Below are 115,343 nucleotides of genomic sequence, written 5' to 3'. Positions count from 1 at the left end.
ACCGGTCGTGAATACCATGAATACACCCGCCAAAAACCGCCTGGCCAACCCCGGCTGGTTCCTCGTCAGCCCCTCGGTGGCCTTGCTGCTGCTGTGGATGATCGTGCCCCTGGGCATGACCCTGTACTTCTCGCTGATTCGCTACAACCTGCTCTACCCCGGTGAAAACCAATTCGTGGGGCTGGAGAACTTCACCTACTTCGTCACCGACTCGGGCTTCCTGCCCGGCGCCACCAACACCCTGTTGCTGGTGGGCAGCGTGCTGCTGATCAGTGTGGTGTTCGGCGTGTTGATCAGCGCCCTGCTGGAGGCCAGTGAGTTCTTCGGCCGCGGCCTGGTGCGGGTGTTGTTGATCTCGCCGTTCTTCATCATGCCCACCGTCGGCGCGCTGATCTGGAAGAACCTGATTTTCCACCCGGTGTCGGGGATTCTCGCCGCCGTGTGGAAGTTCTTCGGCGCAGAGCCCGTGGACTGGCTGGCACACTACCCGCTGCTGTCGATCATCATCATTGTGTCGTGGCAATGGCTGCCCTTTGCGATCCTGCTGTTGATGACCGCCATGCAGTCCCTCGACCAGGAACAAAAGGAAGCCGCGCGCCTGGACGGTGCCGGCGCCATCGCGATCTTCTGGCACCTGACCCTGCCCCACCTGGCCCGCCCGATTGCCGTGGTGGTGATGATCGAGACGATCTTCCTGCTCTCGGTGTTCGCCGAAATCTTCACCACCACCAACGGTGGCCCCGGTTACGCCTCGACCAACCTCGCCTACCTGATCTACAACCAGGCGCTGGTGCAGTTCGACGTGGGCATGGCCTCGGCCGGCGGCTTGATTGCCGTGGTCATCGCCAATATCGCGGCGATCATCCTGGTGCGGATGATCGGCAAAAACCTGACTGACAAGCCTTGAGGGCCGCGCCATGACGCTTCAACAATCCCGCCGCCTGCAAAGCCTGTTGCTCGGCACGTTGGCCTGGGCCATCGCGATCCTGATCTTCTTCCCGATCTTCTGGATGGTGCTGACCAGCTTCAAGACCGAAATCGACGCATTCGCTACGCCGCCGCAGTTCATCTTCACGCCGACGCTGGAGAACTACCTGCACATCAACGAACGCAGCAACTACTTCAGCTATGCGTGGAACTCGGTGCTGATTTCCTTCAGCGCCACCGCCCTGTGCCTGCTGATCTCGGTGCCGGCCGCCTACTCCATGGCGTTCTATGAGACCCAGCGCACCAAGGGCACGCTGCTGTGGATGCTCTCCACCAAGATGCTGCCGCCGGTGGGCGTGCTGATGCCGATCTACCTGCTAGCCAAGAGCTTCGGCCTGCTGGACACGCGCATTGCGCTGATCATCATCTACACCCTGATCAACCTGCCGATTGTGGTTTGGATGGTTTACACCTACTTCAAGGACATCCCCAAGGACATCCTTGAAGCCGCCCGCCTGGATGGCGCCACGCTGTGGCAGGAAATGGTCCGCGTGCTGCTGCCGATCGCCAAGGGCGGCCTGGCGTCCACCGTGTTGCTGTCGCTGATCCTGTGCTGGAACGAGGCGTTCTGGTCGCTGAACTTGACCTCATCCACCGCTGCGCCGTTGACCGCGTTGATCGCCTCCTACTCCAGCCCCGAAGGGTTGTTCTGGGCCAAATTGTCCGCCGTTTCGACCCTGGCCTGCGCGCCGATCCTGATCTTTGGCTGGATCAGCCAGAAACAGCTGGTGCGCGGTTTGTCCTTCGGCGCCGTGAAGTAACGGTTTCTTATAAAAATTCTGTACGTGGAGGCCCATCATGGCCAACCTGAAAATCAAGAATCTGCAAAAAGGCTTCGAAGGCTTCTCGATCATCAAAGGCATCGACCTGGAAGTGAACGACAAGGAATTCGTGGTGTTCGTCGGCCCGTCGGGCTGCGGTAAATCCACGCTGCTGCGCCTGATCGCGGGCCTGGAGGAAGTCAGCGAAGGCACCATCGAACTGGATGGCCGCGACATCACCGAAGTGACCCCGGCCAAGCGTGACTTGGCGATGGTGTTCCAGACCTACGCGCTCTACCCGCACATGAGCGTGCGCAAGAACATGTCGTTTGCCCTGGACCTGGCCGGCGTCGACAAGAAGCTGGTGGAAAGCAAGGTCAGCGAAGCGGCGCGCATCCTCGAGCTGGGCCCGCTGCTGGAGCGTAAGCCCAAGCAACTGTCCGGCGGCCAGCGCCAGCGTGTGGCGATCGGCCGCGCGATTGTGCGCAACCCGAAAATCTTCCTGTTTGACGAACCGCTGTCCAACCTCGACGCCGCCCTGCGGGTGCAGATGCGCCTGGAGCTGTCGCGCCTGCATAAAGAGTTGCAGGCGACCATGATCTACGTGACCCACGACCAGGTCGAAGCCATGACCCTGGCCGACAAAGTGGTGGTGTTGAACAGTGGCCGTATCGAGCAGGTCGGCTCGCCGCTGGAGCTGTATCACCAACCGGCCAACCTGTTTGTGGCGGGCTTTCTCGGCACGCCGAAGATGGGCTTCCTCAAGGGCAAAGTCACCCGTGTCGAGGGCCAGGGTTGCGAAGTGCAACTGGACGCCGGCACCACCATCAGCCTGCCTTTGAGCGGCGCAACCCTGAGCGTGGGCAGTGCCGTCACGCTCGGCATTCGCCCGGAGCACCTGGAAATCGCCGACGCCTCTGGCTCAGTAGCTCAGAACACCCTGACCGTCACCGCCGATGTCGGTGAACGCCTGGGCAGCGACACCTTCTGCCACGTCATCACCGCCACCGGCGAACCGTTGACCATGCGGATTCGCGGCGACATGGCCAGCCAGTATGGCGAGACGTTGCACCTGCACCTGGACCCGGCGCACTGCCATCTGTTCGACACCGACGGCGTGGCCGTGGCCCGCCCACTGCGCGCCGCCGCCTGATATCGCGAGTATGACGTTATGAAGCTGAATAAACACACCCTCACGCAGTTGGCGCCGGAAGTAAAACTGCCGGCCTACGCCATTGCCAGCACCACCCAAGGCATCGCTCATATTGGTGTCGGCGGTTTCCATCGCGCGCACCAGGCGTATTACACCGATGCACTGATGAATACCGGCGAAGGCCTGGACTGGAGCATTTGCGGCGTCGGCCTGCGCGCTGAAGACCGCAAGGCCCGCGACGACCTGGCCGGCCAGGACTACCTGTTCACCCTGTATGAACTGGGCGATACCGACGACACCGAAGTGCGCGTGATCGGCTCGATCAGCGACATGCTGCTGGCCGAAGACGGCGCCCAGGCGCTGATCGATAAACTCGCCAGCCCGGCCATCCGTATTGTGTCATTGACCATCACCGAAGGCGGCTACTGCATCGACGACAGCAACGGCGAGTTCATGGCCCACCTGCCGCAGATCCAGCACGACCTGGCCCACCCGAGCGCGCCGAAAACCGTGTTCGGTTTCATCTGCGCCGCCCTGACCCAACGCCGCGCCAACGGCATCCCGGCCTTCACCGTGATGTCCTGCGATAACCTGCCGCACAACGGCGCCGTGACGCGCAAGGCACTGCTGGCCTTCGCCGCCCTGCACAACGCCGAACTGCATGACTGGATCAAGGCCAACGTGAGCTTCCCGAACGCCATGGTCGACCGCATCACACCGATGACCAGCACCGCCCATCGCCAGCAACTGCACGACGAGCACGCGATCGACGATGCCTGGCCGGTGGTGTGCGAACCCTTTGTGCAATGGGTGCTGGAAGACACATTCGTCAACGGTCGCCCGGCCTGGGAAAAAGTCGGCGTGCAGTTCACCCATGACGTCACGCCCTATGAAGAGATGAAGATCGGCCTGCTCAATGGCAGCCATCTGGCCCTGACCTACCTGGGCTTTCTCAAGGGCTATCGGTTCGTGCACGAGACCATGAACGATGCGGTGTTCGTGGCGTATATGCGGGCGTATATGGACCTGGACGTCACGCCGAACCTGGCGCCGGTGCCGGGTATCGACTTGACCGAGTACAAGCAAACGCTGGTGGACCGCTTCTCCAACCAGGCGATTGCCGACCAGTTGGAGCGGGTGTGCTCGGACGGTTCGTCGAAGTTTCCCAAGTTCACCGTGCCGACGATCAATCGCCTGATTGCGGATGGGCGCGAGACCGAGCGCGCGGCGCTGGTGGTAGCGGCGTGGGCGTTGTATTTGAAGGGTGTGGATGAGAACGGCGTGCGCTACACGATCCCGGATCCGCGTGCCGCGTTTTGCCAGGGGCTGGTGAGTGATGAGGCGTTGATCAGCAAGCGGCTGTTGGGGGTGGAGGAAATTTTCGGTACGGCTATTCCCAATTCGCCTGAGTTTGTGGCAGCGTTCGAGCGGTGCTATGCAAGCCTGCGCGATAACGGCGTCACCAAAACACTGCAGCAACTCCTGAAGAAACCGGCTTAGCAATGTGGGAGGGGGCAAGCCCCCTCCCACATTGGAATGCATTGCCAACTCGAACAATAAACTGCTGAGCACACCCTCATGACCCAGCAAAACCTGTACCTCGGCATCGACTGCGGCACCCAAGGCACCAAGGCCATCGTCCTCGACGCCTCCAGCGGCAAAGTCCTGGGCCTGGGCGCCGCCAGCCACACCCTGATCAGCGGCGCCAATGGCCGTCGCGAACAGCACACCCAGGAATGGCTGGACGCCTTCACCGAAGCCACCCACCGCGCCCTGCAACAAGCCGGTGTGGACGGTCAGGACATCCTTGGCATCGGCGTATCCGGCCAACAGCACGGCCTGGTGCTACTGGACGAGCACGGCGCGGTATTGCGCCCGGCCAAACTGTGGTGCGACACCGAAACCGCCGCCGAGAACGACCGCCTGCTGGCCTACCTCGGCGGCGAAAGCGGCTCATTGGAACGCCTCGGCGTAGCGATTGCGCCGGGCTACACCGTGTCCAAGCTGCTTTGGACCCGCGAGCAGCACCCGGACATTTTCGCGCGCATCGCGCATATCCTGCTGCCCCACGATTACCTCAACTATTGGCTCACCGGTCGCGCCGTGGCGGAATACGGCGATGCCTCGGGCACCGGCTATTTCAATGTGCGCAGCCGTGAGTGGGACGTGGCACTGCTCAAGCACATCGATCCGAGCGGTCGCCTGGAACAGGCCTTGCCGCCGTTGATTGAGGCCGATCAGGCGGTCGGCAGCATCCTGCCCGCCATCGCCGAACGCTTGGGCATCAACCCGAACGCTATCGTCGCCAGCGGCGGCGGCGACAACATGATGGGCGCCATCGGCACCGGCAACATTGCCCCCGGCGTGATCACCATGAGCCTGGGCTCATCGGGCACTGTGTGTGCGTTTGCCGACCAGCCCAACGTCAGCCCGCAGGCGTCGGTCGCGACGTTCTGCTCGTCCAGCGGCGGCTGGCTGCCACTGATCTGCACCATGAACCTGACCAACGCCACCGGGGTGATCCGCGAGCTGTTCGACCTCGACCTGGCCGCGTTCAACACCCTGGTCGAACAGGCGCCCATCGGCGCCGACGGCGTGAGCATGCTGCCGTTCCTCAACGGCGAACGCGTGCCTGCCCTGCCCCACGCGACCGGCAGCCTGCACGGCCTGACCATGACCAACCTGACCCGCGCCAACCTGTGCCGTGCGGTGGTCGAAGGCACCACCTTCGGCCTGCGCTACGGCCTCGACCTGCTGCGCCAGACCGGCCTGCAAAGCCAGAGCATCCGTTTGATCGGCGGTGGCTCGAAAAGCCCGGTATGGCGGCAGATGGTTGCCGATATCATGAACACCGAAGTGATCTGCACCGAACAAAGCGAAGCCGCTGCCCTGGGCGCGGCGATCCAGGCGGCGTGGAGCCAGTCCGGCGAATCCCTGGCCAGCCTGTGCGACAAATGCGTGAGCGTCGACCCGGCCAGCCGGACCCTGCCGGTGGCAGCCAGCGTCAGCGCCTATCAACAGGCTTACGAGCGCTATCAACAGCACGTGGCAACCCTTTAAGAGCGAACGACTATGTATCTGGTGTGTGGTGAAGCGCTGTTTGATTTCTTCAGCGAGGAAGACGCCAGCGGGCAGGCTTCCAAGGTCAATTACAAGGCGATTGCCGGCGGTTCGCCGTTCAACGTCGCGGTGGGCTTGCGTCGCCTGGGCATCGACGCCGGATTGTTCGGCGGTGTGTCCACCGACTTCCTTGGCCGTCGCTTGTTGCAGGTGCTCAAGGACGAAGGTGTCAGCGAGCAGTTCCTGGTGGAATTCGCCGCGCCGACCACCTTGTCGATGGTCGCCGTGGGTGCCAATGGTTCACCGCAGTACAACTTCCGTGGCGAAGGCTGCGCCGACCGCCTGCTGGAAATCGACCACCTGCCCGCGCTGGGGGCTGACATTCGCGGCCTGCATATCGGCTCGTTTTCGCTGGTGGTGCAACCGATCGGCGACACCCTGCTGAGTTTGGTCAAGCGCGAAAGCGGCAAGCGCATGATCAGCCTCGACCCCAACGTGCGGCTCAACCCGCAGCCCGATATCCAGCTGTGGCGCAACCGCGTAGCGGAACTGGTCAAGCATGCCGACCTGATCAAGGTCAGCGACGAAGACCTGCACCTGCTCTACCCCGACCAGTCGCCGGAAAGCGTGCTGCAGGGCTGGCTGCAACACCGTTGCCAACTGGTTTTCCTGACCCGTGGTGGCGAGGGCGCCAGCGTCTACAGCCGCCAGCATGGCCACTGGTCTGCACCGGCGGTCAAGGTGGTGATGGCCGACACGGTGGGCGCCGGTGATACCTTCCAGGCCGCGTTGATTGCCTGGTTGACCGAGCAGCAACTGGATTCAGTGGAAGGCCTGCAACAGCTCACGCGTGCGCAGATCGACGCCATGCTGGGCTTTGCCATCCGCGCCGCGGCGTTGACCTGCACCAAGACCGGGCCGGACCTGCCGTATCGCCAACAGCTTGGATGAAGGTTTTGTCAGCCAGCTAAACATTAATCGATGGTTAATCCCGCACGTCGAGAGTGAAGTTGTACCCACTTGCGGAGAACCACCATGAAACTGCGCACCTTAATGCTCAGCGCCAGCCTGGCGCTGGCAGCGGTGTCAGGCCTGGCCCAGGCCGACGATCAACCTGCCGCTGCCAAACCCGTGCCTTACCGGTACGGCATGCCGATGAATATCGACAAGGTCCTGGCCATGAACGAAACCCCAACTGACGAATGCAAAGTCATCAAGGCGGATATCAAGTTCTTGGATAAGGCGGGCAAGGTGGAAGACGTGAGCTATCGGAAAATGTCCGACGCCTGCGATTTCCAGAACTGAGTCGATGAGGCAAACACGCCAAGCCCGCGCAAATAGGAGTAGTCTTGCGGGCTTGTCCTAAGGCTGAAAGGATTCGCCATGCTGTTGAGTTTCCGCACCCTCGCCACCTTCACCGCGCTGCTGTGCTTCGCCCTCGCGCTTATCTGGGGCCTGCGTCCCGACCTGCTGCTGTGGGTGTGGAGTGTCGAGTATTCCAGTGGCACCGGGCTGGTGTCGCGCCGCAACGCCGCGCTGTTCCTAGGCATCGGCATCATGTTCTACCGCGCACGTCACGCGCCGCCTTCAGACACGCGTCGCGCCCTCACCACCGGGTTTATCGCCGGGTGCCTGGTGCTGGCGGTGCTGGGGTTCAGTGAGTGGATCAATGGCAATGCCGGGCCGGGCATCTTGCTGGCGGTGGCAACGGAAACCGTATTGGGCCTGGCGTTCATCCAAGCCCACAGGTCTTCGGTGCCTCACACTCAAGCGTCCAGCTAGTAGAGGCTGCGCCCTCCCGCTCGTTGCAGGGCGGGTGCATGGGTGTGCTTGAGGTCTTCACGCAACCCGGCAATCAGGTTGCAAATGGCGCGGCTGCTGTCGAGTTTTTCCGCGTTGATGCCTTTGACTTCCAAATCCACCCGGTCACGGTCGCGCTCGTCGTAGACCTTGATCGTCAGCGACGCATCTTCGGCTTTGGTGCATTCGCACCGTTTGGGCAGGAAACTTCCTTCAATAATGCTGCGAAGTTCTAATTCCGAAAGCATGGTCAACCTCTCCTTTCCTGAGACTGCCAACAGATTGTTATTAATCCCGCGGGCCCTTGCCCGCCACGTCTTACCGACCTTGGAAGACGCTTACAACACCCAAGCCTACTCGGCAAAATCGGCCCCTGTTGTAACCATTCCTCATAAGCACTGTGCTTGTTTATATAAGTTAAACCGTATCGACTAAATCGTCGCCGAACCGCTGCGATTAAACGTTTAACCCTGCATGTTTGTTTAAACGGCACCTTGCGCGGCGACCCTTTCAGCAACATGTCGCAAACTATCAAAGTTGATGTTCGCCCCGGAATTGATCGCCACCAGGGTCTGCCCGCGCAAATTGTGACTGGTCACGTATTCACGCAGGCCAGCTACCGCCAGCGCTCCGGACGGCTCGGTGATGGAGCGCGTATCGTCGTAGATCAGCTTGATCGCGCTGCACAACTGATCATTGCTGACCGTGATGACTTCATCCACCCAGTCGCGGCAGATCTCAAACCCATAAGCACCGACCTGCGCCACCGCCGTGCCGTCGGCAAACCCGTCGACACTGGGCAGCACCACCCGCTCACCGGCCCGTAGCGCCGCCAACAGGCAGCTGGACCCTTCGGGTTCGACGCCGATGATGCGCACCTCGGGCCGCAGGTATTTGACGTAGGCGGCGACCCCGGCGATCAGGCCACCGCCGCCCACCGGTACGAAGATCGCATCCAGGGGCCCCTGTTGTTGGCGCAGGATCTCCATGGCCACGGTGCCTTGGCCGGCAATCACCTCGGGGTCATCGAACGGCGAAACGAAGGTGCCCCCGGATTGCTCGGCCAGTTGCAACGCATGGGCCAGGGCAAAGGGGAAGCTCGCGCCGTGCAGCACCGCTTCCGCACCGCGCGAACGCACGCCCAGCACCTTGAGTTCCGGCGTGCTGCTGGGCATCACAATGCGCGCCTTGATCCCCAGCTCCCGCGCCGCCAGGGCCACACCTTGGGCATGGTTGCCCGCCGACGCGGTGACCACCCCGCGGGCCTTTTGCTCCGGCGTGAGCTGCACCAGCTTGTTGTAGGCGCCGCGGATCTTGAAGGAAAACGTCGGTTGCAGGTCTTCACGCTTGAGCAACACCTGGTTGCCCAGCAACGCCGACAAGGCCGGGGCCGCCTGCAAGGGCGTGCGCACCGCCAGGTCATAGACCGGGGCGGCGAGGATCTTTTTCACATAATGTTCAAGCAGTCCCGGGTCGGCGGTGTGGGGCGCGGTGCAGGTGCTCATGGGTGTCTCCTGGCTTTTTGTCAAAGACCCTGGAGACGGAAAAACAAAACCCGCCTCTAGGGCGGGTTTGGGTACAGCCGTGCGCTATCCCGCCAAATGAGGAATGGCGGTAATAATGCTTGGCTGGCTGCGGAAGGCTTGAAAAGTCATAGGGCGAAACTAACCGGCGACTGGCGGGCAAGTCAATGGCCAAGCGCCATTTCGTGGTGCGGGGGGTTACGTTTAATATACGAAACGTATACGCTTTGTATATCCCTACCGCACAGTGAAGACCATGGGCATCGTCAAGATCACCGACCAGCTGCATGAACAACTGCGCCTGGCCAGCGCCGCGATGGACCGCTCCATCAACGCCCAGGCCGAATTCTGGATCAAGATCGGCCTGCTCGCCGAACTCAATCCCAGCCTGCCCTACAACGAGCTGATCAACAAACTGTTGCTGGACAAGCCCGACCTGATCCGGGGGCGCCATTGATGATCAAGACCGCCGCACAACTGGCCGTGATGCGTGAATCCGGACGCCTGCTGGCCCAGGTTTTCACCATGCTCGATGGCTTCGTGGCCGCCGGCCGTTCCACCCTGGAGCTGGACAGCGCCGTCGAAGCCTTCATCCGCCATGACCTCAAAGCCCGTCCCGCCAGCCTCGGCCAATACGACTACCCCTACTCCATCAACACCTCGATCAACGAGGTGGTGTGCCATGGCATGCCCAGCGCCAAGGAGATTCTCAAGGACGGCGACATCATCAACATCGATATCACCCTGGAAAAAGGTGGCTATATCGCCGACGCCAGCAAGATGTACATGATCGGCACCGTCGCCCCCAAAGCCCGGCGCCTGGTGGAGATGACCTTCGAAGCCATGTGGGCCGGCATCCGCCAGGTCAAGCCCGGCGCCCGCCTGGGCGATATCGGCCATGCCATCCAGAGCCACGCGCAGGCCAACGGCTACAGCGTGGTGCGCGAGTATTGCGGCCACGGCATCGGCCGGCAGATGCATGAAGAGCCGCAGGTGTTGCACTTCGGTCGTCCCGGCACCGGGCTGGAACTGCGTGAAGGCATGGTGTTCACCGTCGAGCCGATGCTCAACCAGGGCAGCGCCAAAGTGCGCAGCCTGAAGGACGGCTGGACGGTGGTGACCAAGGACAACAGCTTGTCGGCGCAGTGGGAGCATACCGTGGCGGTGACGGCGGATGGCTTTGAAGTCCTGACCCTGCAGGTGCAGACTGGCGAATGACCTGTGGCGAGGGAGCTTGCTCCCGCTGGGCTGCGCAGCGGCCCTAAAGAAAGGCGCGCTACGCACGCCAACGGGAGCAAGCTCCCTCGCCACATCGACATCGTCGTACCCGCTATCCGTTTCATCCCTACCATCAAAATGTCAGTGCCGAGTCACCACACCTGGCCCTGACGCTTCAACTCCAGGCGCCGCACGAATTCCTCCAGCACCAGGCCATACAGATCGTCCTGCAAGTAAGCATCCTCGATGCCGGCGTCCAGGTTGGGGTTGTCGTTGACCTCGATCACCACCACCTTGTCGCCGGACTGCTTGAGGTCGACGCCGTAGAGGCCATCGCCGATCAGGTTGGCGGTCTTCACGGCCAGCTCCACCACCGCCTTGGGCGCCTCGTGGACCGCCAGGGTGCGGCATTCGCCGTTGATGGCCTGGCCGATGGCCTTGTGGTTGTAGATCTGCCAATGGCCCTTGGACATAAAGTATTGGCAGGCAAAGATCGGCTTGCGGTTGAGTACGCCGATGCGCCAGTCGTACTCGGTGTAGAAGAATTCCTGGGCCAGCAACAGCACCGAATGTTCGAACAACTCGGCGGTGGCCTTGAGCAAGGCTGCCTGGCTTTCCACCTTGATGACCCCACGGGAAAAGCAACCATCGGGGATCTTCAAGACCAACGGGAACCCGAGGCGCTCGCCGACCCGTTCGAAGTCTTGCGGTCGCTCTTTGTAAAGAATCTCGGTGGCGGGCATGCCCAGTTGATGACTGTTGAGCAGGTCAGTGAGGTAGACCTTGTTGGTACAGCGCAGGATCGACGCCGGGTCATCCATCACCACCAGGCCTTCGCTTTCGGCTTTCTTGGCGAAACGATAGGTGTGGTTGTCGACGCTGGTGGTCTCGCGGATCAGCAAGGCGTCGTATTCGGCCAGGCGCGCATAGTCCTTGCGCTCGATCAGGTCGACATCGATACCCAGGCCCTTGCCTACGCGAATGAAATTATCCAACGCCTGGGCATTTGACGGTGGTAGTTGTTCCTGGGGATCGTGCAGGATGGCCAGGTCGTAACGCGCCAGGCGGCGTGAGCGAGGCTGGCGCCAGATCTTGCGGCTGAAGTTGTCCAGCGCATGAGCGAATTGATCTTCCTGGTCATCGCGCAACTTGTGTAATACGCCGGACTTGATCCCTTCGATATGCCAGCCGTTATGCTGTTTGAAACCCACTAACAAAATAGGACAGGGGAAGGCTTCAAACAATTGCCGGGCCAGATCCTGCAACGGCTCTATAGTCGTCCGTCCAAAATAAAGTGTCAGGGTAAAGCCTTCGGTATTGCTGTAAAGATGATGACTCAAGGCTTTATCGAGGGTTTTGTCCAAGTCGTCCAAGGCCAGGCCGTACAACGCCTTTTTCGTCAGTTCGCTGATGGTGCGTACCGACGGAATCACCTTGTGCCCGCGTGCCTCGGCCAGCAACGAGCAGTAATAACCGTGCCCCAGGTATTTGTAGCTGCGGCACAGGTTGATCACCTGCACACGCTTGCCTGACTGGTTTTCCCGAGTCTGTTCCAGGTACTCCTGGGCGGTGACGATGTCTTCGCTGGGGAAGTAGGAGGCCCAGTCTTCCTTGCGCTCGACAATGATCACTACTTGACGGACGCCTGTGAGGGGGGCGGAAAAATAACCCTGGCTCGTTATTGTCGCCGCGACAGTTTGCTCCGATACTTCACGCCAATGACTTTGTACCGCCGACATAATAATTGATCCGCTTTAGAGAACTCGACCTTTTCTATTAAGCACGATCTTTTAGAGAAGTCCCGTTTCGTTACGTAACTTTTATGGCGGTCATATGGCACTTTCTTTTCGCGTTGCATCCCCCTTCGATGTGCCTGAATTAATGGCACTGGAACAGCAGTGTTTCACCACTGACCGGCTCTCATCGCGTCGTTTTCAATGGATGATCAGCCGCGCCCATGGCCAATTGCTGGTGGCGGAAGAAGACGGGCAACTGCTCGGCTATGCACTGGTGCTGTTTCGGCGTGGCAGCGCGTGCGCGCGCTTGTATTCCATCGCTATCGCCGCGCACTTACGCGGCGTTGGGCTGGGCCAGCAGTTGCTCAAGCGTGCCGAGGCCTGTGCGGCAGCGCACGCTTGTGCGCACCTGCGCCTTGAAGTGCGCACCGACAACCCAGGCGCCCTGGCGCTGTATGAACGCAATGGCTACCGGCGCTTTGCCGTGGTCAACGACTATTACGAAGACCACAGCCCTGCCCTGCGCCTGGAAAAAACCTTGCTCACGCCACCTGCTTGATCCCGGCCTTGGCTTCCAGCTCGCGCACCAGCGGCAATACGCGCTTGCCGAAGTACTCGACTTCCTCCTGGAAGTGCAGGAAACCCGCCAGCACCAGGTCCACACCCACCGCTTTGAGCGCGACGATACGCTCGGCGATCTGCTGTGGCGTGCCGATCAGGTTGGTCTTGAAGCCATCGTTGTACTGCACCAGGTCTTCAAAGCTGGACTTGGCCCAGTTGCCCTCGCCTTCCGGTGAGGCCTTGCCCGCTTGCTTCGCGGCGTCGCCAAATGCGTTGACGGCTTCCGGGTCGGCTTTGTCGATGATTTCCGCCAGCACCGCACGGGCCTCCTCTTCAGTGTCGCGGGCGATCACGAAGGCGTTGACGCCGACTTTGACCGAATGGTTATTCGCCGCCGCCTTGGCGCGAATGTCATCGACCTGGGCCTTGATGCCTTCCGGGGTGTTGCCGTTGGTGAAGTACCAGTCCGACACCCGTGCGGCCATGTCCCGCGCCGCCCGCGAGCTGCCGCCCTGGAACACTTCCGGCTGGCCCAGCGGCTTGGGCTTGAGGGTGTAGTTGTTGAAGCGGTAGAAATCGCCCTTGAAGGTGAAGTCGTCCTGGGTCCAGATGCCTTTGAGGGCGCGGATGAACTCTTCGGAACGGCGATAGCGCTCGTCGTGTTCCAGCCAGTGTTCGCCAATGGCCTGGAACTCACCCTTGAACCAACCGCTGACGATATTCACCGCGATACGGCCATTGGTGAGCTGGTCGATGGTTGCCAATTGCTTGGCCGCCAGCGCCGGTTGCCACGGGCCAGGCAGGATCGCGGCGATGACCTTGAGCGTGGTGGTCGCAGCCAGCAGCGCATGGCTGAACGCAACGGATTCATGCTGGTTTTCGGCACCGTAGCCGGCGGTGAAGCGGATCTGGGTGAGACCGTATTCGAAGCCGGCCGCCTCGGCCAATTGCGCCAGTTTGCGGTTGTAATCAATGCCCCAATGGGTGCGTTGTTCGATCTTGCTGACCACCAGCCCACCGCTGACGTTGGGCACCCAATAGGCAAATTTCACGGCTTGCTGACTCATCGAGCGGTACCTCGTACATAGGGATGTACCCAGGGCTTGAGCAGCAAGCGTGCCAGGCCACGAGAAACGCCCGCGCCATGAGGGTTGCGGCGAAAAAACCCGGCAGGCACGGCTTGCCGGCGAATGTCAGGGATTGCGACGGTTTGCTGGATCGCTGTTGCTGGGGCAACAGCACAGGCCGTGAAGGGCGCGTAAACATTGGCCCTGGCACCCGGCACGGACTGTGCAATCACTCTTCGCATTGATCACTGCCCCGGAGCCTTGCCCATGACCGAACAACACGTCATCAACCCGCTGTCCACCGGTGTCGACTACCCGACCCTGGCCGCTCGCTTTCGGCCGATTTTCCAGCGCATCGCCGACGGTGCCTTGGCGCGCGAACAACAGCGCACCCTGCCCCACGAGCCGATCCAGTGGCTCAAAGAGGCCGGCTTTGGCGCGGTGCGGGTGCCGGTGGAGTACGGCGGCGGCGGCGCGTCCCTGCCGCAGTTATTTGAGTTGCTGATCGAGCTGGCCGAAGCCGACTCCAATGTCCCTCAGGCCCTGCGCGGGCATTTTGCCTTTGCCGAAGACCGTCTGAACGCGCCACCCAGTGCCGGCCGCGACCTGTGGTTCAAGCGTTTCGTGGACGGCGATATCGTCGGCTGCGCCTGGACCGAGATCGGCAATGTGGCCATCGGCGATGTGGTCACCCAGGTCAGCCCTGACGGCGACAGCTGGAAGCTCAACGGTGAAAAGTTCTACAGCACCGGCAGCATTTTCGCCGACTGGATCGATGTGTACGCCCAACGCAGCGACACCGGCGCCGATGTGATCGCCGCCACCCGCGCCCGCCAGCCGGGCGTGGTGCACAGCGATGACTGGGACGGCTTTGGCCAGCGCACCACCGGCAGCGGCACGTCGCGCTTTACCGATGCGGTGGTGGACGCGGACAACGTCATCGACTTTGCCACCCGATTCAAATACCAGACCGCGTTTTACCAACTCGTGTTACTGGCCAGTCTGGCTGGCATTGGCCGTGCGGCATTGCGCGATGTGGCGCATCAGGTGCGCAGCCGCAAACGCATCTACAGCCATGGCAATGCGCCCCATGTCAGCCAGGACGCACAGGTTCAACAGGTGGTGGGCGAAGTGGCTGCGCTGGTCTACGCCGCCGAGGCCAGCGCGTTGAAAGCGACGCTGCCGGCGCAACGCGCGTACGTGGCGCGCTTTGGTGGGGATGATGCAGTGGAGCGTGAGGCCAACGTGGCGGCGGAGATTGAGTCGGCTACCGCGCAGGTGGTGGTGTCTGAGTTGATCCAGCGTGCGACCAGTGAATTGTTCAATGCATTGGGGGCTTCGGATGTGCGCCAGGGGAAAGCGCTGGATCGGCATTGGCGGAATGCGCGGACTGTGTCGTCGCATAATCCGGTGATCTACAAGGCAAGGATTGTGGGGGATTGGGTGATCAATGGGGTTGAGCCGCCGTTTGTTTGGCAGATTGGAAATGGGCCAGGGACGGGGGCTTGAGTTGGCTGTTGCAAGATCAAAAGCAGGCCGATGTCTACCTGATGTATGGAGATCAAACTGTGGGAGGGGGCTTGCCCCCGATGGCGGTGTGTCAGCTCATGCATCTGTGACTGCCCCACTGCTATCGGGGGCAAGCCCCCTCCCACATTTGGACCGCGATCGACAGGTGCCACACCCGTCGGCTCTAAGGCCGCCGCGCTTTTGCTTTTGATCTTAGGCGCCCCGTCAACCCTGTGTCCGGTCCGTACAGGCTTTATAACGGGTATGCCCCCCAATCAGAAGGCCAATTTGTAGCCGATAGCCATGAGCATGACCGCCAAACACGGCCGCAACACCCCATCCGGCAACTTGCCAGTCATATGGCTACCGATATAGATCCCCGGCAACGACCCCATCAACAAAAACCCCAACAAATGCCAATCCATATTCCCCATGCTGGCATGCCCCAACCCCGCCACCAGGGTCAGCGGCACAGCATGCGCGATCTCAGTCCCGACCAGCCGTCGCGTAGCCAGAAACGGATACAGAATAAACAACGCCACAGTCCCCAGCGCACCCGCACCGATGGAGGTCAGGGCAACCATGGTCCCCAGGATCGCACCCGTCACCACCGTCAACACATTCAGGTTGCGCGGACTCATGTGATAGTCATCGCCCGCATGCCGCTGGGCAAACGCCAACAGGCTTTTCTTGAACAGAATCGCCAGCGCCGTCAGCAGCAACACCACACCAAGCGCCTGCTTGATCACCGCGTTCATCGCACTGGGATCAGTGTGCAGGCTGGCCAGGAACCAAAGCGTCAGCAACACCGCAGGCACGCTGCCCAAGGTCAGCCAACCGGTGATTGTCCAGTCAATGTTCTTGTTCTTGCCATGCACCAGCACCCCACCGGACTTGGTGATCGCCGCGTACAACAAGTCGGTACCCACCGCCGTGGCCGGGTTGATGCCGAACCACAGCAGGATCGGGGTCATCAACGAGCCCCCGCCCACACCGGTCATCCCTACGATAAAACCAACGATCAGGCCAGCCACCACGAAACCAACATTACCTACATCCATTAACGCTACCTGCGGCCTTATAAATTTCTGGCCGCAGGATAGCGATTTTTCTTATAACGACTTATATCAATATGATCTGACTTTATGCCTTTTAGCTCAGGCGATGGCAGACGTAGGCTTGGGTTTGATACGGAAAGGCAACCGTGTCACGCCCCTTCAACGCCGGGTGGGTGTCGATCAGCGCTTGCAATTGCGCGGTGACACTCGCCTTGGGCCCATCAGCCAGCGCGGCGATAAAGCTCACGGAGAGGAAGCGATCCATGATCACCTCCTGAGGGCTGCCGACATGGTTGTAGGGAAAACAGGTCACGTCGGGGGCGGAAAAGTACATGCCGTTGAAGGCCTCGCGCCAGAGCCCGGTATGAAAACGCGGGGTGTCGCCCTCGTAGGGCGTGATGATGTCAGTGATGGCTGCGACCCAATCCACCGACTCATCGCGCACGTTCCACACCAGGCCCAGGCGGCCGCCGGGCTTGAGCACGCGATGGATTTCCGCCAGGGCAGCCTCGGTGGAGAACCAGTGGAATGCCTGGGCGCATACCACCGCGTCAGCGCTGGCGGAAGGCAATGGGATGGATTCGGCGGTGCCATTGACCAGGCGCACATCCGGCAGCAGTTTGCGCAACTGCGCGCCCATCGCCGCCACGGGCTCGACGGCGGTCAACGTCGGCGCCAGGGTGCTGAGCAAACGGGTGAACTTGCCGGTGCCGGCACCCAGGTCAACCACGCTCGACTGTGCGTCGATGCGCAAGGTCTCGGCCAGCCAGCCCGTGAGTTGCCTTGGATAATCCGGCCGACCTTGGGCGTAGGTCACGGCCTGGGTAGAGAAACCTTGTTGAGCAGACGTGTGAACACCAGTCATTGCCAATCTCTCCTCGGGTAAAGCGGGGGCACAGTGTGCGCCCTCCCGCGTTTATTTTCTAATCGCTGCATCCAATCGTGCGTGCCATGGGTAGTCCTTTCAGTCACCCCGCTGTTTTACTGAAATGGAGAAGTACCCATGAACGCTAAAGCACTGTTCTGCCTCACCGCCCTGCTCGCCGCCGCACCCGCAGCCTTTGCCCAGACCGGCTTGCCCGACAGCATCAAAGTGCCGGACGGCCACAAGGTGGCGCTGGAGACCACCGGCGTCGGCGAAATCACCTACGAGTGCCGCGACAAAGCCAACGCCGCCGGCCAGACCGAATGGACCTTCGTCGGCCCCAAGGCCGTGCTGAATGACCGCAGCGGCAAGCAAGTCGGCACCTATTTCGGCCCGCCCGCCACCTGGCAGGCCAAGGACGGTTCGACAGTCACCGGCACCCAGCTGGCCGTGGCGCCGTCCGGTGCGGGCAACCTTCCCTACCAACTGGTCAAGGCCAACCCGGCCGAAGGCAAGGGCGCGATGAGCGGTGTGAGTTACATCCAGCGGGTTGCTTTAGAGGGGGGCGTAGCACCGAACAGCGCGTGCACGGCGGCCAACAAGGGCAAGCAGGAAGTGGTCAAGTACAAGGCTGATTACATCTTCTGGGCAGCCAACTGAACAAATACGGCTACGCTGCCCCCAATGACGTTGGTTGGGGGGAGCACCGCGTGTTTGATTACGAAGCCTGTCTGCTGGCCTGCGCCCGTGGCGATCAACGCGCCTTGCGCGCGCTCTATCAGCAGGAAAGCAGCCATCTGCTTGGCGTGGCGCTGCGTATCGTCAGGGACAAGTCCCTGGCCGAAGATATCGTGCATGACGCGTTCATCAAGATCTGGCGCGGCGCCGGCAGCTTTGACCCCAGTCGCGGGTCGGCCCGTGGCTGGGTGTTCAGCGTGACCCGGCACCTGGCGCTCAACGTCGTGCGTAACCATTATCGCGAAGTCCCGTTGGGCGACGAACATGAGCCAGTCGCTGCGACCGACACCTTTGAGTTCAGCGCACGCACGGGGCAAGTCCACACCTGCCTGGAGCAGCTCGACCCGACCCGTCGCACGTGCATCCTGCATGCCTATGTCGACGGTTATTCCCACAGCGAAATCGCCCAGAAACTCGACACCCCGCTGGGGACCGTCAAGGCCTGGATCAAACGTAGCCTCGCCGCGCTGCGGGAGTGCATGACATGAGCAACCCACTGGACGAACTGGCCAGCGAATACGTGCTGGGCACCCTGCCTGGCGAACAACGCGCGGAAGTGGAACAGCGCCTGAGCCACGACGCCGAGTTACGCGCCGCAGTGGACGCCTGGGAGCAACGCCTGTTGCCGTTGACCGCCTTGGCGGAGCCCGTGCCCCCCTCCTCTGAGTTGTGGCCACGCATCGAACGCAGCACCGCCGGCGCCCGCACACCTTGGTGGGACCTGCTCGCCGTATGGCGTGGCCTGGCCGGTGCCGGGCTGGTGGCTACGCTGGTGCTGGCCGCGCTGCTGCTGACCCGTCCGCCCAACCTGGAACCCAGCTTTGTGGTGGTGCTGGTGGCTCCGCAAAGCCAGGCCCCGGGCTGGGTGATTCAGGCCAGCAATAACCAGCAGATTCAGTTGATCCCATTGGGCGTGATGGACGTACCGGCGGACAAGGCCCTGCAGTTCTGGACCAAGGGCGATGGTTGGCAAGGGCCGGTGTCGCTGGGGTTGGTCAAACCCGGCCAGACGCTGTCGGTGCCGTTGGACAAGTTGCCGCCGCTGACGCAGAACCAGCTGTTCGAACTGACCCTGGAAGACCCGCGCGGCTCGCCGACCGGCAAGCCCACCGGGCCGATCCAAGCGATCGGCCGCGCCGTCAAAGTGCTGTGATCAGGCGACGCTGGGCAACCACACCCGGAACCGTGCGCCGCCCAATGGCGACGCCAATGCGGTCAAGGTGCCGCCCTGGGCCTCCAAGGCGCGCCGGCTGATGGCCAGGCCCAGGCCGAAACCGCCGGTGGCGCGGTCACGGCTGCGGTCCAGGCGGTAGAACGGCTCGAAGATGCGTTCACGCTGATCGAGCGGGATGCCGATACCGTCATCGTCGACCCAGATTTCACAGCCCTTGGGGCACACCTTGACGCCCACCTGGATGCGTTTGTCGCAGTAACGCGTGGCATTGCGCAGCAGGTTCTGCAAGGCACGAGCGGTGAGGCGCGGATCAAGACTGAACCGCTCCACGGCGCAATCGAGCGCCACGTCGATGACGATCTCGGGGTTTTCCAGTTCGTCATCGACGCTGCCAAGCACACTGTCGATAAACTCATCGAGCACCACCTCGACCCGCTCCGGCAGTTGCGCCGGGTTTTGCAGGCGGCTGTAGGAAAGCAGCTCCAGCACCAGTTCATCCAGCTCGCGGATATGCGCCACCAGGCTTTGCAGGCGTTCGCGGCTGGCCTCGGGCAAGTCTTCGGAAAGCGCCAGGGCCAGGCCGAAATCCAGGCGTGTGAGCGGTGTGCGCAGTTCATGGGAGACGGCGTTGAGCAGGTCGCGCTGCTGGTTGAGCAGGTGCTCGATGTCGTCGGCCATGGTGTCGAATACCGAGGCCAGACTGCCGATGCTGGAGCTGGCCGGGATACGCGTGCGCTCGGCCAGGTTGCCCTGGCCCAATTGCCCGGCGGTGCTTTTCAAGCGCTCGAGGTCGCGCCAGTGCGGACGCAGCCACACCAGCAGGCACGCCAGCAGCGCGGCGACGATCAGCACGTTGATGGCCCAGTACAGCACGTTCATGTCCATCGGATCCGGCGGGATCGTCAGTTTGACCACGAATTGCTCATTGATCGGCGAGCTGATTTCCTCCATCCAGCCCCATTCCCCAAGGCGCACCACCGATTTGCCTTGCTCCAGCAGTTTTTCCTGCGCGGGGCTATAGCTGGCGTCCTGGCGCAGCAGCAACTGCACTTTGAGCGGCGCGAAGTCGTGGCCCAATTGCTCGGTCACCTGTGACCAGCGTTCCACCGGCGCCCGCAGGTATTGCTTGACGATCAGCTTCTGCTGGCCGCGGGTCTGCTCGATGTTGTAGTTCATGTAGCGGTGTTCAAACAGCTGGATCACCAGCGAGGGGATCAAGTAGATCGCCAGGCTGTAGGTGACGATGGTGATCAGGTAGAGGCGCAGCAGTACACGAAACATGGCTCAGCATTCCCACTCGGAACGGCTGAACAGGTAGCCCTTGCCCCACACCGTCTTGATCTTGCGCGCCTCACCGGCGTTGTCATCGAACTTGCGGCGCAGCTTGGAGATGGCTACATCCACCGAACGGTCGGTGCCGTTGAACTCGATACCGCGCAAGCGCTGCAGGATCTGGTCGCGGCTGAGCACTTCGCCGGCGTGCCGCGCCAGCACCACCAACAGGTTGTATTCGCCGCTGGACAGCTCCACCGACTGCTCGCGCCAGGTCACGGTGCGTTCCGACAGGTCGATGCACAGGTTGCCCATGATGATCTGGTCGTTGGCCGCCTGGGACTCGGACAAACTGCTGCGCCGCAGCAATGTACGGACACGGGCGAGCAGCACACGCGGCTCGCAGGGTTTGGTCACGTAATCGTCGGCGCCCATTTCCAGGCCCAGCACCTGGTCGTGGCTGTCGTCGCGGGCGGTGAGCATCAGGATCGGCAAGCCCGCCGAATCGGCGCGCAACAGGCGGCACACCTGCAGGCCGTCGAGGCCGGGCAGCATCAGGTCGAGGATCACCAGGTCCGGCGGGTTCAAGCGGGCGCGTTCGCGGACGTGGTCGCCGCGGCTGAGCACGCTGACTTGGTAGCCATTGCGTTCCAGGTAGCTGGCAATCAGCTCGGAGAGTGCGGCGTCGTCTTCCACCAGGAGGATGTTGGGCATGGTGTTTCCAAATAATGCGGTTTGTTGGTGTGGTGCAGGATTGTGCAAGGATATACGCCCCCGGCGCCCCGCGCGCCGCACCTTACATTTCTTCACACACGGCCTACACAGCTTCACAGCACCACGGCGCAGGTGACTTTAGGATGCGCCAGTCAATATTGGGATAAGAGCATGTCGAAGAATCTGTTTGCGCCGTTTTGCCTGCTGGCCCTCACCCTGGCGCTGAGCGCGTGTGACAACTCCGCCGCCGAGGCACCGGAAATGCCCCTGGCCAAAGTGCGCATCGAAACCCTCGCCGCCAAGCCCCTGTCCATCACCAGCGAACTGAGTGGGCGCATTGCCGCGCCGCGCATTGCCGAAGTGCGCGCACGGGTCGCCGGCGTGGTGATGCAGCGGGTGTTCAAGGAAGGCCACGACGTGAAACAGGGCGACGTGCTGTTTCGCATTGACCCCGCGCCGTTCAAGGCCGATCTCGACAGCGCCCAGGCCAACCTGAGCAAGGCCGAGGCCAATGCCTTCCAAGCGCGCCTGCAAGAGCAGCGCTACAGCCAGTTGGTGGAAGGCAACGCCATCAGCGGCCAGGACTACGACAACGCCCGCGCCGCCGTGCGCCAGACCAACGCCGAGGTCGCCGCCAACAAGGCGGCGGTCGAGCGCGCCAAGCTGAACCTGGGCTACGCCACCGTGACCGCGCCGATTTCCGGGCGCATCGGCCGGGCGCTGGTGACGGAAGGCGCACTGGTCGGCCAGAACGAGGCCACGCCGCTGGCGATCATCCAGCAACTGGACCCGATCCACGCCGACCTGACCCAGTCCACCCGCGAGCTGAATGATCTGCGCCGGGCCTTCCGCGCCGGCAGCTTGAAGCAGGTCGGCCAGGACCAGGCCAAAGCCACGCTGATCCAGGACGACGGCAGTCTCTACCCATTGCCGGGCAAATTGCTGTTCGCCGAGATCAGCGTCGACCCCGGCACCGGGCAAATCATCCTGCGCAGCGAATTCCCCAACCCGGACCTCGACCTGCTGCCCGGCAGCTTTGTACGGGTGCGCCTGGAACAGGCCGTCGACAAGCAAGGCATCAGCGTGCCGCAACGCGCCATCACCCGTGACAGCGCCGGCATTCCGATGGTGCTGCTACTGGACGCCGAGCAAACGGTGACCCAGCAACCGGTGGAGTTGGGCGCGGTGATCGAGGACCGCTGGATCGTCAGCAGCGGCCTCAAGCCCGGTGACCGTATCGTCGTCGAAGGCCTGCAACATGCGCGCCCCGGTGAAAAAGTTGAAGTGGACGCTAGCCCGCTCGTAAAGGAATAACCTGTCATGCCGCAGTTCTTTATTGACCGCCCGATCTTCGCCTGGGTGGTGGCCCTGTTTATCCTGCTGGCCGGCGCGCTCGCCATCCCGCAACTGCCGGTGGCGCAGTACCCCAACGTCGCGCCGCCGAAAGTCGAGATCTATGCGGTGTACCCGGGCGCCTCGGCCCAGACCCTGGACGAAAGCGTGGTCAGCCTGATCGAGCAGGAGCTCAACGGCGCCGATCACCTGCTGTATTTCGAGTCGCAGAGCAGCCTGGGCTCGGCCACCATCACCGCGACGTTCCAGCCGGGCACCAACCCGGAAATGGCTCAGGTTGACGTGCAAAACCGCCTCAAGGCCGTGGAACCGCGCCTGCCGCAAGCGGTGACCCAGCAAGGTTTGCAGGTGGAGAAAGTCTCCGCCGGCTTCCTGCTGCTGGTGACCCTCACGTCCAACGACGGCAAGCTCGATGACGTGGCGCTCAGTGACTACCTGGCGCGCAACGTGATGAACGAACTCAAGCGCCTGGACGGTGTGGGCAAGGCCCAGCTGTACGGTGCCGAGCGCGCCATGCGCATCTGGATCGACCCGCAGAAACTGATCGGTTTCAACCTCACCCCGGCCGATGTGAACGCCGCCATCAGCGCGCAGAACGCCCAGGTGTCTGCCGGCAGCATCGGTGATTTGCCAGGGACGAACAGCCAGGAAATCACCGCGGCGGTGCTGGTCAAGGGCCAGTTGTCGACGCCGGCCGAATTCGCCGACATCGTGCTCAAGGCCAACCCGGACGGTTCCACCGTGCGCATCGGCGACGTAGCGCGAGTGGAAGTCGGTAGCCAGGAATACCAGTTCTCCACGCGCCTGAACGGCAAACCGTCCACCGCGGTCAGCGTGCAACTATCACCGGGTGCCAACGCGCTGAACACTGCGACGCGGGTGCGGGCGAAGATGGACGAGTTGTCGCGCTTCTTCCCGGCCAATGTGGAATACAAGATCCCGTACGACACTTCTCCGTTCGTCAAAGTCTCGATCACCAAGGTGGTCTACACGTTGCTCGAGGCGATGGCGCTGGTGTTTGCGGTGATGTTCCTGTTCCTGCAGAACGTGCGTTACACGCTGATCCCCACGCTGGTGGTGCCGATTGCGTTGATGGGCACCTTCGCGACCATGTTGTTGCTGGGCTTCTCGATCAACGTACTGACCATGTTCGGCATGGTGTTGGCGATCGGCATCCTGGTGGACGATGCGATCGTGGTGGTGGAAAACGTCGAGCGGATCATGGCCACCGAGGGCCTGTCGCCCAAGGACGCGACCAAGAAGGCCATGGGCCAGATCACCGGTGCCATCGTCGGCATCACGCTGGTACTGGTGGCGGTGTTCCTGCCGATGGGGTTCATGGCGGGTTCGGTCGGGGTGATCTATCAGCAGTTCTCGCTGTCGATGGCCACCTCGATCCTGTTCTCGGCGTTCCTGGCCCTGACCTTGACCCCGGCCCTCTGCGCCACCTTGCTCAAGCCGATTGCCAAGGGCGAGCACCACGCCAAGGGCGGTTTCTTCGGCGGGTTCAACAAGCGCTTCGAACAGCTCACCGACCGCTATGAAGGCTGGGTGGCCTACGCCCTCAAGCGCAGCGGTCGCTACCTGTTGATTTACCTGATGCTGCTGGTTGGCCTGGGATGGATGTTCAGCCGCCTGCCCTCCTCGTTCCTGCCGGTGGAAGACCAGGGCTACACCATCACTGACATCCAGTTGCCTCCGGGTGCGAGCAAGAACCGCACGGTGCAGGTGGCCGAGCAGATCGAAGCGCACAACGCCGGGGAGCCTGGGGTGGGTGATACCACCATGATCATGGGGTTCAGCTTCTCCGGCTCGGGGCAGAACGCGGCGCTGGCGTTTACCACGCTCAAGGATTGGTCGGAACGCAGCAGCGATGACTCTGCGTCCTCGATTGCCGACCGTGCCAACATGGCCTTCAGCGAGCTCAAGGACGCGATCGCCTATGCGATCCTGCCGCCGCCGGTGGATGGCCTGGGCACGTCCAGCGGCTTCGAATTCCGCTTGCAGGACCGTGGTGGTGTCGGCCATGCCGCCTTGATGGCGGCGCGCACCGAGTTGCTGGCCGCCGCCGCAAAAAGCCCGATCCTGGCCAACGTGCGCGAAAGCGCCCTGGCCGAGGCCCCGCAAGTGCAGTTGGAGGTGGACCGCAAGCAGGCCAACGCGCTGGGCGTGTCGTTTGCCGACGTCGGCAACGTGCTGTCCTCAGCCATCGGTTCGGCCTACATCAATGACTTCCCCAACCAGGGCCGCATGCAGCGGGTGGTGGTGCAGGCCGAGGGTGACCAGCGCAGCCAGGTGGCGGACTTGATGAAGATCAACGTGCGCAACAACGCCGGGAAGATGGTGCCGTTGTCGGCGTTTGTCGAAGCCAAGTGGACCCAGGGCCCGACGCAGTTGACCCGTTACAACGGCTACCCGGCCATCGCGATTTCCGGCGAAGCGGCACCGGGGCACAGCACCGGTGAGGCGATGGATGAGATCCAGCGCCTGGTCAGCCAGTTGCCGGCCGGCCTGGGCCAGGAATGGACCGGATTGTCGCTGCAGGAGCGCCTGTCCGGCGCCCAGGCACCGTTGCTGCTCGGCCTGTCGCTGCTGATCGTGTTCCTGTGCCTGGCGGCATTGTATGAAAGCTGGTCGATTCCGACCTCGGTGTTGCTGGTGGTGCCGTTGGGCGTGCTCGGTGCAGTGGTGGCCGTCTCCTTGCGCGGCATGCCCAACGATGTGTTCTTCAAGGTCGGCTTGATCACCATCATTGGCTTGTCGGCGAAAAACGCGATCCTGATCATCGAGTTTGCCAAGGACCTGTACGACCAGGGTGAAGACCTGATCACCGCCACCTTGAAGGCTGCGCGGTTGCGCTTACGGCCGATCATCATGACGTCCCTGGCGTTCATCCTCGGCGTGGTGCCGCTGGCAATTGCCACGGGGGCCAGCTCGGCCAGCCAGCAGGCAATCGGTACCGGGGTGATCGGCGGGATGATCACCGCGACGCTGGCGGTGGTGTTTGTGCCGGTGTTTTTTGTGGTGGTGATGAAGCTGGTCAAAAAAGGCCCCAAGTAGACACAGGTAAAAATGTGGGAGGGGGCTTGCCCCCGATGACCATAGGCATCTACACAACGCAGTAGCAACCACACTAACCACGATGCGAAGCGAGTCGCTGTTGATCTCGATCTTGACCCTGCTTTTGATCTCAGGCGCCCCGTCAAACACGCTGGCCGGAATTCGACAGGGATTTGGGGGGTAAACCGGCAGGGATGCCGGTTTAGCCGCCCCGCGCCATGGATGGCGCGTGGCGGCGGCCCCCCAAATCCCTGTCGGATTACGGGCACACCGAGCGTGAGCGAGGTGCCGAGTGTTGGGGCGAAGCGTTTTTGGTTACTTTTGGCGCTCTTCCAAAAGTGACCCGCTGTAAGAGCGGAACCATAAGCCGCCGTTACCTAAATAACGGATATGTACCCGGTCTGATCCAACATCCTGGTCGTCTGCCAGGCCGCCACGGGAGCAAGCTCCCTCGCCACAGGTCCGACGCCCTACCCAGAATTGTGTAACAGTCACCTGATGAATCGACTGACACACCGCTATCGGGAGCAAGCCCCCTCCCACAAGGGTTATGGGTTGTATTCGGGATCAGGTACAGTCTACTGACACCTCGTCAGCTGTGAGTTTCTATGCCCTTCCTGGCCCGCACCCACCCTCGCCTGTCCGCCGCCGCCGTGCTCGGCCTTGCCGTGGGCCTCCTGGCGCCGGCCGACACCCTCGTCAGCAAAATCCTCATCGGCTGGAACGCCGGGGTCTGGACTTATCTGGTGCTGATGCTGTGGCTGACCCGCCGCGCCAAGGCCGAGGACGTGAAGCGCATCGCCGAGGTCGAAGATGAAAACGCCGGGCTGGTGCTGTTCACGGTGTGCATCGCGGCCATTGCCAGCCTGGCGACCATCACCTTCGAACTGGTCGGCAGCAAAGACCTGGCCACCTCCGAACGCCTGCTGCACTACGGCTTTACCGGGCTGACGGTGATCGGTTCATGGCTGCTGATCGGGGTGATTTTCAGCGTGCATTACGCCCGCCTGTATTACACCTGGGACGGCAAGGAGCCGGCGCTGCGCTTTGCCGAAGGGTTGCTGACCCCCAATTATTGGGACTTCCTGTACTTCTCTTTCACCATTGGCGTGGCGGTGCAGACCTCTGATGTGGGCGTCGCCACCCGAGGCATGCGCAAGGTGGTGCTGGGGCAATCGCTGATCGGGTTTCTGTTCAACACAGCGATCCTGGGTTTCTCGATCAATATCGCCGCCGGGCTGTTCGGCTGATGCTGCACAAACCTTCTAGACGCCCACCCAGCGCTGGGCGCTAATAGCCTCACGTATTTCACCTCGGTGAGTCATGGCCGCGCACAATTGGATCGATCTGTCACAGGACGCCGACACCGGCATCGAGACCCTGCGCGCGCATTTTGAGGGGCATGCCTACGACCCCCATTGGCATGACAGCTACCTGATCGGCGTCACCGAACAAGGCGTGCAGCAATTCAACTGCCGCCGCACCCGCCACAACAGTGTGCCGGGCCAGGTGTTCCTGGTGGAGCCCGGCGAACTGCATGACGGCAACGCGCCCAGCGCGGACGGCTTCACCTACCACATGCTCTATCTCGACCCACTGTGGTTGGCGCGGGAAGTGAGCACGGTGTTTGAAGAGGCACCACTCGATAGCCAACTGAGTTTCGCCAGCACCTTGACCAGCGACCCACGCCTGGCCCTGGCCACCAGCCAGGCCTTCCAAACCCTGCACAGCGGCGAGCTGCGCATCGTTCGCCAGCGCGCCATGGACCAATTGCTGGAACGCCTCACCGGCCAACTCTACTGGCGCACCCGCTACCGCGAAGACCCGCGTCTGCCGCGAGTGGCGCACAAGGCCCGGGAATACCTGCATGCCCACCTGCACGTTGACGTGGGCATGGACGAACTGGCCCTGGCCTGCGGCGTCGACCGCTTCCGCCTGACCCGCGCATTCAAAAGCGCGTTCGGCCTGCCGCCGCACGCCTACCTGGTACAGCTGCGCCTGGCGCGTGCCCGGCACTTGCTGGCCAGGGGTGAGCAACCGGCGGAGGTGGCGATTGCCCTGGGGTTTGCTGATCAAAGCCATTTGGGACGCTGGTTTGTGCGTGCCTACGGCCTCACGCCCGCCGCGTACCGCAAGCGCTGCTCAAATCTTCCAGACAGATGACACGCCGGACAGTGAAGATCGACTCCATCGATTGGTTTTTCGGAGTCACCTGCCATGTTGTCATTTATGTTGTTCGCCTTTGTCGCCTCCATCACTCCCGGCCCTACCAATATCCTGGTGCTGAGTAACAGCGCGCGGTATGGATTGAAAGCCACGCTGCCCATCATTCTCGGCGCCTGCTTCGGGGCGGCGGGCCTTGTATTGCTGGTGGGGACCGGCTTGGGCCAGTCACTGGCGCACTGGCCCAACGTGCAAATGGCGCTGCAATGGATGGGGGTCGCCTGGCTGAGCTACCTGGCCTGCCAGATCTTCAGAGCGCCCGCGCAGGCCATCGAAGTGGCTGCAAGCGAAAAGCCTCTTGGCCTGATCGGCGGCGCCAGCCTGCAGTTGATCAACCCGAAAACCTGGATGATGGCGCTCGCGGTGGTGAGTGTATTTGCCGGCCACGGTGCCGAGCGCCACAGCCAGGTGGTGTACTTATCCCTGGTGTTTTGCCTGATATCGATGCCCTGCCTGGGGACGTGGGCGCTGTTGGGTGCAGGCGCCTCGCGGGTGTTCCGGTCGGCCACCGCCATGCAACGTCTCAACCAAGGCATGGCCTTGCTGCTGTTAGTCGCGACTTGGTTGAGTGTGCTGGTCTGAACATACCGGTCATCTGGCATTGCCCTTCGTCTTCTTGACGACTTTCCTCATTTAATGGTCTCCTGAAACCGGTTTCAGTCATTCCAATAAAAATAGAAGGTCGATGACCGTGAACAACTTTTCCGCCGCCCAGCGCAGCCGCGTGACCATGCTCGACGTCGCCGAGCGCGCGGGCGTGTCCAAAGCCAGCGTGTCGCGCTTTATCGGCGATGACCGCGCCCTGCTCTCCGACGCCATCGCCCTGCGTATCGAACACGCCATCGAAGAACTTGGCTACCGCCCCAACCAGATGGCCCGTGGCTTGAAGCGCGGCCGCACCCGCCTGATCGGCATGCTGGTGGCCGATATCCGCAACCCCTATTCCATTGCCGTGATGCACGGCGTCGAAACCGCCTGCCGCCAGCACGGCTACAGCCTGGTGGTGTGCAACACCGACCGTGATGACGAGCAAGAGCGCCAGCACCTCGCCGCGTTGCGTTCGTACAACATCGAAGGGCTGATCGTGAACACCCTCGGCCATCACCTCGACCAACTGTTGGAACTGCAACGGGAAATGCCCCTGGTGCTGGTGGACCGCAAGGTCGAGCCGCTGCACAGCGACCTTGTCGGCCTGGACAACCCGGCAGCAGTGCGTATGGCGGTGGATCACCTGGAGCAACAGGGTTATCGCCATGTGCTGCTGGTGAGCGAAGCCCCCGATGGCACCAGCTCGCGGTTGGAGCGCCTGGACAGTTTCAAGGCCGAGATTGCCCGCCGCCCGGCACTGACTGGTGCGGTGCTGGAACTGGATGGCGAATTGGAAAATCGTCTGGAAACCTTTCTCGCCAACGCCGGCCCCAAGGCCCTGTTTTGCGCCAACGGCGTGGCGGCGCTGACCTGCACCCGAGCCCTGAAAAACCTGGGCTGCAACCTGTTCGAGGATGTCGGCCTGATCGCCCTGGATGACCTTGATTGGTACCCGTTGGTAGGCAATGGCATCACCGCCCTCGCCCAGCCGACCGAGGCCATCGGCGCCACCGCGTTCGACTGTTTGCTCAAGCGCTTGCGCGGCGACACTGAGCCGACCCGCACCTTGGATTTCTTGCCACGACTCATCATCCGAGGCTCAACCCAACTCCCCGTGGAAGTCGGGCTTGCTCGCGATGACGGTGCTTCAGGCAAGCACCTGGCCACCTGACACACCGCCATCGCGGGTAGGCCCAGCGCCCACTTGTTAATTTTGCGCACAAAAATGAAACCGGTTTCAGAGGTAAACAACAATGCATAAGTACCCCGTCTCCATCAGCCTTTCCAGCTACGGCGCCGACCTTGTCCGCCAGCAGGGCCAATTGAGTTTTGTCGCGCTGCTGACGGCCGCCGGCGCCCAACGTATCGAATGGCGTGAAGAATTGCTGACCGTTGAACACCCCCACGAACTGGCCCAGGCCGCTGCTGAGCAGGGTCTGGAGTCGGTGTTCTCATCGCCCCTGGAACTGTGGGTCGCCGGCCGCGCCCAACCGAATGCCGAGCTGGGCGCGACCCTGGACCGCGCGCAGGCCTTTGGTGCGCGCTGGCTCAAGGTGTCCCTCGGTTATTTCACCGACACCAATGACCTGGAAAGCCTGCACGCCCTGCTCAACCGCCACCCGGTCCGACTGCTGGTGGAAAACGACCAGACCTTGCACGGCGGTCGGATCGAGCCGATGCAGCGTTTCTTCACCGCAGTCGAGCGCCTCGGTTTACCGGTGAAGATGACCTTCGATATCGGCAACTGGCAGTGGCAGGACCAGTCCGCCCTCACCGCCGCGCGCCTGCTGGGCCGGCATGTGGATTACCTGCACTGCAAGGCCGTGGCGCGCCGCGCGGACGGCAAGCTGGTGGCCCTGCCGCCTGGCGCCACCGACCTGCATCTGTGGGAACAACTGCTCAAACACATGACTCAAGGTATTACCCGGGCGGTGGAATTTCCGTTGCAGGGCGATGACCTGGTCGCGGTCACCGCGCAGCAAGTTGCCGCCCTCGCCCTGCTGGGCCAACCCCGTGCGGAGAATGCGCATGTCTGAGATCGATATCCTCTCGTTTGGTGAAACCATGGCGATGTTCGTCGCCGAGCACACCGGCGACCTCGCCCAGGTCGGGCAGTTTCACAAACGCATTGCCGGGGCCGACAGCAACGTCGCCATCGGCCTGTCACGCCTGGGCTTCAACGTGGCCTGGCTGAGCCGGGTGGGCAATGACTCCCTCGGGCGTTTTGTGGTCGACACCCTGAGCAAGGAAGGCCTGGATTGCCGGCATGTGGCGGTCGACCCGTTGCACCCCACCGGCTTTCAGCTCAAATCCCGCGAAGACGCCGGAGACGATCCCCAGGTGGAGTATTTCCGCAAGGGTTCGGCGGCCAGCCACTTGTCCGTTGCCGCGATCAGCCCAGCCTTGCTGAAAGCCCGCCACCTGCACGCCACGGGCATTCCGCCGGCGTTGTCCGAAGCGACACGCGAATTGTCCGTCGAGCTCATGACACAGATGCGCAAGGCCGGGCACAGCGTGTCGTTCGACCCCAACCTGCGGCCATCGCTGTGGGCCAACCAACAGACGATGATCCGCGAAATCAACGCCCTCGCCGGCCTGGCCGACTGGGTCCTGCCGGGGCTGGGCGAAGGCCGTTTGCTCACCGGTCTCGATGACCCGGCCGACATCGCCGCGTTCTACCTCGACCAGGGCGCCGAAGCCGTGGCGATCAAGCTCGGCCCGGACGGCGCCTACTACCGCACCCAGATGGACCAAGGTTTTGTCGCCGCCGTGCGCGTGGAAAACGTGGTGGACACGGTCGGCGCCGGCGACGGTTTTGCCGTGGGCATGATCAGCGCCCTGCTGGAAAACCTCAGCTTCCGCGAGGCGGTACAGCGCGGTAACTGGATCGGCAGCCGCGCCGTGCAGAGCCGCGGCGACATGGAAGGCCTGCCCAAGCGTTCAGAGTTACCCAGTCGATCCGTTGCATAACTCACACCCTGTTGCCACAACTACAACAAGCTCAGGAGCAACCCCATGGACACCGTGAAACTCGCCACCCGCCGTTGGTGGTACATCATGCCCATCGTTTTTATCACCTACAGCCTGGCGTACCTGGACCGCGCCAACTACGGCTTCGCCGCCGCCTCCGGGATGGCCGAAGACCTGATGATCACCCCCGGCATGTCGTCGTTGCTGGGGGCCCTGTTTTTCCTCGGTTACTTTTTCTTCCAGGTGCCGGGGGCGATCTACGCGCAAAAGCGCAGCGTGAAAAAGCTGATTTTCGTCAGCCTGATCCTCTGGGGCGGCCTGGCCACCCTGACCGGTGTGGTCTCCAACGCCTACATGCTGATCGTGATTCGCTTCATGCTCGGCGTGGTCGAAGCCGCGGTGATGCCGGCGATGCTGGTGTACCTGTGCCACTGGTTCACGCGTGCCGAACGTTCGCGCGCCAATACCTTCCTGATCCTCGGCAACCCGGTGACCATGCTGTGGATGTCGGTGGTCTCGGGCTACCTTGTGCAGCATTTCAGCTGGCGCTGGATGTTCATCATCGAAGGCCTGCCGGCGGTGCTGTGGGCGTTTATCTGGTGGAAGCTGGCCGATGAGCGTCCAAAGGATGCCAAGTGGCTCAGTGACAGCGAAAAGCACAACCTGGAAACCGCCCTGGCCGCCGAACAGGTGGGCATCAAGGCGGTCAAGAACTACGCCGAAGCCTTCCGCTCGCCCAAGGTCATCATCCTGGCGCTGCAGTTCTTTTGCTGGAGCATCGGCGTGTATGGCTTTGTGCTGTGGCTGCCGTCGATCCTCAAGGCCGGCTTGCAGATGGACATGGTCGAAGCCGGCTGGCTGTCGGCGCTGCCTTACCTGGCGGCGGTGATCGGCATGCTGCTGGTGTCGTGGGGCTCGGACAAGCTGCAAAAACGCAAACGCTTTGTGTGGCCGCCGCTGCTGATCGCCTCCATCGCGTTCTATGCCTCCTACGCGCTCGGCGCCGAACACTTCTGGTGGTCCTACACCTTGCTGGTGATTGCCGGCGCGTGCATGTACGCGCCTTACGGGCCGTTTTTCGCGATTGTCCCGGAAATCCTGCCGGCCAACGTCGCCGGGGGCGCCATGGCGCTGATCAACAGCATGGGCGCCCTCGGGTCGTTCGGCGGTTCGTACCTGGTGGGTTACCTCAATAGCAGCACCGGCTCGCCCGGCGCTTCGTACCTGCTGATGAGCGGCGCGTTGATGCTGTCGGTGGTGCTGACGATTTTTCTCAAGCCCGGCGCCAGTGACCGCACGCCGGAGCCAAACCTGAAATTGAAGGTAAAGACCGCATGAAAAAGTCTGTCGTGTTGTACAAAAAACTCTCCGCGCCGCTGATGGCCCGCCTGCATGAGCAGGCCGAGGTCACGCTGATCGAAACGCTGGACGACACCGGCCTGGCCAAACTGCGCGATGCCCTGCCCTACGCCCACGGGTTGCTGGGTGCCAGCCTGCGCCTGGATGCGCAACTGCTGGACCTGGCACCGCAACTCGAAGCGATCGCCAGCGTGTCGGTGGGCGTCGACAACTACGCTATCGACTACCTGACGGCACGCGGCATCCTGCTCAGCAACACCCCGGACGTGCTCACCGAAACCACCGCCGACACCGGCTTTGCCTTGATCCTGGCCACTGCCCGCCGCGTGGTCGAACTGGCCGATATGGTGCGCGCCGGCCAGTGGAGCAAAAACATCGGCCCGGCGCATTTCGGCAGCGACGTGCATGGCAAGACCCTGGGCATCATCGGCATGGGCCGCATCGGCGAAGCCTTGGCCCAACGCGGGCATTTCGGATTTGGCATGCCGGTGATCTACTACAGCCATTCACCCAAACCGGCGGTGGAGGCCCGTTTTGGCGCGCAGTACCGCAGCTTGAACGACCTGCTGCAACAGGCCGATTTTGTCTGCCTGACGCTGCCGCTCACCGCGCAGACCGAGAAGCTGATTGGCGCCGATGAGTTCGCGCGGATGGGCCCGGAAACGATCTTTATCAATATCTCGCGGGGCAAAGTGGTGGATGAAGCTGCGCTGGTGGAGGCGTTGCAACAGCGCACGATCCGGGCGGCGGGGTTGGATGTGTTTGAGAAGGAACCACTGGATCACGATTCGCCGTTGTTGCGCTTGAACAATGTGGTGGCCACGCCGCATATCGGCTCAGCCACCCATGAGACGCGCGAAGCAATGGCCACGTGTGCGGTGGATAATCTGTTGCAGGCGTTAGCCGGGGAGCGACCAAAGAACCTTGTGAATGCAGCAGCTTGGAAACACTGATCCTACTGTAGTGAGCGAGCTTGCCTCGCGCGGGGCAAGCCCGCTCACTACAAAAAGCAGGTTCCTGACGCATTCAGATCACAAACCGCGCCACCATCCCATTCAAATCCACCGCCAGCCGCGACAGCTCATGGCTGGCCGCGCTGGTCTGGTTGGCCCCCGCCGCCGACTGAGTCGCCAGGTCGCGGATGTTCACCAGGTTGCGGTCAACTTCACGGGAAACCTGGGCCTGTTCTTCCGACGCGCTGGCAATCACCAGGTTGCGTTCGTTGATCAGGCTGATGGACTGCGTGATCTGCTCCAAGGCGACGCCGGCGGCGCGGGCCATTTCCAGGGTGCCCTGGGTGCGCTGGTTGCTCTGCTGCATGGACTGCACGGCTTCACCGGTGCCGTTCTGGATACCGGCGACCATTTTCTCGATCTCCTGGGTCGACTGCGCGGTGCGATGGGCCAGGGCCCGCACTTCGTCGGCGACCACCGCAAACCCACGCCCGGCTTCACCGGCACGTGCCGCTTCGATGGCGGCGTTGAGCGCCAGCAGGTTGGTTTGCTCAGCAATCGCGCGGATCACGTCCAGCACTTTGCCGATGTCACGGCCTTGGGTGGCCAGGCCTTCGATCATCGCCGCCGTGTTCTGCACGTCCAGGGTCATGGTCTGGATCGCGCCGACGGTTTCCATCACGCGGTCGCGGCCTTCGCGCGCAGCTTGGTTGGACTGCCCGGACGCTTCGGAAGTCGACACCGCATTGCGTGCCACCTCCTCCACGGCCGCCGTCATCTCGTTGACCGCCGTGGCCGCCTGGTCGATTTCATTGTTCTGTTGCTGCAAGCCTTTGGAGGCCTCTTCGGTGACCGCGCTCAGCTCTTCAGCTGCAGACGCCAACTGGGTGGCCGATCCGGCGATGTGCTGGATGGTCTGGCGCAAGTTGGCTTGCATGGTGGACAAGGCACTGAGCAACCGCGCCGGTTCGTCCTTGCCGTCGTCTTCGATGGTTTTGCTCAGGTTGCCACCGGCGATGGTTTCGGCCACTTCCACGGCTTTGCGCAGTGGGGTGACGATGCTGCGGGTGAGCAACCAGGCCAGCAACACGGTGAGCAATGCGGCGGCCACCGAGACCACGATGACGCCGGTGATGGCGCCCTGGTAACTCTGCCCGGCTTCAGCGTCGGCTTGCTTGGCATCCGCCGCATTGAGGGCGATCAGTTTGTTCAACTGCTCGCCCATCTGGTCGGTGCCGTCCTTGATCCGTGTATTGATCAAGGCGCGCATTTCATCCACCTTGCCTTGCTTGGACAGCACCAGCATATCGGCCTGGGCCTTGAGGTAGTTGTCCAGGGTGGTGACAAACGTCTTGTACAGCGCCGCCTCCTCCGTCCCCATAGGCAACGCCGCATAGCCGGCCTGGGCGGTTTTCACCTTGTCCGCCAGCACGCCGATGCGGGTTTCGGCTTCCTGCAGGCCGGCGGGTTCGCGGTTGACCAGTACACGGAACGACAGGATGCGCAGGCGTAATACGTTTTCCGTGATGTTGCCGAGGAAGGTCACGCTAGGCAGTTGCGTGGCGCTCATGTCCACCGAGGACTGACGGATCTGCGTCATGCGGTTGACCGCAAACACCCCCAGTAAAATCACTAACAACGCAATGAAGGCGAAACCGAGAAACGCTCGAGGGGCAATATTCAGCTGACGGAGGGACATAGGCGGGGTGCTCTCAGAAATTGTGTTTGCGAGCGTCCCTGCCGCGAAACGATCCGTCAGCGTCAACGCGCTGCCCAGACCTTGGTCACCACTGTTGTCATTGGAATGTGGGCCTATAAGCGTTATCGGCCGGGCCTTGGATTTTGCGCAGGGGGGTTATAAATATTTATTTACACTTCTGAGCATAGGCAGTTTCTGGCATCCTGCGCCTCCCTTTTCTGACCCGAGCCCGCATTTTGTCTGACGCTCAAGCCCCCCGCCCGCGCTATAAATCCGACTTGATCTACGGCCTGGAAGACCGCCCGCACTTCACCGCAGCGGTTTTTGCCGCGTTGCAGCATGTGCTGGCCAGTTTTGTCGGCATCATCACCCCCACGCTGATCGTCGGTGGCGTACTCGGCCTGGAAAGCGAAGTGCCGTACCTGGTGAGCATGGCGCTGTTTGTGTCGGGGCTCGGCACCTTCGTGCAGGCGCGCACGTTCGGCCCGATCGGCTCCGGGTTGCTGTGCCTGCAGGGCACCAGTTTTTCCTTTATCAGTGTGATTCTCAGCGCGGGCTTCATGGTCAAGGCTCGCGGCGGCGGCAGCGATGAGATCCTCTCGACGATTTTCGGCATCTGCTTTTTCGCCGCCTTTATCGAAGTGGCGCTCAGCCAGTTCATCGGCAAGCTGCGCAAGCTGATCACCCCGGTGGTCACCGGCACCATCATTACCTTGATGGGCTTGTCGTTGATCAAGGTGGCGGTCACCGACATGGCCGGCGGCTTTGGCGCCAGCGACCTGGGCGCCGCGAGCAATATGGGGCTGGCGGCGCTGGTGCTGCTGACGATCGTGGTGCTCAACCGCTTCAACAACCCGTTCCTGCGCCTGGGTTCAATCGTGATTGGCCTGACGTTGGGCTTTGTTGTGGCCTGGCTGCTGGGCCGTGTGGACATGGCGGCGTTGCCCCAGGTGCCATTGATCAGCGTGCCGGTGCCGTTCAAGTACGGTTTCTCGTTCGACTGGGTGGCGTTTATCCCGGTGGCGGTGATCTTCCTGATCTCGCCCCTGGAAGCGGCCGGTGACCTGACCGCCAACTCGATGATTTCGCAGCAGCCGGTCAAGGGCCCGCTGTACATCAAGCGCATCAAGTCCGGCCTGCTGGCCGACGGCCTCAACTCGGCGATGGCCGCCACCTTCAACAGTCTGCCGATGGTGACCTTCGCCCAGAACAACGGCGTGATCCAGTTGACCGGCGTGGCCAGCCGCTACGTGGCGTACTTTATCGCCGGCCTGCTGGTGCTGCTGGGCCTGTTCCCGATGATCGGCGCGGTATTGCAACTGATGCCCAAGCCGGTGCTGGGCGGCGCCACGTTGATCATGTTCGGCACCGTGGCCGTGGCCGGGATCAAGATCCTCGCCGAAGCCGGGCTGCACCGGCGCAATGTGCTGATCGTGGCGATCTCCCTTGGCATGGGCCTGGGTGTCGCCGCCGTGCCAGAAGTGCTGCGCGAGCTGCCCAAGGCGCTGCATAACATCTTTGAATCGCCGATCACCGTGGGCGCGTTCTGTGCAATCCTGCTGAACATTTTCCTGCCGGAAGAGTTCATAGAGCTGGAAGAAGATGAATTTGATCCGGAGTCCTCTACCCTCAAAGTCATGCAGGACCCGGACGTCACGAAATAGGAGCACTTTTAGATGCGCAAGCTCATGGTTCTATCGCTGTTGCTGCTGACCCTGAGCGCCTGCGCCCTGTTCCCCAACCGCGACCCGGTGAATATCAACGTGGTGGGCATCGAGCCCCTGCAAAGCCAGGACTTGGAAGTGCGCTTCGCCGTGAAGCTGCGGGTGCAGAACCCCAATGAAACGGCAATCGACTACAACGGCGTGGCCCTGGACCTGGAGGTCAATGGCCGGCCGCTGGCGTCAGGTGTGAGTGATCAGAGCGGCTCCATTCCACGCTTTTCCGAGACGGTTCTGACGGTGCCGGTCAGTGTTTCGGCATTCTCCGTGTTACGTCAGACCCTGGGCCTGAGCCAGACCCAAAGCTTGAACAACCTGCCCTACGTGCTGCGAGGCAAACTGGCGGGCGGGCTGTTCGGTACGATGCGCTTCGTCGACCGTGGGACGCTGGACCTGCCGAACACCGCGACGTGGTAAAGCCGCCTGAAATCGATCTTGTGTAACCTGTGGCGAGGGAGCTTGCTCCCGTTGGGCCGCGAAGCGGCCCCGGCTCTTTACTTGAAAGACTGGGACTGCTGCGCAGTCCAACGGGAGCAAGCTCCCTCGCCACAGGTACACTATTCGCCCTTAAGTGACTGGCATCAGGGCTCACCCCCCTCCCACATTTCGACCGTGTGTCAGTCAGTGATAGAGCGCACGCCCGGCTTGGCGCGCTCATCCACGATCAACTCGAACACATCCGGCCGAGCGTAGTGGCCCACCACGTCATAGTCGTAACGCGCACGCACCAGGTCGTCCGTGTTGATCTGCGCCGTCAGCAGCCCGGCTTCGCCCTGCAACGGTCCGGCGAGGATGTCGCCCATGGGGCCGATGATCACGCTGCCACCGGCGATCAACGGGCGCTCAGCCGGCCAGTTGGCAACCTCGACGCCCAACGCCTGCGGCGATGCCTGCACCTGGCACGCACTCACCACAAAACAGCGGCCTTCATGAGCGACATGGCGCATGCTCACTTGCCACATCTCGCGCTCGTCCACGGTCGGCGCGCACCAGACCTCTACGCCCTTGGCGTACATTGCCGTGCGCAGCAGCGGCATCATGTTTTCCCAGCACACCGCACCGCCGATACGCCCCACCGCCGCGTCGATCACCGGTAACGTCGAGCCATCGCCCTTGCCCCAGATCAACCGCTCGGTGCCGGTGGGCATCAGCTTGCGGTGCTTGGCCACCAAGCCACCGATGGGTTCGAAGTACAACACCGTGCAGTAGAGGGTGCTGCCGCTGCGCTCGATCACGCCGAGTACCAGGCTGGCGCCGGTACGGGCGGACAAACCGGCCAGCGCCTCGGTCTCCACGCCGGGTACGTCGATCGCGTTGGCAAAGTAGCGCGCATAGGCTTCGCGGCCTTCGGGCAGGCGATAACCCAGTTGCGTGCCGAAGCTTTCGCCTTTGGGATAGCCACCGAGCAGCGCCTCGGGCATCACCACCAATTGCGCGCCACTGCGCAGGATCTCCGCCTCGTAGCCAAGGATTTGCGCCAAGGTCTCGGCCTTGCCACCCGGCAACGCGCCTATCTGTAAAGCGGCCACAGTAGAAACAGGCATCACACACACTCCGAATAATAGGGTTGCCCATTCTCCGGCCAGCCTCGATCATGAATAAAGCCCACTTCAATGCTGAATGATATGAGCCACATGAATATCGCAAACGTTGACCTGAACTTACTGAAAACCTTCGAGGCCCTGCACGATGAGTCCAGCGCCAGTCGTGCGGCGCTGCGCCTGGGTGTGACGCAATCGGCGATCAGTGCCGGCCTGCGGCGTTTGCGCGATGTGTATGGCGACCCGCTGTTTGTGCGCACCGGCCGGGGCCTGGCGCCGACCTTGCGCGCCAATCAGTTGAAACCGGTGATCAGCGAAGCGCTGGACCGTTGTCGGCAAAGCCTGGCGATGATCGATCCACAGACCCCGCACTATCAGGGCCGCTCCGTGGTGGTGGGGTTGTCGGATGATTTCGAGATCGCTTACGGCCGCCGACTGATGGAGGCCATCGCGCAGCGCCTGCCGAAACTGCGGGTGATTTTCCGTCAGACCCACAGCCAGATCGTCGGCAACGCCCTGCTTGATCGCAGCCTGGATATGGCGATCACGGCGGGAGGTTTTGCCGAACGCCGGCTGAGTCGGCGGGTGCTGGGAGAAGGCGATTACGCTTGCCTGGTCGACCCCAACAGCCTGGCGCCGGGCCAGCAAGGCATCAGCCTGGACGAGTTCGTGACACGCGAGCATGTGCTGGTGTCGTCAGGCGGGTTTGTCGGGATTACCGATGAGGGGCTCGCGGCGCTGGGGCTGAGCCGCCAGGTGTGTGCGTCGACCAGCCACTTTGCCGCGCTGGCATTTCTGCTCAAGGGCAGCCAGGCAGTGGCGACCATTCCGGGGCATGCCGCCGAGGCCATCGCCAGCCTGACAGGCTTGCGCACACTGCCCTGCCCGCTGGCACTGCCGCGTTACCCGGTGGAACTGGGGTGGCTGACCCAGGCCCAACTGGATCCGATGCTGCTCAAAGTGCGCGAGGCGATTGTCGCCAGCTTTACTTCGCCGCCGCCATCAACTTGTTGACCTCACTGCGCACCATGTTGGAGAACTCCGGCGGCGACATGCCGTCCAGCTCCGCACGGACCCATTCGGCCCACTTGCCCTTGCGTTTGGCACGCTCGCCGAACAACCGCGCCGCCTCACCCTTGGCCTTGCCCAAGTTGGTTTGCCACAGGTCGTAGAGACGGGACTTTTCATCTTCCAGCTCGGCGCGTTCGGCGAGGGTCTTGTTGGCCAGATTGAAGCTCATGTTGAATTACCTGCTGCACAAATAGGCGACATCTTACACTGTAGGTCGAAATTTCTTGATTCGGATTGCAGCTGAAAAGGCTGCCGGGCAAAAAAACTGCAACTTTTGCCTCAGCCCGAGACTCCATTGTTCACTGCCACCTTTACCTGCAAGGAGTCACACAATGGCCCGTAAATCTGCCGCGCAAGCCGTCGAAGAGCAAATCAAGGATCAAGCGTTCAGTGAGCTGACTGCACTGATCGAGGAATCGGACAAACTGCTCAAGAGCAGCGCCTCCCTGGTGGGCGAAGAAGGCGAAACCCTGCGCGAGCAGGTCGCCATCAAGCTCAAGCAAGCCCTGGACTCGGTGTCCAATGTGCGCGAGCGCAGCAAGCCTGTGGTCGATGCGACCGAAACCTACATCGGTGGCCATCCATGGCAGACCGTGGCCATTTCTGCAGGCTTTGGCCTAGTGGTCGGCCTGTTGTTGGGCCGCCGTAACTGATCCACGTTTGCCCGCGAGGGTGCCGCCCGGCGCCCTCGCGATCATGTGCATCATTCCCCCGCCAATCGGTACAAGTTCGCCACGTCTTCGGCGCCAATGGCGATCCCGTTTTCCATGGATTTTTCTCGCTGGCGATGACGTCGGTCACCCGGCAGACGCTTGAGCCCCACGCCGTGCATCTGGCGCACCAATTCCTGGCTGCGTTCGGCAAAGCCCTGCCCGGCCGATTTGCTGGGGTCGATCAGAATCACCAGCTGTCCGGTCCAAGGCGTCCTGGCGCCTGGGTGGCCTGACCAATCAAACTCGAACGAAAAATTACCCCCGGTCAGCGCTGCAGCCAGCAGTTCGACCATCATCGACAACGCCGAGCCTTTGTGCCCGCCGAAGGGCAGCAAGGCGCCCCCCTCAAGGATGGCTTTCGGGTCTTGGGTGGGCTGGCCGAGGCTGTCCACGCCCATGCCCAGTGGCAAACGTTCACCCTTGCGCGCGGCGATCTGCACGTCGCCGTGGGCGATTGCGCTGGTGGCCAGGTCGAACACCAACGGTGGCCCGTCGGCACGGGGCGCAGCGAATGCAATCGGGTTGGTGCCAAACAGCGGCCGGTCGGCGCCATGCGGCACCACGCAGGTCATGCTGTTGACCACGCTGAGCGCGACAAGGCCTTCTTCGGCAAACGGCTCGACATCCGGCCAAAGGGCAGCGAAGTGATGGGAGTTGCGGATCGCCAGCACCGCAATCCCGGCGCTGCGTGCCTTGTCCACCAGCAGCGCGCGCGCGGCGTGCAGCGCCGGCTGGGCAAAACCATTGGCCGCATCGACCCGCACAAACCCACTGGCGACGTCTTCAACGATGGGCACCGCCTTGCCGTTGACCCAGCCACTGTCCAGCGTCGACACATAACCGGGGATGCGGAACACCCCATGGCTATGGGCACCGTCGCGCTCGGCGTTGGCGCAGTTTTCGGCCAATACCTGGGCCACTGTTTCAGAGGTGCCGTGGCGGATAAAGATCCGCCGCAACAGCTGGGTCAACTGCGCACTGCTGAGCCGCGTGAGCGAAGGTTCTTGGTCCAAAGGCGATGCTGACATCTGTAGCTCCCGTTTAATTATTGGAATCGGCAACTGCGTACGAACAATCGGCACCCTCGATTAAACAGGGTTTCCCTCGCGGCTGTCGACCACCGCGCGCCGCGCGCACCAGACATATCTACTGCCGGGCCGCTGTACCGCGCTTTAGCCTCAAGACTCACCGGACGGGGCCGTCGCACCGTCTGAACGTCTTTAAGGAACGCCTCATGAGCCAGGTACAACCGCCTTACTTTTTTACCGAAGCCTTGCGCACAGGCTGGAAGGAACGCGAACGCGAACGGCACTTCAGCATCACCGCCAAGGACATCGGGTTTCTGCGCAACCTGTCATTCGCCACCGACGCCACGCGACGCGCGCAAGAACCGCCGATGATCGCCCAAGCCCTCTGGCTGAACAAAAACACCCCGTCGGCGCTGGAGCTGGCGGGCAGCTTCATGATGAGTTCGACAGGCGACTACACCCCGGCGTTTCTCTATACGCCCTACGGAGGTTTGGAGAAGTTCGATAACCGTGCACGCTTGCTCGTCGAGCTGACCGAACGACTCAGGGACGCCACACAAGCGGATGACCTGTTGCAGTTCATCGCGTTGGGCACACGCGCCGGCTTGATCCTGGACAACCGCCTGGTGCTGACGGCCGAGGATATTGCACAGGATGTTTTCCAGGCGCAAAAAAAAGCCCTGGACCACCAGCAAACGCTCAACCTGCAGGCGGTGCTCGCCGAGCTGGTTAAACTGCCCAGCCTGGAGACGATGCTTCAGGACCTGCTCAAAAGCGTGTTTCGCCCACTCCTGCCCACGCTCGACCCCAGCCGCGCGCGGGTCAACTTTTTCAAGGTGAGGCCCACCGACGGTGAACCTCGACAATGGGTCAATTCGCTGCCGATCACCGATGCACTGCTGTTGCGCTATCGTCAGCAGGCTTGGCCCGTGGGGCAGACACGTGAGTTTTTCCATCCCCAATACACCCCCGTATCCAAAGCACTGACCCCGTGGGAAAACGGCCTGGAACAGGCGTCACGGCAGTTGTCGTCGTTCTTGCAAAACACCTTGGAGACTTTCTGGAACACCGACACGCCACACGGCACCTCGCGTCGCACATTCCTGGCACAAACGATGGCGCACAAGGCCCGGATCGATCTACTGCTCAAACGCCAGGACGCGATCATCACCCCTGAAGAAGCGGATGAACTGGCCGCCCTGTTCCTCCCTGACGGTGTTCCGCGCGCCCAGGCCAGTGGCGGGCTGCGCTGGGAGACCGTGCGGTTCTGGGAACACGCGGCGCATGGTGTCGAGTTGACCAGCTGCGTGATGATTGGCAACGCCCACACCTGGTTTTACTCGCCGCCCAAAGGGCTGCAAGTGCTGGCCGACCACGCCGACCTGATCCAGACCTTGAAGGCGATGGTGAAGGCGCCCGCCTATGAAGACGATGTCTACAACTTTATGTCCCTGGAGGAGCGCCTGCTGTTTATCGGCTTTACCGAGCCTCAGGTCACCGGCAATCTCATCGTCGGCAACGTGTTCGAACACTTGATGGAACGCATCATTGATAAGCAGGTAAACAACCTGATCTATGTGCTCGGCCAGTTCCGTCGCGAACGCGGCGATATCAACCTCTCGGCGCTGCTGGACCATGCCCTGGACGTGCGCTTCATGGTCGACGACCGGCTTCTGGCGCTGGACAGCGCACAGCGCTGGACCACTCACTCCGTATTGGCCGACCCCACGCGGCCGGTGTCGGCCGCCGCCAAGCGCGCAGAACGGCTGTACAAACAACTGATTGATATCCCAAAGGCACTGGAAGACCTGATGAAGCCATTGCCCTCGGTCATGGACCCGCTGATCGATAACTTGAGACAGCGTGAGCGCCAACAGCTCGATCCGGCACGGGTATTCATCAATCGCTACGCTGACAGCGCCGACCAGCGTGCCGTGGCGTTGCCTCTGGAAAGCCAAAGCCTGGAGGATCACTTCATCGGCCGCCTGGCCGAAGGTCTCGGACCGGTTCCCGAGACCCGTCATTACGGCGTTTATCAGCCACGCAACGGCAATCATGCCGAGAAACTGTCCAACCTGGACGTCAAGGCCCTCAATCGGATGGTCGAGGGCGTGCTGACTCATTTTAAACACCAGGACATCGGCGACATTCCCCGTGCACGCCTTGAAAGCCTGTTGCCGCTGATGGGCGACATGATGTCCAAGGCAATATTGAGCCAGGCGCACCTGCGGCGCCTGAACAAGAGCTTGGACGCCAGGGACGAGTCGATCATCCAGGCCGTTTTTGACAGCGACACCCCCGACCGCCGTCGACGGGAGGACCTCCAAGGGTTCATCCCGGATGTCTACTGCGTCACCGTCGAACGTGAAGGGCAAAGCCTGCGCCACCGCTTGGCCAATTGCCTGATGCTCACCGAACGCGGCGGCCTGGACCACCATCACTCGGGCCGCGCGATTCTCTGGACCCCGGCGTGGGGCCTGGAAAGCTTCGCGTCCCCGTCGCTGGCGAAAGAACAACTCAAGGCGCGGCTGGAAGATCCCGACGCACGCCTGGCGCTCCTGGAAAACCTTGACCCGCGCCAACGCCTGCCCCATGCCAGATATACCTTGGGGGCGTTCTGGCTGATCACCGAGCCCATCAGTGAAAACCGCCAGCAGTCGTGGATCGACCACTACATCGCACACAGGGCGCAGTGGCTGGCACAGAAGCCGACCGGCAAGGCATTCTTGAATCGTTTAGCCGTGCTTCCCGCGTCGCCCCTGGAGGGCGCCGCGCAGCTCGCGCATTATTTTGTCACGCAACGCTCGCTGCCGGCTTGGTTGGGCATGGCGCCACCTGATGAGCAGCGCCACCATGCCGAGTTGCTGGAACAATACCGACGCAACACCCTGGATGAGAAAGACTACCTGTATGAGCTGTTCTCGTTGCGCCAGCATGTCCACGACACGCTCAGCGACATGCTGGTGGACGACGCCCTTTACCCCGAAGACGTGTTTATAACGCCAACACTTGCGTTGGGTGGGCAGCGGCAGAACCTCGTCGATTACGCCCTGGCGCACATCAACGAGCAGGCGAGTTCCTTCACCGTGGAATCGGGCGCCAAGACCCTGACCGAATCGACTGTCCGCCAACTCCTCGCGAACTTGAAGATTGCCAAGGACGGTCAGGACCGTCTCAAGGAAAAAATGGAAACCGACCAACCGGGCGCCCAGGCGCGTGAGCGGCGTTTCGTCCAGCAATTGCCGTGGCAGCTGTTGCAACACGCCCATGCGCTGAAACTGCAGGAGCAGTTATCGGACGCCGGCTACACCCTGATTCGCCAGGTATTCGACATGCCGGACGCCATCGCGCGAGCCGCCGTCGACGGTGCCACGGCGAGTATTCGCCCCCTTGAAATGATTGCGACACCTCGCGCCAGCATCGCCAAGGCGCTGGGCCTTTATCTGATCAGTGCCGGCACCACAGGCCCGTTGATTCTCTATGCACCGTACTACCCAAGCCACTGTTTCAAGGAGTTCGAGAGCACGGCGCAGTTTCTCAACCAACTGAATGTACCCGGCAGGCTGCAAGACTGGATCGTTGCCCACCTGCTGGGTGCGCACAAGGCCACGTATAAAAACCTGCTGGCGGGTACCAAAGGTGCGACATCGGAAATCACCTTGGCCAATCAGCCGATCAAGGGCCACGCCATCAAACAGCTGTACCAGGATAACCGGCAGGTGATGGGACGCATGCTTGAGCATCAGCTTGACCCTGATGGCCAAGACTTCTGGGACACCATCAAGCACCTGTTGAGCAGTGGCGTGCAGCGCGCGGCAAGGTTCTTACCGGGCAAACTGCAGCTACCCTTGCTGATCTGGCAGAGCTACACCCTGTTCAAGGACTCGGCCGAGGCCCTGCAACAGCACCATTGGCAGGATGCACTGCGCTCGTTCATCTTCGGTGTTGCGCAAATGGCGACGGTGGAGCAATTAGTGCGCACGCCGGTGCCCAAGGCGCAACCGCCGGTGTTCAACGAGGTGGATGAACGCGACCTGAAAACCCCTGCAGCCCCGATCGCGCCAACCCTCACGGACATCGACGTGACAGACCCCAGGCGTACGCGCCTGCAATCCTACGAAGTCAACGATGTAGCCTTGGCGGACTTGCACATACAGCCGAAAACCGGGCTTTACGCCACCTCCGATGGCAAAGCGCTCTACGGCGCAGTGGAAGGTAAGGTCTACCCGATCAAACACGCCAAGCGACTGCGAATAGCCGGCAAAGCCCCCGGCAGCGACGGCCCCCTGGTGTCCAGTACCCGTCTGCAGCGTCTGGTCCTGGAGCCGCACAATCACAGGCTGCAATACGGCAAGGCGCTTTCGCGACTGGGTAATCGCTACGTGACCCGCTTTAACGCAAAGATGTTCTTGAACATCGAAGCGACGGGTATGGAAGAGATTCGCCGCCTGTATCCCACCAAGGCCATGCAGATCATCGAAGCGCTGGATCTGGCGCGTTTCTATGCGTTCAACGCCATGCACAACCTGGTGCAACTCAAGCAGCTGACACCCGGTACCCGCCTGGAGGGGTTCCTGAGGCAATTGTTCGACGCCGACAACATCGACGAAAGCATGCTGAAAAAAATGAGAAAAGTCCTGATCCCGGTGTGCAAAGCCTTGGTGGACCCCAGCCTTGATCTGTTGAACAGCTCACGGTTCGTGGTGGGCACCGGCAGTGATCCCTCTGAAGGCGTGATAGCGTTCGTCATCGCCAAAGACCAGAGCAAGCAAGTGTTTTTCACCGAACGGTTTTTTGATCAACAACTGCACCAATACACCCATCTATTGACCGAACCGTTCGACATTGACGGCCATGCGCGAGCGGCCACGCTGATTCACGAGTTCGCCCACCTCTACACGCCCGCCCACGATATCAGCACGGCTGAATCACGCCGGCCGTTCTCGGACCTGATCGAAATCTTGACCGTGACCGGCAGGCTCGCCCGCGACAGTTTGCAGCAGATACAGCGCGAAGCCTTGTCATTGGCCACCCCGCGTCACCAGCTGTTCTCACGCTGGAACGACTTCTCCGGCATGTGGGAAAGCTTCGACTCTACGGACTCCGATGACCCCATCTTCAAAGCCGTCCAAAAGTCCACGGGCAGTACGACTGTGGAAGATGCGCGCGACGCGTTTCTGGACAGCACATCACCGGACGCCCGCATTGACACGATTCTGTGCAACGCCGACTCCATCGCTCGTCTTATCTGCGAGATGGGACGCCATCTCGACCCTATACCGACGACACCTTGAACCTAGGAGACTGGACACGCCAATTAATGAGAATGAGTGCTATATGGCAGGTTTCAACCGCTGTATCGCCTAAATTCGTTCAACATTGATGTGCAATCGCCATGACCGCTGTTCTCGTCACGGGCCCGTGAAGTTAGAATGTGGGAAATCAGGATGGGTCAATGCGCGAACAGTCTCTATCAGAAGCCGAATATGACGCGATCACCGATGCCGCTGCGCATTGGTGCATGCGCATGCACGCCGTTGACTGCACGGAGGGCGAACGTCAGGCGTTTACCCAATGGCACAATGCCCATCCGCTGCATGCCTTTGAATATGCGGCCATGCTCGAAATCTGGGACGTCGCCGACCACCTGCCACGCCAAGAACCTGCGCCAGTGGTGGTGCCCTTCAAGCCCCGCAGCCGGGCGCGTACCTACGCAGTGGCAGCGGCGATTTGCCTGGTCGCCCTGCCCCTCGCCGCTTTTACCGGCTGGGAAGCCGGTTGGTTGCCCAGTTCCTATGAGCGCTTCGACGCCACCACGGGTTTACGCCAGGTCACCCTGGGCGATGGCAGCCAGGTGGAACTCAACCTCGGCACCGAGCTGGTCTACAGCAACTACAAGGACCAGCGCCGGGTCACGCTGAACAAGGGCGAGGCGTTCTTCAAGGTCAGCCATGACAACGCCCACCCGTTTATCGTGCGCGCCGGCAATGGCCAGGTACGCGTCACGGGTACCCAGTTCAACGTGTGGAAATACGAAGACCAGGTACGGGTGATGCTGCTCGAAGGCTCGGTACAAATCGCCAGCGACGCGGTACACGGCAGCGTCCCCCTCACGCCCGGCATGCAGGCCAGCTATCAGCAGGGTGACGCCACGCCTCGCGTGCAGCCGATAAACCCGAACGACACCGCACTGGCCTGGCGCCAGGGCAAGCTGATCCTCGACAACCTGGCCCTGGCCGATGCGTTGCCGCTGATCAATCGTTACCTGAGCAAACCGGTGATGCTGGCCGACGCCAGCACCGGGGCGATCCGCATCGGCGGCATCTACAACATCAACGAGGTCAACAACCTCGTGCCCTCCCTGCCCAAGGTGCTGCCGGTCTACTTGACCCAGAACCAGGACGGCAACCCCGTACTCAACTCCATCCCGCGTAAAGCCCCTAAAGGCTGAGTCTTCGCCCTCCGGCGTAGGCTTGCGCGCGTCCGAAGTGTCCGTTTTTTTTACAGCTCCCTGCCCTGAACCGCCCACGGTGAGCGCGTTCATCGTTTTGTCATGCCCGGTGTTTCAACGCTGATACAGGGAGGTGAAGCGGTTGTGCAGTGGCTGGGTAGCCTGGGCTTTAAGGGTCGCTGTCTCACGGCTGATACAGTGCGGCCATCATTTTGCCTCGCATTCAGCGCAACCCATTGAATAACCAAGATAAATAAAAAGCGGCACGGCTTCTGCTCTCTCCCTTACAACGCTGTTTAGGGTCAGCGTGAAGAATAAGGAATGCCGCCGTGATCACACTCACTCAAGGTTCGATGAACGTACTGCTGGTCAGCTGTGTACTCAGCGCCAGCATCAGTCTTCCGACCCTGGCAGGTGACGGCGTGATCGTGACCGGCCGCGACGTACAAGGGCACATGTACGGTCGACCTTCATTCGGTAAAGACCCCTACCCCACCACCGCCAACGCCAATCCAAGCCACGAGATCCTTGGTTCCACGGGTGAGCTCAGTGACATGGACATCGGTGGCATCGCCAGTGGCGCGGGCATTACCCGCGCCATCCTGCCCAACGGAAACATTCCGGGCCTGAACAACACCCAAAACAGTGTCTCAACACTCGGTTCCGGCTCAGTCGCCGGTCACGGAGCCGGGGCTTCCGTGGGTGGGCAGATCAGCGATTCGATCCAGCGTGGCATGGCGCCCTTGAACAACATCGGCAGCATGATGGGGGGCAAATAATGAACCGTTCCCTGCTCCTTCTGGCCCTGCTGGGCAGTGCTTCGGCGATGGCCGACAACACCGCGGTGATCAACAACAGCGGCCAAGCCTACAACGGCAACGTGATGATCAACCAGGCGGCGGGCAACCAGCAGCAAACCGCCAACAACCGCGCCGTCGCACTCGGTGGTCAGGGCACCACCCGCAATATCCAGAACATGAACGGCAAGGTCGACCCCTCTCTGGCCGCCAAGGCAGCGATCGAGGGCACCTCTTTTACCAATGGCAACGGCATGTTGGGCATCAACCAGTCAGCCGGGGCCAATAACCAATCAGTCAATGCCGTGCGGATCAGCATCAACCCTGGCCCGCAAGCCATAGACGACAGCGTCCTGTTGCAACAGAACACGACGACGCTGGCAACCGACTCAGGGCTCACCCCCACCACTGGCAGCCGCCAGGTCGTGACAAGCGACCAGGCCTTCACAGGCAGCCGAGGAGTGATTCAGGTGAACCAGAGTGCTGGGGTGGGGAACCGAGTGGCTAACACCCTGGGCATCACTATCAAGTAACAGCTTGGTAGCACTGGCTAGACCGTACCAACACTTAACCAACTAATTAGAAGCAAGGAGAAACACCATGAAACCTCAAATGGCCCTGAAACCACTGGTTTTCGCTCTCGCCGCCCTGATGGCTGCTGCTGCTCAAGCAGGTGGTGGCTGGCATCCTGCGCCTCAACCAACCGGTGTGGTTGCCTCCGTGGTCACGGATGTACAAAACAGCGTCGGCAACAAGTTTGACGACACCAAAACCGAAAACAACGCCTCTGCCGATGGCTCGGTGACCGGCAATAGCGGTAACGTCGGTGTGAACGTTCAAGCCGGCAGCGGCAACCAAGCCGACAACTCTGGCGCGATTTCCAGCGCCAAAGGCGACTTCGCCACCGTGTTTGCCGTGGTCGATGTGAATCAAAACAGCGGGCTGAACAACTTCGTCAACAAAGGCACGCAAAACAACGCCTCCCTGGACAACTCGGCTAACGGTAACTCCGGCAACCTGGGCTACAACGGCCAGGCCGGTCAAGGCAACCAAGGCAAAAACAACCTGGCGATCACCACGGCTGATGGCAAAAACATCGCAGCGGCCGCCAACACCGAGCAAAACTCGCTCGCCAACAACTACCTCAATACCGCGGCTACCGGGTACGGCCATCACGGCGGCAAACCTCAGTACGTGTCCAACAACTCCAGCCTCGACAACTCGGTTAACCGCAACTCCGGCAACGTGGGTGTGAACCTGCAATCCGGTGCCGGCAACCAAGGCAGCAACAGCCTGTCGATCGGCCAGGGTTGCAGCGTCTGCGCCAGCGGCGTGCGCTTCTGATCCAAAGGGGCCTTGGCAACAAGGCCCTTTTTTACTCCCTGTTTTTTATATCAGTAGCCAGCAGGTCACACGATCATGCGCCTCGCGACCCTCACCCTCCTGATGTTGCTCACCGGCCCTACATGGGCAGGCACCATGGCGATCTCCGCCATGCCTGGCGGTGCAGTCATCTACAAGAAGGTCGAGAGTATCCGTGAGCGCCGGTTCGCCAACCTGGTGGAACAGAAAACCGATTTCAGCTGCGGTGCTGCGGCACTCGCCACCATTCTGCGCCAGGGCTATTGGCTGGACGTAGACGAAGACCACGTCATCAAAGGCATGCTGGTCAATGCGGACCAGGACCTGGTACGCACCCAGGGCTTTTCCATGCTGGACATGAAGCGCTACCTCGAAAGCATCGGCATGCGTGCCCGGGGCTACAAGATCGGGCCAGACACCCTGGTGACCGTGAAGATCCCTGTGGTGGTGCTGCTGGAAATTCGTGGCTACAAGCACTTCGTGGTATTGCAGCGCGCGGACAAGGACTGGGTCTATATCGGCGACCCCGTGCTGGGCCATAAGCGCTATTCACACGACGACTTCGTCAAGGGCTGGAATGGCATCGTTTTCGCCGTGCTGGGTGAAGGCTACGACAAGGCCAATGCCTTGCTCGACCCGCCCACGCCACTGACCGCCAAGAACCAGTTGAATGAGTTCAGGCCCGTAGGCGATGCCGAGCTGATGGATTTCGGTTTCATCCAGAGCGACTTCTTCTAAAGAAGCGCAATAAGGGGCAGGACGCTCCAGGAGCGAAAGATGAACACTTCCCGTTGGCTGACGGTCTTGTGTCTGGCAGCCTCAATGCCCGCTTATGCTTCATCAGGGTTCAAACCGATCGAACTCAAGGATTCGGAAATGGCCGAGCTGCGCGGCCGCTACGTGATGCCGGGGCGGATCATCAGCTTCGGCATTGTCATGAGCAGCACCTGGACCAATGCCGTGGGTGACACCATCACCGGCAAAGCCAGCATGCAAGTCGATTCATCGACCATTACCCCCCAGTTTTATGTGCAGACCACCGGCTCGGCAGGCACAGGTACGAACCAGAATACCGGCACCGGCAACGTCACCGGAGGCGCTGGCCTGGGCACTGGCACCGGCGTGACACAAAGCGTGCGCACCGCCGGCGACGGCAACACGGCGTACAACAATGTCGGTATCAACGTCACTGAAAACGGCTTTGCGCCTTCCAATATTGTGCAATCGGGGCAAGTCTTGGTGGCCGGCGGTACGGTTACCGGCGACAGCGCGGCGGGCCGCGTAAGCGTATCGGCCAACAATGGCGGCTTGCAGATGGCGATCCAGGCCAACCATAACCAAGGCAATAGCCTCCAGCAGATTGGCGGCGGCCAAGTGCTGCAAGGCACGGTGTTGACCGGGAATACCAACTTCGTCAACAACATGACCCAGCTCAACGTGGTAATGGGCAATAACGGACTGAACAACCCGGCGTTGAACTGCAATTTGGATCAACTTAAAGGCCTACGCACTCTCGGTTATTGAACTACGCTGACCCTCGACACTTTCGCATTAGAAAAGGACGGCTTATTTCATGCATCGATCGTTATCGTTACGTGCGGTGGTCTGTTTAAGTACGCTCTTGCCAGCATCCATGCTGTATGCCGCGCCAGACGCCGATATCGAGACCCTCAAACAAGAACTCCTGGAACTCAAGCAGCGGTACGAAGTGCAGCAAAAAGCCCTGGCGGTATTGGAGCAAAGGGTACGCCAGGTTGAGGATCAACCGGCGACACCGGCGCCCAAGCGCCTGGCGAAATCCCCGGCAGACTTCCAGAAGGCCAGCGGTGCAACCGTCGCCGGTACCGGCGCTGCGGCCGCCTCGGGTGGTGCGGGCGGCGGCGGCAGTTCCTATGGTCAGTCTCTCAAGGACGATTCGGCGCCTGCGCAAAGCGTCAGTAACCTCTATAACGAGGCCAGCGGCTTTTTCGGCAATGGCAAGTTCAGCTTTGAAACCGGTGTCACTTATGCGCGTTACGACGCCCGCCAGTTGACGCTTAACGGCTTCCTGGCGCTGGACTCGATCTTCCTCGGCAATATCAACCTGGACCGGATCAAGTCGGACAACTGGACCCTTGACCTGACCGGTCGCTACAACCTCGATAACCGCTGGCAGTTTGATGTGAACGTACCGGTGATCTACCGCGAATCGACCTACCAGTCGGGCGGTGCCGGTAACAATGGCAACGCCACATCGGAAGAGTCGGTGACCCGCGACCCGACCATCGGCGACGTCAACTTCGGCGTGGCGTACAAATTCCTGGATGAAACCCCCACCCTGCCGGATGCGGTGGTGTCGGTACGCGTCAAGGCGCCAACCGGTAAAGAACCCTTTGGCATCAAGCTGGTCAGGTCTACCGCCAACGACAACCTGTATGTCCCGGAAAACCTGCCTACGGGTAACGGTGTCTGGTCGATTACTCCCGGCATATCCCTGGTCAAGACGTTCGACCCGGCCGTGCTGTTTGGTTCGCTGTCCTACACCCACAACTTCGAAGAGTCATTCGATGACATCAGCAGTGACGTCAACCAGAAAGTCGGCGGCAAGGTCAGCCTTGGCGACAGCTTCCAGGTCGGCATGGGCGTTGCCTTCGCGCTGAACGAGAAGATGAGTATGTCGTTCTCAGTCTCCGACCTGATACAGCGCAAGAGCAAGCTCAAACCTAATGGCGGGGATTGGCAATCGGTGGTGTCCAGCGACGCCAACGCCGGCTACTTCAACGTCGGGATGACGATTGCCGCATCGGACAACCTGACGATAGTGCCGAACCTGGCGATCGGGATGACGGATGATGCGCCGGACTTTACGTTCAGCCTGAAGTTTCCGTATTACTTTTGATTGAGGGGGGGGGCTGCTTCGCCGCCCAACGCGGGCGGTGCGACGATTCGAAAAGCCCGTTTACCACAACAACAAAGGAAAAGCCCCGCAACGATAAGGGTCGTTGCGGGGCTTTTCGGTTTACCCGCCCTAGCGGATCTGGTGTTTGTGCAGCAACCGGTAGAACGTGGGCCGGGACACCCCCAGCACGCGGGCGGCGACACTCAGGTTGTCACTGTGCCGGTTGAGCACATCGCACAGTGCCTGGCGTTCGGCGCGGTGCTTGTAGTCTTCCAGTGTAGCCATGGGCGGCGAAATTGCCTGCCGGCCCTGCAATCCCAGATCAACGGCTTCGATTTGACGCCCTTCGGCCAGTACCAGGCCGCGGCGCACGCGGTTGGCCAGCTCGCGGACATTGCCCGGCCAGGCGTGCTCGCCCATGGCGATCAGGGCGTCGTCACTGAAGCTGCGGGGGCGGCGGCCGGTTTCCTGGCTGTAGAACCGTGAAAAGTGGTTGGCCAACATCGCGACGTCGCCATGGCGTTCGCGTAATGGCGCGGTGACCACTTGCAAGACGTTGAGGCGGTAATACAAGTCTTCGCGGAAGGTGCCCTTCTCCACCGCGGCCTCGAGATCGACGTGAGTCGCCGCCAGTACGCGCACATCCACGGGAATCGGTTGGCTGCCGCCCACGCGTTCGATCTGCTTTTCCTGCAGAAAACGCAACAGATTGGCTTGCAGTTCCATCGGCAGATCGCCGATTTCATCGAGAAACAGCGTGCCGCCGTTCGCGGCCTCAATACGTCCGACCTTGCGCTGATGGGCACCGGTGAACGCACCCTTTTCATGCCCAAAAAGTTCGGATTGGATCAAGTGTTCCGGGATCGCCCCGCAGTTGATCGCCACAAACGGTTTGGCGTGGCGCTGGGATTGACGATGCAGGGTCTTGGCCACCAGCTCTTTACCGGTGCCGCTGTCGCCACGGATCAACACCGGGGATTCGGTGGGCGCCAGCTTGGAGAGCAATTTGCGCAGTTCGCGGATCGGCCGACTGTCCCCCAGCAGTTCATGCTCGGGTTCGTCCACCGGCGTCTGGCCCTTGCCCCGTAAGCGTGCCATGCCGAACGCGCGACCCAGGGTCACTTGTACGCGGGCAACGTCGAAGGGCAAAGTATGGAAGTCGAAAAACCACTCGCAGACGAAGTCACCGACGTTCTGCAGGCGCAACACGTCCTGGCTGAGTACGGCGATCCATTCCGTGCCGCTGCGGCCGATCAGCTCCTTGACCGCTTCCGGACGCTCCAGGTGGTAGGGCTGCAGGCGCAACAGGCCGACATCACAGGATCGGTCACCCACCGCTTCCAACGTACAGCTGTCGACGGCCCACCCCGCCGTCCGCAAACCGGGCAACAGACCGTGGCAGTCGTCACAGGGGTCAACCACTAGCAATCGACGTTGAACGGGGGGTCCACCCATGACTGTTCCTTGGCGTCAAAATTGTTAAAGTTATTTAGAAACAACAGTTTGTGACGTCTGCTGCTAACCCTAGCAAGGTCTTGACGCGGGGCTTGTACCGTTTCGCTATAAGTCTGGGCAAAAAGCCACTTCCGCGCGTTTACGCCAAAAAAGTTAGGCACTACCAGAACTTTCATTCAGCTTTCAAAACAGCCGCTTACATGACGCCCATCACTAAAAGTTGAAAATAGTTGCTCTAACATGTGACCCGTACCCCGCCATCGTGCATCAGTACAAGTAACCCGCCGCACGGTCAGCCCAACCGCCGGCACTCACTTGAATGGGCAATGAGAGAGAACCCACATGAACGCCCCGCTCCGCATCAACGAAGCTCTTTTGATCGCAGACCGTGCTTTCCAACCCTTTCAGTGCGTGGCCTGGCACGATGGCAACGGCGCCCTGAGCCTGAGCGTCATCGACCGTACCAATAACCGTATCGGCAGCAAACAACTGTCGTCGAGTGCCTATACCGACCCGGCGCAACTGGAAAACTTGCTGTTGCAAGCGCGTGCCGAGCTCGACAAAGATGGCCACCAGTTGCAGTCTTGGGTAATGCCAAAGTAAGTCGACCGTGTAACTTGCGCGCCATGTGTTAATGGCGCGCAAGTTCAGAGTTAGAACACGCGTCGCTTAGGGTGCCGCGAGAATAAACCGTTCGATTGCTTCGGCGGCGCCATCTTCGATGTTGCTGCCCGTCACCACACTGGCCTGGCGCTTGACGGTTTCTTCCGCCTGCCCCATGGCAATCGACAACCCGGCCACCTGAAACATCGCCGGGTCATTGCCACCATCGCCAATCGCCGCCGTTTGCTCCATGGGCACACCCAGGTGTGCCGCCAAGGTCTTCAAGGCCTCGCCCTTGTTGGCCAGCATCGCGGTCACGTCCAAGTACACCGGTTGCGAACGCGACACCTGGGCCAGCCCCTGCACCTTGGGTTGCAATCGCGCCTCCAGCTCTACCAATAATTGCGTGTTGTGACTCGCGGCGACGATCTTGTCGACCCGGTCCAGGTAGGGCTCGAAACTCTCCACCACCACCGGCCCATAGCCCAGGCCATTCGCCTCGCGCGGCTCCATCGGCCCTGGCGGGTCACGGCGCAGCCAGTCGCCGTCGGTAAACACCCACACTTCCACCTCCGGCTCCGCTGAAAACAGCGCCAGGGTAACCAGCGCCGCTTCCGCCGGCAGATGATGGGCAACCAGGATGCTGCCATCCGGGTTGATCAAGGTGCCGCCATTGAAGCCCGCCACCGGCACATCGATCCCAAAGGTTTCGATCAGGTGCAGCATGGCCTTGGGCGGGCGCCCGCTGGCCAGGCTGAACAACACTCCGGCTTCGCGCAAGGCGCGCACCGCGTCGGCGGTGCGTTGGCTGAGGCTATGATCGGGATGCAGCAAGGTGCCGTCCACGTCACTGAGGATAAAACGGATGGGATGAATCGTTGCGTCACTCATCCGAGGCTGTGCCAGCTGCGGCCATCACGGGCCAGCAAGGCGTCGGCGGCGGCCGGGCCATCCTCACCCGCCTTGTAGGCCTGGATCCCGTCATCTTCCTTCCACGCATCGAGGAATGGCTGCACCGCACGCCAGCCGTTCTCGATGTTGTCGGCACGCTGGAACAAGGTCTGGTCGCCGGTCATGCAGTCGTAGATCAGGGTTTCGTACCCGGTAGACGGTTGCATCTCGAAGAAGTCCTTATAGGCAAAGCCCAACTGGATATTGGCCATGTCCAGAGTCGGCCCCGGCTTTTTCGCCAGCAGGTCGAACCACATGCCCTCATTCGGTTGGATCTGGATCTTCAAGTAGGTGGGCTTGAGCTCATCGACCTCGGTGTCGCGAAACTGCGCATACGGCGCGGGCTTGAAGCAGATGACGATTTCGGTGTCGCGCACGCTCATGCGCTTGCCGGTGCGCAGGTAGAACGGCACGCCGACCCAACGCCAGTTGTCGATCATCACCTTGAGGGCGACGAAGGTCTCGGTGCTGCTGTCAGGCGCCACGTTGGCTTCTTCGCGATAGCCCGGCAATTGTTTACCGCCGATTTCGCCGGCGGTGTACTGCCCGCGTACCGAGTTGGCCCGCGCATCCTCCAGGGACCAAGGGCGTACGGCGCCAATCACCTTGGCTTTCTCGCCGCGCACGGCGTCGGCGCCAAAGGCTGCAGGCGGCTCCATGGCCACCATCGCCAGCAGTTGGAACAGGTGATTGGGCACCATGTCGCGCAACGTGCCGGTTTTTTCGAAGAAATTGCCCCGTGTTTCTACGCCGACGGTTTCGGCGGCGGTGATTTGCACGTGGTCAATGTAATGGTTGTTCCAGAACGCTTCGAACAGCACGTTGGAGAAACGGCTGATCAGGATGTTCTGCACCGTTTCCTTGCCCAGGTAATGGTCGATGCGATAGATCTGCTTCTCGCTCATCACCTTGAGCAGGCTGGCGTTCAGCGCTTCGGCGGTGGCCAGGTCGGAGCCGAAGGGCTTCTCGATGACCACGCGACGGAAACTGTCGTCGGTCTCCGTCAGCAGGCCGGCACTGCCCAGGCGCTGCACCACGTCGCTGAAGAAGCGCGGTGCGGTTGCCAGGTAGAACACCGCGTTGCCGGTGCCGCTGTCGGCGATCTTCTTGCCGATGTCGGCGTAAGTGCTGTCGTCGAGAAAATCGCCCTCGACGTAGCTGATGCCCTTGGCCAATTGCGCCCACAGTTGCGGGTCGAGGGCGTTATCCGCGTTGCCCTTGACCTTGCTCGCGGCCTCGGTACGAATGAAGTCCTCGAGTTTCTTGGCGAAATCGGCATCGCTGATGGCGTTGTGATCAACGCCGACAATGCGCAAGCCATCGGCCAGCAGCCCATCCCGACTGAGGTTGTACAACGCCGGCATCAGCAGGCGCTTTACAAGGTCACCATGGGCACCAAACAGAAACAGGGTGGTGGGCGGAGCGGGTTCGGCCTTGAGTTTCTTGCCGTTGGCGGTCATTTTTTGGAAGTCTCCACGTGACCACCAAAGCCGAAGCGCATGGCAGAGAGCATTTTGTCACCGTAGGTGCTTTGCTGGCGCGAGCGGAAGCGTGCGAACAAGGAGGTGGACAACACCGGTACCGGCACGGCTTGTTCCATGGCGGCTTCGATGGTCCAGCGGCCTTCGCCACTGTCGGCAACCGAGCCGGAATAGCCCTCCAGTTTCGGGTCGGTGGCGAGGGCGTCGGCGGTCAGGTCCAGCAACCAGGACGACACCACACTGCCACGGCGCCAGACTTCGGCGATATCGGCGACGTTGAGGTCGAAGCGCTGGTCTTCCGGCAGGTTTTCCGAGTTCTTGGTCTTGAGGATGTCAAAACCTTCGGCAAACGCCTGCATCATCCCGTACTCGATGCCGTTGTGGATCATCTTGACGAAGTGACCGGAGCCCGCAGGGCCGGCGTGGATATAACCCTGCTCGGCACGCGGGTCGGCGCTGGCGGAGCGGTCCTTGGTGCGCGGAATGTTGCCCAGGCCCGGCGCCAGGCTCTTGAAGATAGGATCAAGGCGCTGCACGGTCTGGGCGTCGCCACCGATCATCATGCAATAGCCACGCTCCAGGCCCCACACGCCGCCGGAGGTACCGACGTCGACATAGTGCAGGCCTTTTTCAGCCAGGGCCTTGGCCCGGCGAACGTCGTCCTTATAGTTGCTGTTACCGCCGTCGATGATTGCATCACCGTCTTCGAGCAGCGTACTCAATTCATTGATGGTGTCTTCAGTGGGCGCGCCTGCCGGCAACATCACCCACACGGTGCGCGGTTTCTGCAGCCCGGCCACCAGCGCCTTGAGGTCGGCAACGCCGGTGGCGCCCTCTTCACTCAGGCCTTTTACAAATGCTTCGTTACGGTCGTAAACAACGGTGGTATGCCCATTGAGCATCAGGCGCCGTGCAATATTCCCGCCCATGCGGCCTAGTCCGATAATCCCCAGTTGCATGTGCTGATGCTCCTAACTACTAAAAAATGTGTGACATAGTTTATAGCGCAATGAGGCTAATGAGGGTTAGTCCAGAGCGGATCCGTGTAGTTTCATGACAAAAAAGTAGCCATCATTTCACCATCACGGTGATAAAAGTCACAGGACCGTCAAAAATAAAAAAGTTCCCTTGTTCCAAAAAAGAATTCAGAATTGCTTCCGACTGATGCCGAGAACCTCGAATCAAGCGTTCTGGCACCGCGATCTACCGGCTATTTGCGAGGTAAGCAATGAGCACAGCACAGATGACCCGCCCGCCACAGACCCTCTACGTCAACATCCGTCGTGATGAGTTGCGTCAGTTGAAGGACGAACGCGATCAACTGCAGCAGGAAGTCCTGCGCCTGCGTTCGCACATCATCCAAGCCCAGCTGGACCAGCCTTCCAGCGCCCAGCCTGCACTCTGCTAAGCCTCGTCACCACTTTGTAAGATAACGGCTACATAAATCTCACAAAGTTTTCACATGCCCCTCCCGATACTCCCGCCCGAAGGGCCACCCCATGCAAGGGTGGCCTCTGTTGCGTGCGCCCCTGCGCGTCAACTGAAAAATTATCGGGTTGGAGCGCTGGATGGCGATGTTCAAACGCAGCACCACGTCTGCGAAAGGCTTTGATTGGGCCGGTTTTGGCTGGTTGTTTCTGTTTTTCTGGTACTTCTCGGGTATTACCCAACTGCTGATCCAACTGACCGGCACCTCCGGTTTCAGTGGCTTTCGCCAAGCTTTTTTCATGAGTGCGCTGTGGCTGGCGCCGATGCTGCTGTTCCCTCGCCGTACGCGCCTGCTCGCCGCCTTGATCGGTGTGGTGCTATGGGCGTGCTCCATGGCCAGCCTGGGTTATTTCTTCATCTACCAGCAGGAATTCTCCCAAAGCGTCATCTTCATCATGTTCGAGTCGAACATCTCTGAAGCCGGCGAATACGCCACCCAGTATTTTGCCTGGTGGATCGTGCTGGCGTTCATCGCCCACACCGCCTTCGCCGTATTCCTGTGGACGCGCCTGCGCCCGGTCTACCTGCCTCGCGGCCAGTCGATGCTGGCAGCCGCAGCGATTGTTGTGGCGGTGGTGGGTTATCCGCTGGTCAAGCAGATCGCCACCAGTGACAACATGGAACAGGCCATTGATCGCTTTGAAACCCGTATCGAACCCGCCGTGCCGTGGCAGATGATCGTGGCGTACCGTCGCTACACCGAACAGCTGGACAACATGCAAGGCATGCTCACCAGCGCCAGCCAGATCCCGCCCTTGAAGAACCTCAAGGACAGCATGGCCGGCCAGCCGTCCACGTTGGTGCTGGTGATCGGCGAGTCCACCAACCGTCAGCGTATGAGCCTCTATGGCTACCCGCGCAACACCACGCCCGAGCTGGACAAGCTGCGCGACCAACTGGCCGTGTTCAATAATGTCATCACCCCGCGCCCCTACACCATCGAAGCGCTGCAGCAGGTGCTGACCTTCGCCGACGAAGAAAACCCGGACCTGTACCTCAAGACCCCGTCGATTGTCAGCGTGATGAAGCAGGCCGGCTACAAGACCTACTGGATCACCAACCAGCAGACCATGACCAAGCGCAACACCATGCTCACGACGTTCTCGGAACAGGCCGACGAGCAGGTGTACCTGAACAACAACCGCAACCAAAACGCCCGCCAATACGACGGTGACGTGCTCGCGCCCTTCTCCAAGGCCCTGGCCGACCCTGCCGAGCGCAAGTTCATCGTGGTGCACTTGCTGGGCACTCACATGAGCTACCAGTACCGCTACCCGCCGACCTTCGATAAGTTCACCGACCGCCAGGGCGTGCCGGATGGCGTCAGCGATGCACAGTTGCCGACCTACAACAGCTACGACAATGCCGTGCTGTACAACGACTTTGTGGTGTCGAGCCTGATCAAGGACTACGCCAAGACCGACCCCAACGGCTTCCTGCTGTACCTGTCGGACCATGGTGAAGACGTGTTCGACTCCGCCGGCCACAGCACCCTGGGCCGCAACGAAGGCAAGCCGACAGCGCCGATGTACACCATCCCGTTCATGGCCTACGCCTCACCGAAATGGCGCGAAACCCACGACTGGAGTTTCGCCGGCGACCTGCAACGCCCGTACAGCAGTTCGCAGTTGATTCATACCTGGGCCGACCTGGCCGGGCTGAGTTTCGATGAATGGGACCGCAGCAAGAGCCTGGTCAGCGACAGCTTCAAGCCACGCCCCTTGTTGATCGGCAACCCCTACGAGCGCCAGCAGAAAGGCTTGATCGACTTCAGCCTGATCAAACCGAAAAAGGCCACCACCGAGGTGGTACTCCAAGCTCCGCTGTAACAGAAAGATAACAATCATTCTCGTTTAAGCCTAAAGTTCCACGCCTCCTTTCGTCTTTGAGCCAAGGCCTTCTCTTACTGAGAAGGCTGCAAAGACGACAAGGAGTCTTCCGCGATGTTTGCGCCCTTTACCCGTTCCATGACCTTTACCCTCGGCCTCTTCAGCGTGGTGGTGAGCCCGGACCTGCTGGCTGAAACCGACCCCGAAAGCTACACCCTCAAAGACAACACCCTCGAACTCGGTGCCACACGCATCAGTGCCGACGGCCTCGGGGCAACCACCGAGCACACCGGGGCCTACACCACCGGTTCGATGAGCACCGCCACCCGCCTGAACCTGTCCGTCAAGGAAACCCCACAGTCCATCTCGGTGATCACTCGCCAGCAAATGGATGACTTCAACCTCAACACCTTGACCGAAGTGCTGCGCCAGACCACGGGCATCAACGTCCAGCACAACGACTCCGACCGTGTGTCCTATTCGTCCCGTGGCTATGGCATCAACAACTTCCAGATTGACGGGATGCTCAACACTTTCGGCTACATGAAGTCGGATTCCGATACCATCATCTACGACCGCATCGAGGTGGTTCGCGGTGCCACGGGCTTGACCACCGGCGCCGGCGACCCGTCGGCCACGGTGAACATGGTGCGCAAGCGCCCCACCGCCCAGTGGCAGGCCAAAACCGGCATCAGCGGTGGCAGCCATGACAACTACTACAGCTACGTGGATGTCGGCGGCCCGCTGGCGTACGACGGCAAGCTGCGCGGGCGCACGGTGCTGGCCTACCGCGACAGCCAGTCGTTCCGCGACAACTACGGGCTGCAGCGGGCCGTCGGCTACGGCATTCTCGAAGGCGACCTGTCAGACGATACCGTGCTGGCCGTGGGCTTTGATTACCAGAACAAACAGGTACAAGGCACTTCCTGGGGCACCGTGCCTTACTGGAACAGCCAGGGTGGCAAGGCCGGGCTCTCACGCTCCACCAATATGGCGGCGCACTGGAGTTCCTGGCCACTGACGGACAAGACCACCTTCGCCACCCTCGACCATCGCCTGGGCGGCGACTGGCATGTGAAGGCCGTCTACACCCATCGACAAAGCGACACGGATGGCAAGGTGTACTACGGCGGTGCGGGGTTCCCCAACGATGACCGCAGCGGCATGACGGCATGGGCAAGCCATATGCTCGGCACCTCGAGAATGGAGGCGGTTGACCTCAACCTCGCCGGCAGCTACGCGTTGCTGGGTCGAGAGCATGAACTGATGATGGGCTATGGCGAGGCCACGCAACGCGACGTCTCCCCCTTCATGCGCAGCAGCCTGCCTGCCAGCTACTACAGCATCGAAGACTGGAAACACATGGACGGGATCGGCAAGTTTGCCGACACCGTCACCGACCTCAAGGGCGAGCACAGCAGCAAGCAGCAGAAGGCCGGCTACCTGGCCACGCGCCTGAGCCTGACCGAACGCTTGCATGCGGTACTGGGCAGCCGTTACGGCAGTTGGGAACTGGTCAGCGCGGCGCCTGCCTATAACGCCGACAACCAACTGACCGCCGCCAACAAGACCCGCCAGACCCACAACGATATGTGGACGCCCTATGCCGGGCTGCTCTACGACATCACCCCGCAATACACCGTTTACGCGAGCTACACCGACATCTTCAAGCCGCAAAGCCTAAAGGACGCCAGCAAGAAATACCTGGAGCCCGTGGTGGGCAGCAACTATGAGGTGGGGCTCAAGGGCAGTCTGCTGGAGGAGCGACTGAACGTGGCGGCTGCGTATTTCTGGAGCACACAGGACAACGTCGCGGAGCGGGATGATTCGGTACCGCCGAACCCGACCACAGGCGAGGAGTACTACAAGTCCGGTGGTAAAGGTAACAAGGTGAATGGCTTCGAGCTGGAGGTGGCCGGCGAGGTGATGCCGGACTGGAACCTGACGGCAGGCTATACCTATACCCACTCGGTGAATGGCTCGGACAAGCGCAATAACACCGGCCAGCCGCTGAACCTGCTGAAGGTGTCCAGCGCCTACCGGTTACCGGGCTCATGGCGCAACCTGACGGTCGGCGGCGCCGTGAACTGGCAGAGCGAAATCTATGATTTCAGCAACAGGCCGACAGGCGCACGGGACAGCGACGGAAACCGGATCACCACGCGGGCGAAAATCACCCAGCAGGCCTACTCCGTGGTCAACCTGATGTCGCGCTACCAGTTTGACGAACATGTTTCGGCGTCGGTCAACGTCAACAATCTATTTGATAAAAAATATTACGAGCGCGTCGGTTTCTATAACGGCGTGTATTGGGGGGACCCACGTTCGATCACCTTGGCACTGGATTGGAAGCTGTAAGACTTTTTAACCAGGAGTTAACGAAATTGTTAACTTCTGGTCTTTTTTCGCGTTAATTCCTACTTAATAAACCGACTCCACACTCGCCCCATGAATCTGATCAAGGACAGAGCGGATACCGATCACTTTTAATGGGAACACTGCCATGAAACTCTCCACCTTGATGCTTGCCACCCTGATGACCCTGACCTCCGCCGCGGCCTTTGCCGAAGGCGGTTCGGAGCGCTCGAAGGCGTTCTACAACGACTTCGCGTTCATGCAGCAAAAGACCCACGGCACCGCTGAACAAACCGCGCAGGCCGATGGAAAAAACATGAAGAAAGAGGCGGCCGATAAATCCACCGCCGAGCAACAACCGAATACTTGATTCAACTGCGCATTTGATTTAACCGCACTGCCCTTTACCATTCCGCTCCTATGGCTAAGGTGAACTTGGCGCCATTTAATGGCGCCTTTTTTTTGCCACTTATTGATTAAAGTGGTTTGTTCCAGAACAACATGCGCCCATGGGCCGGATCAAATTTCGAGTCATCAAAGCCGAACTTTCGATACGCCGCTTGAGCCACATCATTGCCCTCCAGCACCTCCAAAGTGATCTTGCAGCAGCCCCGCTGCCGGGCGATTTCCTCGACCTTCTGCAGCATTTTCTGGCTCAACCCCAAACCACGAAAAGCACCCATCACCACCACGTCGTGGACGTTGACCAGCGGGCGGCACGCAAACGTGGAGAAACCTTCAAAGCAGTTCACCAGCCCCGCCGGCTCACCCCCCACAAACGCCAGCACGCTGAACGCATGGGGGCGCTTTGCCAGTTCACCCGGCAGTTGCTCCAGCAGGTCGGTGGGCAGGCTGTGGCCTCCGCCCATCGGGTCTTCGGCGTAGTGGTTGAGCACATGGCCAATCGCTTCGGCATGCACGGGGTTGGTGTAGCTGGCTTGCAGCACCAGGATATCTGGGGTGTCCATTTCCATCCTCGATCACGATTACAAGGGAATCGCTCCCTGTGAGGGGCACGATTGTAAGCGTGGAGCAGGAGGCAGATGAAGGAGATTAACTACAAATATGCGCATGAAAGCGCGAAGGTTGACCCTTCGAAAATTCGCAATCAGCCGATTCCGAGGTTTTTTCGCACAGACGTCAGCCAAAGCGCTGCAATTGCATTTCTTGCAGACGGCTCAGTGTCCTGCGAAACGGGAATTCCAGATAGCCCTCGGTATAGAGGCTCTCCAAAGGCACCTGCGCTTCGATAAATAACGGCACTTTGCGGTCGTAGCACTCGTCCACCAGGGCAATAAACCGACGTACGCTGTCATCGTGCACCGACAACGCCGGCAATTCGCGATCACCGGCCACCACACGCAGGGCACCGTCTTCGGTGCCGCGTGCAATCCGGCCCGGGCGTTTCTGCGCGCTGAGGTTGGGCACTTCGCCCAGCAGGATCGCCTTGAAGCGATCGCACAACAGCATGAAATCCATTGCGGCCAGGGGCTGTTCGCACAGGTCGGCGTAGCGGCACCAGAGCACGGTGGCGCCGGACCGCACGGCGACGATGGAACGATGCCCCACGACAACCGGCCCGCTGTGGGTGGGCTGGCCTTCGGCCAACTGCTCGAACACGCCCGCCAGCGCCTCGGGCTGATTGACCCAGTAGCGCTGAATACCAGCGCCCGGGTGCAACCGGTGATCCTCCCCGCCGTCCACCGTGACCACTTGCATGTGCTGCTTTATCGCCGCGATCCCCGGCAAAAAACGCTCCCGGTTGAAGCCATCGGCATACAACTGATCGGGCGGTTGGTTGGACGTGCAGACCATCACCACACCCTCCTCGAACATCACCTGGAACAGGCGCCCGAGGATGATCGCGTCACCAATGTCATTGACGAACAGTTCATCGAAACACAACACGCGCACTGCCTGGCTCAGTTCCCGCGCCAAGGCCTGCAAGGGGTCGTGAGTACCGGTCAGTTGGAACAAGCGCTGATGCACCCACCCCATGAAGTGATGAAAATGCTGGCGGCGCGCAGGCACCCGCAGGCTTTGGTAGAACTGATCCATCAACCAGGTCTTGCCACGTCCGACCGGCCCCCACAGGTACACACCGGCAATCGGCGCCTGGCCGTGGTGCAGGGCATCGTGGCAGGCTTGCAGGGCATCCACCGCCTGGCGCTGGGCGTCGTCGGCAACGAAACCCGGTTGAGCAATGGCGTGTTGGTAGGCAGCGAGGGGCGAGTCGAAAGTCATGCCCGCCAGTATGACCTACAGGGAAATATCCAGCCGTGAAATCTTGCCCTGCGCATTCAACCGAAAGGTGTAGCGCAGCTCCAATGGGCTGCCGGGGAAATTGCCGGACACCACATTGCTGACCAACACCTTGCCGGTACGATGTTGCACCTTGAGCACTTCGACCCGTGGTTGGTAACGACGCCCGGTGTCTTCCATCCAGCGCGCAATGGCGGCGGTGCCAACACGGTGCTGGCCCTCATCGAACACGTTGGCATCCTCGGCAAAACACTCGGCGACAGCCGAGGTGTCACGGGTATTGGCCGCCGCGAGATAGGCCGCGATGGCCGGCGCCAACTCAGGGATAGACATGGCACAGCTCCTTTCTAGATGATTTGTGCGGCCATGCTAAGCCAGGGTTGTGTCAGTTTTTGTCAGGAGTAAACGGCGCGGACTCACTCTGCTCCATCAACTTGCGCCAGGCCCGCAGCCAGTCACTGCGGCGCCCCGGATAACGCTCACCGCACGCTTCGGCACTCGCCACACGGTCGGTACGAAAGGTGCGATAGGCGCCGCGTAACTCGCACCAGGCCACGATCACCCGCACCTCATTCAAGAACCCCAGGGCCAGTGGCCAGATCAGGCGTTGGCTTTGGGTCTGGCTGGCGTCCGCGTAATCGATGTGCAACTTGGCCTGGTGGCGGATGGCATCGCGAAATACATTCAGGGGCACACGGTTTTCCGGGTAGCCGAACCCTGGCGGACCGGGCAGCAGCGTCGGGTTGCGCAAGGCTTCCTGGGCGGCCGGGTCAAGCACGTCGGCGATTTTTGCCAGGGCATTGGCGGCGGCGCGACTGAGCACGTCATCGCCGCGCTGGTCCACATAACGCAAGCCGAGCACGATGGCTTCGGTTTCCTCGGCGTTCAACATCAAGGGCGGCAGAAACAAGCCGCTGCGCAGCACATACCCTACCCCCGCCTCGCCAAAAATCGGTGCGCCCAAGGCCGTCAGCTCAGCAATATCACGGTACAACGTACGCTCGGACACCTCTAACTGCGCCGCCAGCACGGCAGCGGTCACCGGACGTTTCTTGCCCCGCAGGGCCTGGAGCAAAGTCAGAAGACGAGTGGTACGCGACACAGGAATGCCTGCCGAAATAGGAAACGTGCCGCAGCTTAGCAGAGCCCCCTGTCAGAAAACGTCAGCAGTAAAAAAGCCCCTTGACCGCCTGCATTGCAGGCTGGGGTCAGGGTCAGGGTCTGCGAAAATAAGACACCCTGCGAAAGCGCAGCCCTCGCAGGGTGTGGGGGAGACCACCTCATTAAACGGCCTGGTGAACAGGCCGTTTTTTTATTCAACAATGCCGCTTACGCAAGGCTCTTGCTGACCACCTCAAACACATCACTCGACAACTCGCCGGACGCCAGAATGCGCTCCAGTTCCGCCTTCATCAGTGCCTGGCGGGCGCTGTCGTATTTGCGCCAGCGGGTCAGCGGGGCCAACTGGCGCGAGGCGATTTGCGGATTGAAGCTGTTCAACTGGATCACCAGGTCCGCCAGGAAGCGGTAGCCCGAGCCATCCGCCGCATGGAAGTTGATCAGGTTCTGCCCGGCAAATGCGCCGATCAATGCGCGCACCTTGTTCGGGTTCTTCAGGGTGAACGCCGGGTGCTCCATCAACGCCTTGACGCGCTCCAGCCCGCCCGGCAACGTGCTGCCGGCCTGCACGCTGAACCACTGGTCCATGACCAATGGGTTGTCCTTGAAGTTTTCGGCAAACACCGCCAATGCCTGGGCCTTCTGCGCTTCGAACGGCGAATTCACCAACACCGCCAGCGCGGTCAGGCGCTCGGTCATGTTGTCGCTGGTGTCGAACTGTTCCAGTGTCGCCGCCAACACGTCCGGCTTGCCGCTGAGCATCAGGTAAGACAACGCAATGTTCTGCAATGCGCGCCGGGCAAAGTGCTCAGCCGCCGCCACGTACGGCGTTTGCTTGGACAGCGCGCGATTGGCCTGGTAACGCAACCACAGCGCTTCATGCAGGTTGTCCGCCAGTTGCTTGCGGGCAAACTCACGGGCCGCATGGATAGCGTCCACATCCGCCACTTCGCTGATTTCAGTCAGGTAGGCTTCACCCGGCAGCGACAGCATTTCCGCCACCATCGCCTGGTCCAGACGCTCGTCGCTCAGCACACTGCGCAACGCAGTGATCAAGCGCTGATCCATCTTCAAGGCCTGGCCTTGTTGATGCTGGGCAACCAGTTCCTGCAACACCTGCACCGACAACTGCTGGCCGGCATCCCAGCGGTTAAAGCCGTCGCTGTCATGCTGCATCAGGAACATCAGTTGGTCACGGCTGTACGGGAAGCTCACCTTCACCGGCGCCGAGAAACCGCGCAGCAGCGAAGGCAACGGCTGCTCCGGGATATCAACGAAGGTGAAGGTCTGCTCGGCCTCGGTCACCGAAATCACCCGTGAGGTGGCACCCGCAGCCGCCTCGCCGGCCAGGCGCAAGGCAATACCTGCGCCCTGCCCGTCCAGCAAGCCCAGCTCCACCGGGATCACGAACGGCAGTTTTTCCACCTTGTCCGGGGTTTCCGGGCAGCTCTGGCGGAAGGTCAGGCTGTAGGTCTTGGCCGCGGCGTCGTAGGACTCGCTCACCGCCAGGCGCGGCGTACCGGCCTGGCTGTACCAGCGCTTGAACTGGCTCAGGTCGGCGCCGTTCGCGTCTTCCATGGCCTTGATGAAGTCGTCGCAGGTCACGGCCTGGCCGTCATGGCGTTCAAAGTACAGGTCGCTGCCTTTGCGGAAGCCTTCGGCGCCGAGCAAGGTGTGGATCATGCCGACCACTTCCGAGCCCTTTTCGTACACCGTCAGGGTGTAGAAATTGGAGATCTCGATAAAGCTGTCCGGGCGCACCGCGTGGGCCATCGGGCCGGCGTCTTCGGCGAACTGGTGGGTACGCAGGTAGGCCACATCCTGGATACGCTTGACCGTGGCCGAGTTCATGTCAGCCGAGAAGCCCGAATCACGGAACACGGTGAAGCCTTCCTTGAGCGACAGCTGGAACCAGTCGCGACAGGTCACGCGGTTGCCCGACCAGTTGTGGAAGTATTCGTGGGCAACGATCGCCTCGACCCGCTGGTGCGCGGCGTCGGTGGCGGTTTCGGCACGGGCCAGCACGGCGCTGGAGTTGAAGATGTTGAGGCCCTTGTTCTCCATGGCGCCCATGTTGAAGTCGTTCACGGCGACGATCATGAAGATGTCGAGGTCGTACTCGCGGCCATAGGTTTCTTCGTCCCAGCGCATCGACTTCTTGAGGCTGGTCATCGCGTGCTGGCACTTGTCGATGTTTTCCGGCTCGACGTAGATGCGCAGTGCCACTTCACGGTCCGTCATGGTGGTGAAGGTGTCTTCGACACACCACAGGTCACCGGCTACCAGCGCGAACAGGTAGGCAGGCTTCTTGAACGGGTCTTCCCAAGTCGCCCAATGACGGCCGTCTTCGCCAGGACCGCTGGCGATCGGGTTGCCGTTGGACAGCAGGATCGGGTAGCGATGTTGCTCGGCGATCACCGTGGTGGTGAACGTGCTCATCACGTCCGGGCGGTCGAGGTAGTAGGTGATCTTGCGGAAGCCTTCGGCCTCGCACTGGGTGCAGAACATGCTGCCGGATTTGTACAGGCCTTCCAGGGCCGTGTTGGTTTCCGGGTGGATTTTTACCGTGGTATCAAGGGTAAAAGTCTCGCTCTTGGGATGCACCGTCAGGTGACTGTCGGTCAGTTGATAATCATCGGCCGTCAGTTCCTGATCGGCCAGGTTGACACTCAACAGCTCCAGTTGCTGGCCGTCCAGCACCAGCGGCGGCAAACCGGCGCCGCGCTCAGGGTTGCGGCGCATCACCAGTTGCGCGTGGACCAGGCTGTGGTCCTCGAACAACTCGAAGGTCAGGTGCGTCTCGTCGATCAGGTAGTCCGGCGCCTGATAGTCCTTCAGGTAAATCATCTTCGGTTGTTCGGTGCGCATGGGTGGCATCCTTCTACTGATGCACGGCGAGCTGGTAGGCCGTGTACTTACGAATATTGATAACGCCGGTGTCGAAGATCAGGTATTGGCCCTTGATCCCCAGCAGCGTGCCTTCGGCTATCGGGTTTTTGTCCAGGTTGAAGCTGACGATCTTGGTCGGATACTGCTCGACCGGATAACGGATTTCGATCGGTTCAATGTCGGCAATCGTTTGGATGGCCTGCAAGCCAAAGCGTTCCTGCAGACTCACCAGGCCTTCGGCGCAGGAGGCGAACAGATCGTCACGCACCTGCTTGAGGTCGACCGATTGCGCATCGCCCTTGAGCAGCGCACGCCAGTTGGTCTTGTCGGCCACCTGGCTGCGGAACAGGTCCTCGACGAAGCCCGATTGCTGGCGGGTGGCCACGCGCATGATCGGCAACGCCTGGCTCGCCCCCTGGTCCAGCCAGCGCGTCGGCAACTGAGTGGCGCGGGTAATGCCGACCTTGATCCCCGACGAATTCGCCAGGTACACCACATGGTCGGTCATGCAGAATTTTTCGCCCCAGCCTGGATCGCGGCAGGTGCCGGCGTCGTAATGGCAACGCTCGGGGCTCATGATGCACAGGTCACACTGGGCCAGCTTGGTCATGCACGGGTAGCAATAGCCCTGGCTGAAGCTGGTCTTGGTCTTGCGGCCGCAATGGCTGCAATGAATGGCGCCGAGGTATTCCAGGCGCACGTGAGTGCCGATCAACGGGTTGACCGGCACCTCCGTATCGCCGAGGCGAAACGCGTATTGAACGGTCGGCTCACCGAGTTGCACCGACATCTTGCTGACTGCACCGCGACCAATTTCAATCAATGGATCGCATCCGACTTGAACAGGATGTTCGGCACGGTGGTCGATTTCGACTGGCATTCCTGCGGCCCCATGTAACCGGTGCGCTGCTCTTCCGGCAGGTTCTGGAGTTCCCAGGCGATCATCGCCTGCAACGACAGCTCGCGCTGCTCGGCGGTGAGCTTGCGGCCATCGGACCACTTGCCGATTTCCACGGCGAGCTTGAGGCTCTCGTAGATGTCCGGGGTGATGTTTTCGATCATTTCAGCAAAAGATGACATGTGAACAGCCTCTGAGGTTCAGCGAGTACAGGGTTGACGGGCCCGGCCCGTCAGAATTCCTTGGAGAGCTTGACCTGTACAAGCTCTTTGTCCAGCAAGCGCCGGAAGATCTGCGGCGCCGCGAAGGTGTAGGCGGCAAACGCCAGCCACAGCCAGTTGACCATCTCCGCCACTTGCGGATAGCCCTGGTCCGTCAGCGTAATCACTACAACACGGTAGACCACGAACATGCACAGCAGCAGGATGATGGCGCGGGTGGCGCTGCGCTCGTTCATCCAGCTATTGAAACGCCACCAGGTGCCGAGGAACACATTGCTGCGTGCCTTGACTGCCGTGAGCAGGTGCAGCGCGGCGACGTTGGTAGCGTTCTCCTGCAAAGCCCAGATCGCGTGGTCGCGGGCGCCATTGATATCCCCTTCACGCAACAACAGGTGACCGAGCACCACCACCGCTGCCGCATTCGCCGGGTCAGCCTGCAAGGCCTGGCGGGCGAATTGATACGCCTGGTCCCATTGGCTGCTGGCACGGTGGAACTGCGCCAGGGCCACCAGGTTAGCGGGGTCGTCGGGGCCCAGTTGCAAGGCTTTTTCCAGCGGCTCGCGGCTCTGCGCCAGGCGTCCGGTAAGCTGGTACAACTCGGCCTGGCAACGGTAATACGCCGGGTTCAGCGGCTCCATGTCCAGCAGTTGGCTCACGTGTTCCTGGGCCAGCTTGAACTTGCGCAAGGCAATCGCTACTTGCGCGGCGGCATAGTGGGACAGCGGCAGTTGCGCGTCGGCGGCCAGGGCCAGTTGCACTTCGCGCTTGGCAGCATGCACGCGGCGCATGTTCATCAAGCAGATCGCCAGCAAGGCATGCGCCTCAGCGGAATGCGGATCGCTGGCCAGCAGTTGGCGCAGTGCGTCGATGGCGCCGTCATTGTGGTCAGCCTGCAGGCGCTGGTAGGCCAGTTGCAGCAGATAGTCGGTATTCATCAGCTCACCACCAGGTACCACAGGGTGTACGGCAGCCATTTGACGACCATGCCTTTGAGCACGAAGCCACCAATCAACGCCAAGGGAAAACCAAAGCGGCTCAGCTCGCCGCCGTAGTACTGGTAAATCTCGATGGTCGCGTTTTGCTGCATATACAGCAGGTAACCCAGGGTGAGTTTCCACACCACCAGCACCAGCAAGGCGTATTGGATTTGCGCCTGGGTTTGCAGATAACCGGCGCCCACCAGTTGCAGCAATACAAAACCGATCACGAGGCTGCCCAGCAGTGCCACGCCGGCCAGCACCCATTCGCGCACCCGCGTCGGGCTGCCGACGGCGATGGAGTTGAACACAAACCACGGCAAGCCCAGCCAGGCACCGCCCAGCATCAGGCCCAGCAGCGGCCAGAACGGCGAGACCGCCCACTTGGCCAAGGCGCCGGGGCGCGGTTCATCTTCGATGCGATACCCACCGTACTGCGCCATCAGCGACCCTTCCCGTGTTTGTCGAGGAAGGCCAGCACTTCGTCGTACTGGTTGCCTTCATTGGCATACCGCGCGTAGTTACGCGCCGTGGTCAGCCATTCCAGGGTGGTGGCGCGCACTTCTTTCAAGGCGTGCTTGAAATGCCGGTCACAGATCGACTGTTCGGCGCCACTCTCGATGGACGCTTCAATGGCCTCGTCGGCGGCGGTTTCCACCAGCTCGCTGAGGTCGGCGCCGGAGAAGCCCGAGGTGTTCTTGGCCAGGAAGGCAAAGTCGATGTCGTCGGCCATGGGGCGGCCTTTCATCATCGCCTTGAGCATCGCCTCCCGCGCCGGGCGATCCGGTGGCGGCACAAACAGTACGCGGTCAAACCGGCCGGGGCGGCGGAATGCCGAGTCGACCGACCACGGCACGTTGGTCGCGGCAAGGATCAGTACGCCGTGGTTGTCATTGGTAAAACCGTCCATCTCGGAGAGGAACTGGCTCACCAGCTTGGACGAGGTCGACTCGCGGGTATTGGCGCGTTTGCCACCGAGCGCTTCAACCTCGTCGAAAAACATCACCGCCGGTGCCTGGGCCCGCGCCTGCTCGAACAGCGCGTGCAACTTGCGTTCGGACTCGCCGATGTACATATCCAGCACATCGGAAATCGCCACGTTGAAAAACGTCGCCTTGCATTCCCCCGCCGTCGCGCGGGCCAGCATGGTCTTGCCGCAGCCCGGCGGGCCGTACAGCAGCACCCCGCCGCCGACTTTCTTGCGAAAGCGCTGGAACAGGCCCGGTTTCTGGTACGGCAGGATGATCTTTTTATGGATGGTCTTTTTCAGCTCATCCAGACCGCCGATATCATCGAAGGTCAGGGTTTCGTTTTCCGGCACCAGCAGGCGCACGACTTCGCTCTGGTCGGTGTCGTCATTGGAGATCACGCGCAGCCGCGGGCGGCCCTCGGCGCCTGGGAAGTCCACCACCGACACATTCAGGCGGCGCCACAACGCCATGTCTTCCAGGGCCGGGTTGGCGTCCACCGCTGCGCGGTATTCCACCTGGGCTTCCTTGAGGCGCTCCAGTGCCGCCAAGGCACGGGCCTTGAGCAGGCGCGCAGCGGGGTCTGCACCTTCGATCAAGGGCAACGCCTTCTGCGCTTGCCCATCGGCCAGCAACAGTTGCGCCGCCGCCAGCTTCAAGGCTGCGGCCTCTGGCCATTGCTCAAGGTCGGCCGGCAACAGCTTCAACCCGCGCGCGTGTTCGCCACGCTCAAGGCTGGCGCCCAGCAACAGGGTCAGCAGTGCGACGTTGCCGGGGGCAGCGGACAGCGCGGCCTCCAGCTGGTCGAACGTCGAATCATCCATGGAGGTTCCTCAAAAGTGCAGTTGCGGTGCGCAGGGGGCTCATGTGAGCACCTCCGGCCGCTCGACATCGACCCACACGAACTTGCGCGGGTCGAGACGGGTTTCTTGGTCCAGGCGGTACGCCACCAGCTTGCCGTACAGCACCGCGCTGTAGTCCAGGCAGGCCAGGTTGTCGCGGATCGGCGCCGGCTTGCCGCTGCGCCAGTAATGCCCGACGAACAGCAAGGGCTCGTCGACGCCATAGCGCAGCAGGGAATTCTTTTCGGTGGACGACAACGGCGTACGCGCCACTGGCTCCGGCAAGGCGTCGGGCTGGAACACGATGTCGCCATAGGTTTTCGGGTCGTCTTCCCAGAACTTGGTGCGGAAGAACGAACGCGTCAGGCCGTCGCCACCGGTCAGCGTGAGGCCATCCGGCAGGCGCATATCAGTGCCGCGCAGCAGGCGGTCGAAGGCGTTGCAGGCAAAACTGCCCGGCACGGCGGCAGCCTGCAGGAAGTGCTGGTCGATGCAGCCGTCGGGGAAGGTCGCGCGCAGCGGCTGGATAAAGCCCTCGTCCCAGCACGCATGCACCACGCGGAAACGCCCGGCGTCGACAAACAGCGGCATGTCATAGAACCAGCCGAGGAAGTCGCGCCAATCGTCCGGGTGGTGTTCGAACTGGGTCAGGGTTTCCTGGATCAACCGCGCATGCCGTGGGCTGTGCTCGCGCACAAACTGCTTGCCACTGCCTGGCGGCGCCGGTGTGCTCCAACCCAAGGCGTTGAATTCGTGGTTGCCCATGATGCACAGCGCCTGGCCGGCCTCAGCCATGTCGTGGACGATATGCAGCGCCTCGCGGATGCGTGGGCCACGGTCGATGATATCGCCGAGGAACACCGCCATGCGCGACGGATGGCGCCAGGTGCCGCCCTGCTTGTGGTAGCCCAGCCGGTCGAGCAAATGCTCAAGGGTATGGGCGCAACCGTGCACGTCACCAATCAGGTCGTAGCTACGCGCGGGATCGAGCATCAGTCGCCTCCACCCCCCAAGCGGCTGCCCCAGCCCAGCTTGGTGCGGCACACTTCGTAATAGTTGTGGTCCAGCGGATGGATCAACCGCAACTTCTGTGCCTTCTTGCTCACGGTGATGGTGTCACCGGGGGCGCAGGTAAAATGGTTCTGCCCGTCGCAGGAGACTTGCGGGTAGATCTGCATGTCTTTGGACACCACGATTTTCAGCTCACTGTTCCCGTCGACCACAATCGGCCGGCTCGACAACATATGGGGATACATCGGCACGATCACAATGGCATCCAGCTTGGGATGCATGATCGGGCCACCCGCCGAGAGCGCGTAGGCCGTAGAGCCGGTGGGCGTGGCGACGATCAGGCCGTCGGCCTTCTGGCTGCACACGAACTGCCCGTCGATGTACAGCTCGAACTCGATCATCCGCGTCGATTTGCCGGGGTGCAACACCACGTCATTCAAGGCGTCGCCCTGGCCGATGGCCTCGCCGTGACGGCGCACTTCAGCTTGCAGCAGGAAGCGGTTCTCCACCAGGTAATGGCCGTCGAGCACCTTGGCCACTTCGACCTCCAGCTCATCCGGGCGGATGTCGGTGAGGAACCCCAGGCTGCCCCGGTTGATCCCCAGCACCGGCACATTGTGCCGCGCCAGCGCGCGAGCGGCGCCCAACAGGCTGCCGTCGCCGCCGACCACGATGACCATGTCGCAGACTTCACCGAGCATCTTGCGCGACGAGGTCTGCAAGCCGTGGCCCGGCAGGATTTCAGCGATGGTGTCTTCAAGGATCACATGCAGGTGGCGTTCCAGCAGGAATTTTTTCAGCCGGCGGACGGTGTCCAGCACCTGGGTACTGCCCAGGCGACCGATAATGCCGATATTGCGAAATTGCTCCATGGGGCTCCTGCGGGATGTGGGGTGCGGCGAAAAAAGAACGATTATGGGCGAAAGGCCGCGTCAGGCAAAATCCTTTGTCGCCGTGAAGCCTTGATGACAATGGTTCTCGGCCCCCTGCACCGTCGTTAAAAGGCTATGCTCGGACCATGACTGTGTTCCCGGATCTGCACAACCTGCCCCGCCAGCTGCGCCACCCCGAAGTGCGCGACCTGGCGTGGGTGATGCTTGCCCCGCCGATGCTCGCGCAAACGCCGTGGCCGCAGCGCCACCCGCTGGCCGGCAGCGACTGGGTGCAAGCGCCACATCGGCTCGAACACTGGCTGCGACAATTGGACCAGGACAGCAGCGCCCTGCAGCAATGGCTGAATCTGTCACGCACCCGGCGCCTGGGCCTGTATTACGAACGCCTGTGGCAGTTCGCCGTGCACCATGCGCCGGGCGTGGAACTGTTGGCGGCCAACCTGCCGATCCGCCGCGCCGGGCATACCCTCGGCGAGCTGGACATGCTGCTGCGCGACCGTGATGGCGTGCATCACCTGGAACTGGCGATCAAACTCTATCTCGGGCCGCAAGACGGCAACGGCCAGGACACCGCGCAATGGCTGGGTCCGGGCTGCCATGACCGACTGGACCGCAAGCTCGCGCATCTGGCCCAGCATCAACTGCCGATTTCAGCGCGGGCGGAAAGCCGTGAGGCGCTGGAAGCGCTGGACATCCAACAATTCGACGCGCACTTGTGGCTGGGCGGTTATCTGCTGTATCCCTGGCCTGGCCAAGCCCAGCCGCCCGTTGGCGCCCATCCCCAGCATTTGCGTGGGCGTTGGCTGCATCAGCGTGATTGGCAGGCATTTGTCAGCGCCAGCGCACCGGGCTACTGGCAACCCCTGCCCCGGCATGCGTGGTTGGCGCCGGCGCATTACGCGGCGGATGAGGTGTGGAGTGAAGCGCGGATGCAGGGCTGGCTGGCCGACCTGGACCCGATGGCACCGGCGCAGTTGCTGGTGCGGCTGGTGCAGGTGGGTGAGGATTGGGAGGAAGCTGAGCGGTTATTCCTGGTGGCGGACCTTTGGCCGAATGTGCCGGGGGCTGGCTGAGTTTTTTGTAGTGAGTTTCAGGGCCTCATCGGGGGCAAGCCCCCTCCCACCGGTGAGCGCATTTCTCCTGTGGGAGGGGGCTTGCCCCGATAGCGGTTGCCCAGGCACTACAGCTGATCGATATGCCGATACTCCAACTGCAACCTGATCGCCAACTCCCGGGACCGACCTAGCCTGATCGGCCCACGCTCGATATCGACCAGCAACCCCGGGCACTCCAACAGCGGTAGGCCGTTAGTTTCCTTGAGTCGCCCGTCAGTAATCACCAGCAACCGCTGCCGCTCCGCCGGATATCGCGTGCGCCGTACCGCCAGCCATTCCCCGGCTTCGGTCAACGCCGCCAGCAATGGCGTGCCACCGCCCGCCCCCAACTGCTCCAGCCAGCCCGCCAAGCCCTTGGCTGCTTTCAATCCCTGTACCTGCCACTTCGGCACTGGCCCGCTCGCGGTCAACAACGCCATCCGTGCCCGTTGGCGGTAAGCGTCATCAAATAATTGCGCCAACAAGCCCTTGGCGTCGGTTAACGCCCGATGCCGCCGTGTAGACGCCGACGCATCGACAATCACCAGCCACAGCTCATGGGCCGCACGACTGCGCAGGTGAAACAGCAAGTCCTCTCGCGATTGCGGCCGACCACCGAGCAAAGTGCCCGGCCAATTGATCGTGCCTTGCTTGGCGCTGCGTGCCTTGCCGTGCCTGCCGCTGTCCAATCGCCCTGCCTTGGGCCGGGCATCCGCCCCCGCGTCAGGCCGGGGGCGAATGCCTAGGGCTTTTTTGGCCAGGCGGGCACATCCCGACGAGCGCCGGTGGGTAACGCCGGGGCGGGCATATCACCCCATTGGCCTTGGCCGGGCGAGGTGTCCGACGGTTTCGGTGCCTGGCCTTCAGGAGGCGGGCTGGACGGTGGCGCTTGCTCCTGACGGCGATGGCGCAGGGCAAACTCGGCAACGGCTTCGATATCTTCCTCGGCGATGGCGGTGGCCCCCCGCCATGCGGCATGCGCCCTGGCGCCTCGCAGCCAGACAAGGTCCGCACGCAGGCCGTCGACACCGGCGGCGAAGCACCGCTCGGTGATCTGCGCCAGCGCCCGGTCATCCAACTCGATACTGTCGAGCCGCGCCCGCGCCTGGGTACAACGTTCGCGCAAGGCTGCTTGAGGATCCGACCATTGCACGCAGAACACCGCGGGATCGCTGTCGAAATCCAACCGCCGACGGATGATCTGCCCGCGCTCGGTCGGCAAGGTCTGCCCGCTCAACGCCACGTTGAAACCAAAGCGGTCGAGCAGTTGCGGGCGCAGCTCCCCCTCCTCCGGGTTCATGGTGCCGATCAGCACAAACCGCGCTGAATGGCGATGGGAAATGCCGTCGCGCTCGATCAGGTTGGTGCCGCTCGCCGCCACGTCCAACAGCAGGTCCACCAGGTGATCGGGTAGCAAGTTGACCTCGTCGACATACAACACGCCGCCGTCAGCCTTGGCCAATACGCCGGGTGAAAATTGCGCACGGCCCTCGCCCAATGCGGCGTCCAGGTCCAGTGTGCCCACCAGGCGCTCTTCGGTGGCGCCCAACGGCAAGGTCACGAACTGTCCGCTGGCCAACAAGTCCGCGAGGCCGCGCGCCAGGGTCGACTTGGCCATGCCACGCGGGCCTTCGATCAGCACGCCGCCGATCTTTGGGTCGATGGCGGTCAGGCACAGCGCCAGTTTCAGGTCGTCGGCGCCGACCACGGCGGACAGCGGGAAATGGGGAATATCAGTCATGCGAATTCTCTTTAAATCCTGCCTGTGGTGAGCGGGCTTGCCCTGTGGTGAGCAGGCTTGCCCTGTGGTGAGCAGGCTTGCCCTGTGGTGAGCAGGCTTGCCCTGTGGTGAGCGGGCTTGCCCCGCGCTGGGCTGCGAAGCGGCCCTGACAAGGTCGTCTCATTTTTTCAGGTATAACGCGGTGTATCGCAGGGGGGCGGCTTCGCCGCCCAGCGCGGGGCAAGCCCGCTCACCACAAAAGTGCGTCTGGCGCGCTATCAATTGTCTTCTTCTATGTCCAGCAACAGGTTTTCCAACGCCTCACGGTACGCCCCAGGCTCTTGCCACATCCCACGCTGCTGGGCTTCCAGCATGCGTTCGGTCATATCGCGCAGTGCATCCGGGTTGTGCTGTTGCACAAAGGCCCGGGTGTCGGGGTCGAGCAAATAGGCGTCGGCCAACAAAGCGTATTGGTGATCGTCAATCAGCGCGGTAGTGGCGTCGAACGCAAACAGGTTGTCCACGGTCGCCGCCATCTCGAACGCACCTTTATAGCCATGGCGCTTCACGCCTTCGATCCACTTGGGGTTGGCGGCGCGGGAACGGATCACCCGGTTCAGCTCTTCCTTCAAGGTACGGATCTTCGGCAGGTCCGGCTGGCTATGGTCGCCATGGTAGCTGGCAGCCTTGTCACCGCTCAGGGTTTCCACGGCGGCGAGCATGCCGCCCTGGAATTGGTAGTAATCATTGGAATCAAGCAGGTCGTGCTCGCGGTTGTCCTGGTTCTGCAAAACGGCCTGCACCTGGCTCAACCGCTGTGCGAACTGTTCGCGGGCGGCGGTGCCCTCGTCGGCGCCGCCATACGCGTAGCCGCCCCAGTTCAGGTAGACCTCGGCCAGGTCTTCGCGGCTCTGCCACAGGCGCCCGTCGATCGCGCCCTGCACACCCGCGCCATAGGCGCCAGGCTTGGCGCCGAAGATGCGCCAGCCGGCCTGTTTCGCCGCAGCCTCTGCGTCCAGGCCGGACGCCAGCAACGCCTCGCGCTCACTGCGCACCTTGGCCGCCAACGGGTTCATAGCGTCCGGTTCGTCGAGCGCGGCCACCGCCTGCACCGCTGCATCGAACAGGCGGATCAGATTAGCGAAGGCATCCCGGAAGAAGCCGGACACCCGCAGCGTCACGTCAACGCGCGGCCGATCCAGCAAGCTGATCGGCAGAATCTCGAAGTCATCCACGCGCTGGCTGCCCGTCGCCCACACCGGGCGCACGCCCATCAGTGCCATGGCCTGGGCGATATCATCGCCACCGGTACGCATGGTCGCGGTGCCCCATACCGACAGGCCGAGCTGGCGCAGGTGGTCGCCATGGTCCTGGAGGTGTCGCTCCAGGATCAGGTTGGCCGACTGGAAACCGATGCGCCAGGCCGTGGTGGTGGGCAGGTTGCGCACGTCGACGCTGAAAAAGTTGCGTCCGGTGGGCAGCACATCCAAACGCCCGCGACTCGGCGCACCGCTGGGGCCAGCGGGCACGAAACGGCCGCCCAAGGCGTCCAGCAGCCCGCGCATTTCCGCCGGCCCACAGGCGTCCAGGCGTGGCGCCACGACGATACGCAGGCTTTCGATCACGGCTTTCACGTCTTCCCAGCCGGGCTCTTCCAACTGTTCCAGCGGCTCTTCCAACGCCTGCTCGATCAACCGCGCCGCGTACAGCTCCAGGCGCTCGCGGGTATCACCGGCAGTGCGCCACAACTGAGCGTCGATCTTCTGCAACACCTCGGGACGCCGTCCGGTCCAGGGTTCGGCCAGGGCGCAGTCCAGCGGGTCGAAACCCAAGTCGAACGCCTTGGCCAGCACCCGCAGCACACTCGACTGCGGGCCACGGCCATCGCCACGCGGGATGCGCAGCAAAGCCAGCAAGGTGTCGATACGCAAGCGGCCGGCGGGCGACTCGCCAAAAATGTGCAGGCCGTCGCGGATCTGCGACTCCTTCAGGTCGCACAGATAGGTGTCCAGGCGCGGCAGCCACACGGCCGCGTCGGCATCGCTCTCCAGCTCCAGCTCCTGGTCGATGCGGGTTTCACGCACCAGCGCGAGGATATCTTTCTGCAACGCCAGGGCGCGGCGCGGGTCGAGCAATTGCGCTTCGTAATACTCGTCGGCCAACAACTCCAGGTTGCGCAGCGGGCCGTAGGTTTCGGCACGGGTCAGCGGCGGCATCAGGTGATCGATGATCACCGCCTGCGTGCGCCGCTTGGCTTGGGCGCCCTCGCCCGGGTCGTTGACGATAAACGGGTAGATATTCGGCAGCGGCCCCAGCAGCGCGTCGGGCCAGCAGTTCTCCGACAGGCCCACACCCTTGCCCGGCAGCCATTCGAGGTTGCCGTGCTTGCCCACATGGATCACGCCATGGGCGCCGTAGGTGTGGCGCAGCCAAAAGTAAAACGCCAAGTACGCGTGAGGCGGCACCAAGTCCGGATCGTGATACACCGCGCTGGCGTCCACCTGATAACCCCGCGCCGGTTGGATCCCGACAAAGGTCAGGCCCAGGCGCAGGCCGGCGATCATCATGCGACCGTCGCGGCACATCGGGTCGTTCTGCGGCGGGCCCCAGCGTTCCAGCACCGCCTGGCGATTGGCCTCGGGCAAGCGCTGAAACAGTACGTCGTAGTCATCCAGCCCCAGGCTTTGATGGCACGGGCGCAGGTCGCGGCTGTCCAGGTCGTTGGTGACACCGCCCAACAGGTCGTGGATCAACGCCGTGCCGCTGTCGGGCAAGGTGTCCGGCAGCGGATAGCCTTCAGCCTGCAGGGCACGCAGGATATTCAGCGCGGCGGCCGGGGTATCCAGGCCCACGCCGTTGCCGATCCGGCCGTCGCGGGTCGGGTAGTTGGCAAGGATCAGCGCAATGCGTTTATCCGCATTCGGCACCCGCGCCAGCTCGACCCAACGCCGCGCCAGCTCAGCGACAAAATCCATGCGCTCAGGTGCGGCGCGGTAGCACACCACATCCGACTGGCTGCGCTCGCTGCGCCAGGCCAGGTCCTTGAAACTGATCGGCCGGCTGATGATGCGCCCGTCCAGCTCCGGCAAGGCAATGTGCATGGCCAGGTCACGCGGGCCGAGGCCTTGCTCGCTGGCTTCCCAGCCGGGCTGGTTGTCCTGGGCGCAGATCGCCTGGATCACCGGGATATTGCGGCGAAACGGACGCAGGTGCGGTGCTTCGGGGCTGGACTGGGCAAAGCCGGTGGTGTTCAGGATCACCGCCGCACCGACCTCATCCAGCCAGTCCTCGACCACCGTCAGGCAGCCCGGTTCTTTCAAACTGGCCACCGCCATCGGCAACGGGTTGAGGCCCGCCGCCTGCAAACGCTGGCAGAACACGTCGATAAAACCGGTATTGGCCGCCTGCAAATGCGAGCGATAAAACAGCACCGCCGCCACCGGCCAGTCAGCGTTCCAGTCGGCCTGCCAATCGGTCAGACGGGCATTGGCGTGACGGGGATGATAAATCGCCGTGCGCGGCAGGGTGTGCGGCGCTTCCCAGGCGTAGTCGCGGCCCAGGTAACCACTGGCCAGGCAGCGATAGAAATCCAAGGCATTGCCCAGGCCGCCCTGGCGCAGGAACTGCCAGAGGCGATCACGCTCTTCTGCGCCGACGGTACTCAAGGCGCTGAGCTCCGGGTCCGGGCGATCATCCCCCGGTACCAGGATCAACTGCACGCCACGCTCGGCCAACTCCACCAAGCGCTCGATGCCGTAGCGCCAATAACCGATGCCGCCATGCAGCGAAATCAGGATGACCTTGGCGTGGCGCAGCACCTCATCGACGTACAGGTCGACCGAGGCATGGTTCTGCACCTGCATCGGGTTGGCCAGGCGCAAGCTGGGGTAGTCGTCGGGCAACTGCTGGGCCGCTTCGGCCAGCAGCGCCAGGCTGGAATCACCGCTGCACAGGATCACCAGTTCAGCGGGGGTTTGGCCAAGGTCGGCAATATTGTCGTCCGAGACAAAACCACCGGGCTGAGTCCTGAGCAGGTGCATGGGTTAAACGCTGAGGGCTGCGCGCAGTTGCGCTTCGAGACCTGCCGCGTCCAGGTCCTGGCCGATCAGCACCAGGCGCGTGATGCGCGCTTCGTCGGCGCCCCACGCGCGGTCGAAATGCTTGTCGAAACGCGTGCCCACGCCCTGGATCAGCAGACGCATCGGCTTGTTCGGGATCGCGGCGAAACCTTTGACACGCAGGATGCTGTGCTCCACCACCAATTGCGTCAGGGCGTCGAGCAGCAGCGCTTCGTCGGCTTGCGGCAGGTCGATGGAGATGGAGTCAAACGCATCGTGATCGTGATCGTCTTCACCGTCGTGGTGATGATCGTGATGGCTGTGGCGACCGTCGATATGCTCTTCGGAACCGGCGCCCAGGCCGATCAGCACGTCCAGCGGCAGGCGACCGCTGCTGGCTTCGATGATCTTCACCGCCGGCGGCAGTTCTTCGGCGACTTCCAGGCGCACGCGGGCCAGGTCTTCGGCGCTGATCAGGTCGGCTTTATTGAGGATGACCAGGTCGGCACTGGCCAACTGGTCGGCGAACAGCTCGTGCAGTGGCGATTCGTGGTCGAGGTTCGGGTCGAGTTTGCGCTGGGCATCGACCTGGTCCGGGAACGCGGCGAACGTGCCGGCGGCCACGGCCGGGCTGTCGACCACGGTGATAACCGCGTCAACGGTGCAGGCACTGCGGATTTCCGGCCACTGGAAGGCTTGCACCAAGGGTTTTGGCAGGGCCAGGCCGGAGGTTTCGATGAGGATATGGTCCAGGTCGCCGCGACGGGCGACCAATTCGCGCATCACCGGGAAGAATTCTTCCTGCACGGTGCAGCACAGGCAGCCGTTGGCCAGCTCGTAGACGCGGCCGTTGGCTTCTTCTTCGGTGCAACCGATGGAGCACTGCTTGAGGATTTCACCGTCGATGCCCAACTCGCCGAATTCATTGACGATCACCGCGATGCGACGGCCCTGGGCGTTGTCGAGCATATGGCGCAGCAAGGTGGTTTTGCCCGAGCCGAGAAAGCCGGTAACGATGGTGACGGGAAGTTTGGCCAGTGTTTTCATCGGATGCCCTTGGGGCGGGCATACGGGACGATAGGCCCTGCGACGGCGCGCAGCAGCGGATTTCGTCACCGGATCACCCCGCCCGGTTGAAGTGGAAAATCGGTTACGAGGCAGGTCTCCTGGCTTGGGGCTTGCGGGTCTTGCGACCGGCGCTGGCTGCGCCTTCCCGCCTGGTGGCAGTGGCGTGGCAGTCAGATGAACCCTTTACAGTTGCGGGGGCAGCCGCGGCTTGGACCGCGTTCCCTTCTTAGCTTCGGCCTGGGCCGAAGAACCTCGAGGGTGCAAGGCTACGCAGTGCTTGGGGGATGGTCAATGATGGGGTTGGGTTGAGTACATATCCATTGCTGCGGTAACGGCTGAAATGGGTTCCGCCCTTACGGCGGGTCACTTTTGGAAGAGCGCCAAAAGTAACCAAAAACGCTTCGCCCCAACACTCGGCACCTCGCTCACGCTCGGTGTGCCCGTAATTCGCCAGTGATTTGGGGGGCCGCCGCCACGCGCCATCCATGGCGCGGGGCGGCTAAACCGGCATCCCTGCCGGTTTACCCCCCAAATCCCTGTCGAATTCCGGCCAGCGTGTTTAACGGGGCGCCTAAGATCAAGATCAAAAGCAAAAGCACAGCGGCCTGACAGCCGGCTTGAGTGGTATAGAGCAAAGGCAAACGCGGCGGCCTTAAAGCCGACCGGAGTTGCGTCTGTCGATCGCGGTCTAAATGTGGGAGGGGGCTTGCCCCCGATTGCAGGGTGACAGCCACAACTGCATCAGCTGACACACCGCCATGCACGTATCTGCTTTTGATCCAACCACTCAGGTCGGCTTTCAGGCCGCCGTGCTCTTGCTTTTGATCTTGATCTTGATCTCAGGCGCCCCGTCAAACACGCTGGCCGAACGCAGGCTTGAATCCGTGGGTAACCCGGCAGGACGCCGGGTTAGCCGCCCCGCGCCATGGATGGCGCGTGGCGGCGGCCCACGGATTCAAGCCTGCGTTCGGGCACACCGAGCCTAAGCGAGGTGCCGAGTGTTGGGGCAAGAGCGCTTTGGTTACTTTCGCGCTTTTCGAAAGTGACCCGCCGTAAGGGCGGAACCATAAGCCGCCGTTACCCAAATAACGGATATGTACCCACATCCCCAATTGACTCCCCTCCCACCCCCATGCTCTCCTACACATCTTGTTTCGGGTGCCCTGCAAAGGGTGAAACGGGAAACCGGTGACTCATGCACACACGCATGACAGTCCGGTGCTGCCCCCGCAACGGTAAGCGAGCGAAACGTCATATCCACTGTGCCAGCCGGCATGGGAAGGCGACGTTTTCAGGCATTGAGCCCCTCGCAAGCCCGGAGACCGGCCCGAAAAAATCAGATAACAAACCCGCGGTGGGCGGGCGCTGTTCAGAACCCTGCGTGCCTGGCTCACGGGGGTTTTCATGCGCTCGTTTCACCCTGACACCTGAAAGGGACGCGCCATGTCGATCATCAGCAGCACCTCGCACTCCGCCAGCAGCACCTCTACGTTGAGCCAACGCCTGACGGCCGCCATCGGCGCGTCGATCCTCGGCGCGTGCCTGGTGTACTTCGCCGGTTTCTCGCACATCGAGGCCGTGCACAACGCCGCCCACGATACCCGCCACAGCGCCGCGTTCCCGTGCCACTGAGACCTGCCGACATGATCAAGCGTATCGCGCAAACCGCAGGTTTCACCGGTCTCCTGGCCGCCCTGCTGCTCACCCTGCTGCAAAGCTTCTGGGTTGCCCCGCTGATTCTGCAGGCGGAAACCTTTGAAAAGGCCCCAGCCGTCACTGAAGTGACGCATGAACACGCTGCCGGTGCTGCCGCGCATACCCACGAAGCCGAAGCCTGGGAGCCGGAAGATGGCTGGCAGCGCGTGCTGTCCACCACGGGCGGCAACCTGGTGGTCGCCGTCGGTTTCGCCCTGATGCTGGCCGGCCTGTACACCCTGCGCGCACCGACCCGCACGGCTCAAGGCCTGCTCTGGGGCCTGGCCGGTTATGCAACCTTTGTACTGGCGCCGACAATGGGCCTGCCGCCCGAGCTGCCAGGCACCGCCGCCGCCGACCTGGCGCTGCGCCAGACGTGGTGGATCGGCACCGCCGCCTCTACCGCTGCAGGTATCGCTTTGATCGTGTTCGGTCGCAACGGGTTGCTGAAAGTGCTGGGCGTGGCGATCCTTGCAGTACCGCACGTAATCGGCGCGCCGCAGCCTGAGGTGCATTCGATGCTGGCACCGCAAGCCCTGGAAGCACAGTTCAAGATCGCTTCGCAGTTGACCAACGTCGCGTTCTGGCTGGCCTTGGGCCTGATCAGCGCCTGGCTGTTCCGCCGCAACCGCGACGATCAATACTCCGCATGACCCTGGTGGTCGGCCTGGGCTGCCAGCGCGGCTGTGATGTTCATACCCTGCTGGGCCTGTTTGATGCCGCCCTCGCCGAGGGCGGTATCGAGCGCCAGCGCATCACCGCACTGGCCAGTATCGCGCGCAAACAGGATGAACCGGGGCTACTGGCACTGGCCGCGGCCCTGAACCTGCCGCTGCGTTGTTTCAGCGCAGAACAACTGGCGCCTTTCGCAGACCGCCTGAGCCACAAATCCGCGATCGCCTTTGCCCATACCGGCTGTTACGGCATCGCCGAAAGCGCCGCCCTGGCACTCGCCGAACACCTTGCTGACGCCCCTGCCCGCCTGCTGATCACGCGCAAAAAAACCGCGCAGGCCACCTTTGCATTGGCTTGCGCCGGCTGAAATCCCGATAATCGCCCTTCCCGATCATGAACAATATTCATGCTCGCCCGTTTTTCGACAGGAATCACCATGACCGTCTACTTCATCGGCGCAGGCCCCGGCGACCCGGAATTGATCACCGTCAAAGGCCAGCGGCTGATCCGCAGTTGCCCGGTGATCATCTATGCCGGCTCGCTGGTACCCGCTGCCGTGCTGGAAGGCCATCAGGCAGAAACCGTGGTCAACAGCGCCGAACTGCATCTGGAACAGATCATCGACCTGATCAAGACCGCCCATGCCAAAGGCCAGGACGTCGCCCGCGTGCACTCCGGCGACCCGAGCCTGTATGGGGCGATTGGCGAACAGATCCGCCATTTGCGCGAGTGGGGTATCCCGTTCCAGATCATCCCCGGCGTGACCGCAGTCGCCGCGTGTGCGGCGTTGTTGGAAACGGAACTGACCCTGCCCGACATCGCCCAGAGCGTGATCCTGACCCGCTACGCCGATAAAACCAGGATGCCCGCCGGTGAAGACTTCGACAGCCTGGCGCGACATGGCACCACCATGGCGATTCACCTGGGGGTCAACCACCTGGAAAAGATCGTCGCCGAACTGTTGCCACACTATGGCGCCGATTGCCCGATTGCGGTGGTGCACCGGGCGACTTGGCCGGACCAGGATTGGGCGGTGGGCACGCTGAGTGACATTGCCGGGAAGGTGGCGGCGAAAGGGTTTCGGCGCACGGCGCTGATCGTGGTGGGCCAGGTGTTGGCAAGTGACAGTTTCAGCGAGTCGTCGCTGTACCGGGCCGGGCATGCGCATTTGTACCGACCATGACAATCAACATGCACTTTTAATCGCAACCAGCTGATTTAAATGAATAAATTAAAATAAAAATGCAAGAGCAGGCTTGCCCCAACAATTAATCTTTTTTGTTAGGTAGTTAACGCAATCCATTGAATTTTAAGCATAAAAAAACGGCGCTCACGGGGCGCCGTTTTTTCTGTCCGCAGTGAACACCTTACTCAGTAGTAGGCGTTTTCTTTCTGCGTGTGGTCGGTCACGTCACGGACCCCCTTGAGCTCCGGAATACGCTCGAGCAAGGTGCGCTCGATGCCTTCACGCAAGGTTACATCCGCCTGACCGCAGCCCTGGCAGCCGCCACCGAACTTGAGCACGGCGATACCGTCATCGACCACGTCGATCAGGCTGACCTGACCCCCATGGCTGGCCAGCCCAGGGTTGATCTCGGTTTGCAGGTAGTAGTTGATGCGCTCGTTGACCGGGCTGTCGGCGTTGACGTTCGGCACCTTGGCGTTTGGCGCCTTGATGGTCAACTGGCCACCCATACGGTCGGTGGCGTAGTCGACCACGGCGTCGTCGAGGAAGGCTTCGCTGAAGGCGTCGATGTACGCGGTGAAGCTTTTGAGCCCCAGGGCGGTGTCTTCAGGTTTCTCTTCCCCTGGCTTGCAGTAGGCAATGCACGTTTCAGCGTATTGGGTGCCGGGCTGGGTGATAAAGACGCGGATGCCGATACCTGGGGTGTTCTGCTTGGACAGCAGGTCAGCCAGGTAATCGTGGGCGGCGTCGGTAATGGTTATGGCAGTCATGGAAACTCCTCACAGGCTTGCCGGCAGTTTACGCCAAAATATTACGCAGGTACAAAGTCCTAGTGTTTTTGTCGGGATAGTGGGTTTTTTGATGGGTGTGCCTAGCTGTTATTTGTGTTTAACGGGCGCCTAAGATCAAAAGCAGGCTGATATCCACCTGATGCATGGCGATCAAACTGTGGGAGGGGGCTTGCTGCCGATGGCGGTGTGTCAGTTGATGCCTCTATAGCTGTCCCACTGCTATCGGGGGCAAGCCCCCTCCCACACTTTTAACCGAGTACGGCACACACAACATTGCTCGGCTTCAATGCCGCCGCGCTTTTGATCTTAGCCGCCCAAATCAATGTCGGATTACGGGCACACCGAGCGTTGGGGCAAGAGCCTTTGGTTACTTTTCAAATAACGGATATGCCCCTGCCCCCTCACAAATTCTCATACCGATTCATATCCAACACCCCCTCTTCCACTGGCGTGGTCTCACGGATGTACCGCGACAAATCATGGAAATATTGCCAAAAAAACGGATGACTACGCCGCACACCCCACCGATCCACAATCTTCTCAAACCGCTTGGCATCGTGAGCCTGCTCCATCTGCGCAACAAACTCCGGCACTTCCTGAGCCGGAATGTTGAACATGAAGTTCGGGTAGCTGCTGAGCACGCCCGGATAGAGGGTCAACGTGTCCAGGCCCGGTTGGTAGCGATACGCCTCCCCCAGCAGAAACGCCACGTTACTGTGGGCCCGGTTGCGCAGCATGCTGTAGACCACGCGCTTGCCGCCGGCCGTCTCGACACGCAGCATCGTGGCCTCGGGCAGTTGGTCGATAACCTTGAGCCCGGCGGCCGGGCGCGACGTCAAGCGGCTAAGCGCCTGCTCCGCATCCTGTAAGGCCGGATCAACACCGTCCCGGGAACAATACGCACCCCTGCAACGGTTGATCGGATCCGGACTGGCGTTCAAATCGCCATAACGGCTAAGCAACTGCTTGGCAAAATCGCGCTTCGGGTCTTTTTCATCCAGATGCAAGCCGGTGGGCTTATCGTCATCAATTGCCTCGTAATCCAGCCACAACTTGAGCTTCCCGCTGTTCTGGTACCAGTCATCCATAAAGCCATCACGGGAATCAGCCGGCATCAGGCGCAGGAAGTTCTGCTCAGCGCCATTGCGGATCAAGTCGAAGTACAACCGCGTCTGGGCCTGGTGCGACACATTGCCGAACACATCGAAATTTACCGCCAACTGGTAATACGTACGCTCCAGCAGCGGGTAGTCGAACAGCCACATCGTCTGCGGCACTTCGCCGATCAGGCCTTTGGTCACCGAGGCACTGTCGAAGTGGCGGAAGATGCTCAGCAAGGCATTGTCATTGCCCGCCCACAGGCTCGACCAACTCGGCGGCGGCAGGTCGGCGTAGCTGTCACGGCGCAGGGCCTCGTACTCATTGCGTTTGTCACGGTAGGCCAGCCATAGGCTGAGTACACTGCCGACGTCATCGTTCTGCCCAGGCATGGCCAGCAATGGCGTGGCCTGGCCGCGATAGCGCGCATCAGTGATGTACAAGTCGTGGTCCGGGTCCTGGAACAGCGTCCAGAAGTTGTCGCGGATCACGTCCGTGGCGATCTGCCCACGGCACACCGGCCCGCGAATAAAGGTGCGTACGAAGTATTCGGCGTTATCCAGCATGAACTGGTAGCGCGCCTTGGCCGGGATGGCTTCGAAGGTTTCGAACGGGTTGGCGCGCCGGCCCGGGCCGTAGCCCGGCAAGGCGTTGACCTGCCAGTTATCGGCGTAGAACAACGCCTTGATGCGCGCCATCTTCTCGGCACTGAACGGGTATGTGATGTGGGTTTTATGCACGATCACGCCCTGCACCGGCCACAGGCGGTAATACACACGGGTGCCGGGGTCATCATTAGGGCGTCGGGTGGCAATCAGGTCGATCGGTTGACCGCTCGGCGTGCGCGAACGCACCCACTGGAAGAAATGCCCCGGCTCGCCGTTCTCAAAGTAGATATGGGCGAGGAACAAATGCTCGAACAACCAGCGCGCCACGAGGCTTTCGCGGGCGCCGGGCTGGTTGAACAGGTTCTCCCACTGTTGCACCTGCAGGGCTTCCTTGGCGCTTGGCGCCAGGCCTTGCTCATCAATCGGCGCGCCGGAAGCCAGCCAGCGTTGCAGGGTCTGGTATTGCTGGTCGGTCAGGCCGGTGACCGCCAGCGGCATGCCTTCCTTGGGATGGGCACCTGCGTAGGCATTGAACTCGCCGGGCATGGCGCACAGGTTTTCGCGGTTCAGGCCCAGCACGATGTCATCCGGCAGCTTGGCATTGGGCGCCAGCGGGGCGTTATGGCCCAACGCCAGCATGCGCGCCATCAAGGCGGCCTGGCTGCCCTGGGCGTCCAGCACCGAGTAGAAGCCCTTCTGCTGCCAGGCTTGCTTGCCAAAGGCGTCATAGAACAACCGGGTGGTCGGGGCGGCCTGGCTGCGTTCGCCATCGTAGACCGGCATTTTGCTCGCTCCGCGCACCGCCCCCTCGGCACTGCCCAGGTTGAGTTGGCAGGCGGAGTCGTAGCAGGCATGGCAGGCCACGCATTTCTCGGTAAAAATCGGTTGAATGTCGCGGGTGTACGAAATCGCCGGGGCGGGTCCGTCGGCCTGTGCAATGCAGGCGACCAGTGCCAGGACGGCGCTGGTGATGAGGCGAAGTGACATGTATCCGGTCCCGATTCAATGCGTGCGCTGAAAAATTGCCGTGATTCTACCGATGTCGACAGGCCACCAACTTGAACGATATTCATGCAAAACCTGGACATGCCGCAAATCGGCACAGGTTTGCTATGATCCACGCCCTCCGTAATGCCTGACCAGAGTAGTCCCATGTCCGATCGTAGCGTTCGTCTGCAAGCCCTTCATCAAGCCCTCAAGGAACGTATCCTGATCCTCGACGGCGGTATGGGCACGATGATCCAGAGCTACAAGCTGGAGGAGCAGGATTACCGTGGCAAACGCTTCGCCGACTGGCCAAGCGACGTCAAGGGTAACAACGACCTGCTGGTGATCACACGTCCGGACGTGATCGGCGGTATCGAAAAAGCCTACCTGGATGCCGGTGCTGACATCCTCGAAACCAACACCTTCAACGCCACCCGCATTTCCATGGCCGACTACGGCATGGAAGAACTGGCCTACGAACTGAACGTAGAAGGCGCACGCCTGGCGCGCAAGATCGCCGACGCCAAGACCCTCGAGAACCCGGCCAAGCCGCGCTTCGTCGCCGGCGTGCTCGGCCCGACCAGCCGCACCTGCTCGTTGTCACCGGACGTGAACAACCCCGGCTACCGCAACGTGACCTTCGATGAACTGGTGGAAAACTACACCGAGGCCACCCAAGGCCTGATCGAAGGCGGCGCCGACCTGATTCTGATCGAGACCATCTTCGACACCCTCAACGCCAAGGCCGCGATCTTCGCCGTGCAAGGCGTGTTCGAAACATTGAATATCGAACTGCCGATCATGATCTCCGGCACCATCACCGACGCCTCCGGCCGTACCCTGTCGGGCCAGACCACCGAAGCGTTTTGGAACTCCGTGGCCCATGCCAAGCCGATTTCGGTGGGCCTGAACTGCGCCTTGGGCGCCAGCGAACTGCGTCCGTACCTGGAAGAGTTGTCGAACAAGGCCAGCACCCACGTTTCCGCACACCCGAACGCCGGCCTGCCGAACGAATTCGGCGAGTACGATGAATTGCCGTCGGAAACCGCCAAGGTCATCGAAGAATTCGCCCAGAGCGGCTTCCTCAACATCGTCGGCGGCTGCTGCGGCACCACGCCGGGCCACATCGAGGCCATCGCCAAGGCCGTGGCCGGGTATGCGCCGCGTGTGATCCCGGACATTCCCAAGGCCTGCCGCCTGTCGGGCCTGGAGCCGTTCACCATTGATCGCAGCTCACTGTTCGTCAACGTCGGCGAGCGCACCAATATCACCGGTTCGGCGCGTTTTGCCCGCCTGATCCGTGAAGACAACTACACCGAAGCCCTCGAAGTCGCCCTGCAGCAGGTGGAAGCCGGCGCCCAGGTGATCGACATCAACATGGACGAGGGCATGCTTGATTCGAAGAAGGCCATGGTGACCTTCCTCAATCTGATTGCCGGCGAGCCGGACATCTCCCGCGTCCCGATCATGATCGACTCCTCCAAGTGGGAAGTGATCGAAGCCGGCCTCAAGTGCATCCAGGGCAAGGGCATCGTCAACTCCATCAGCATGAAGGAAGGCGTCGAGCAGTTCATTCACCATGCCAAGCTGTGCAAGCGCTACGGCGCCGCCGTGGTGGTGATGGCGTTCGACGAAGCCGGCCAGGCCGACACCGAAGCGCGCAAGAAAGAGATCTGCAAACGCTCCTACGACATCCTGGTGAATGAAGTCGGCTTCCCGCCGGAAGACATCATCTTCGACCCGAACATCTTCGCGGTCGCCACCGGTATCGAAGAGCACAACAACTACGCGGTCGATTTCATCAATGCCTGCGCCTATATCCGTGACGAATTGCCGTATGCGCTGACCTCCGGCGGCGTGTCCAACGTGTCGTTCTCGTTCCGTGGCAACAACCCGGTGCGCGAGGCGATCCACTCGGTGTTCCTGCTCTACGCAATCCGCAACGGCCTGACCATGGGCATCGTCAACGCCGGCCAACTGGAGATCTACGACCAGATCCCGGCCGAACTGCGCGATGCGGTGGAAGACGTGGTGCTCAACCGTACCCCGGAAGGCACCGATGCCCTCCTCGCCATTGCCGACAAGTACAAAGGCGACGGCAGCGTCAAGGAAGCCGAGACTGAGGAATGGCGTGGCTGGCCAGTGAACAAGCGCCTGGAACATGCGCTGGTCAAGGGCATCACCACCCACATTGTTGAAGACACCGAAGAGTCCCGACAGTCGTTCGCGCGTCCGATTGAGGTGATCGAAGGCCCGCTGATGTCCGGCATGAACATCGTCGGCGACCTGTTCGGCGCCGGCAAAATGTTCTTGCCCCAGGTGGTGAAATCCGCCCGCGTGATGAAACAGGCCGTGGCCCACTTGATCCCGTTCATCGAGCTGGAAAAAGGCGACAAGCCGGAAGCCAAGGGCAAGATCCTCATGGCCACCGTGAAAGGCGACGTGCACGACATCGGCAAGAACATCGTCGGCGTGGTGCTCGGTTGCAACGGTTATGACATCGTCGACCTGGGCGTGATGGTGCCCGCAGAGAAGATCCTGCAGGTGGCCAAGGAGCAGAAGTGCGACATCATCGGCCTGTCCGGCCTGATTACGCCGTCCCTGGACGAAATGGTGCATGTGGCCCGCGAGATGCAGCGCCAGGACTTCCACCTGCCGCTGATGATCGGTGGCGCCACCACCTCCAAGGCGCACACGGCGGTGAAGATCGAGCCCAAGTACAGCAACGATGCAGTGATCTACGTCACCGACGCCTCGCGCGCCGTGGGTGTGGCGACGCAGCTGCTGTCCAAGGAACTCAAGGCCGGCTTCGTCGAGAAGACCCGCCTGGAATACATCGACGTGCGTGAACGGACGTCCAACCGCAGCGCGCGTACTGAGCGCCTGAGTTACCCGGCGGCCATCGCCAAGAAGCCGCAGTTCGACTGGAGCACCTACACCCCGGTGGTGCCGACCTTTACCGGCGCCAAGGTGCTGGACAATATCGATCTCAAGGTACTGGCCGAGTACATCGACTGGACGCCGTTCTTCATCTCCTGGGACCTGGCCGGTAAATTCCCGCGCATCCTCGAAGACGAAGTGGTCGGCGAAGCCGCTACCGCGCTGTATGCCGACGCCCAGGAAATGCTCAACAAGCTGATTGACGAAAAACTCATCAGCGCCCGCGCCGTGTTCGGCTTCTGGCCGACCAACCAGGTGCAGGACGATGACCTGGAAGTCTACGGTGACGATGGCCAGCCGATTGCCAAGCTGCACCACCTGCGCCAGCAGATCATCAAGACCGACGGCAAGCCGAACTTCTCCCTGGCTGACTTCGTAGCACCAAAAGACAGCGGTGTGACCGACTACATCGGTGGCTTCATCACCACCGCCGGCATCGGCGCCGAAGAGGTGGCCAAGGCTTATCAGGACGCTGGCGACGACTACAACTCGATCATGGTCAAGGCCCTTGCCGACCGTCTGGCCGAAGCCTGCGCCGAGTGGCTGCACCAGCAAGTGCGTAAAGAGCACTGGGGCTACGCCAAGGACGAGCAACTGGATAACGAGGCGCTGATCAAGGAGCAGTACAGCGGTATCCGCCCTGCGCCCGGCTACCCGGCGTGCCCGGACCACACCGAGAAAGCCCAGCTGTTTCAACTGCTGGACCCTGAAGCCCGCGAAATGCAGGCGGGCCGCAGCGGCGTGTTCCTCACCGAGCACTACGCAATGTTCCCGGCAGCGGCGGTCAGTGGCTGGTACTTCGCCCACCCACAGGCGCAGTACTTTGCCGTGGGCAAGGTCGACAAGGACCAGGTGGCGAGCTACACCGCCCGCAAAGGCCAGGACCTGAGCGTGAGCGAGCGGTGGCTGGCACCGAACCTGGGGTATGACAACTGATCAGCCAGGCGCTTGCCAGGCTAGTTGCCCAGTTCGGCGATTTCGCGGGTGGAGAGTTCTCTTCTCAACCCGCGTAGCTCAACCTCATTGGCTTTTTGCAACGCATCGACTTGCTCGAGATACGCTGGATTGATGTCAGGATACTGCTCTTCCAGAGTCTCCGATTGGTCGGCCAGCGTCTGTTGCACCTTAGCGAACTCGGTTGGGTATTTTTCCTGCAGATAACTCTTCCAGTAGTCACGCGTGATCAGTTGCTCGATAAACGCCGGGGTCTGTTCCTCGGCTATCACGCTGGCGTAGGCCACGTCCAAGTCAGCAGCCTGTACCCCTGACACGCCGCGGTAGAGCATGGTAGAGGGCTGCGTGGGGAGATCCAGGCGTTGCGCCAACCCGGTTCGATACGCCAGGCGGATCTCCGCCGGGTCCGTGCCAGGGAAGCGCTGAATGCGCTTTCTCGCCAGCGCCTCAACCTCCCCCAGGCGAAACAGACGCCTGGAAAGCCTCAGTAACGTGCGGCCCTTATCGGAGGGATCCATGCGACGAAGGGCATTGAACTCATAGACCCCGACTTCCACATCGTTGAACAACAGTATTCGACCATCACCACAGGTCGCCTTATTCCTTGAGGTCCGTGCAATGAGCATCAGGCGTTCGCTCAACGCCTGGTCGCTGTGCGCAGCCTCCAGAACGTCCCAAACCCGCTCTGTCAGCCTGACGCGGTCCTGCTGAAAATCACTGGTGTGCTGAAGTTGCGCCAACATGTTCGAGAAATCCTGCGTGGTGTCCTGGGCCAACACTTCGCGCCATATCTGGTGCTTTTCCGAGTCGGCGGCCACGCCGTCGAACCATCGGGCTTTTTGCGCCTCCGGCGTCTCGAGATCAGGGTGAGCGTCAAAGTGCTCGTCGTCGGCTTCTGGCCCGAAACCCGCTAACATTTCGTCCATTTCCCGTGCGGTAAACCCAAGCCCGCGCCCGGTTTCGCGTTCATATTCACGCAAGCGTATGAACTCTTCCTCCAGCAACAGGTTATCGGACAAGTCCGTGCCCGCCATCAAACCGGCATGCTCGGGCAGAAAGGCGTCGAGCGGAATCCGCTGTATTTCCAAATTACTCCGCAAGTCCAGGCGAGTCAGTTGGGGTGACTGCAGCACGCCCACCGGCCAATCGCTGAGTCGGTTGCCACTCAGATTAAGGCTTTGCAACCGGTCAAGGCCGGTGACATCAAAGTCAGGCAGACGATTGCCTTCCAGGTCCAGCACCTGCAACAGGGGCAAAGCACGCAACTGGCGCTGCAACCGTGCTGCGTCAAGAAAACCGTTCTGGCTGGCGCTCAACCGAACAAGGCGTTCACACTGCGTTACCGCCTCCGGCAATGCGCCCAGCCCGTTGCCATTCAACGTCAGGCTGTTCAATCGTGGAAATGCGCGCAGAAACTCGTCCGAAGCGCTCGTTAGCCTGACGTTGCTCAGGTCCAGCGCACCGACATGGTTGAGCGTGACCGGCAGTGCCGGCAAGTCGCCAAGGATCAAGCCGCTCAAATCCAGCGCATAGTCGTTAGGGATGTCCTGCGGGGCATGCACCTCGCGCAGTGTTTCGCGCCAGCACGTCAGAAGCTGGTCAGCGGCGCGGCGGCGGTCAACCGCGTTCACCCACCCGATGCGGGTGCGAACAGCAGGCGTATCGATCCAGGCATTAAAGCGCTCGATCATGTGCGCCTGCTGTTGCTGCCACTGGCGCAGCGTGGTTTCAATTTGCGTGGCACTCACGCCCTGTTCCAGCCAGGCGTCTATTCGCTCAATGGCTTGCGCCGCGCTCAACTGCGGATCCAGGCGTTGCAGCTGTTCGGCCGATGTCAGGGCTCCCCCACCCGCGGCGTCCAGCGGCAGCGGCAACAACAAGTCCGGTTGCTCCGACGCCTCTATCGGGAAATACATCGGATCACCTCCGGTTCTCCCTGCGGCCAACACAGTGCGCTCAATACCGAATGGCCTGGCATACATTGTTGCCAAGGGCGACCCAGGCGCGGTGCGGTTAGCGAATGTCTGCGCCTTGCTCATCGCTTGCGGGCTCAACCGGCAACCCCGCAACGAGGTACCCGCCAGCAGGACATCGTGGCCAACCAGCGCAGCATCGGGAATCTCCGTAATAGCGCTGTGACTCAAATCCAGAAAACCCAGCTTTGGCAGGGTTAGCACACCTTCCGGCCAGGCCCGAACCTGGGTCTGCCCCAGGTTCAGCGACACCAGGTCCCTGAGCGAGCTGACGGTCAGGTTGCCGACTCGGTTCCTCGATAGGTCGAGCCTCTGCAAGGAGGTCAGCCGGTTCAACCGCGCCTGCATTGACGCGGTGATCGTCAGTTCATTCCCCGCCAGATTCAGTTCGCTCAGTTGCCCCAACGTCTCAAGGGCCCGTGGCAGCTCCGTCAGTTTATTGCCACTCAGGTTGAGCACCCGCAGCTCAGGAAAGCTGCGCAGGAAGTCATCGACCTGCGTTGCGGATAGCTTTGCATCCGACAGGATCAAGTGACGGATCTGGGGAAATACCTCATCCCCCAGCGCCGGCAGATCACCTGGCGCGCCATAGTTCGTCAGGTCCAATACCTCGTTCAACGGCTCGCGCCCCAGACCCGAGTACTCACGGTCCAACACTGTGCGCAGTGTCTGCGCACCGATACGAGACGGGCCAGCCACCGGCTCGCGCGACCCATACCGGGCAGCCAGCGCATCACGCCGGCATTTGCGAATCCTATCGGCCAGCACCCGACGTTGTCTGACGAACATTTCCCCGCCATCGACGCGCACGGGCGACTCCTGCCACGTCACCAACGCCTCGTCCGTGACGCGATAGCGCTCAAGCAATGCCTCGACATGATCCAGCAGCGCGCGCCCCGCCAGTCCGTCCTGCTTGAACGCTTGCAAGGCGTTGCCTGCCATCCCTCGGTCCTGACTATTCAACGTGCGAAGGCGCTGGAGACAGTACTGCGTGACCATCTGCGACTCATCCACCAGATGAGCCGGGTTTTCGTGCACGTAGTCAAACGCCCGCCTGAAGGCACGTGGCTCCAGCGCCCCCCAGTTCAAGCGCAGGCTGCGCCATAACGCCTCGTGCCCACTGAACAGCGCATCGGGCAGCGAGGGGATATCCAGGCCTGACAGGTCCAACGACGCCAAGTCTGCATGCGCGAGAAGCCCCGTCGGCCATTGATTCGACGGCCCCGCCAGGGTCAAGTCCCGCAAGTTCGTCAACACACTGTAATCCAAGGCTGGAAGTTGACCGGTCAGGTGTAACTTCTTCAGTTGAGTCATCCCCTGCAGCGCTTGCACCAGGTCTGGCGAGTACTCTGCGGCCTCCAGCTTTAGCTCGGTGAGGGTGTCCAGCGTGGACAACTCACCCGCCAGGGCGGGCATGTCCGCAGCAACGAGTTGAAGATCGAGGCTTTCCAGCGCGGGAAACGCTTGCCTCAACGTGCCGTCGAGGAGTTGGGTGCTGTTTATCCGCAGCTTGCGCACATGCGAGAAGTCGGCCGCCCACTGCGGCAACGCCTCTGCGCCCAGTAGATCAAGCTCGAAAACCGCTGCCTGCCCGCGCCGCAAGCCGTTTCGCCAGCACCGGAGGATCTGCGCGGCATAAAAATTTCTGCGCAGCCCCAGGGCCCCTTGTGCGTCAGCATGGGCCCAGGTCAGCAGCACCCTGCAGAGCTCAACAAACTCCCTGCGGCGGTTTTCCAACAGGTGGAAAACCTGCTGTTCGGAGTCCCCCGCACTCATGCGCTCCCTGATGAACTGTAAGGCCTGTTCATCAGACACATTAGGATAAACACTGCGCACCCTGGCGATCAGCGGCTCATCAGCAAAGCCCGCGACATCACCGCTGGCAGCGTAGCCAATCCGGCCAGAGGCTGTACGTACCAATCGCCCGGCCACGTCCTTGAGCGGTTCGCGCTTGAGGATGCGGGACATGTCATCGCGGTGGCTGCGTGCATAGTCGGTCACCTGTTTGTGTAACGCCTCGCCCGGATGCCCCTGCAATGCATCGCGCAAGGTATCGGGCAGCACTTCCACCAGCGATTCGAACAGATTCCGGCCGGCCTTGGGCACACTGTTCAACGCACGCCCTTCGCTATCGAAGGCACGGAAGGCGTCCTCGTTCCAGAGCAAATAAAAGCGCGTCGGCGCCTGCTCGCGGCCAATGCTGTCTACCAGCGGCCCTTTAAGGCCGCGGGCACGCACTTCGACGCGGATGTCCGCCGACCAGCCGGGCAAGCGTTCCAGGGTGTGCAGCGCCAACCGGTCACTGGCCGACGACGCCATGCTCTCCAGGTACAAACCGGCTAGCGCCCGACTCAAGCTGCCTTGATGCAGGTGAACACGAATTTCTTTTGCCAACCGCAGGGGAATGCGACCGGTGCTGCGGAGCTGGCTCAACTCCTCGGCACTCGCACCGCCCAGTACCTGCCCCGCCGCTTCCGGCGACAAGGATGGGAAACTGCGCTGAAGTGCCTGGGTATCGACATCGGGAGAGACTTGTCGACTCATCAGGTTTTTTACCAAGGCCTGTTTTCTGAGCTGAGCCCGGTCGGCCAAACGGTCCCTGAACAGCTGCGTTCGATCTACGCCTTCTTTCGCACTTTCGCTGCCCAACAGTTGCCGGGTGCGCGCTTCGTCGAGGCCTGCCAATACGCGCTCCGGCAGCTTCCCGGCATCGACTTCGGCCTGGGTGATCTTGATGGTCGGCCTTGTATGGCTGGGCGCCGAAACCGAACCAAATCGCTGCGAGTCCCCCGCCAGCCCAGGACCGTTAAATACCTCGACGACTTCTTCAGCCGGCCAGCTCGGCATTTCCACGGCCAGCGGCACCATGAATTGGCAATGGCCCTCCAGGCACGCGCCTTGGCGAATCTGCCCGATCACCTCGTCTGCTTGCTGATCCACTTCAAACACCCGGACCATCTCCGACAACACCGGCGGCGGTGCGTGGTGATCGACGTGTAACGCTCGCAGCTCATCGTCACTGACCCCACTGGCATCGGCGATCTGCTCCAGTTGCGCATCGGAAAAACGCTCCATGTGCGGCCCTGTTCGCCGCAACAACGCGGTGCGGTTCCATTCCAGCGGACGTTCCAAGGTGTGGCGCCAGGCGCCGTGACCGTTGTGCTGCAGCATCGGCTGGTAGGCATCCGCGTCGGTCGGATGCTTGATTGCCCACTGGTCGAGTGTTGGGTCGAAGGTCTTTTCATAGACGTTGCCGTCAATATTGACGTAAGTCTTGCCCCCCACTTCAAATTGCCCCAAGGCATTGGGGGTGAGGCCCTCAAGGGAGACGCTGCTTTTGTAGGTCGCCAGGTCTGGATGCCACAAGCGCAGCTTGCCGAACGGCAGTGCGACCTTGGTCATGCCATTGACGAACCTCGACGGCACGATGGGCGGCGCTTTACCCGCCACCGCGCCCAATGCCGCCATGAAGGCGACGTTCGCCATCACCGATTTAAGGTGCGCCCACGCCTCCTCGGCGTCGCCATGCCGCCACGACTGCACGCCTTGGTACACCTCGTAGCTCAGTTGCACAGCCGTGACAGCCAGCATCACCTCACCCAACCCAGGCACAAAGAACGCCGCCACGTTGAGTACGTTGAAGCCCCATTCGGCGTAGTGCTTGAGCCGCTCGATCCAGGCCTTGTGGTCAACATCGGCGGTCGGTATGGCCAGCAATTTGGCGTTGGATTTTATCCTGGCGAGATGAAAGTCATAGCGCGCGTCGAACACTTCACCGTCGATGAAGTCCTCCTCCATCCCCAGGTTCAGCGCTTCGTTCCAGACTTCCTCATAAATCCCGCCGGCATAGGCGCCGGGATTGTAAGAGGAGCCCGGGTAGACCGGGTGCGGGTTCCAGCGATAGACCTTGAGTTGGCTTTTGAGCCGGCGGAAAAACTGTGCCGATTCATCCTGAGGCACAAAGCCTGAGAAAAAATGCTGATACTGGGGAGATCGCAGCTTGATCGCCAGGTCCTTGGAGAATTCGCTGGCCGTGGCGTATTCCTTGACGGGACTGACCGGATCTCCGGGGATGTACACAATGAAGCGCGTCTCGGGAGGTGTCGACTCTTGGACCAGACCACTGCCGGGTAATAGATTAAGCCAGGGTTTTTTGAGGAGCGCTCTGGTTCGGCGGGAGCTTGCCCCGATTATCAGCACATCGCTCAATGCTGAACCCAGCACCTCCAAGCGACTGAACGCGACCGGCTTGCCATCAAGCTTGGCTTGGCCCTTGCCCTCCAACACCGCCAACAGCAGGGTAAAGGCCGCTTCATCAATGGTCGACGTCATCCGCGCAATGTGGGCCTGCACGCGCAAGCGGTCCTTGTTTGCCATGATCGTGTGTTGGCGTACGGTGGCAGCGTTGTCCGGCGCCTCGAACACCTGGCTCAGGTGCTCCTGGTATTGCCTGCCCAGGTCCAGTTCCCGGCACAGGCTGGCGAACGCCGCGGGTTTGATCGATAACTTATCGCGAATGCTGTAGCGGGTTTTGCCGAACGGGTAAGTCCTGGTCTCATCATAGAGGTGCATCTCCAGCGAGCCCTCGGGGGCGAGTGCGCTGGTCTCCTGCAGGGAGACTTCGTCAAAGGGCTCATCGGCCTCGAAGTTGCGCAGTGCTGCTTGTAACAGCGATTGCTGGTCGACGGTGTTCGGCGCGCGCAGATGAAACAGATGGGTTGCCACCGGATCAGGCGCTTGCCCGAATGTGTTGCGCAAGGCCTGCGCCAGCAGCGGCTTGCAGAATTCGGTGATGCCTTGGAAATCCTTGAGGGTCTTGGCCAATTGCTGGCTTGAGGTGCTGCTTTGCATCTGGCTGTCGAGCAACCCTTGACGCAGCACCGAGGAGGCCTGGGCGAAAACGGCCGGGTGGGCCTTGATAAACCGTTGGGCGGGATCACGCGCCCTGGTCATGGCTTGCAGATGAGCGCCATGCAAATGCCGCGTCCAGTCAGGCAGGCGGCTCTTGATAAATGGGACATGAAGCCCCTTGGAAGGTGTTGGCATGGGGTTATTCCTGATGCTTCATAGAGAGGCATCAGGAAATCACCGCCACCTGCCGGCAAGGCGGTAGATGTTTAGGCCGTCGCTGCCGGCAAGCCGCTGAGCCTTTAGGGCTTTACTGGCCGATCTCGGTTCGTTCCAGCCTGGTCAATTCAAGTGTGAGGTTGACGGCTTCAATTTGAAGTTCCAGGTCGCAATGGATCAAGGCCTCCCGATAGCGCTCGCCAAAGTCGGGATACAGATTTTCCAGGCGCACATGCTCCGCCTCTCGACGGGCTTGCAGCGCGACGAACCGGCTGCGGTATTTGATCTTCAGGTGGTCCGACCAAAACCCACGCGTTATCAGGTCCTGGAGCAGCTCTTCACCCTGCTCCGCCTGGGTCACCTGGGCGAACATGACATCGAGGTCTGCCGGCGTCACGCCGGACGCCCCGACATACAACATCCCCCGCGGCTGCTCGGGTAATTGCAGACGCTCGGCCAGACCGACACGGTAAGCCATGCGAATCTCCGCCGGGTCGATTCGCGGCTTGCGCCGAATGACCTCACGGGCCAATGCCTCGACTTTATCCAGACGAAACAACCCTTTACCCAGTCGCAGCAGTACGGGCCCTTCCTGCCCGGCTTCGACGTTTTTCAAAGCATTGAACTCCAACGCCTTGAGGGTCAGGTCGGTAAAGTTGAGCATCCGCCCGTCACCGCAGGTGTAATCCGCATTCGCTTGGGCAAACAGCAACTCCCGGAGCGCGTCGTCGCTGTGGGCAGCCTCCAGCAATCGCCACACGCGTGCGGTGAGCCCACGCCGATCAGTGGTGAAGTCACGGGTTTCCTTGAGTTCGGCAATGACACTGAAGAAGTGTTGGTGGCCTTCACGAGCCTTGAGTGCCCGCCAAATAAGCTGTTTTTGAGGCGCATCGGTTTCAGCGCTGCCAAGCCAGCGGTCGAGCTGATGGGCCTCTTGCTCGGTCACGTCCTCAGGCTCACTGTCACTGTCGGCTTCACTCACTTCATACGAGGTCGTCTCGGTATCCGCGCCCTCGAAACCACGCTCAAGCTCACGCGAGGTGAAGCGAAAGTTGATGTGAGTGTCCCGCCAGTAGTCGTAGATCTGCGCCATGGTTTCACGGGACAGCAGGTTGTCCCGCAAGTCGGTGCCACGCATCAACGGGTCATGACCTTGCAGGGCTTCTTCGGGGATGCTCGTCAACTGGTTGTTGCGCAGGTCCAGGTACTTGAGTTCCGGGGCCTGAAGGACGCCGTGGGGCCATTGAGTCAATTGATTGCTACGCAAATCCAAGGACTCCAGCCGGGTAAATGCACTGAAATCCAAGCCTTCCAGGCTGTTCCAGCCCAGATTGAGTCGTTGCAGTTCGGGCAGGCTGCCCAGCCCTTGTTGCAACGCCGGCGTGTGGGTCAGGTAGTTATTGGAAACATCCAGTTGGACCAAGTGTTGCAGGCTGCTGACCGCCTCGGGCAACTGATCGAGCCCATTACCGCCCAGGTCAAGGTGGCGCAGATTGGGGAACGCCTTGAGAAAATCATTGGAGCCCTGCTCACTGATCCTGGCCATGTTCAAGCTCAGGGACGTGACCTGTTCCAGTGTTGCGGGCAACGCGGGCAAATCGCCCACATGCGCCCGCGACAAATCCAGGGTGAGTTCCCGCGCAGGCATTTGCGCCAGGTTTTCTTGGCGCCATACACTCAGAATCGCGTCGGCAGCCCTTCGCCGCAACGTCGGCGTTACCCTTTCGTCGAGCAACTGGAAAGGCTTGATATCGATCCAAGTGTTGAGCGCGCTTCTGAATGCCTGGTACTCCTGGCGCCACGCCGAGATGCGTGCGTCGATTTGCAGCGGCGTGAAGTGCTGGCTCAGCAAATGGTCGACGATCTGCTGCGCTTCCCTTTCGCCCATTGTCGGGTCCAGCAGGCGCAACCTTGCCGGGGCGCTCAATGGCGGCTCACCCTCAAGCGGCTCGGATGAAAGCTGAGGTAACACGCTCGAGGCGCGAAGCTCGTCGTCAGACGCTGGGTAATATTCCCTTTCACCCCAATTTGTTCGTGTCTGTAACAAGTGGGCATTCGCTGACGACCCCTGCCCCGCCCGGAAGCGCGCGATAATCTCGTCGCGCCGTACAAAGGCGGTGTCGGTCAATGGGCAGCCTCGCAAATTAGCCGTGGCCACAAGCCGCACTTGGTGGGGTTGTACCACCTCAGGCACAGTGGTGATGCCACTGCGGCCCAGACTCAGGTGTTGCAGGTGCGGTAAGTCGAGCACCCCGCTTGGCCATTCAACGATAGCGGTGGCACTCACGTTCAGCGATTGGAGCGCTCGCAGAGCACTGACGTCCAGTGTGCCAAGGCGGTTTCGGCTCATGTCGAGGCGCTCAAGGGCAGTCAGTTGATTCAGGCGAACCTGCATACCGGGGTTGACGGTCAAATAATTGCCCTGCAGCTCTAACTCTTTAAGCTGCCTCATGCCTTCAATCGCCGACGGCAGATCATCCAACCGCATCCGGGATAAATCGAGACGTTCGACCTGGGGGAATTTGCGCAAAAACGTGCTGAGTTCAGGCTCGGTCAGACTCAGTCCGCGGAGGTTCAAACTGCGGATGTGCGGATAGGCCCCCCCAGGTAAATGCGGTAGGTCGTTCAGCCTGCCACCTGACAGGTTAAGCACTCTATTCACCGGTGGCATCTCACGCATATCAGCGAAACGCTCCAAAAAACCGTTGCGCCAGCACGCCAATAGCCGGTCAGCAACGTCCTCCCGATGGTAGCGGTCAGCCGCATAGCGTTCGACCCTGACCGCCTTGACCTTCCACTCATCCAGCTCGCGGACCAGGTCAGCGTACGCCTGACGCAAGGTGCCGATTTCATCGAGCATGGCCTGAGCCGAGATTCCCGGCGCCCGTAACCCCACCGGATAATGCTCTCTGGCCGTGTTCAATAACCCGCCCAAACACTCTACGCGGTACATTTCGGTCATGCTCTCGACATCCGCCAAGTGAGCCGGATGCTCAAGCAGGTTGCGATACACCGACATAAACGACGCGTGGTCGAGGTTTGACCACCCCATGCTCAACCTGCGCCATAAGCGCTCGTGGCCGACGAATAACGGCGCCGGCACGCTAGCAATCGGGTTGCCGTACAGCCTCAATTCTTCCAGCTGTGGCAGTTCCAGCACGCCTGTCGGCCAACGGGTCAGTTGGCAAAACGTGAGGTCCAGCGACTTGAGCTTCTTTAGTTCACTGACGTCGATGCCCTCCATCGTCCCTCTTAGGCTCAAGTGTTCAAGGTGCGCCATGCCGTTCAACTGCTGCTGCAGTGCCGCCGAGTACGCCAGGTTGTCGCCGTGCACATGCAACCCGGTGATTGCAGTGTTGCCTGTGATAGCCGGCGGCAGCGCCTTGCCTTCGGCCAGTGATACCGACAGGCGGCTGACTGATGGGAATTGCTCGAGCAACGCCGCACCGGCGGGCCCCTCCAAATCGGCAGCGTTCACTGTCAGCCTGACCACATGGGAAAAATCCGCCTCCAGCCGGGGCAGGTTTTCGACGCCCGATAAATCCAGGTGTTCGTTGACAGCTACGCCACGATAGGGCGTCGAGCGCCAACAGTTGATCAACTCACTGGCCAGCGCACGCCTCATGAGGCGCAGACCTTCGGCCACGATGCGCTCAGGCGACTGCTCCACCGTGGCCTGAAAACGCTCTGTAGGCTCGTTCGCCCCGACCCACTGTTGCAGCGTGCCCTGTAAGCGCTCCAGCTCACTCTGGCGACTGCTGAGCAGGCTGAGCATTTGCTGATCAGTTTGACCGGCCAGTGACTGCCCCTGGACAAATTGGATGGCCGAGCGGTGGTCAATCTGCGGATAGATATCACGCACCCTGGCCACCCATTGCGGGTTGACCGGGAACCCTGCCCCGCGCCCGCTGAGCACGTAGCCGGTGTAACCAGGCTGCAGCCGCTTGAAGCGCGGTTTGATCGGCTGCTGGCCCAAGGCACGGGACATCGTCTCGCGATGCCCCACTGCGTACTCCGCCAGGGCTTTTTGCAGCTCGCCGGACTGGCCCACATGGGGCAGCCCCAAATCACCGCGCGCGCCGTCCGGCAACGCGTACAGGATGGATGCAAACAGATTGCGTCCGTGCCGGGGCACGCTGTTCAACGCGTTGCCGTTATCGTCGAAGGCCTGAAATTGATTGTCATGCTTGACCAGGTATTTGCGCTGCGGTGCCGTCTCGCTGCCGATACTGTCCAGTAACGGCCCTTCCACGCCGGTCTCTCGCACTTCAAGGCGCACCGCGTCGGACCAACCTGCCAGATGCTCCAGGGCGTGCAGTGCCAGGCGGTCGCTGTCGGTGGAGGCCAGGCTTTCCAGATAGAGCCCTGCGCACGCGCGACTCAAGCGGCCCTGCTGCAACAGGATCCGGGCCCGTTCCGCCATCTTCAGCGGCAGGCGCTTGGTCTGCGACAGGTGCACGTGTTCAGCTGGCGTAGCGTTGGCCAATACCTCGCGCGCCGCTGCGGTCGAGAGCCCGCGAAAGCTGCGCCGCACGCCCTCCAACGCGGGCACGACGGGCTCGGTACCGCGCGCGATGCTGTCGAAGATCGTCGCCTTCTGGGTTTGCAGAAAATCGGCAATCTGCTCCCTGAGCACCGCGACCCGCTCAGCGACCACCCGTGCGCCCTCACCGCCAAGCAAACCGGTAATTTCCGGCTCATCCAACGCCGCCAGAATCAGCTCGGGCAGTTGGCTGCTGGACACTTGCAGGTGCGTGACCTGAATCACCGGTTTGACGCCCCCGACCGACGTGCCCCACCGGCTTGACTTGCCCGTGAGTCCAGGCCCGTCGAACACCTCGATACAGCGCCCGCGCGGCCAACGTGGCATGTCGACGACCAGTGGCGGCACATAGTTGTAGCGGTTGTCCGGCACGCGCTGCCCCGCGCGCGCCTGGTCAATCAGTTCATGCACCTGCCGATCAATCCGAAATTGCTTCAGGGTTTCCGCCAACTGTGCAGGCGGCGCCTTTTGATCACTATGCATCCGGCGCAAAGCGTCGTCGTCGACACCGCTGATTTCGGCGACCTGCAGCAGCTGCGCATCACTGAAGGCATCGGTCGACGGCCCTATCCGGCGCAACAACGTCAAACGATCCCAGGTGTGTGGCCGTTCGAAGCGGTGGCGCCAGGCGCCCGCGTGGTTGTGGCTCAACACCGGCTGGTAGGCGTTGGGATCGCTGGGGTGCTTGATCCGCCACTGGTTGAGCGTGGCGTCGAAGGTCTTTTCATACACCTGGCCCTGCAGACGAATGTAAGTCTTGCCGCCGACCTCATACTGGCCCAGGGCGTTTGGCTTAAGAGCGGGAGGCAGCATGACTGCGCTTTTGTACGCACTCAGGTCGGCGTTCCACAGGCGTGGTTCACCAAAAGGCAGCTTGACCCTGTGCAAACCGTCCACAAACGCACTGGCTTTGATCACCGGAGCCCTGGCCGCCACCGCACCCAGCGCTGCCATGAAGACAACGTTCTGCAACACCGACGCCAAATGCTGCCAGGCCTCATCGGCATCCCCCACCTGCCAGGCCTCGACGCCCTGGTACACCTCGTACGTCAGTTGGGCGGCGGTCACCGCCAGCATCACTTCCCCAAGGCCCGGCACGAAAAACGCCGCGACATTCAGCACGTTCAGGCCCCACTCGGCATAGTGCTTGAGCCGCTCAATCCAGGCCTTGTGGTCGACCTCGGCGGTGGGTACCGCCAGCAACCTGGCATTCGCCTTGATCCGCTCCAGATGGCGGTCATACAGCGTGGAAAAAATCTCGGGCTTGTGAAACGTCTCGTCGGGGTGCAGATCGAGTTCGTCGTTCCAGACTTCTTCGAAGAGGCCATCGACGAACGCGTCAGGGTTATAGCCGGGCCCAGGCGGTTTCGGGCTTGGGTTCCAGCGGTACACCTTGAGCTGACGCCTGAGGCGGCGGAAAAAGTTCGCCGACTCGTCCTGGGGCAAGAACCCCGCAAAGAAGCGCTGATAAGTCGGCGAACGCAGCTTGACGGCCAATGCCTGGGCAAACGCCTTGAGTGACGGGTACTCCTTGAACGGACTGGCCGGATCACCCGGGATGTAGACGATGATGCGCGTATCGCGTACCAGGTACTCACCCGCAGGCGGTACCGGCAAATGCGTGGGAAAGACCAGCGTAGTTCCAGGCTTGCGTGGGGCTGAGCCGATAATCAGCACATCGCTCAATGCCGCGCCCAGCACGGTCAATTGGCTGTACACCACCGGGTAGCCATCCAGCATTGGCCCAGGGTGGTCATCGAGTATCGCCAGTAAGGTCGCGTAGGCCGTTTCATCAAGATTGGATTGCAAGCGCGCAATGTGCGCCTGCAAGCGCAAACCGGCCTTGTTGGCCGCGATTGTCTGCCGGCGTACCTCGTCGGCCGTGGCCGGGGTTTCAAACACCGCGCCAATGTGGTCCTGATACTGCGTGCCCAGGTCCAGTGTGCGACACAGTTGGGCAAATGCTTCAGGCTTGATCGCCAGCTTGTCACGAATGCGGTAACGCACCCTGCCAAACGGGTAGTGCTCAGTTTCATCGTAGCGGTGTTGTTCCAGTGCATCTTCTGGCGCCAAGGCGCTGGTTTCCTGCAGCGCCACCTCATCGAACGGCTCATCGGCCTCGAAGTTGCGCAGTGCCGCCTGCAACAGGCTCTGGGCGTCGGCACGATTGGGCGCGCGCAGATGAAACAGCTGGGTTTTGTTGACGTCCGGTGCCAGGCCAAAAGTGTCGCGCAACGCCTGGTTGAGCAACGGTGTGGCGAAGTCGGTGAGGGTCTTGAAGCTCGCCAGGGTCTTGGCCAGGGTTTGACTGGCGGACAAGTAGCCGGCCTGGCTATCCAGCAATGCTCGGCGCAACTCAGGCCGGGCACTGGCAAAAAGCTCAGGCTGGGCGGCTGTTAACGCCTGCAGCGGGTCGCGCGCGCGATGCAATCGCGGGATGTCGGCGGTCGTCAGCTGTTCGAGCCACTTGGGCAGGCGTCCTTTGATAAAAGTGACGTGAAGCCCCTCGCTGAGGGGGCTGTCGAGTGGTGACATGAGGCATGGGTTCCTGATGCTGTTTAGGGAGCCTCAGGACATCACGCGGATCAACGGGCGAAGCGGTGCATAGTTGCGCGGGTTCTGTTGTGTTGGTTTCGCTGCGGTCATTGCCGCGGAACTGACTATGCTGGATACACAGGGCGCTAACCCTGAACCGGGAGGGTGTTATGGACGACTCAGGCAACAAACCGCCAACGTTCTGGCAAATGCTCCACAGCGTGGTCGCTGCCGCCTTCGGCGTGCAAAGCGGGAAGAATCGCGCACGTGACTTCACGCACGGCAAGCCCAGCCACTTTGTCGTCCTGGGCATTCTGTTCACGGCCGTGTTCGCCTTGACGCTGTTCGGCATCGTCAAGCTGGTGTTGCACTTGGCGGGGGTGTAGAGCACGCGAAATAAGGGAACGGGCAGGCCGTTCCCTTATTCCGGATGTTACGGGTCCTGCTGCGGATCTCGCCCTCTTCCTACTGATGGCTGACCCAGAACACGGCGGTTCCCACCACCAGGATGATCAGGAACAGAATGGCCCAGGCATCAACGGTGCTGTCGGGTTTACGGGCTTTTGTCGAATTGCTCATCGCATCGCCTCTTGTCGGTTTTATAGGTGATTGCATTAAGACTCGACCACAGTAAAGTCCACACTTGCCCCTATGACAAATGTGGATATCGAGATAATCAATCTCATTAGTCGATTTGGTTCTTTGCATATACTCAAACATCACTTTTGCGCATAAACGCAAACTGGTATCGTGCCCCCGCTCCGTTGGGAGTGCGCGGCCGTGCGCGCAGATTTGCCGAGAACAGGACCTATATGTACGTATACGACGAATACGATCAGCGCATCATCGAGGACCGCGTCAAGCAGTTCCGTGATCAGACCCGACGCTACCTAGCAGGTGAACTGAGCGAAGAAGAGTTCCGCCCTCTGCGCCTGCAAAATGGCCTTTATGTTCAGCGCTTTGCGCCGATGCTGCGGGTGGCCGTGCCTTATGGCCAACTGACTTCGCGCCAGACGCGCATGATGGCCAAGATTGCCCGTGACTTCGACAAAGGCTATGCCCACATCAGTACCCGCCAGAACGTACAGTTCAACTGGCCGGCCCTGGAAGATGTGCCGGACATCCTGGCTGAACTGGCGACCGTGCAAATGCACGCCATTCAGACCAGCGGTAACTGCCTGCGCAACGTGACCACCGACCAATTCGCCGGCGTGGCCGCTGACGAACTGATCGACCCACGCCCCTGGTGCGAAATCGTCCGTCAATGGACCACCTTCCACCCTGAATTCGCCTACCTGCCGCGCAAGTTCAAGATCGCCATCAATGGCTCGACCTCGGACCGCGCTGCCATCGAAGTGCACGATATCGGCCTGGAGCCGGTGCACAACGCGGCCGGCGAGCTGGGTTTCCGTGTACTGGTCGGCGGTGGCCTGGGCCGTACGCCCGTGGTCGGCGCGTTTATCAACGAGTTCCTGCCGTGGCAGGACCTGTTGAGCTACCTCGACGCCATCCTGCGGGTCTACAACCGCTACGGCCGTCGTGACAACAAATACAAGGCCCGGATCAAGATCCTGGTAAAAGCGCTGACCCCTGAGGTCTTCGCCCAGAAAGTCGACGCCGAGATGGAACACCTGCGCGGCGGCCAGACCACCCTGACCGAAGCCGAAGTGCACCGCGTCGCCAAACACTTCGTCGACCCGGAGTACAAGGCCCTGAGCAATCAGGACGCCGAGCTCGCAGCGCTGGATAAAGAGCATCCAGGCTTCGCCCGCTGGCGCACCCGCAACACCCTGGCGCACAAGAAGCCGGGTTATGTGGCGGTCACCCTGTCGCTGAAACCAACCGGTGTTGCACCGGGCGATATCACCGACAAGCAGCTGGACGCCGTGGCCGACCTGGCCGAGCGCTACAGCTTCGGCCAACTGCGCACCTCCCACGAGCAGAACATCATCCTGGCGGACGTGGAACAGAGCCAACTGTTCACCCTGTGGGGCGAGCTGCGCGAAGGCGGTTTCGCCACGCCGAACATCGGCCTGCTGACCGACATCATCTGCTGCCCGGGCGGCGATTTCTGCTCCCTGGCCAACGCCAAGTCGATCCCGATCGCCGAATCGATCCAGCGCCGTTTCGACGACCTGGACTACCTGTTCGACATCGGCGAGCTGGACCTGAACATCTCCGGTTGCATGAACGCCTGTGGTCACCACCACGTCGGCCACATCGGCATCCTGGGCGTGGACAAGAAAGGCGAAGAATTCTACCAAGTGTCCCTGGGTGGCAGCGCCAGCCGCGATGCGAGCCTGGGCAAGATCCTCGGCCCGTCCTTCGCCCAGGAAGCCATGCCCGAGGTGATCGGCAAGCTGATCGACGTGTACATCGAACAGCGCACCGAAGATGAGCGTTTCATCGACACCTACCAGCGCATCGGCATTGACCTGTTCAAGGAGCGCGTCTATGCAGCGAATCATTAAGAACAACGAAGTCCTCGACGAAACCTGGCACCTGCTGCCCAAGGACGCGAGCTTCGACGGCATCTCCAACTGCGACGACCTGATCGTGCCGTTGGCACTGTGGCGCGAACACGGCCACGCCCTCAAGGCCCGCGATGGCGGCCTGGGTGTGTGGCTGGACGCCGATGAAGAAGCCGAAGAAATCGGTGAGGACGTGGAACACTTCCAAGTCATCGCCCTGAACTTCCCGGCCTTCACCGACGGGCGTAACTACTCCAACGCACGCCTGCTGCGCGACCGTTACGGTTACAAAGGCGAGCTGCGCGCGATTGGCGACGTGCTGCGCGACCAACTGTTCTACCTGCGCCGCTGCGGGTTCGATGCCTTCGCCCTGCGCGCCGACAAAGACCCGTACGAAGCGCTGGAAAGCCTCAAGGACTTCTCGGTGACGTACCAGGCGGCAACGGATGAACCGCTGCCGTTGTTCCGTCGGCGCTGAGTCTCAAATGTGGGAGGGGGCTTGCCCCCGATGGCGGTGGATCAGTCAATGAATCTGTTGACTGGCCCTCTGCTATCGGGGGCAAGCCCCCTCCCACATTGGCATCTACTTGCTCTGTAGACCGGTCTTGATCGACGCCAGCACCTGCTTCTGCCCCATCGAACACGGCACGCCTTCCGGCTGCGCCCGCACTGCCTCGATCACCCCCAGCAACTGCGCCTTGCTGTGGGCTAACTGCGCCTGCATCTCTTCGATCTGCACGACCTTGCATTCCAGTGCCTCAATCAACGCCTCGCGCTTGTGCTCGCCCGGCGCAGGCATCAGCGCCTTGAGTTCCTGCAAGGTAAAACCTGCCTGCTGCGCGCTCTGGATCAGTTGCAGGGTTTGCAGCGCCTCCGGCGCGTAACGCCGGTAACCGTTTGCCTGGCGCCCCACCTGGCTGATCAGCCCTTCGGCCTCATAAAAGCGGATCCGCGACGCCGCCAGCCCGCTCTGCTTTGCCAGCTCACCAATATTCATCACCGCACCTGCTTGACATTAAAGTTAACTTTAAGCTTAGCCTGAGACCTCCCCTGCTCAGGAGTCAACCCATGTCACCCTTTGAAGCCCTGCAACTGCCCAATGGCCAAGTCCTCTCCAACCGCATCGCCAAAGCGGCGATGGAAGAAAACATGGCCGATGGCAATCAGGCGCCGTCCCGTGAATTGAAGCAGCTTTACAAAGCCTGGGCCGCCGGTAATCCCGGTTTGTTGATCACCGGCAACGTGATGGTCGACCGCCGCGCCATGACCGGCCCCGGCGGCGTGGCCCTTGAGGGTGAGCAATACCTGGCGAGCTTCAGTGAGTGGGCCGACGTCGCCCGCGGCAACGGCGTGCACTTCTGGGTACAACTCAGCCACCCAGGCCGCCAGACGCCGGCCAACCTACGCCAGCAAGCCATTGCACCGTCCGCCGTGGCACTCGACCTCGGTGGTTTCTCGAAGATGTTTGCCACGCCCAAGGCCATGACCGAAGACGACATCCAGGACGTGATCCAGCGCTTTGCCACCAGCGCACGCCTGGCCGAAAAAGCCGGGTTCACCGGCGTGCAGATCCACGGCGCCCATGGCTACTTGCTCAGTCAGTTCCTGTCGCCACTGAGCAACCAACGCACCGACCGCTGGGGCGGCGCCCTGGAGAACCGCGCACGCCTGTTGCTGGAAGTGATCCGTGCGGTACGCGCCAGCGTCAGCCCGTCGTTTTGTGTCGCCGTCAAACTCAACTCTGCCGACTTCCAACGTGGCGGTTTTGCAGAAGCCGATGCACGTGCCGTGGTCGAAATGCTCAACCCGCTGCCCATCGACCTGCTGGAGTTATCCGGTGGCAGTTACGAAGCACCCGCCATGCAAGGCGAAGCGCGTGACGGCCGCACCCTGGCGCGTGAGGCGTACTTCCTTGAGTTCGCCAGTCAACTGGCGACCATCGCCAAGATGCCGGTGATGGTCACCGGCGGCATCCGGCGCCTGCCCATCGTGCAACAGGTACTGGACAGTGGCGTCGCCATGGCCGGGATCGCCACCGCCCTGACGCTGGAACCCCACTTGATCCAGCACTGGCGCGAAGGCCGCGACCCCAACCCGCAACTCAAGCCTATCGACTGGCAACGCAAGCCCCTGGCCTCCCTCGCCATACTCGCCGTGGTGCGCTACCAGATGCGCCGCCTCAGCCGCGGCCATTCGCCCAAAGCCAACGTCGTGCCGTGCATGGCGCTGGTGCGCGACCAATGGTTTCTGGCGCGGCGCACGCGGCAGTACCGGGCGGCCATGACGCAATCTTCACATTAAAGGCGGAGCATTCGCCGTGATCGAACTGTCCCCTATTGATCAGCAGTTTTTAACCTCACTGACGATTGGAGTTCTTCATGGCGAAAATCAACCTGGCCCAGCAATTGGCGACCACCCTTGAACAGGCGGGCATCAAGCGTATCTGGGGCCTGACCGGCGACAGCCTCAACGGCCTCACCGACGCCCTGCGCACCATGGACAGCATCGAGTGGATGCACGTGCGCCACGAGGAGGTGGCGGCCTTCGCCGCCGGTGCCGAAGCAGCGGCCACGGGTGAACTGACGGTCTGCGCCGGCAGCTGCGGGCCGGGTAACCTGCACTTGATCAATGGCTTGTTCGATTGCCATCGCAACCATGTGCCGGTGCTGGCGATCGCCGCACAGATTCCGTCCTCGGAGATCGGCCTGAACTATTTCCAGGAAACCCATCCCCAAGAGCTCTTCAAGGAGTGCAGCCACTTTATCGAGCTGGTCACCAACCCCGAGCAGATGCCCCACGTGCTGCACCGCGCCATGCGTTCGGCGATCCTCAATCGCGGCGTGGCAGTGGTGGTGATTCCGGGTGACGTATCGCTGCTGGAAGTGGAGGACAAGCTCAAGCCCTGGCCAGCCCTGCACGCGCCGCGCACATTGCCCGCGGAACAAGACCTGCAACGCCTCACCGAGCTCCTGGAAAACAGCCAGAAGGTCACCCTGCTGTGCGGCAGCGGCTGCGCCGGCGCGCATGACCAAGTGGTGGCCCTGGCTGACGCGCTGGGCGCACCCGTGGTGCATGCCCTGCGCGGCAAGGAACATGTGGAGTGGGACAACCCGTTCGATGTGGGCATGACCGGCCTGATCGGCTTCAGCTCCGGTTACCACGCCATGCTCGGCTGCGACACGTTGATCATGCTCGGCACCGACTTTCCTTATCGCCAGTTCTACCCCACTGACGCCAAGATCATCCAGGTTGACCGCAACCCGCAGGCCCTCGGCCGCCGCGCCACGCTGGACCTGGGCATCGCCGCCGATGTCAGTGAAACCATCGACGCCCTGCTGCCGCGCTTGACGCGCAAGACCGATCGCAGCTTTCTCGAGACCTCCTTGAAGCAGTATGAAAAAGCCCGCCAAGGGCTCGATGACCTGGCTCAACCGTCGAAGGCCAATCGGCCGATCCACCCACAATACGTGGCGCGTTTGCTCAGCGAGTTGGCGGATGACGATGCAATCTTTACTGCCGACGTCGGCTCACCGACCGTGTGGGCTGCGCGATATTTGAAGATGAACGGCAAGCGCCGCCTGATCGGTTCGTTCAACCACGGCTCGATGGCCAATGCCATGCCCCAGGCCATCGGCGCGCAGGCGGCCTTCCCGGATCGCCAGGTGATTTCGATGTCCGGTGACGGCGGCTTTGCCATGTTGATGGGGGATTTCATTTCCTTGGCGCAGTTGAAACTGCCGGTGAAAGTCATCGTGTTCGATAACGCCTCGCTGGGCTTTGTCGCGATGGAGATGAAAGCCGCAGGCTACCTGGACGCCGGTACCGAACTGAAAAACCCGGACTTCGCCGCCATGTCCAACGCCATGGGTATCCTCGGCATTCGCGTGGAGCAATCCGAAGACCTGGAGCCGGCCCTGCGCCGCGCCCTGGCCCATGATGGCCCGGTGCTGGTGGATGTGGTCACCGCCACCCAAGAGCTGGTGATGCCGCCGACGATCAAGCTGGAACAAGCCAAGGGCTTCAGCCTGTACATGCTCAAGGCGGTGATGAGCGGCCGGGGCGATGAAGTGATCGAACTGGCGCGCACCAACTGGTTGCGCTGACCCTCATTGGCGCAAGGAAGCGCCGTACCTGTGGCGAGGGAGCTTGGTCCCGTTGGACTGCGTAGCAGTCCCAGTCTTTTCAAACAAAGGCCTGGGGCCGCTTCGTGGCCCAACGGGAGCAAGCTCCCTCGCCACATTGAGAGTAAACAGCTTTAAGTGGGCGGGTAATCAGCCGTGCTGCTTGGCCACCCACTTGGCGTAAGCATCAATAAACGCCTGCAGGAACGGCTTGGTCTTTTCAGACACCTTGCCCGCGTCGTCAAATACACTGCCCGCGCCGCCCAGGTAGGCCTCCGGCTGCTGCATGCAGGGCACATCGAGAAACACCAGGGACTGGCGCAGGTGATGGTTGGCGCCAAAACCACCAATCGCCCCCGGCGACACGCTGATGATCGCCCCCGGCTTGCCACTCCAGGCGCTCTGCCCGTAAGGCCGAGAACCTACGTCGATGGCATTTTTCAAGGGCGCGGGCACGGAGCGGTTGTATTCCGGGGTCACGAACAGCACCGCGTCGGATGAGCTCACGTGTTGACGGAAAGTACTGTAGGCTGCCGGCGGTGTCGCACCGTCAA

90 protein-coding genes, 1 pseudogene and 2 riboswitches (1 of these 93 only partly in view) are annotated in these 115,343 nt (G+C 61.5%); of the genes and pseudogenes, 53 read left to right on the top strand and 38 right to left on the bottom strand.

The features are described 5' to 3' along the window. Positions 1 to 16: 16 nt before the first annotated feature. The 8 genes from BM403_RS24380 (at position 17) to BM403_RS24345 (ending at position 7,743) form a co-directional block, all read left to right on the top strand. Positions 17 to 907, top strand: a complete 891-nt coding sequence (locus BM403_RS24380; RefSeq protein ID WP_046033800.1) for a carbohydrate ABC transporter permease — start codon at positions 17 to 19, stop codon at positions 905 to 907. Between the two features lie 10 nt (positions 908 to 917). Further along, positions 918 to 1,748, top strand: a complete 831-nt coding sequence (locus BM403_RS24375) for a carbohydrate ABC transporter permease (RefSeq protein WP_012723930.1) — start codon at positions 918 to 920, stop codon at positions 1,746 to 1,748. 37 nt (positions 1,749 to 1,785) lie between these two features. Next, positions 1,786 to 2,901: an ABC transporter ATP-binding protein gene (locus tag BM403_RS24370; protein ID WP_012723929.1), complete on the top strand. Its 1,116-nt coding sequence runs from the start codon at positions 1,786 to 1,788 to the stop codon at positions 2,899 to 2,901. Between the two features lie 18 nt (positions 2,902 to 2,919). After that, positions 2,920 to 4,401: a mannitol dehydrogenase family protein gene (locus BM403_RS24365; RefSeq protein WP_093545391.1), complete on the top strand. Its 1,482-nt coding sequence runs from the start codon at positions 2,920 to 2,922 to the stop codon at positions 4,399 to 4,401. A 78-nt stretch (positions 4,402 to 4,479) separates the two neighbouring features. After that, positions 4,480 to 5,961 carry a xylulokinase gene (gene xylB, locus BM403_RS24360; RefSeq protein WP_093545388.1) on the top strand — a complete coding sequence of 494 codons (1,482 nt, stop codon included), beginning with the start codon at positions 4,480 to 4,482 and terminating at the stop codon, positions 5,959 to 5,961. 12 nt (positions 5,962 to 5,973) lie between these two features. Continuing rightward, positions 5,974 to 6,912: a carbohydrate kinase family protein gene (locus tag BM403_RS24355; RefSeq protein ID WP_012723926.1), complete on the top strand. Its 939-nt coding sequence runs from the start codon at positions 5,974 to 5,976 to the stop codon at positions 6,910 to 6,912. 84 nt (positions 6,913 to 6,996) lie between these two features. Continuing rightward, positions 6,997 to 7,266 carry a DUF2790 domain-containing protein gene (locus tag BM403_RS24350; RefSeq protein ID WP_043205266.1) on the top strand — a complete coding sequence of 90 codons (270 nt, stop codon included), beginning with the start codon at positions 6,997 to 6,999 and terminating at the stop codon, positions 7,264 to 7,266. A gap of 78 nt (positions 7,267 to 7,344) precedes the next feature. Further along, positions 7,345 to 7,743 (top strand): hypothetical protein, encoded by a 399-nt coding sequence (locus tag BM403_RS24345; protein WP_046033796.1) that lies wholly within the window; start codon positions 7,345 to 7,347, stop codon positions 7,741 to 7,743. Here BM403_RS24345 and BM403_RS24340 read toward each other — a convergent pair. Next, positions 7,740 to 8,009 carry a DUF1652 domain-containing protein gene (locus tag BM403_RS24340; RefSeq protein ID WP_043205265.1) on the bottom strand — a complete coding sequence of 90 codons (270 nt, stop codon included), beginning with the start codon at positions 8,007 to 8,009 and terminating at the stop codon, positions 7,740 to 7,742. The genes BM403_RS24345 and BM403_RS24340 overlap by 4 nt on opposite strands. 234 nt (positions 8,010 to 8,243) lie before the next feature. After that, positions 8,244 to 9,266: a threonine ammonia-lyase, biosynthetic gene (gene ilvA / locus BM403_RS24335; RefSeq protein WP_080943264.1), complete on the bottom strand. Its 1,023-nt coding sequence runs from the start codon at positions 9,264 to 9,266 to the stop codon at positions 8,244 to 8,246. A 274-nt stretch (positions 9,267 to 9,540) separates the two neighbouring features. Here ilvA and BM403_RS24330 point away from each other — a divergent pair, with 274 nt between their 5' ends. Together BM403_RS24330 and map are read left to right on the top strand one after the other, a co-directional pair. Then, a complete protein-coding gene (locus tag BM403_RS24330) occupies positions 9,541 to 9,741 on the top strand; it encodes a ParD-like family protein (protein WP_010567513.1) in 201 nt (66 codons plus the stop codon). Further along, positions 9,741 to 10,502: a type I methionyl aminopeptidase gene (gene map, locus BM403_RS24325; protein ID WP_043205263.1), complete on the top strand. Its 762-nt coding sequence runs from the start codon at positions 9,741 to 9,743 to the stop codon at positions 10,500 to 10,502. The genes BM403_RS24330 and map overlap by 1 nt, the downstream gene beginning before the upstream one ends. 152 nt (positions 10,503 to 10,654) lie before the next feature. On the opposite strand, the gene BM403_RS24320 is transcribed toward map, so the two are convergent. After that, the gene (locus BM403_RS24320) at positions 10,655 to 12,241 is read right to left on the bottom strand and encodes a RimK family protein (RefSeq protein ID WP_046033795.1); all 1,587 of its coding nucleotides are present in this window, start codon (positions 12,239 to 12,241) and stop codon (positions 10,655 to 10,657) included. Between the two features lie 94 nt (positions 12,242 to 12,335). Here BM403_RS24320 and BM403_RS24315 point away from each other — a divergent pair. Then, positions 12,336 to 12,782 (top strand): annotated as a pseudogene (locus tag BM403_RS24315) (GNAT family N-acetyltransferase); the annotation flags it as partial. Here the strand turns inward: BM403_RS24315 and sfnG are convergent. Then, positions 12,781 to 13,866 carry a dimethylsulfone monooxygenase SfnG gene (gene sfnG / locus BM403_RS24310; protein ID WP_012723918.1) on the bottom strand — a complete coding sequence of 362 codons (1,086 nt, stop codon included), beginning with the start codon at positions 13,864 to 13,866 and terminating at the stop codon, positions 12,781 to 12,783. The pseudogene BM403_RS24315 and the gene sfnG sit on opposite strands and share 2 nt — an antisense overlap. A gap of 267 nt (positions 13,867 to 14,133) precedes the next feature. On the opposite strand from sfnG, the gene BM403_RS24305 reads away from it, so the two are divergent. Then, positions 14,134 to 15,375 carry an acyl-CoA dehydrogenase family protein gene (locus tag BM403_RS24305; protein ID WP_012723917.1) on the top strand — a complete coding sequence of 414 codons (1,242 nt, stop codon included), beginning with the start codon at positions 14,134 to 14,136 and terminating at the stop codon, positions 15,373 to 15,375. Positions 15,376 to 15,650: 275 nt separating this feature from the next. Here BM403_RS24305 and BM403_RS24300 read toward each other — a convergent pair whose 3' ends face one another. After that, positions 15,651 to 16,436: a sulfite exporter TauE/SafE family protein gene (locus tag BM403_RS24300; RefSeq protein WP_012723916.1), complete on the bottom strand. Its 786-nt coding sequence runs from the start codon at positions 16,434 to 16,436 to the stop codon at positions 15,651 to 15,653. A 91-nt stretch (positions 16,437 to 16,527) separates the two neighbouring features. Beyond that, positions 16,528 to 17,298, bottom strand: coding sequence for a class I SAM-dependent methyltransferase (locus BM403_RS24295; RefSeq protein ID WP_012723915.1), 771 nt, complete (start codon positions 17,296 to 17,298; stop codon positions 16,528 to 16,530). A gap of 138 nt (positions 17,299 to 17,436) precedes the next feature. On the opposite strand from BM403_RS24295, the gene BM403_RS24290 reads away from it, so the two are divergent. Genes BM403_RS24290 through BM403_RS24280 form a run of 3 tightly spaced genes read left to right on the top strand, consistent with a single transcriptional unit; the run spans position 17,437 to position 19,189 of the window. Next, positions 17,437 to 17,958, top strand: a complete 522-nt coding sequence (locus BM403_RS24290) for a DUF3455 domain-containing protein (RefSeq protein ID WP_012723914.1) — start codon at positions 17,437 to 17,439, stop codon at positions 17,956 to 17,958. Between the two features lie 50 nt (positions 17,959 to 18,008). Further along, a complete protein-coding gene (locus tag BM403_RS24285) occupies positions 18,009 to 18,524 on the top strand; it encodes a sigma-70 family RNA polymerase sigma factor (RefSeq protein WP_012723913.1) in 516 nt (171 codons plus the stop codon). Next, positions 18,521 to 19,189 carry an anti-sigma factor gene (locus tag BM403_RS24280; RefSeq protein ID WP_012723912.1) on the top strand — a complete coding sequence of 223 codons (669 nt, stop codon included), beginning with the start codon at positions 18,521 to 18,523 and terminating at the stop codon, positions 19,187 to 19,189. Before BM403_RS24285 ends, BM403_RS24280 begins: the two co-directional genes overlap by 4 nt. Here the strand turns inward: BM403_RS24280 and BM403_RS24275 are convergent, their stop codons facing one another. Both BM403_RS24275 and BM403_RS24270 read right to left on the bottom strand, forming a co-directional pair. After that, a complete protein-coding gene (locus BM403_RS24275; RefSeq protein WP_012723911.1) occupies positions 19,190 to 20,491 on the bottom strand; it encodes an ATP-binding protein in 1,302 nt (433 codons plus the stop codon). It abuts the gene before it with no gap. Positions 20,492 to 20,494: 3 nt separating this feature from the next. Further along, entirely contained in the window at positions 20,495 to 21,196 is a 702-nt protein-coding gene (locus BM403_RS24270; RefSeq protein ID WP_093545385.1) for a response regulator, read from the bottom strand. 171 nt (positions 21,197 to 21,367) lie between these two features. Between BM403_RS24270 and BM403_RS24265 the strand changes: the two genes are divergently transcribed. From BM403_RS24265 to BM403_RS24220, 10 genes are all read left to right on the top strand, one after another. Further along, positions 21,368 to 22,510: an efflux RND transporter periplasmic adaptor subunit gene (locus tag BM403_RS24265; RefSeq protein WP_093545382.1), complete on the top strand. Its 1,143-nt coding sequence runs from the start codon at positions 21,368 to 21,370 to the stop codon at positions 22,508 to 22,510. Positions 22,511 to 22,516: 6 nt separating this feature from the next. Continuing rightward, complete coding sequence (locus BM403_RS24260) at positions 22,517 to 25,609, top strand: efflux RND transporter permease subunit (protein WP_012723908.1); 3,093 nt, start codon at positions 22,517 to 22,519, stop codon at positions 25,607 to 25,609. Between the two features lie 608 nt (positions 25,610 to 26,217). Further along, on the top strand, positions 26,218 to 26,859 hold the full coding sequence (locus BM403_RS24255; protein WP_012723907.1) for a DUF1345 domain-containing protein: 642 nt from the start codon (positions 26,218 to 26,220) through the stop codon (positions 26,857 to 26,859). A gap of 73 nt (positions 26,860 to 26,932) precedes the next feature. Beyond that, positions 26,933 to 27,772 carry an AraC family transcriptional regulator gene (locus tag BM403_RS24250; protein WP_093545379.1) on the top strand — a complete coding sequence of 280 codons (840 nt, stop codon included), beginning with the start codon at positions 26,933 to 26,935 and terminating at the stop codon, positions 27,770 to 27,772. 54 nt (positions 27,773 to 27,826) lie between these two features. Further along, positions 27,827 to 28,414, top strand: a complete 588-nt coding sequence (locus BM403_RS24245) for a LysE family translocator (protein WP_093545377.1) — start codon at positions 27,827 to 27,829, stop codon at positions 28,412 to 28,414. 109 nt (positions 28,415 to 28,523) lie between these two features. Beyond that, positions 28,524 to 29,591: a LacI family DNA-binding transcriptional regulator gene (locus tag BM403_RS24240; protein ID WP_093545458.1), complete on the top strand. Its 1,068-nt coding sequence runs from the start codon at positions 28,524 to 28,526 to the stop codon at positions 29,589 to 29,591. A gap of 82 nt (positions 29,592 to 29,673) precedes the next feature. Beyond that, positions 29,674 to 30,456 carry a sugar phosphate isomerase/epimerase family protein gene (locus tag BM403_RS24235; RefSeq protein WP_012723903.1) on the top strand — a complete coding sequence of 261 codons (783 nt, stop codon included), beginning with the start codon at positions 29,674 to 29,676 and terminating at the stop codon, positions 30,454 to 30,456. Next, positions 30,449 to 31,390 carry a sugar kinase gene (locus tag BM403_RS24230; protein WP_012723902.1) on the top strand — a complete coding sequence of 314 codons (942 nt, stop codon included), beginning with the start codon at positions 30,449 to 30,451 and terminating at the stop codon, positions 31,388 to 31,390. The genes BM403_RS24235 and BM403_RS24230 overlap by 8 nt, the downstream gene beginning before the upstream one ends. Positions 31,391 to 31,435: 45 nt before the next feature. Next, on the top strand, positions 31,436 to 32,728 hold the full coding sequence (locus BM403_RS24225) for an MFS transporter (protein WP_012723901.1): 1,293 nt from the start codon (positions 31,436 to 31,438) through the stop codon (positions 32,726 to 32,728). Then, complete coding sequence (locus tag BM403_RS24220) at positions 32,725 to 33,702, top strand: 2-hydroxyacid dehydrogenase (protein WP_093545374.1); 978 nt, start codon at positions 32,725 to 32,727, stop codon at positions 33,700 to 33,702. Before BM403_RS24225 ends, BM403_RS24220 begins: the two co-directional genes overlap by 4 nt. 73 nt (positions 33,703 to 33,775) lie before the next feature. Here the strand turns inward: BM403_RS24220 and BM403_RS24215 are convergent, their stop codons facing one another. Then, on the bottom strand, positions 33,776 to 35,401 hold the full coding sequence (locus BM403_RS24215) for a methyl-accepting chemotaxis protein (protein ID WP_046033787.1): 1,626 nt from the start codon (positions 35,399 to 35,401) through the stop codon (positions 33,776 to 33,778). Between the two features lie 236 nt (positions 35,402 to 35,637). Between BM403_RS24215 and BM403_RS24210 the strand changes: the two genes are divergently transcribed. Together BM403_RS24210 and BM403_RS24205 are read left to right on the top strand one after the other, a co-directional pair. Continuing rightward, positions 35,638 to 37,065, top strand: a complete 1,428-nt coding sequence (locus tag BM403_RS24210) for a nucleobase:cation symporter-2 family protein (protein WP_093545372.1) — start codon at positions 35,638 to 35,640, stop codon at positions 37,063 to 37,065. A 12-nt stretch (positions 37,066 to 37,077) separates the two neighbouring features. Beyond that, positions 37,078 to 37,539 carry an LEA/WHy family protein gene (locus tag BM403_RS24205; RefSeq protein WP_012723897.1) on the top strand — a complete coding sequence of 154 codons (462 nt, stop codon included), beginning with the start codon at positions 37,078 to 37,080 and terminating at the stop codon, positions 37,537 to 37,539. A 200-nt stretch (positions 37,540 to 37,739) separates the two neighbouring features. On the opposite strand, the gene BM403_RS24200 is transcribed toward BM403_RS24205, so the two are convergent. Beyond that, on the bottom strand, positions 37,740 to 38,666 hold the full coding sequence (locus tag BM403_RS24200; protein ID WP_093545369.1) for a carbon-nitrogen hydrolase family protein: 927 nt from the start codon (positions 38,664 to 38,666) through the stop codon (positions 37,740 to 37,742). A 90-nt stretch (positions 38,667 to 38,756) separates the two neighbouring features. On the opposite strand from BM403_RS24200, the gene BM403_RS24195 reads away from it, so the two are divergent. Continuing rightward, positions 38,757 to 39,677 carry a LysR family transcriptional regulator gene (locus tag BM403_RS24195; RefSeq protein WP_093545455.1) on the top strand — a complete coding sequence of 307 codons (921 nt, stop codon included), beginning with the start codon at positions 38,757 to 38,759 and terminating at the stop codon, positions 39,675 to 39,677. Here BM403_RS24195 and BM403_RS24190 read toward each other — a convergent pair. Then, positions 39,649 to 39,903 (bottom strand): hypothetical protein, encoded by a 255-nt coding sequence (locus BM403_RS24190; RefSeq protein ID WP_003190904.1) that lies wholly within the window; start codon positions 39,901 to 39,903, stop codon positions 39,649 to 39,651. The two genes, BM403_RS24195 and BM403_RS24190, sit on opposite strands and share 29 nt — an antisense overlap. A 163-nt stretch (positions 39,904 to 40,066) precedes the next feature. Here BM403_RS24190 and BM403_RS24185 point away from each other — a divergent pair, with 163 nt between their 5' ends. Beyond that, positions 40,067 to 40,387, top strand: coding sequence for an ElaB/YgaM/YqjD family protein (locus BM403_RS24185; protein ID WP_010172915.1), 321 nt, complete (start codon positions 40,067 to 40,069; stop codon positions 40,385 to 40,387). A gap of 50 nt (positions 40,388 to 40,437) precedes the next feature. Here BM403_RS24185 and BM403_RS24180 read toward each other — a convergent pair whose 3' ends face one another. Then, entirely contained in the window at positions 40,438 to 41,475 is a 1,038-nt protein-coding gene (locus BM403_RS24180) for an Ldh family oxidoreductase (protein ID WP_093545367.1), read from the bottom strand. A gap of 206 nt (positions 41,476 to 41,681) precedes the next feature. Here BM403_RS24180 and BM403_RS24175 point away from each other — a divergent pair, with 206 nt between their 5' ends. The 8 genes from BM403_RS24175 (at position 41,682) to BM403_RS24140 (ending at position 52,963) form a co-directional block, all read left to right on the top strand. Further along, positions 41,682 to 46,769: a dermonecrotic toxin domain-containing protein gene (locus BM403_RS24175; protein WP_093545364.1), complete on the top strand. Its 5,088-nt coding sequence runs from the start codon at positions 41,682 to 41,684 to the stop codon at positions 46,767 to 46,769. Between the two features lie 161 nt (positions 46,770 to 46,930). After that, complete coding sequence (locus BM403_RS24170; protein ID WP_093545361.1) at positions 46,931 to 47,926, top strand: FecR family protein; 996 nt, start codon at positions 46,931 to 46,933, stop codon at positions 47,924 to 47,926. Between the two features lie 329 nt (positions 47,927 to 48,255). Then, positions 48,256 to 48,705: a hypothetical protein gene (locus tag BM403_RS24165; RefSeq protein WP_093545358.1), complete on the top strand. Its 450-nt coding sequence runs from the start codon at positions 48,256 to 48,258 to the stop codon at positions 48,703 to 48,705. Continuing rightward, positions 48,705 to 49,256, top strand: a complete 552-nt coding sequence (locus BM403_RS24160) for a hypothetical protein (RefSeq protein ID WP_012723890.1) — start codon at positions 48,705 to 48,707, stop codon at positions 49,254 to 49,256. Before BM403_RS24165 ends, BM403_RS24160 begins: the two co-directional genes overlap by 1 nt. Before the next feature lie 67 nt (positions 49,257 to 49,323). Next, the gene (locus tag BM403_RS24155; protein ID WP_012723889.1) at positions 49,324 to 50,067 is read left to right on the top strand and encodes a hypothetical protein; all 744 of its coding nucleotides are present in this window, start codon (positions 49,324 to 49,326) and stop codon (positions 50,065 to 50,067) included. A 75-nt stretch (positions 50,068 to 50,142) separates the two neighbouring features. Continuing rightward, on the top strand, positions 50,143 to 50,823 hold the full coding sequence (locus BM403_RS24150) for a C39 family peptidase (RefSeq protein ID WP_012723888.1): 681 nt from the start codon (positions 50,143 to 50,145) through the stop codon (positions 50,821 to 50,823). Positions 50,824 to 50,862: 39 nt separating this feature from the next. Then, entirely contained in the window at positions 50,863 to 51,609 is a 747-nt protein-coding gene (locus BM403_RS24145; protein ID WP_012723887.1) for a hypothetical protein, read from the top strand. Between the two features lie 49 nt (positions 51,610 to 51,658). Continuing rightward, the gene (locus tag BM403_RS24140; protein ID WP_012723886.1) at positions 51,659 to 52,963 is read left to right on the top strand and encodes a hypothetical protein; all 1,305 of its coding nucleotides are present in this window, start codon (positions 51,659 to 51,661) and stop codon (positions 52,961 to 52,963) included. A gap of 129 nt (positions 52,964 to 53,092) precedes the next feature. Here the strand turns inward: BM403_RS24140 and BM403_RS24135 are convergent, their stop codons facing one another. After that, entirely contained in the window at positions 53,093 to 54,418 is a 1,326-nt protein-coding gene (locus tag BM403_RS24135) for a sigma-54 dependent transcriptional regulator (protein ID WP_012723885.1), read from the bottom strand. Between the two features lie 342 nt (positions 54,419 to 54,760). Here BM403_RS24135 and BM403_RS24130 point away from each other — a divergent pair, with 342 nt between their 5' ends. After that, positions 54,761 to 55,021, top strand: coding sequence for a hypothetical protein (locus BM403_RS24130; protein ID WP_012723884.1), 261 nt, complete (start codon positions 54,761 to 54,763; stop codon positions 55,019 to 55,021). 66 nt (positions 55,022 to 55,087) lie between these two features. Here the strand turns inward: BM403_RS24130 and BM403_RS24125 are convergent, their stop codons facing one another. Genes BM403_RS24125 through gnd form a run of 3 tightly spaced genes read right to left on the bottom strand, consistent with a single transcriptional unit; the run spans position 55,088 to position 58,412 of the window. Next, positions 55,088 to 55,912, bottom strand: coding sequence for an HAD family hydrolase (locus BM403_RS24125; RefSeq protein WP_093545355.1), 825 nt, complete (start codon positions 55,910 to 55,912; stop codon positions 55,088 to 55,090). Continuing rightward, entirely contained in the window at positions 55,909 to 57,432 is a 1,524-nt protein-coding gene (gene zwf, locus BM403_RS24120; protein ID WP_093545352.1) for a glucose-6-phosphate dehydrogenase, read from the bottom strand. The genes BM403_RS24125 and zwf overlap by 4 nt, the downstream gene beginning before the upstream one ends. After that, positions 57,429 to 58,412, bottom strand: coding sequence for a phosphogluconate dehydrogenase (NAD(+)-dependent, decarboxylating) (gene gnd, locus BM403_RS24115; protein ID WP_093545349.1), 984 nt, complete (start codon positions 58,410 to 58,412; stop codon positions 57,429 to 57,431). Before gnd ends, zwf begins: the two co-directional genes overlap by 4 nt. Positions 58,413 to 58,681: 269 nt before the next feature. Between gnd and BM403_RS31685 the strand changes: the two genes are divergently transcribed. The 4 genes from BM403_RS31685 (at position 58,682) to BM403_RS24100 (ending at position 63,495) form a co-directional block, all read left to right on the top strand. Then, on the top strand, positions 58,682 to 58,861 hold the full coding sequence (locus BM403_RS31685) for a DUF6026 family protein (RefSeq protein ID WP_012723880.1): 180 nt from the start codon (positions 58,682 to 58,684) through the stop codon (positions 58,859 to 58,861). 160 nt (positions 58,862 to 59,021) lie between these two features. Then, positions 59,022 to 60,770, top strand: a complete 1,749-nt coding sequence (locus BM403_RS24110) for a phosphoethanolamine transferase CptA (RefSeq protein WP_043205255.1) — start codon at positions 59,022 to 59,024, stop codon at positions 60,768 to 60,770. A gap of 114 nt (positions 60,771 to 60,884) precedes the next feature. Next, positions 60,885 to 63,128: a TonB-dependent siderophore receptor gene (locus BM403_RS24105; protein ID WP_093545346.1), complete on the top strand. Its 2,244-nt coding sequence runs from the start codon at positions 60,885 to 60,887 to the stop codon at positions 63,126 to 63,128. 145 nt (positions 63,129 to 63,273) lie between these two features. Beyond that, positions 63,274 to 63,495 (top strand): hypothetical protein, encoded by a 222-nt coding sequence (locus tag BM403_RS24100; protein WP_012723877.1) that lies wholly within the window; start codon positions 63,274 to 63,276, stop codon positions 63,493 to 63,495. Between the two features lie 106 nt (positions 63,496 to 63,601). Here BM403_RS24100 and BM403_RS24095 read toward each other — a convergent pair whose 3' ends face one another. The 12 genes from BM403_RS24095 to BM403_RS24040 form a co-directional block, all read right to left on the bottom strand. Beyond that, a complete protein-coding gene (locus tag BM403_RS24095; RefSeq protein ID WP_093545343.1) occupies positions 63,602 to 64,093 on the bottom strand; it encodes a GNAT family N-acetyltransferase in 492 nt (163 codons plus the stop codon). Positions 64,094 to 64,265: 172 nt separating this feature from the next. Then, positions 64,266 to 65,369, bottom strand: a complete 1,104-nt coding sequence (gene zapE / locus BM403_RS24090; protein WP_093545340.1) for a cell division protein ZapE — start codon at positions 65,367 to 65,369, stop codon at positions 64,266 to 64,268. 15 nt (positions 65,370 to 65,384) lie between these two features. Further along, the gene (locus BM403_RS24085) at positions 65,385 to 65,720 is read right to left on the bottom strand and encodes a nuclear transport factor 2 family protein (protein ID WP_012723874.1); all 336 of its coding nucleotides are present in this window, start codon (positions 65,718 to 65,720) and stop codon (positions 65,385 to 65,387) included. Positions 65,721 to 65,772: 52 nt separating this feature from the next. Further along, on the bottom strand, positions 65,773 to 66,489 hold the full coding sequence (locus BM403_RS24080; RefSeq protein ID WP_012723873.1) for a helix-turn-helix transcriptional regulator: 717 nt from the start codon (positions 66,487 to 66,489) through the stop codon (positions 65,773 to 65,775). 227 nt (positions 66,490 to 66,716) lie between these two features. Further along, positions 66,717 to 69,374 carry an aminopeptidase N gene (gene pepN / locus BM403_RS24075; RefSeq protein WP_093545337.1) on the bottom strand — a complete coding sequence of 886 codons (2,658 nt, stop codon included), beginning with the start codon at positions 69,372 to 69,374 and terminating at the stop codon, positions 66,717 to 66,719. 13 nt (positions 69,375 to 69,387) lie between these two features. Beyond that, positions 69,388 to 70,218 carry a DUF2797 domain-containing protein gene (locus BM403_RS24070; protein ID WP_012723871.1) on the bottom strand — a complete coding sequence of 277 codons (831 nt, stop codon included), beginning with the start codon at positions 70,216 to 70,218 and terminating at the stop codon, positions 69,388 to 69,390. Next, a complete protein-coding gene (locus tag BM403_RS24065; protein ID WP_012723870.1) occupies positions 70,215 to 70,475 on the bottom strand; it encodes a YeaC family protein in 261 nt (86 codons plus the stop codon). The genes BM403_RS24070 and BM403_RS24065 overlap by 4 nt, the downstream gene beginning before the upstream one ends. A 50-nt stretch (positions 70,476 to 70,525) precedes the next feature. Beyond that, a complete protein-coding gene (locus BM403_RS24060) occupies positions 70,526 to 71,449 on the bottom strand; it encodes a tetratricopeptide repeat protein (protein WP_064053847.1) in 924 nt (307 codons plus the stop codon). Next, entirely contained in the window at positions 71,449 to 71,934 is a 486-nt protein-coding gene (locus tag BM403_RS24055; protein WP_012723868.1) for a hypothetical protein, read from the bottom strand. The genes BM403_RS24060 and BM403_RS24055 overlap by 1 nt, the downstream gene beginning before the upstream one ends. Next, positions 71,934 to 73,283, bottom strand: coding sequence for an ATP-binding protein (locus tag BM403_RS24050; protein ID WP_012723867.1), 1,350 nt, complete (start codon positions 73,281 to 73,283; stop codon positions 71,934 to 71,936). The genes BM403_RS24055 and BM403_RS24050 overlap by 1 nt, the downstream gene beginning before the upstream one ends. A gap of 39 nt (positions 73,284 to 73,322) precedes the next feature. Then, positions 73,323 to 74,297 (bottom strand): metallophosphoesterase, encoded by a 975-nt coding sequence (locus BM403_RS24045; protein WP_163825754.1) that lies wholly within the window; start codon positions 74,295 to 74,297, stop codon positions 73,323 to 73,325. After that, entirely contained in the window at positions 74,294 to 75,184 is an 891-nt protein-coding gene (locus BM403_RS24040) for an NAD(+) kinase (protein WP_003217892.1), read from the bottom strand. The genes BM403_RS24045 and BM403_RS24040 overlap by 4 nt, the downstream gene beginning before the upstream one ends. 146 nt (positions 75,185 to 75,330) lie before the next feature. Here BM403_RS24040 and BM403_RS24035 point away from each other — a divergent pair, with 146 nt between their 5' ends. Beyond that, positions 75,331 to 76,278 carry a DUF1853 family protein gene (locus BM403_RS24035; protein ID WP_093545331.1) on the top strand — a complete coding sequence of 316 codons (948 nt, stop codon included), beginning with the start codon at positions 75,331 to 75,333 and terminating at the stop codon, positions 76,276 to 76,278. A 107-nt stretch (positions 76,279 to 76,385) separates the two neighbouring features. Here BM403_RS24035 and BM403_RS24030 read toward each other — a convergent pair whose 3' ends face one another. The 4 genes from BM403_RS24030 to cobW form a co-directional block, all read right to left on the bottom strand. Continuing rightward, positions 76,386 to 76,988 (bottom strand): vWA domain-containing protein, encoded by a 603-nt coding sequence (locus BM403_RS24030; protein WP_012723864.1) that lies wholly within the window; start codon positions 76,986 to 76,988, stop codon positions 76,386 to 76,388. A 53-nt stretch (positions 76,989 to 77,041) separates the two neighbouring features. Then, entirely contained in the window at positions 77,042 to 78,040 is a 999-nt protein-coding gene (locus BM403_RS24025; RefSeq protein ID WP_093545328.1) for a magnesium chelatase ATPase subunit I, read from the bottom strand. Positions 78,041 to 78,297: 257 nt separating this feature from the next. Next, positions 78,298 to 82,059: a cobaltochelatase subunit CobN gene (gene cobN / locus BM403_RS24020; RefSeq protein ID WP_093545325.1), complete on the bottom strand. Its 3,762-nt coding sequence runs from the start codon at positions 82,057 to 82,059 to the stop codon at positions 78,298 to 78,300. A gap of 3 nt (positions 82,060 to 82,062) precedes the next feature. Then, positions 82,063 to 83,124: a cobalamin biosynthesis protein CobW gene (gene cobW / locus BM403_RS24015; RefSeq protein ID WP_093545322.1), complete on the bottom strand. Its 1,062-nt coding sequence runs from the start codon at positions 83,122 to 83,124 to the stop codon at positions 82,063 to 82,065. 91 nt (positions 83,125 to 83,215) lie between these two features. Next, positions 83,216 to 83,415, bottom strand: a riboswitch (cobalamin riboswitch). Between the two features lie 869 nt (positions 83,416 to 84,284). Next, positions 84,285 to 84,491, top strand: a riboswitch (cobalamin riboswitch). Positions 84,492 to 84,588: 97 nt separating this feature from the next. On the opposite strand from cobW, the gene BM403_RS24010 reads away from it, so the two are divergent. The 4 genes from BM403_RS24010 to cobM all read left to right on the top strand — a co-directional run bounded on the left by BM403_RS24010 (position 84,589) and on the right by cobM (position 86,698). Then, positions 84,589 to 84,777 carry a CbtB domain-containing protein gene (locus BM403_RS24010; protein WP_012723860.1) on the top strand — a complete coding sequence of 63 codons (189 nt, stop codon included), beginning with the start codon at positions 84,589 to 84,591 and terminating at the stop codon, positions 84,775 to 84,777. 11 nt (positions 84,778 to 84,788) lie between these two features. Further along, complete coding sequence (locus tag BM403_RS24005; RefSeq protein ID WP_093545319.1) at positions 84,789 to 85,493, top strand: CbtA family protein; 705 nt, start codon at positions 84,789 to 84,791, stop codon at positions 85,491 to 85,493. Further along, entirely contained in the window at positions 85,490 to 85,882 is a 393-nt protein-coding gene (locus BM403_RS24000; RefSeq protein ID WP_093545316.1) for a cobalamin biosynthesis protein, read from the top strand. Before BM403_RS24005 ends, BM403_RS24000 begins: the two co-directional genes overlap by 4 nt. A gap of 69 nt (positions 85,883 to 85,951) precedes the next feature. Continuing rightward, positions 85,952 to 86,698 (top strand): precorrin-4 C(11)-methyltransferase, encoded by a 747-nt coding sequence (gene cobM / locus BM403_RS23995; protein WP_093545314.1) that lies wholly within the window; start codon positions 85,952 to 85,954, stop codon positions 86,696 to 86,698. Between the two features lie 188 nt (positions 86,699 to 86,886). Here the strand turns inward: cobM and nfuA are convergent, their stop codons facing one another. Beyond that, positions 86,887 to 87,471, bottom strand: coding sequence for a Fe-S biogenesis protein NfuA (gene nfuA, locus BM403_RS23990; protein ID WP_003190728.1), 585 nt, complete (start codon positions 87,469 to 87,471; stop codon positions 86,887 to 86,889). A gap of 422 nt (positions 87,472 to 87,893) precedes the next feature. After that, positions 87,894 to 90,185 (bottom strand): fatty acid cis/trans isomerase, encoded by a 2,292-nt coding sequence (locus BM403_RS23985; RefSeq protein WP_093545311.1) that lies wholly within the window; start codon positions 90,183 to 90,185, stop codon positions 87,894 to 87,896. Positions 90,186 to 90,350: 165 nt separating this feature from the next. On the opposite strand from BM403_RS23985, the gene metH reads away from it, so the two are divergent. Beyond that, a complete protein-coding gene (gene metH, locus BM403_RS23980; RefSeq protein ID WP_064053857.1) occupies positions 90,351 to 94,061 on the top strand; it encodes a methionine synthase in 3,711 nt (1,236 codons plus the stop codon). Between the two features lie 20 nt (positions 94,062 to 94,081). Here the strand turns inward: metH and BM403_RS23975 are convergent, their stop codons facing one another. Both BM403_RS23975 and BM403_RS23970 read right to left on the bottom strand, forming a co-directional pair. Beyond that, complete coding sequence (locus BM403_RS23975; RefSeq protein WP_093545308.1) at positions 94,082 to 101,098, bottom strand: NEL-type E3 ubiquitin ligase domain-containing protein; 7,017 nt, start codon at positions 101,096 to 101,098, stop codon at positions 94,082 to 94,084. Positions 101,099 to 101,210: 112 nt separating this feature from the next. Beyond that, positions 101,211 to 108,197, bottom strand: a complete 6,987-nt coding sequence (locus BM403_RS23970) for an NEL-type E3 ubiquitin ligase domain-containing protein (protein ID WP_093545307.1) — start codon at positions 108,195 to 108,197, stop codon at positions 101,211 to 101,213. Positions 108,198 to 108,367: 170 nt separating this feature from the next. Between BM403_RS23970 and BM403_RS23965 the strand changes: the two genes are divergently transcribed. The 3 genes from BM403_RS23965 to BM403_RS23955 all read left to right on the top strand — a co-directional run bounded on the left by BM403_RS23965 (position 108,368) and on the right by BM403_RS23955 (position 111,146). Beyond that, on the top strand, positions 108,368 to 108,583 hold the full coding sequence (locus BM403_RS23965; RefSeq protein ID WP_012723854.1) for a DUF2970 domain-containing protein: 216 nt from the start codon (positions 108,368 to 108,370) through the stop codon (positions 108,581 to 108,583). Positions 108,584 to 109,009: 426 nt separating this feature from the next. Continuing rightward, the gene (locus BM403_RS23960; protein WP_012723853.1) at positions 109,010 to 110,668 is read left to right on the top strand and encodes a nitrite/sulfite reductase; all 1,659 of its coding nucleotides are present in this window, start codon (positions 109,010 to 109,012) and stop codon (positions 110,666 to 110,668) included. Next, positions 110,652 to 111,146 carry a DUF934 domain-containing protein gene (locus BM403_RS23955; protein WP_012723852.1) on the top strand — a complete coding sequence of 165 codons (495 nt, stop codon included), beginning with the start codon at positions 110,652 to 110,654 and terminating at the stop codon, positions 111,144 to 111,146. The genes BM403_RS23960 and BM403_RS23955 overlap by 17 nt, the downstream gene beginning before the upstream one ends. A 105-nt stretch (positions 111,147 to 111,251) precedes the next feature. Here BM403_RS23955 and BM403_RS23950 read toward each other — a convergent pair whose 3' ends face one another. Continuing rightward, positions 111,252 to 111,665, bottom strand: a complete 414-nt coding sequence (locus BM403_RS23950; protein ID WP_043205247.1) for a MerR family transcriptional regulator — start codon at positions 111,663 to 111,665, stop codon at positions 111,252 to 111,254. A 71-nt stretch (positions 111,666 to 111,736) separates the two neighbouring features. On the opposite strand from BM403_RS23950, the gene BM403_RS23945 reads away from it, so the two are divergent. Next, positions 111,737 to 112,969: an NADH:flavin oxidoreductase/NADH oxidase family protein gene (locus BM403_RS23945; protein ID WP_012723850.1), complete on the top strand. Its 1,233-nt coding sequence runs from the start codon at positions 111,737 to 111,739 to the stop codon at positions 112,967 to 112,969. A 77-nt stretch (positions 112,970 to 113,046) separates the two neighbouring features. Beyond that, positions 113,047 to 114,771: a ubiquinone-dependent pyruvate dehydrogenase gene (gene poxB / locus BM403_RS23940; protein ID WP_012723849.1), complete on the top strand. Its 1,725-nt coding sequence runs from the start codon at positions 113,047 to 113,049 to the stop codon at positions 114,769 to 114,771. A gap of 168 nt (positions 114,772 to 114,939) precedes the next feature. On the opposite strand, the gene BM403_RS23935 is transcribed toward poxB, so the two are convergent. Then, positions 114,940 to 115,343: the 3' portion of an NADPH-dependent FMN reductase gene (locus tag BM403_RS23935; protein ID WP_046034071.1), read on the bottom strand. 154 nt of this gene lie beyond the right edge of the window; only the last 404 of its 558 coding nucleotides appear in the window; the start codon falls outside the window, past its right edge; it ends in the stop codon at positions 114,940 to 114,942.

Origin of the sequence: Pseudomonas sp. OV546, from assembly GCF_900116845.1 — a bacterium.
Classification (GTDB): domain Bacteria; phylum Pseudomonadota; class Gammaproteobacteria; order Pseudomonadales; family Pseudomonadaceae; genus Aquipseudomonas; species Aquipseudomonas petroselini.
Note: the sequence above shows the minus strand (reverse complement) of the source record. Positions and strands in the feature narration are given on the sequence as shown.

Bases quoted from the DNA above. Each gene is read 5' to 3' on its own strand.
- BM403_RS24380 (WP_046033800.1), top strand. From the start codon at position 17: ATGAATACACCCGCCAAAAACCGCCTGGCCAACCCCGGCTGGTTCCTC.
- BM403_RS24375 (WP_012723930.1), top strand. From the start codon at position 918: ATGACGCTTCAACAATCCCGCCGCCTGCAAAGCCTGTTGCTCGGCACG.
- BM403_RS24370 (WP_012723929.1), top strand. From the start codon at position 1,786: ATGGCCAACCTGAAAATCAAGAATCTGCAAAAAGGCTTCGAAGGCTTC.
- BM403_RS24365 (WP_093545391.1), top strand. From the start codon at position 2,920: ATGAAGCTGAATAAACACACCCTCACGCAGTTGGCGCCGGAAGTAAAA.
- xylB (WP_093545388.1), top strand. From the start codon at position 4,480: ATGACCCAGCAAAACCTGTACCTCGGCATCGACTGCGGCACCCAAGGC.
- BM403_RS24355 (WP_012723926.1), top strand. From the start codon at position 5,974: ATGTATCTGGTGTGTGGTGAAGCGCTGTTTGATTTCTTCAGCGAGGAA.
- BM403_RS24350 (WP_043205266.1), top strand. From the start codon at position 6,997: ATGAAACTGCGCACCTTAATGCTCAGCGCCAGCCTGGCGCTGGCAGCG.
- BM403_RS24345 (WP_046033796.1), top strand. From the start codon at position 7,345: ATGCTGTTGAGTTTCCGCACCCTCGCCACCTTCACCGCGCTGCTGTGC.
- BM403_RS24340 (WP_043205265.1), bottom strand. From the start codon at position 8,009: ATGCTTTCGGAATTAGAACTTCGCAGCATTATTGAAGGAAGTTTCCTG.
- ilvA (WP_080943264.1), bottom strand. From the start codon at position 9,266: ATGAGCACCTGCACCGCGCCCCACACCGCCGACCCGGGACTGCTTGAA.
- BM403_RS24330 (WP_010567513.1), top strand. From the start codon at position 9,541: ATGGGCATCGTCAAGATCACCGACCAGCTGCATGAACAACTGCGCCTG.
- map (WP_043205263.1), top strand. From the start codon at position 9,741: ATGATCAAGACCGCCGCACAACTGGCCGTGATGCGTGAATCCGGACGC.
- BM403_RS24320 (WP_046033795.1), bottom strand. From the start codon at position 12,241: ATGTCGGCGGTACAAAGTCATTGGCGTGAAGTATCGGAGCAAACTGTC.
- sfnG (WP_012723918.1), bottom strand. From the start codon at position 13,866: ATGAGTCAGCAAGCCGTGAAATTTGCCTATTGGGTGCCCAACGTCAGC.
- BM403_RS24305 (WP_012723917.1), top strand. From the start codon at position 14,134: ATGACCGAACAACACGTCATCAACCCGCTGTCCACCGGTGTCGACTAC.
- BM403_RS24300 (WP_012723916.1), bottom strand. From the start codon at position 16,436: ATGGATGTAGGTAATGTTGGTTTCGTGGTGGCTGGCCTGATCGTTGGT.
- BM403_RS24295 (WP_012723915.1), bottom strand. From the start codon at position 17,298: ATGACTGGTGTTCACACGTCTGCTCAACAAGGTTTCTCTACCCAGGCC.
- BM403_RS24290 (WP_012723914.1), top strand. From the start codon at position 17,437: ATGAACGCTAAAGCACTGTTCTGCCTCACCGCCCTGCTCGCCGCCGCA.
- BM403_RS24280 (WP_012723912.1), top strand. From the start codon at position 18,521: ATGAGCAACCCACTGGACGAACTGGCCAGCGAATACGTGCTGGGCACC.
- BM403_RS24275 (WP_012723911.1), bottom strand. From the start codon at position 20,491: ATGTTTCGTGTACTGCTGCGCCTCTACCTGATCACCATCGTCACCTAC.
- BM403_RS24270 (WP_093545385.1), bottom strand. From the start codon at position 21,196: ATGCCCAACATCCTCCTGGTGGAAGACGACGCCGCACTCTCCGAGCTG.
- BM403_RS24265 (WP_093545382.1), top strand. From the start codon at position 21,368: ATGTCGAAGAATCTGTTTGCGCCGTTTTGCCTGCTGGCCCTCACCCTG.
- BM403_RS24260 (WP_012723908.1), top strand. From the start codon at position 22,517: ATGCCGCAGTTCTTTATTGACCGCCCGATCTTCGCCTGGGTGGTGGCC.
- BM403_RS24255 (WP_012723907.1), top strand. From the start codon at position 26,218: ATGCCCTTCCTGGCCCGCACCCACCCTCGCCTGTCCGCCGCCGCCGTG.
- BM403_RS24250 (WP_093545379.1), top strand. From the start codon at position 26,933: ATGGCCGCGCACAATTGGATCGATCTGTCACAGGACGCCGACACCGGC.
- BM403_RS24245 (WP_093545377.1), top strand. From the start codon at position 27,827: ATGTTGTCATTTATGTTGTTCGCCTTTGTCGCCTCCATCACTCCCGGC.
- BM403_RS24235 (WP_012723903.1), top strand. From the start codon at position 29,674: ATGCATAAGTACCCCGTCTCCATCAGCCTTTCCAGCTACGGCGCCGAC.
- BM403_RS24230 (WP_012723902.1), top strand. From the start codon at position 30,449: ATGTCTGAGATCGATATCCTCTCGTTTGGTGAAACCATGGCGATGTTC.
- BM403_RS24225 (WP_012723901.1), top strand. From the start codon at position 31,436: ATGGACACCGTGAAACTCGCCACCCGCCGTTGGTGGTACATCATGCCC.
- BM403_RS24220 (WP_093545374.1), top strand. From the start codon at position 32,725: ATGAAAAAGTCTGTCGTGTTGTACAAAAAACTCTCCGCGCCGCTGATG.
- BM403_RS24215 (WP_046033787.1), bottom strand. From the start codon at position 35,401: ATGTCCCTCCGTCAGCTGAATATTGCCCCTCGAGCGTTTCTCGGTTTC.
- BM403_RS24205 (WP_012723897.1), top strand. From the start codon at position 37,078: ATGCGCAAGCTCATGGTTCTATCGCTGTTGCTGCTGACCCTGAGCGCC.
- BM403_RS24200 (WP_093545369.1), bottom strand. From the start codon at position 38,666: ATGCCTGTTTCTACTGTGGCCGCTTTACAGATAGGCGCGTTGCCGGGT.
- BM403_RS24195 (WP_093545455.1), top strand. From the start codon at position 38,757: ATGAATATCGCAAACGTTGACCTGAACTTACTGAAAACCTTCGAGGCC.
- BM403_RS24190 (WP_003190904.1), bottom strand. From the start codon at position 39,903: ATGAGCTTCAATCTGGCCAACAAGACCCTCGCCGAACGCGCCGAGCTG.
- BM403_RS24185 (WP_010172915.1), top strand. From the start codon at position 40,067: ATGGCCCGTAAATCTGCCGCGCAAGCCGTCGAAGAGCAAATCAAGGAT.
- BM403_RS24180 (WP_093545367.1), bottom strand. From the start codon at position 41,475: ATGTCAGCATCGCCTTTGGACCAAGAACCTTCGCTCACGCGGCTCAGC.
- BM403_RS24175 (WP_093545364.1), top strand. From the start codon at position 41,682: ATGAGCCAGGTACAACCGCCTTACTTTTTTACCGAAGCCTTGCGCACA.
- BM403_RS24170 (WP_093545361.1), top strand. From the start codon at position 46,931: ATGCGCGAACAGTCTCTATCAGAAGCCGAATATGACGCGATCACCGAT.
- BM403_RS24160 (WP_012723890.1), top strand. From the start codon at position 48,705: ATGAACCGTTCCCTGCTCCTTCTGGCCCTGCTGGGCAGTGCTTCGGCG.
- BM403_RS24155 (WP_012723889.1), top strand. From the start codon at position 49,324: ATGAAACCTCAAATGGCCCTGAAACCACTGGTTTTCGCTCTCGCCGCC.
- BM403_RS24150 (WP_012723888.1), top strand. From the start codon at position 50,143: ATGCGCCTCGCGACCCTCACCCTCCTGATGTTGCTCACCGGCCCTACA.
- BM403_RS24145 (WP_012723887.1), top strand. From the start codon at position 50,863: ATGAACACTTCCCGTTGGCTGACGGTCTTGTGTCTGGCAGCCTCAATG.
- BM403_RS24140 (WP_012723886.1), top strand. From the start codon at position 51,659: ATGCATCGATCGTTATCGTTACGTGCGGTGGTCTGTTTAAGTACGCTC.
- BM403_RS24135 (WP_012723885.1), bottom strand. From the start codon at position 54,418: ATGGGTGGACCCCCCGTTCAACGTCGATTGCTAGTGGTTGACCCCTGT.
- BM403_RS24130 (WP_012723884.1), top strand. From the start codon at position 54,761: ATGAACGCCCCGCTCCGCATCAACGAAGCTCTTTTGATCGCAGACCGT.
- BM403_RS24125 (WP_093545355.1), bottom strand. From the start codon at position 55,912: ATGAGTGACGCAACGATTCATCCCATCCGTTTTATCCTCAGTGACGTG.
- zwf (WP_093545352.1), bottom strand. From the start codon at position 57,432: ATGACCGCCAACGGCAAGAAACTCAAGGCCGAACCCGCTCCGCCCACC.
- gnd (WP_093545349.1), bottom strand. From the start codon at position 58,412: ATGCAACTGGGGATTATCGGACTAGGCCGCATGGGCGGGAATATTGCA.
- BM403_RS31685 (WP_012723880.1), top strand. From the start codon at position 58,682: ATGAGCACAGCACAGATGACCCGCCCGCCACAGACCCTCTACGTCAAC.
- BM403_RS24110 (WP_043205255.1), top strand. From the start codon at position 59,022: ATGGCGATGTTCAAACGCAGCACCACGTCTGCGAAAGGCTTTGATTGG.
- BM403_RS24105 (WP_093545346.1), top strand. From the start codon at position 60,885: ATGTTTGCGCCCTTTACCCGTTCCATGACCTTTACCCTCGGCCTCTTC.
- BM403_RS24100 (WP_012723877.1), top strand. From the start codon at position 63,274: ATGAAACTCTCCACCTTGATGCTTGCCACCCTGATGACCCTGACCTCC.
- BM403_RS24095 (WP_093545343.1), bottom strand. From the start codon at position 64,093: ATGGACACCCCAGATATCCTGGTGCTGCAAGCCAGCTACACCAACCCC.
- zapE (WP_093545340.1), bottom strand. From the start codon at position 65,369: ATGACTTTCGACTCGCCCCTCGCTGCCTACCAACACGCCATTGCTCAA.
- BM403_RS24085 (WP_012723874.1), bottom strand. From the start codon at position 65,720: ATGTCTATCCCTGAGTTGGCGCCGGCCATCGCGGCCTATCTCGCGGCG.
- pepN (WP_093545337.1), bottom strand. From the start codon at position 69,374: ATGCGCACCGAACAACCGAAGATGATTTACCTGAAGGACTATCAGGCG.
- BM403_RS24065 (WP_012723870.1), bottom strand. From the start codon at position 70,475: ATGTCATCTTTTGCTGAAATGATCGAAAACATCACCCCGGACATCTAC.
- BM403_RS24060 (WP_064053847.1), bottom strand. From the start codon at position 71,449: ATGAATACCGACTATCTGCTGCAACTGGCCTACCAGCGCCTGCAGGCT.
- BM403_RS24055 (WP_012723868.1), bottom strand. From the start codon at position 71,934: ATGGCGCAGTACGGTGGGTATCGCATCGAAGATGAACCGCGCCCCGGC.
- BM403_RS24050 (WP_012723867.1), bottom strand. From the start codon at position 73,283: ATGGATGATTCGACGTTCGACCAGCTGGAGGCCGCGCTGTCCGCTGCC.
- BM403_RS24040 (WP_003217892.1), bottom strand. From the start codon at position 75,184: ATGGAGCAATTTCGCAATATCGGCATTATCGGTCGCCTGGGCAGTACC.
- BM403_RS24035 (WP_093545331.1), top strand. From the start codon at position 75,331: ATGACTGTGTTCCCGGATCTGCACAACCTGCCCCGCCAGCTGCGCCAC.
- BM403_RS24025 (WP_093545328.1), bottom strand. From the start codon at position 78,040: ATGACTGATATTCCCCATTTCCCGCTGTCCGCCGTGGTCGGCGCCGAC.
- cobN (WP_093545325.1), bottom strand. From the start codon at position 82,059: ATGCACCTGCTCAGGACTCAGCCCGGTGGTTTTGTCTCGGACGACAAT.
- cobW (WP_093545322.1), bottom strand. From the start codon at position 83,124: ATGAAAACACTGGCCAAACTTCCCGTCACCATCGTTACCGGCTTTCTC.
- BM403_RS24010 (WP_012723860.1), top strand. From the start codon at position 84,589: ATGTCGATCATCAGCAGCACCTCGCACTCCGCCAGCAGCACCTCTACG.
- BM403_RS24005 (WP_093545319.1), top strand. From the start codon at position 84,789: ATGATCAAGCGTATCGCGCAAACCGCAGGTTTCACCGGTCTCCTGGCC.
- BM403_RS24000 (WP_093545316.1), top strand. From the start codon at position 85,490: ATGACCCTGGTGGTCGGCCTGGGCTGCCAGCGCGGCTGTGATGTTCAT.
- cobM (WP_093545314.1), top strand. From the start codon at position 85,952: ATGACCGTCTACTTCATCGGCGCAGGCCCCGGCGACCCGGAATTGATC.
- nfuA (WP_003190728.1), bottom strand. From the start codon at position 87,471: ATGACTGCCATAACCATTACCGACGCCGCCCACGATTACCTGGCTGAC.
- BM403_RS23985 (WP_093545311.1), bottom strand. From the start codon at position 90,185: ATGTCACTTCGCCTCATCACCAGCGCCGTCCTGGCACTGGTCGCCTGC.
- metH (WP_064053857.1), top strand. From the start codon at position 90,351: ATGTCCGATCGTAGCGTTCGTCTGCAAGCCCTTCATCAAGCCCTCAAG.
- BM403_RS23975 (WP_093545308.1), bottom strand. From the start codon at position 101,098: ATGCCAACACCTTCCAAGGGGCTTCATGTCCCATTTATCAAGAGCCGC.
- BM403_RS23970 (WP_093545307.1), bottom strand. From the start codon at position 108,197: ATGTCACCACTCGACAGCCCCCTCAGCGAGGGGCTTCACGTCACTTTT.
- BM403_RS23965 (WP_012723854.1), top strand. From the start codon at position 108,368: ATGGACGACTCAGGCAACAAACCGCCAACGTTCTGGCAAATGCTCCAC.
- BM403_RS23960 (WP_012723853.1), top strand. From the start codon at position 109,010: ATGTACGTATACGACGAATACGATCAGCGCATCATCGAGGACCGCGTC.
- BM403_RS23955 (WP_012723852.1), top strand. From the start codon at position 110,652: ATGCAGCGAATCATTAAGAACAACGAAGTCCTCGACGAAACCTGGCAC.
- BM403_RS23950 (WP_043205247.1), bottom strand. From the start codon at position 111,665: ATGAATATTGGTGAGCTGGCAAAGCAGAGCGGGCTGGCGGCGTCGCGG.
- BM403_RS23945 (WP_012723850.1), top strand. From the start codon at position 111,737: ATGTCACCCTTTGAAGCCCTGCAACTGCCCAATGGCCAAGTCCTCTCC.
- poxB (WP_012723849.1), top strand. From the start codon at position 113,047: ATGGCGAAAATCAACCTGGCCCAGCAATTGGCGACCACCCTTGAACAG.